Origin of the sequence: Rudaea sp. 3F27F6, assembly GCF_005503555.1 — a bacterium.
Classification (GTDB): Bacteria; Pseudomonadota; Gammaproteobacteria; order Xanthomonadales; family Rhodanobacteraceae; genus Rudaea.
Genome location: NZ_SCNG01000002.1, coordinates 519044 through 634386, shown reverse-complemented (window position 1 = coordinate 634386; position 115343 = coordinate 519044). Strand labels below are relative to the sequence as shown.

Here is a 115343-nt window from a genome sequence, read left to right as displayed (position 1 = left end):
TGACCGATACGGTGCGCCGCGTCCAGGACGGGGTGAAGCGCGACGGCTTTGCGGGCGGTTTCGAGGCGGTCCAGGCGGCCTATGCGGATGCGTCGGCAGGCCGGCAGAACGCCGCGTCTGGTGCCGGCGGCATGGACTTGAACAAATGGCTGATCGTGATCGCGGCCGTGTTCGGCGGATTCCTCGTCTGGCGCGCCACGCGCAAGCTCGCGCATCTCGCGATCGCCGTGTTCTGGGTCTGGTTTGCCACGCGCGGTTTCCGCTTTTGAGGCCACGCCGCGCCATTCGGCCGGCTTGCGATGGTAGATTACGCCGCCGCCCGGCCGGGCGGCTTGAGGCGGTGCGGATCGAACGATGCGGGAAAGTGACGAAGGAACGGCGGCCAAGTCCGCGCCCGAGCAGGGAAGTGGCCGGCGCAGGGTCGCGATCATCGGCGGCGGACCGGCCGGCCTGATGGCCGCGGAGACGGCGCGCGCTGCCGGCGCGGCCGTCGATGTTTACGAGCGCATGGGTTCGGTCGGGCGCAAGTTCCTGATCGCGGGCAAGGGCGGCCTCAATCTGACCCATTCCGATCCGTTCGATGAATTCGTTGCGCGCTATCGCGAGCGCACCGGCGAGCTGCGCGCGTGGCTGGAAAAATTCGATGCCGAGGCTCTGCGCGCATGGGCGCGCGGACTCGGCGTCGAGACGTTTGTCGGCACGTCGGGCCGCGTGTTTCCGAACGATCTCAAGGCCGCGCCGCTGCTGCGCGGCTGGGTGCGGCGCCTGCGCGCGAGCGGTGTCGGTTTTCACGTACACCAACGCTGGCTCGGCTGGCACGACGACGGCGCGCTGCGCTTCGCCAATGAAGACGAAGAACTCGCCGTCGAGGCCGACGCGGTCGTGCTCGCCCTCGGCGGCGGCAGTTGGCCGGTGCTCGGCTCGGACGGTTCGTGGGTGCCGCTGCTCGAAGCGCGCGCGATCGATCTCGCGCCGCTGCAGCCGGCCAACTGCGGCTTCGACGTCGTGCGCGACGGCCGCGAGGGCTGGAGCGAAATCTTTGCCGGCAAATACGCCGGCCAGCCGATCAAGCCGGTCGTGATCGAACGGCGCCTCGCCAACGGGGAAACTGTGCGCCGCCAGGGCGAATTCGTCGTGACCGCGACCGGCGTCGAAGGCAGTTTGATCTATGCCCTGAGCGCCGAGTTGCGCGACGAGATTGCCGCGCGCGGTGGCGCGACAATCCATCTCGATCTCGCGCCGAACCGCGAGATCGGCCGGCTTGCGCGCGATCTTGCGCAGCCGCGCGGCAAGCGCACGCTCAGCGAGCATCTGCGCCGCCACGCGGGCATCGACGGAGTCAAGGCCGGATTGCTCTACGAACTACTCACCAAGGACGAGATGCAGAATCCCGAGCGCCTCGCCCGCGTGATCAAAGCACTGCCGCTGCATCTGCTCCGCGCGCGGCCGCTCGACGAAGCGATCAGCACGGCTGGCGGTGTGCGCTTCGCCGCGTTGAACGCGAGCCTGATGCTCGAGGCGCTGCCCGGCACGTTCTGCGCGGGCGAGATGATCGATTGGGAAGCGCCGACCGGTGGCTATCTGCTTACGGCCTGCTTCGCCAGCGGAAAGATCGCCGGGCACGGCGCGGCGGAATGGGCGGCGCGATCGAATTGACGATGCGTCATCCGCGTCGTTCGCGCTAAGCACGGGCCGTAGCAGCTCGATTTATCGAGCCCGAATGTCGATTCGTGTGTGAAAAACCGGGCGCAATGAATTGCGCCACGGCGACCCAGCTCTACGACGCTGCGCTCAGTGAGCGACCGGCATCGTGAACTGCGCGCCTTTGGCGATCGAATCGGGCCAACGCTGCATCACGCTCTTGTAGCGCGTGTAGAAGCGCACGCCTTCTTCGCCATAGATGTGCTGGTCGCCGAACAGCGAGCGTTTCCAGCCGCCGAACGAATGCCATGCCATCGGCACCGGGATCGGCACATTGATGCCGACCATGCCGCACTTGATCTGCCGTGCGAACGCACGCGCGACACCGCCGTCCGAGGTGTAGCACGACACGCCGTTGCCGAACTCGTGCGCATTGATCAGTTCGACCGCGCTGGCGAAATCGGCCACGCGCACGATGCCGAGCACGGGGCCGAAGATTTCCTCGCGATGGATCTTCATGCCGGGCTCGACATGGTCGAACAGCGTGCCGCCGAGAAAGAATCCGTCTTCGTGTCCGTTGACCACGTGATTGCGCCCGTCGACGACGAGCCTGGCGCCTTCGGCCACGCCGGCGTCGATGTAACCGGTGACCTTGTCGCGATGCGTCGCGGTGACCAACGGGCCCATTTCGACCTGCGCGTCCATGCCGCTGCCGATCTTCAGCGCCTTCACGCGCGCGGCGAGCCGGTCGACCAGTTCGTCGGCGACGTCGCCGACCGCGACCGCGACTGAAATCGCCATGCAGCGCTCGCCGGCGGAGCCGTAGCCGGCGCCGATCAGTGCGTCGACGGCCTGGTCGAGATCGGCATCGGGCATCACGATCAAGTGGTTCTTCGCGCCGCCGAGAGCCTGCACGCGTTTGCCGCGTGCGGTTCCCTGCGCGTAGATGTATTCGGCGATCGGCGTCGAGCCGACGAAGGACAGCGCGGCCACGTCGGCATGCGCGATCAGCGCATCGACCGCAGTCTTGTCACCCTGGACGACGTTGAATACGCCATCGGGCAGGCCGGCTTGCTTGAGCAGTTTCGCGATCAGCAGCGACGGCGAGGGATCGCGCTCGGACGGCTTCAGCACGAAGGTGTTGCCGCAGGCCAATGCGATCGGAATCATCCACAGCGGCACCATGAACGGGAAATTGAACGGCGTGATGCCGGCGACGACGCCGAGCGGCTGGCGCAGGCTGTAGTTGTCGATGCCGCCGCCGATCTGGTCGGTGTACTGGCCTTTGAGCAGATGCGGTGCGGCGCAGGCGAACTCGACCACTTCGATGCCGCGCGTGATCTCGCCCTTCGCGTCGGAGAAAACCTTGCCGTGCTCGCGCGTGATCAGTTCGGCGAATTCGTCCTGGTGCGCGTCGAGCAGCGCCTTGAACGCGAACAGGATGCGCGCGCGCTTGAGCGGTGGCGTTTCGCTCCACGCGGGAAACGCTGTGCGCGCCGCGGCGACGGCTGCATCGACTTCGTCCGTGCCGGCGAGCGCGACCTGGCCGGTGACGCTGCCGAGCGCCGGGTCGAATACGTCGCTGTGGCGCTCGCTGTTGCCGACGACTTCGCGGCCGTCGATGTAGTGGGCGATCTGGCGAATGGATAGCTCGGGCGATGTGCGGTTCATGCGGAGGTGTCGGCTTAAGTTGCGGCGGATGTCGAGTGCCATCCTACAACGTATCCCGCAGCGTTGCCGCCGATGCGGCCCGGGGCGAGAGCGGCAGCTCGACGAAGAACGCATTGCTGCCGTCTGCGTTCGCGCGATAGCCCGCGCTGCCGTCGTGGCGCTCGGCGATTTGCCTGACGAGGGCGAGGCCGAGTCCGGCGCCGGCATGGCCGCTCGCGGCCTCCGCGCGCCGGTAGAACGGTTCGAACAAGTGCGCGGCTTGATCGGAAGGAATGGCCGCGCCGCGGTCGCGGACTGTGATTTCCGCGGTCGCGTCGTCCGCAGTGATGTCGACTTGAATCGGCGGCACACCGTGGCGCTGCGCGTTCTCCAAGAGGTTGCGCAACATGCGGCGCAGCAGCCGCGAGTCGCCGCGCAATACCACATGCGAGCCGTCGAGCTGCATGTCGTCGTAGTGCGAGCATTCTTCGGCGGCAAGGCCGAGCAGATCGATCTCTTCGTCGATGCCGAGGGTCGGAACTGCGTCGAGCCGGCTGGCGAGCAGAATCTCACCGATCAGTTGATCGAGTTCGGCAATGTCCTGCTCCAGGCCGGCCTTGCGCCGCGGATCGGCGAATTCCTTCATCAATTCGGCGGAGAGGCGAATGCGCGCGAGCGGCGTGCGCAGCTCGTGCGAGGCGTTGGCGAGCAGGGTCTTGTGCGCGCCGACCAGTGCTTCGATGCGGTCGGCGGCGCGGTTGAAGCTCGCGGCAAGCCGCGCCACTTCGTCCTTGCCCTTGACCTGCACGCGCGCGGAAAGATTGCCCGAGCCGAGCGATTCGACCGCGCGTTCCAGCCTCTCCAGGCGTTTGGTCAGACGCCGCGTGAGCGGATAGGTTGCGAGCGTGATGCACAACGCGAGCGCGGGGAAGATGACGAAAGAGTGGATGCCGTGCACGAGCGGACTGCCGTCGTCGACGTGCATGAACACGACGCCGCCGAGCGCAAACGCGGCGAGGCTGCCGAGCAGGGTGAGGAAGAAACGCGTGTGCAGATGCGACATGCGGTTCAACTCTGCGCCTTGGCGAACACGTAGCCGGTGCCGCGCACGGTGATGATGCGCCGCGGCTGCTTCGGTTCGTCCTCGATCGCCGCGCGGATGCGCGAGATGTGCACGTCGATCGAACGGTCGAACGCTTCCAATTGTTCTCCTTTGACCAGATCGAGCAACGCTTCGCGCGACAGCACGCGGCCCGCGTTTTCGGCGAGCGCAACGAGCAGGGCGAACTGATACGACGTGATCTCGCGCGGACTGCCGTCGAGACGCACGCTGCGGCCGGCGCGATCGATCTCCAGGCGGCCAAACGACATGACCTCTTCGGCAGGATAAGGGCGACCGCGCCGGCGCAGGATAGAGCGCAGACGTGCGAGCAGTTCACGCGGTTCGAACGGCTTCGGCAGATAGTCGTCTGCGCCGATTTCGAGTCCGACGATGCGGTCCATCGCGTCGCCGCGCGCGGTAAGCATCAGGATCGGCACATCGGACTTGACGCGTGACTGGCGGCAGACGTCGAGACCGTCCATGTCGGGCAGCATCAGATCGAGCACGACGGCATCGTGCGGAACCGCGGCGAGTTTTTGCAGCGCAATGGCGCCGGTCGACGCCACGTCCACGCGAAAGCCCGCCTTGGCGAGATACTCGACAAGCATCTCGGCGAGGCGGGGGTCATCTTCAACGAGGAGAATGCGTTCTGCCATGCACGCAGCCGGCTTCGATCAATGCACGGATCGCAACACGCTTCCGTTGCGGGGTCAACCGCCGTGCTGCTGCGCGTGATCGGCGAGCGCTTTGCGTTGCACGGGCGTGAGCGTCTCGGCGACGTCGGTGATGAACTGCGTGGAGCGCTTGGATTCCTGCTCCGTTGCACTCATCTGCGCCGCACGCGCTGCTTCGATCGCGGCGCGATCGATGCTGTCGGCGGTGAGCAGGGAGAACATCTGCATATGGCTCTTGCGCATGCTCGTCTGGATCGGCGCGAGATCGGCGTTGGCCTGCTGCACGAGCGCGGCCAGCCGGGCCTTCTGCGCATCGGTCGCGCCGGTGTTGTCGTAGACGAATTGCAGCATGGTCTGCACATGCCCCACGACATCGCTGACCGGGTCGTGGGCGAGGGCGCGAGTGGACCCGGCGATGGCAAGGCCGCCGAGAAAGACGGACAGAATCGCGGGCCGGACTGTGGCACGGCGCAGCGTCAACAGACTGTCGCGGACGAACTGGGAAGTGATCATGGTCGATACCTTCGTATTGGCGGGGAAGATGCCCCGCGAAACAGTCTGCGCGGCGAGTGTTGGCGGCATTTGTGGCTTGAGTAAAGTTGTGTGAAGCCGGCGCGGATATGCGCGCTTTGCACCGGCGGGAGCTTCGGCTATCGTCGCGCGCATGATCGACGTGAAGACCTTCCGCGGCGCGCAAGTCGAACCGTATCTCGATGCCGTCGCCGCATTGCGCATCGCCGTGTTCCGCGACTGGCCGTATCTGTATGCGGGAGATCGCGGCTACGAGAAGCAATACCTGGCGACCTATGCGAAATCGCCCGAAAGCCTGTTCGTGCTCGCCTTCGACGGCGAACGCGTGATCGGCGCGTCGACCGGCATTCCGCTAAGCGACGAGACGCCCGCTTTCCAGAAACCGTTTCGCGATCGCGGCATCGCCTTGGGCGACGTGTTCTATTTCGGCGAGTCGGTCCTGCTCGGCGAGTATCGCGGCCACGGCCTCGGTCATCGTTTCTTCGACGAGCGCGAGGGCTACGCACGCAGCCTCGGCCGCTTCGCGCTGACCGCGTTCTGCGCCGTCGAGCGCGATGCCGGCGATCCGCGCCGCTCTGTCGGCCATCGCGACAACGACGCGTTCTGGCTCAAGCGCGGTTACGCGCGCCAGGACGATATGTTCTGCGAACTCGACTGGCAGGAAATCGGGGCGGCGCAGGCGAGCATTCATCGCTTGCGCTTCTGGCTAAGGACGCTTGTGAAATTGGCGTGACCGCCGCGATGCCGAACCGCCGTGTGCGCTAAGGCGCAAACGAAAATCGTGGCGGGTATACAGACCGGCATCAGCCAATTGAAGTAACCGCCGTGTGCGATGCAATGCGCCTTGAAGAATCGGCACCCGTGACACCGCATGTCAAAGCAGTGACGTTGTGCGGCATGCGCCGATGCCGGTGGGCAGAAAATATGTGATCGGTTGCGCGGAATGCGCGCCATTTAGCGCGGCACCGAATTTGCAGCACTGGCAAGTTGGTTTGAAGCCGGCGTCTTGCGCGCCGCCTTTGCATCAGCCCGCATCGGGATATGCGGTGAAGTCGAATACTCTCGAAGTAATCCGTTTTCTTGGCCGAAAAAGGAGAATTTGTAATGATGATTCGTCGAATTTCCGCCTCTGCCGTCTATCTTCCCGCCGCCGCATTCTTGTGGCTTCTCGGTGCCGGACAAGCGGCGTACGCCGACGGCACCCTCGCCGGAGGGCCGATTTACGCGGGCGGTTCTCAAACCACGGCCGTTTGCTACGTCTTCAACGTCGGCAACGGCAGCGCTTATTTCCAGAAGCTGCAGATCATCAGCGAGAACGGCACCATTTTCCAAGGCGGCACGCTCAAGGGCACGAGCTGCCCTGCATCGACGTCGCCGTTCTCCGAAGGCAAGAGCTGCTATTTGTCGGCGACCATCGGCGGCGGCCAGAGTTATTCGTGCCGGGTCAGCTACACCGGCAACGGCGTCAATCTGACCGGTTCGATGGATCTTCGCGACGGCGATGGCAATGCGAGCGTCACGATAGCTTTGCAGCAGAAGCCGTAGAGATTGGCGACGCAATTCGGGGAGTTGCCGCCGGCCTTGTTCAAAAAGATACGGAACAGTTTTGCGGCAACGATCCGGGTGCGCTTCGGCGTCCGCGGATAAAAAAGCGTGCGCATCGGCGCAGTCGCGCTTTCACGCGGCCGCGGTCTTGTGTTTGTACTCGCACAGATCGCGGATCACGCATTGCGGGCAGTCGGGCTTGCGCGCCTTGCACACGTAGCGGCCGTGCAGGATCAGCCAATGGTGCGCGTCGAGCTTGAATTCGTCGGACACGACTTTTTCGAGTTTGTCCTCGACCGCGCGCACGGTCTTACCGGGCGCGAGGCCGGTGCGGTTGGAGACGCGGAAGATATGCGTATCGACCGCGATCGTCGGCATGCCAAATGCGGTATTGAGCACCACGTTCGCGGTCTTGCGGCCGACGCCGGGCAGCGCTTCGAGCGCGTCGCGCGTGCGCGGTACTTCGCCGCCGTATTGTTCGACGAGGATGCGGCAGGTCGCGATCACATTCTTCGCCTTGGCGTTGAACAGGCCGATCGTCGAGATATAGCTGCGCAGCTTTTCCTCGCCGAGTTCGAGGATCGCCTTTGCCGTGCCGGCGACCGGGTATAGCCGGCGCGTCGCCTTGTTCACGCCGACGTCGGTCGCCTGCGCCGACAGGATCACCGAGATCAGCAACTGAAATGGCGTCGCGTATTCGAGTTCGCTGCGCGGTTTCGGATTGACCTCGCGCAGGCGGCGGAAGATTTCCGCGCGTTTTTCCGCATTCATCTATCGAATGGCCTAAAAGTTGAGTTTGCAGCGGGTAAAGGGATCGGGCTTTGAAAAGCTAAAGATCGAGTCGCGGAGAACACGGAGAAGAACGCCAACATAAATTGTTCTCTGTGTTCTCCGTGGTGGAGGTTTTATATCGGTGCTTATCGAAGCCGCATGGGCTTTTCCAAGCTATGCGTCCTTCGGTTCGCCCGTGCCGGAGCGCTTCGCCTTCGCGCGTGCAATCGCCTCGAGCACGGCGCTGCGCGCACCGTCGCGGACCTCGGCCTTGCGCGCGGCGATCGCCGCCTCGCGTTCGTCGCGTTCGCGCGCGAGGCGCGCATTGCGCGCGTCGTAGCGCTGCCGGTAGTGCGCGGCGTGCGCATTGTGCGCCAAGCTGTTCTGCGTCTCGTCGACGATCATCGCGATGCAGTCGACCGGGCAGGCCGGAATGCACAGCTCGCAGCCGCTGCACTCTGCGCTCAGCACGGTGTGCATGAGTTTGTTCGCGCCGACGATCGCATCGACCGGACAGACCTGGATGCACTTGGTGCAGCCGATGCAGGCGTCCTCGTCGATCACCGCGATCTCGGCCGGCTGTTCGACGCCGTTCGCCGGGTTGAGCGGTTTTGTTTCGCGGCCGAGCAGGGTGGCAAGTTCGCGGATGCCTTCGGCGCCACCCGGCGGGCATTGATTGAGATCGGCTTCGCCCGCGGCGATCGCCTCGGCATAGGCAAGGCAGGCCGGATAGCCGCAGCGCGTGCACTGGGTCTGCGGCAGCAGCGCGTCGATGCGCTGAACGAGCGATGGCGGATCGGGTAGGGCGGTGGACATGCGTGACTACACTGCGCTCAGGCGCCGGAAGCGCGGTCGCGCAGGATCGACCAGCGTTCCTGCGGCGGCGACTGCCAGCGATGCGCGCAATTATCGCAGCGGTACTGCCATTTGAGGCGGAACGCGGAGTAGAGCGGCGGCAGCACGGCGGTCAACAGAAAGAAAACGGCGGTGGACAAGGCCACCGTACCGACGATGTCGATATGGCTCAGCGAGCTGGCATAGTGGGCGACGGCGATGGCGACGAAAACAGGCACGCTGAGGAAACTGAGGAAGAACCAGATAAACAGAAGGCGCCGCGGCACCGCATTGTCGCGCACGGCGTGGCCGCCGCAGTTCGGACAGAGATCGAGGTCGTCGTCGGCTGCTGCGAGACGGCGTTTACCGTGTAGATAGTCGTCGATGTGTTTCTGCGCGTCGGCCAGCTCGCCGTCATCGATCATCACGCGATAGCCCCCGTAGGCGATCGCCTGCATCCAGTCTGTGCGCACGATATTGTCGTTGAACACCCAGGCGTCGATGCCTTCGTGGTGCAACATCTGCGCGACGATATGCGCGTCGTACCAGTCGAGCGTCCAGTAGGCGCGGCGCATGCGCTCAGCGGCCTTTGGCTCCCGAAGCGGCCTGCTTGTCGAGCCAGACTTCGAGTCCCTGGGTATTCAGTTCGATGTCCACTCCGAGCAGCTCGCGCACCTGCTGCGCATCGAACCTACAGCCGTGCGCCTGCGCGCGCGCGACGTACAAATCGGCGAGATCGTCGGCGATGCGCGTGTGGCGGTCGGCGTCGGCCGCATGCGCCTGGGTGATCGCGACCATCGCGTCGATCTGCGTGTAAAGATCTCGGCCGAGTCGCGGCACGTCGGTGACGCGGCTGTAGTGGGTCAGAAACATCTGCTGCGGATCGCGTTCGAGCATGCGCGCGACGGAGTGTTTGAGCGCATCGGGCTCGAACTGCACCGGCGTCGACGTCGGCAGAATGAAGGCGCCTTTGTCGGTATCGAATTCGCGGTAGGAAAGGCCGAAGGTGTCGCCGGTGAAGAACGCGCGGCTCGCGGCGTCCCAAAGGCAGATGTGGTGGCGCGCATGGCCCGGCGTGTCGAAGCAGAGCAGCTCGCGTCCGGCGAGATCGACGACATGGCCGTCGCCCGCTTCGACGACGCGTTCGGCCGGCACCGGCACGAGGGTGCCGTAGCTGCGCGCGATTTCCTCGGGGCCGTAGACCGCGGTCGCGCCGGCGATCAGCGCGGACGGATCGATCATGTGGCGTGCGCCGCGCGGATGCACGACGAGCTTTGCATTCGGAAAGTTCTGCATCGCCAGGCCGGCGCCGCCGGCATGATCGAGATGCACGTGGGTCAGGATCACGTAGTCGATCTGCTCGACGCCGATCTGTTTGCGTTTCAGCGCATCGAGCAGCAACGGAATGGAATGATTGGTGCCGACGTCGACAAACGCCGCGCGGCCGTTGTGCACGATGAGATGGCTGGCATCGAACTGCGGGCGGAAAAAGCCCGTATCGATCGCGGTGATGTGGTGGTCGAAATCCATAGTGGACGGAGTGTAGCGCGACTCCGCGGCGGAGATCGCGCTGCGGCCGGCAGCATGCGGCCGATCGGCGTGGATTTCTCCGGCACATGTCGAATCGTAGCCGTCGCAATGGCATGCACGCGACGGCGTATATCGCACCGCTCAAACCCGGTTGCGCAAAGCGGCACGCGCACAACGCACGCATGCCGCAGGATTTGCGCAAAACGGGTTTACTGTATCGCTACGGCGCCGCTCCAATAGCCCTGCACCGTGTTGATCAGGGTGAGTCCGGTAGCAGAGGCCGAGACCACGTACAGCAGTCGCGTCTGCGGCGTCACCGGGATGCTGAGTCCGGTCGTGACGCCGTTCGATATCGTGCCGATGGCGATGAGGCCGGTGAACGCCGGGGCCAGGATCACCTGAGTTCCCGCAACCGGCGTGAACGTGTTGTTCGGCGTGGCCGACGCGTACAACTGCCCGGTCAGAGTGACGGTGCTGCCGACCAGACTCAGCGCCGCGGTGTTGCTGAAATACGCGGAGATCGAGGTGATGGTGCCGGCGCGAGGCACGCTGAAAGCGAAATTCTGCAGCACGCCGGGGCCGCCGGTCAGATCGATCGTCCCGCCGATGATGCTCGACGTGGAGGCGCTGTTGCCGAAACCGACCAGGCCTCCCGTACCCGGCAGACCGCCGGCAATCGTCGTGACGGCCAGCGGCAGACCCGATGCGATCGGGATGATCGCGCTGCTTCCGCTAGGCCCAGTCGGACCGGTTGCGCCGGTCACGCCGACGAGACCCGTGGCTCCGGTTGCGCCAGTCGGGCCGGTCGCACCGGTATCGCCGGTTGCGCCGATCGGTCCGGTGACACCTGTGACACCTTGCGCGCCCAGCGGACCGGTGGCGCCCGCAGTGCCCTGCGGCCCGGTCGGGCCGGGGTTGCCTATCGGCCCGGTGACGCCCTGAATGCCTTGAATGCCTTGCGGGCCCGTCGGGCCTGTCGCGCCGCCGCCCGCTCCGGTCGGGCCGATCGGGCCTACGGGGCCGGTGACACCTTGAATGCCCTGGGCGCCGGTCGGTCCGGTGACGCCCGCGCCGGTCGCACCCGTGGGGCCTGTCGCGCCGGCGGGTCCGGTTGCGCCCGTCGCCCCGGTTGCGCCGCCCGGCAGCGTGCCGCACGGGCCGAGCTGGCCGCTGACCGCGTTGAAGCAGAGTGCGCTCGACTGGGTCGCTGCGCCGGGCAACGACGCAAAGAACAGCTTGCCGCTTGGATCGATCGTGAACTGCGGCGTGCCCGCCGAATTGTTGACGACGAAGCCACCGCCGCTCGGCGGGGTGACCGCAACGTTTTGTGCGGCGGCACCGGTCGACAGCAGAACGCCGGCGATAAGGGCACTGAGTGAACGGGGACGCAGGGCGAAGTTCGTTTTCATAGAGGCAGATCCAAAGTTTCAGTCCGTCGGCAAATGGCGCCGCAGAGCCGCGGAACGGAATGGCGAAAAGGCGGGCAGGGGCATTCCGAGTGCGGCCGGGCGCGACCGCGGCGACGGGACGTCGCGCACCGACGCAGCCGCCGACGATGGCAGCCACGCGCGCATGCACGTTCCGATCGAGATCCGCATGAACAGCCCCCTGTTACGGGTCGATGGCCGGACATATCGACGGCATCGACTCGTCCCGACTCTAGCGAACGAGCGGTGGTGGCGAAAAGCGCGGCACTCTTAAATCGCGAGCGAGTCGACACTATTCGTGCTTCGCCGCGAGCTTGGCGCTGGATGCGGCGGCGGATTTGGCGCACGGCCGCGCGTTGCGCGCGGCCGGGTTCGCGAAGGCGCGGGTGCCGTCTTACTTGACCGGAGCGCCGGGCTGCGCCCCGGCATCCGCATCGAGCAGGAACAGATCCGCGTCGCCCGTGCCGGCCGAGAGGATCATGCCCTCGGAGACGCCGAAGCGCATCTTGCGCGGCGCGAGATTGGCGATGAACACGACACGGCGGCCGACGAGCTTTTCCGGCTCCGGATAGGCCGCGCGGATGCCGGAAAAAATCTGCCGCTTGCCGAGAGCGCCGGCATCGAGTTCGAAGCGCAGCAGCTTGTCCGATCCGTCGACGAAAGCGCATTGCAGAACCAGACCGACGCGCAGGTCGAGCCTGGCGAAGTCGTCGATGGAAATGAAGCCGTCGGCCGCGGCGGCCGGCACGCTTACGGCGGCGGCTTTGCCGCCCTTGGCGGGTTTCTTCTCGGCGGCCGGCGCGGGCGCGTTCGCCTGCAGCGAAGTTTTCGAGGCTTCGATCATCGCTTCGATCTTTTTCGCGTCGATGCGTGTGGCGAGCGCGGAGAACTCGTTGATCGGCGTGCCGAGCAGCGGCTGTGCCGCGGCATCGAAGTGCGGCGAGGTTTCGTTGAACAAGGCCGAGGCGCGCGCCGCGGTGGCCGGCACGATCGGCGCGAGGTAGATGCTGATCAGGCGGAAGTAATTCAGCGCGAGCGTGCAGACCGTATGCAGCTGGGCGAGACGCGCTTCGTCCTTGGCCAGATTCCACGGCGCGTTCTCGGCAACGTAGGCGTTCGCTTCGTCGGCGACGGCCATGATTTCGCGCGTCGCCGCGGCGAACTCGCCGGCGTCGAACTGTGCGGCACAGTGGGCAAGCCTTTGCGCGGCGTCGGCATAACGCGCGGCTTCGTCGGCCGGCAACTGCGCCGCGAGCCTGCCGCCGAAATGCTTGTGCACGAAACCCGCGGTGCGGCTCGCGATGTTGACCCACTTGCCGACCAGATGCGAATTGACGCGTTCCTCGAAGGCCTTGAGATCGAGATCGACGTCGACCGGCGCGGGACTGAGGATCGTCGCGTAGTAGTAGCGCAGATAGTCCGCATCGAGGCCCGCATCGAGATAAGTGCGCGCTTCGATGAAGGTGCCGCGCGACTTCGACATTTTCGCGCCGTTGACGGTGAGGTAGCCGTTGACGTGCAGCGCGGTCGGCGTGCGCAGCTTCGCGCCGTGCAGCATTGCCGGCCAGAACAGGCCGTGGAAGTTGACGATGTCCTTGCCGATGAAATGGTGCATCTCGGCCGTGCTGTTCTCGGCCAGATAGGCATCGAAGTCGCCACCGGTCTTCGCGCACCAGTTCTTGAAGCTGGCGAGATAGCCGACCGGCGCGTCGAGCCAGACGTAGAAGAACTTGCCCGGCGCATCGGGAATCGGAAAGCCGAAGTAGGGCGCGTCGCGCGAGATGTCCCAGTCGCGCACGCCGCCTTCGGCGTCGAGCCATTCCTTGAGCTTGGCGGCGACGGACGAATGCACGACCGGCTTGCTACCGGTGAGTTTTCCGGCCAGCCAACCGCGCAGCAGGGTGGTGAAGTCGCCGACCTTGAAGAAGTAATGCTCCGAGTCGCGCAATTCCGGCGTCGCGCCCGAGACCACCGAGCGCGGGTCGATCAGATCGGTCGGCGCGTAGGTCGCGCCGCAGTTCTCGCAGTTGTCGCCGTACTGATCGGGCGTGCCGCAGTTCGGACAGGTGCCCTTGATGTAGCGATCCGGCAGGAACATGTTCTTCACCGGGTCGTAGAGCTGGCGGATCGTGCGCTTGTCGATGTGACCCGCGTCGCGCAGGCGCCCGTAAATCAGGCTCGCGAGTTCGCGGTTCTCGTCCGAATGGGTGGTGTAGTAGTTGTCGTAGACCACGCTGAAATCGGCGAAGTCGCGCTCGTGCGAAGCCTGAATGCCCTTGATGAATTCCTCGGGCGCGAGCCCGGCCTTCTCGGCGGCGAGCATGATCGGCGTACCGTGCGCGTCGTCGGCGCTGACGAACACCACCGTATCGCCGGCCATGCGTCGCGCGCGCACCCAGATGTCGCATTGCAGGTAGCCCAGCAGATGGCCGATGTGCAGCGGGCCGTTCGCGTAGGGCAGGGCGTGGGTGACGAGAAGTTTGCGTGACATGTACGGCAGTTCCGGAGGGGATGCGCGAATTATCGCACGGCGCCGAAATTTTCCGCCGCGGCCGGCGCTTGCCGTTGTTCTACAATGACGCCGCAACGCGCGGTCCGCGGCAGTTCTTCGACGGCATACCTTTGAATCTCGCTACGATTCCCCTCGCACTGACTCCGGCTCTCGTGGTCGACGACGACACGAACGCGCGGCGGCGGCTCGCGCACGTTCTGCGCACACTCGGCGCAGACGACGCCGAACTCGCGTTCGCCGCGGACGCGGCCGAGGCGGACAGGCGCATGCAGGAGCGCCGCTTTGCTCTCGCCCTGATCGACATTGAACTGCCCGACGTCAGCGGCATCGAGCTGATCCGCACATGGCACGGGCGCGAAGACGCCCCGGCGGCGGTGATCGTGTCGACCTTCGGTACGCAGGACTTGATCCTCTCCGCACTGCAGGCCGGCGCAATCGGTTATCTGCTGAAGGAACGCGACGACGACGAGCTTGCCGCGGCCTTGCACAGCATCCGCGGCGGCGGCGCGCCGATCGATCCGTTCGTGGCCCGGCACATTTTGCGTCTCGTTGCGCAGACACACGGATCTACGTCAGCTTCCGCTGCAAGCGCAACCGACGCGCTGGCCGAACCGCTGACCCGGCGCGAAGAGGAGATCCTGCAGTTCGTCGCGCAGGGGCTGACCAGCCGCGAGATCGCCGGGCAACTGTCGCGGTCGACCTCGACCGTCGAGAGCCACGTCAAGAACATCTTCGCGAAACTGCAGGTATCCACGCGCACACAGGCGGTGCATCAGGCGCGGACGCTGGGGCTCTTGCACTAATCTATGTCGCTCGATCTGCGCCGAGCCGGGGGCGGCATGCGTTTCGTTCTTTTTCTTTTTTTTCTGTGCGCCTGCATGGCGGCGCACGCCGATGGATCACAGCCTGCGCTGCAGGCGATCGTTTCCGCCGAGACGGTGCGCGGCGATGTGCAATCGATGCAGCCGCCGGCCGGCGGCTGGCAGACGGTCGCAGTACCCGATTTCGTCAACGAGCGCTGGCCCGCATTCAACGGCGTGGTTTGGTATCGCATGACCTGGGACCAGACCGACGCGGCGCAACCGGTTGCGCTGGTTTTCGAATATCTCAACATGGCCGGGGCGATCTACGTTAACGGCATCCTGATCGACCGCGATGCGGATCTGCTCGCGCCGATTTCGCGTTCGTGGAAAACCCCGCGTTTCTTCGTTGTCGAAGCGCCGCTGCTGAAGGCGGGACGCAACGAAGTGCTCGTGCGCGTTTCTGCCGTCGCCGAATTCGGTCCCGGCATCGGTGCGGTCTCGGTCGGGTCGGTCACGGCGGCGCATGCACGCTACGAGGGCTACCGGTTCTGGCGCCAGGATCAGTTCCGCTTCACCCTACTGATCGAGGCGACGCTCGGCGCCTTCTTTCTGCTGCTCTGGTTCCTGCGCCGCAGCGAGACGGCGTTCGGCTGGTACGGCGTGAGCCAGCTGCTCTGGTTCGGCTACGTCGCCAACTATATCGCCATCGACGTCTGGCCGTTCAAGCACCACTACGACTGGGCGTTGGCCAGTGCGGCCAGCCTCGCCCTGTTCCTCGGCACGTTCACGATGTTCGTGCTGCGATTCTGCGCGCGGCGCTGGCCGCGCTTCGAGAAGGCGATGTGGAGCGCGATCGGTCTCGGCGTGCTGCTGCTGTTCGTGCTGCCGATGCCGTTCAACGATGCTTACCGGGTCCAGCTCGTCACGGTCTCGGGGCTGGTCGGCAGCGCGGTCAACATCCTGCTCATCGTGCTCGCCTGGCGCGGCAAGGCGATCGAGCCGCGCATCCTCTCGGCGGTCGCGCTGCTGCACATCGTCGCGGTCGTGCATGACCTGCTCGCGTTCACGCGGGTGATTCAGACCAACGTTTACATCGCCGACAACACCCAGTTCGTCAACGTGATCGGCATCGCCGCGCTGCTGATCTGGCGCTACGCGCGCAGCCTCGGCCGCATCGAGAACTTCAACGTGCAGCTGCAGAGCGATGTCGCCGCGGCGCGTGCCGAACTCGCCGACAATCTGCAGCGCCAGCACGAAGTCGAGATGACGCACGCGCGCATCGGCGAGCGCCTGAGCCTCGCACGCGACCTGCACGACGGCTTCGGCAGTTCGCTGATGGGCGGCCTCGCCGCGCTCGAACATGCGCCGGAGTCGCTGCCGCCGGCGCAACTGCTCAAACTGCTGCGCGACCTGCGCGACGAACTGCGCCTGATCGTCGACACCTCGGTGCACGACGCGCAGGCCGGCGGCAGTTTCGCCGATCAGCTCGTGCCGCTGCGCCATCGCCTGAGCCGCCTGCTCGAAGCGAAAGGCATCGCTTGCCGCTGGTCGTTCGACGGCCTCGACGGGGTGAAGCTGCCCTCGGCGCGCACGCTCGACGTGCTGCGTTTTCTGCAGGAAGCGCTGACCAACGTGATCAAGCACAGCGGCGCGGCGAATGTCACTGTCAGCGTGCGCCGCATCGGCGATGCGTTCGACGTCGCGGTCGCCGACGACGGCGTCGGTGCCGTCGCCGCGTCCGGCCACGGTGCGGGCATGGCGAGCATGCGCGCGCGCGCTCGCCGCCTCGGCGGCGAATTCGAGTTCGACTCGGCGCCGGGCCGCACCTGCGTCGCGCTGCGCGGCGTGCCGTTCGCTACGCCATAACGCAAAGCGCATCGCGGTTCGCAAAGAATCTCCGATTCGGGGGGAAAGCGTTCCCCGTTGCACCGGATCATCTTTCGTCGCAGTGTGCCGCGGTCTCGTTTGAGACGCGGCACTTTGCGGGAAGGCAAAAGCGCTCCGGCGCTTGAACAGATTGCGCAGCGCGAGAGCGCCTTTGCCTTATCCGTCCCTTCGGGGCACCTGCTCCCGGAGGGAGAGGGCAGTCAGCGTTTCTTTTTCTTCAGGGTCGTCTTGCCCGCGGCGTCGCGTTCGACGCTGATGTCGTAGCGCTGGCCGCGGAACGCGACGTTCTGCAGCTTCAGCGACTTCCACTGCGCCGGCAGGGTCGGCGCATAGGCTTCGTGCAGGCCCTCGTTGTCGATGCGCAGTCCGGTGAAGCCGTAGAGGAAGCTCTGGATGAAGCCAGCCGACGTGGCAAGGATGTAGCCCGCATTGTTCGCTACGGTTTCCGTGCGCACGTTGAACGGCGCCTTGAGGAAGCCGACGAGGTTGCGCTCGACCCATTCGCCCGCGGCCTGGTAGTTGCCGATCGACGAGGCGTGCACGGCGAGCATCACCATCATCATCTCGTTCGGGTCGTCGCCGTGGACCTTGAGTTCGTGCAATTGGAAATCGTAGTTGTTCTTGCGCACCTCGGGCGACATCGTCAGATCGAGATTCGGATACGACAACCACGACAGCGACGAGCCCATCCAGGTGATCTTGTCGTGCGGCACTGTTTCGTCGAAGTCGAGATGGCGCTGGTTCTTCGCATCGAACGGGATGTACATCTTCTGCGCAATGTCCGCCCAGGCCGGATCGGCTTTCTCGCCGACGAGACCGGCCGTGGCGACTGCGATGCGCAGCGCCTTTTGCGCGGCGGCGTTGGTGAAGGAGTCGTTCGGCACGTCGTTGTAGGCCTCGTCGGGTGAGGTGACGTGGTGGATTTCGTAGCGGTCGCGGCCCTGGTCGTAGGTCACGCGGCTCTTCCAGAACTCGGCGATTTCACGGATCACCGGCCAGCCGCTGTCGTGCAGCCACTTCTTGTCGCCGCTGGCGAGCCAGTACTGCCACTGTGCGATGGCGATGTCGGCGTTGACGTGAATTTCGCGATACACGTCGTAGGCGAAATGCGGCGTGTTGTCGACGCCGGTTTCCGGGTCGGACTCCCACGGATACATCGTGCCCTTGACGCCGTACTGCTTGGCACGCTCGCGTGCGGGCTGCATCGTACGATGGCGGAATTCGACGATCGGCTTGGCGCGCTCGGGATGTAGTAGCAGCAGCGCGGGGAAGACCCAGGCGTCCGAGTCCCAGAACGCATGGCCGGCGTAGTTCGGCGTCAGCGCGCAAGCGCCCATCGCCCAGGCCGTGCCGACCGTGGTGTTCGAGAGCAGGTAGTAGAGATCGGAATGAATCGCCTTCTGCACATTCGCATCGCCGTCGACGACGATGTCGGTCTTCCACAGTTCATGCCATGCGGCCTGGTGTGCGGCGAGCAGTTTGTCGAAGCCTTCGCTGCGCGCGGCCTTGGCGAGCGTTAGCGTCGCCTTGGCATCGTAGCTGCGCGATTCATTGCCCTGGATTTTGCTTGGCGATGCGCCCGGTACACGCCCGTCGCGCGTGATCGCGACGTATTTGGTGAAAGTATACGTCTTGCCTTTTTGTACTTTGGCGACGAGGTTGAGCGACAGTTTCACCTCGCTCTTTTCGAGTTTGGCGTCGACGACGGTCAGATCCTTGGGCAGCGAAATCGCTGCGGCCTCGGCCATCGTCAGTCCTTGCTCGGCGCGGCCGTCGAGCCACAGGGTCAGATCTTTCGCGTCGCCGTCGGCGCCCGATACGCGCGTGACGCCGTGATACCAGACCGCCTCGCGGTCGGAGTAGGGGATCGGCTTATTGTCGAGGGTCTGCCCGCTCGCGATCACCGAAGCGATCATCTGGTCGCCGGTCAGTTTGCCGATCGGCAGACGCGGAGCATGCTCGCTCCACAGGCGGATCGGGAAGGTGATTTGCACGTCGCCGTCGAACTGCGGCGTGATCGAGAGCCGGGTCGCGGCGAGATGCTGCGCGGACTGGCTGACGAAGGTCGTGACCTTCACGTCGGTCGCCTTGTTCGCATAGACGAAGCGGTAGCTCGTCGTCAGCGTGGCGTCGTGCATGTCCAGCGTCTGCGCGTAGTCGGTGAAGATGTGCGGCGCGACGCGGGTCGAGTTGAGCCAGCCGCCGCCTTGGTTGTAGTCGATCTCGCTCCAGCCGGGGATTGCCGCGGGGCGCGAAATGTCGTCCTGCTTGTAGTCCATGAACGCGACCATGTAGGCCATGTTCGGCTCGGTGCCGCGCACCGAAGTCATGGTCGAGAACCAGCCGTTGGCGAGGTAGCTCGGGAAATAGGCGTCGAAGTCCTTGGCCGTGCCGGTGAGCAGGAAGCTCGGGTCGGTGGCGGCAAGGGCTGCGTTGGAGAGAAGAAGAGAGATGAAGGCGAGGTTGCGCCGTTTCATGGAGTTTCCTTTGCTTTCCTTCTCCCGGCGGGAGAAGGTGGCGCGACAGCGCCGGATGAGGGAAAGACATTGCAGAGCGCAATGCCGCCACCACCCGAAAGGCTTCTCCCTCATCCGCCCTTCGGGCACCTTCTCCCGCGGGGAGAAGGAACGTCTGTCATTTCGCCGCCAGTTTCACCTCGACCGGCGCGCCGACGCCCGCGCGATTGGTTTCGCGCTTGAAGAAGTACAGCGTGATCAGCACGAGCGTCATCGGCACGAGCGAAAAATAGAAGGCATGGATGCCGTCGAACGCGGAGAACACCATCGCGGTGATGCGCGAACCGAGCGTGCCGCCGAGTGCGGAGAAGATCACGATCAGGCCCATCATCGCCGCGTGTGCCGGCTTCGGCAGCGAGCTGAGCACGACCGAGTTGATCACCGGGTAGATCGGCGCCATGAGCAGGCCGATCAGTGGAATCAGGTAGGCCGCGGCCGGCGCGTCGAACCAGCCGACGTCGGCGCGGCCGACGACATCGCGTGCGAGCGGTAGCACCAGCACGACGAGCACGCCCATGCCGATCACGCAGATATTGAGCAGCACGTACCACGGCACGCGGCGCAGCACCTGGCCCGCGGCGAGGCGGCCGAGTGCGGTGGTGCCGGCGAGGATGGTCGCGAGTTGGATACTCATTGCGTGCGGCAGCTTGAGGATCTCGTTGTTGAAGGTCGGCAGCCAGGTGCTGAAGCTCTGCTCGATCAGCACGTAGAGGAAGGCCGAGGCGAGAAACACGTAGATCAGCGGGCGCAGGAACAAGCGCAGCATTTCCGCTAGCGAACCCTTGAGCGAGTTGGTCGCCGCGCTGTGCGCGGCGGATTCGTCGAGCTGCGAGGTTGCAAGCAGACCGACGACGAGGAAGCAGATCGCGGCAAGCAGCCAGTAGACGTTGAACCAGACCGGATTCGCCGGATTCTTGTCGTCGATAAAGGCGCTGAACAGCCAGCCGCAGACGAGCACGCCGACCATGAACATGCCTTCGATCGTGTTGGTCAGGCGCGAGTGTTCGGTCGGGTCGCGCGTGAGCAGGCCGATCGACGAGTACACCGAGACTTTCGCCAGAGCGAAGCCGATACCGGTGCACATGAACAGCAGCTCGGTCGTGTGGAAGCCCGGATAGAGCCGCATCACGATGCAGGCCACGCCGACGATGGCGAGCGCGATCATCATCGCGCGCCGGTAGCCGAGCAGCGGCAGGAACGAGGCGACGAGCAGGGAGGTGACGGCGATCGGCAGATCCTTGAACAGCTCCAGGTTGCTCGCCTGCGGCTTGGTCACGCCGAAGGTCGCGATCGACTGCAGGATCACCGTGCCGACGCTGTTGAGCAGGATCGCGAAGATCACGTAGATCAGCGCGAGGGCCAGGACCATGCGGAATCGATTCGTCATTCGCTCTCTCTCGTCGTTTCAGTGCGCGCGCCCGAACGGGTCGGTCACGCCTTTCTGCCAGGGATCGTGCGTCGCGGTGCGCCAGACGTCGAGGCGGCGGCGCAGATCGGCCAGCGTCTGCGCATGCTCGGCCTTGCCGGCGAGATTGACGACTTCGTCGGGGTCGGCGGCGAGATCGTACAGCTCCTCGGCCGGACGGTGGTGGAACGCGTCGAGCGTGCGCTTGCCGAGCCGTGCGCCGGGCGTCGTGGTGATTGCCTTCCATGCGGGCGACAGCGCCACGTCGCTTGCGATCGGCACTTCGAGCGCCGGCTGCAGATTGAGGAAATAGCTGTAGCGACGCGTGCGCAGGCTGCGCGTCGGATAGTACTGGTCGATCTCGTGGAAGCTGTGCGTGGCGAACACTTCGTCCCAGCCGGTCGCATCGGCCTCGCCGAGAAGCGGCAGGATCGAGCGGCCGGGCAGGGGCAGGTAACGATAGTCCTTGGGCGGCGTGGCGCCGGTCCAGTCGAGAACGGTCGGTGCGATGTCGATCCAGCTGACCATCGCGCGGTTGCGCAAGCCGCGCTTCGCCGCGCCCGGTGCGCGCACGATCAGCGGCAGATGGATGCCTTCGTAGTAGAGATTGTCCTTAGCGCCCGGAAACGGGCGGCCGTTGTCGGACAGGTAGATCACCAGCGTATCGTCTGCGTGGCCAGTGTCCTTGAGTTCGCGCAGCAGAATGCCGATGCCGGCGTCCATGCGGCTGACGGCCTCGTAATACTCGGCGAGGTCGGCGCGCACGCCGGGCAGGTCGGGCAGATGCGACGGGATCGCGACGTCGACCAGTGCGTAGCGCTCGCGCTTCACTTCGGGCCAGTCGCGCGTATTGCCGAAATTCGACGCGTCGCCCGCGCGGTGCGGATCGCTGTAGGCGACGGTGAGAAAGAACGGCCGCGGGCCTTGTTCGCGCAGCCATTTGCCGGCGGCGTGGCCCATCGCGGCGACGTCGCGCACGAGCGGCCGTTCCGGTTCGAGCCACGCGTCGTAGGCGAGCGCGGCTTCGGGCTTCACATGAAGCTTGCCGACGAGCGCCGTCGCATAGCCGGCCTGCTTGAGCATCCACGGCAGCGTCTTGACGTCGTCGAGCAGGGAAAAATTGTGTACGTCGTGGGCGAGCCCGTACATGCCGTTGGTGTGCGAATACAGGCCCGTATACAAGGTCGCACGGCTCGAACTGCACGACGATACCGACGCGTAGGCATCGGTAAACAGCACACCATCGCGCGCGAGCGCGTCGAGCGTCGGCGTGCGCACTTTGCCGCCCGCGCAGCCGAGATCGTAACCGTGATCATCGGCGACGATCAGCAGCACGTTGCGCCGGTGCGCGGCGTCAGGCCGGCGTGGCGCCTGCGCGCGCAGGCGCGTGGCTGCTGCTGCCAGGCCCGCGGCGAGGAATTCGCGGCGATTGATCGTCATGCGCAATGATCCTTGCGTTGGTCCGTCCGCAAAAAAAAGCGGCCCGGTATCTGCGGGGAGGCAGCCCGGACCGCTCGTCGGAGAGGACGAACAAACCGCCAGCGATCAGAACTTGTACTTCGCCTGCACGTTGATCTCGCGGCCTTCGAGCGGACGCGCGAGGATGGTGCCGTCGACGCCCGCGGTGTTGCCGAAGAAGCGCGAGTTCGACTCGGTCAGGCCGAGCTCGTTGGTCAGGTTCGTGCCCTGCATGCGGAACTCCCAATTCTTGCCGACGTTGGCGACGACGCCGAAGTCCCAGGTGTTGTAGCTGCCGAGCTGTTGCAGGCCGGACAGATCCTGGGTGTGGTCGCCGACGTGCGTGTAGGTGACGAAGGCCATCAACGAACCCCACTCGAACGGAATCCGGTAGTTCGGCGTCAGGAAGAAGCGCACTTTCGGCTGACGCTGCAGTTGCACGCCGTTGATCACCGCACAGAGCTGCTCGCCCGTGTTGACGTCGGTATAGGTCTGGCAGGCGTTGTAGTGCGAGTACTTGCCGTCCTGGTAGTTGCCGGTGAAATCGACGCGGAAATTCTCGAACGGCGAAACATAGCCGGTGACGTTGACGCCCTTGGAATCCGAACCGTAGACCGAAGTCGGGCCGGTCGGCACGCCGCTCTGCGTCGTCGGCTGATAGGTCAGGCCGCTGAACTGACGATGGTAGGCGCTGATGTCGGCAAAGATCCATTCGTTCTGGAACTTGTAGCCGATCTCGAAGCTTTGCAGCTTCTGCACGGGCGGCGTATTGCCGGTCGCGTTGCCGCGCAGGGTGTTGTCGAAGTCGCCGAAATGCGGTCCCTTGGTCGCGCGCGCATAGGCCGACATGTTGTCGGCGATCTCGTAGTTTGCGCCGACCGAGAACGCCGGATGAGTCTTGTCGTAGTCGGTACGCGTGAACGTGCCGTTGCATGACGGAACTAGATTGTCGTACAGCGTGTACGGATTGCCATCGAGGTCACTCTTGCTCTGGTTGCACACGAGCAGATGGGCTTGCTGGTTCTCCACGCGGATGCCGGCATCGAATAGCCAGCGGTCGACGCGCCAGGAATCGGAAATGTACAGTGCCTTGTTGTTGGCGCTGCCTTTCTCGGCAATGTTGTAGTTGCCGTTGAAGTCGCTGAAACCCTGGTTGTTCGAGACGTAGTAGGTATGCCCGTTCTGCTGATAGCTCAGCACGATCGGCTTGGCGTTCGGCGTATTGCTCATCAGCATCTGATTGCCGAGCGACCACTTGTCGTCGTCGGTGTAGTGCGCGAGATACAGGCCGACGGTCAGCGTATTGCCCTCGAAGATCTCGCGGCTGACGCGCAGGTCGTTGACCAGGTTCTTCAGATGCTTCTGGATGTACCACCAGCCCTGGTGCACCACGCTTTGCGTGAGCGGCACATTGCCGCCGGTCGTATAGACAGCCGAGTAGGGCGTGCCTGCGGCAAGGTTGAGATTGTCCGAATCCAGCGGCTTGCCGCCCGGGCCGCAGAACACTCCGTTCGGAATGTTGCAACCGTAGAGGTAGTAGCTCAGCGGCTTGGTGTTGTTGCCCGAGAACAGGGCATTGGTGTTCATGTCGCCTTCGTTGTAGAGGAACTTGTCCGAGATCGACCAGCCGGCGATTTCGTAGTCGAAGTTGCCGCCGAAGAAATTCATCTTCGCGCCGCGGCCGTTGCCGAGGTCGGCGTTGACCGGGCCGTACGCGCCCTGCAGCGTGACGTTCTGCATCGCCTTGCTGTAGTAGGTACTGGTCAGCGGATCGAAGCCCGGATAAGCGCTGAAATTGCCCGGACTGTTCTGGTGCAGCGGAATCGGCGTGATGAACTGGTTCTTGTCGTCGATGCGGCGCGCGTACAGCGTGAACGAACCGTTGTCGAGATCGTGGGTCAAGGTCGCCGTGAGCTGGCCGCCCTGGTCGGCCTTGAAGCCCGGCGAACGTACGCCGTCGGACGTGCGCCAGAAGCCGCCGATGCTGCCGTACCAGCCGTCGGCGATCTTGAAGCCGTAGAAGCCGTCGAGGCGCCACAGGCCTTCGTCGCCGTAGGTGATGCCGATCGAACCGGACGGCTCGCTCGTGCCCTGCTTGAGGATGAAGTTCGCGGTCGCGCCGATCTGGCCGGGGCCAAGCACGACGGTCGGGCCGCCCTGCACGATTTCCGCGCGCTCGATCGTGTCGTCGAGGCGGAACGCCGAGGTCGTCTCGAAGAACGACAGGGTCGGCGCGCCGTACAGCGGCGAGCCCATCATCATCGTGGTGAAGTAGGGCGCGTCGCCGCCGCCCGGGAAGCCGGCGATTTCAATGTTCGCGCCGGTCTGACCGCCGGTCGATTCAGGCCACAGGCCAGGCGAGACCTTGAGCAGGTCCGCGGTGCTCTTCGGGTTGGCCTGCTTGATCTGCTCGGCGTTGACCGCGGTGATGATGTAGCTCGCGTCGATCTTCTTCACGCCGTTGTTCGAGGCCGAGCCGGTGACGACCATGCCTTCGAGGGTCTGGGTTTCGGTCTTCGCCGCCTGCGCGGCGTTTTTCGGCGCGGCGGCGGGCGCGGCCGCCGCGGCGGCTTGCGGATCGGGCGATGGCGCCGGTGCGGCATCGGCGGCGAGCGCGATCATCGGAGTCAGTGCGGCGAGGATCGCGACGGTCAGCGCCAGCCGAATCGTTTTTGGGCACGGCGCGTTCGCGTGCGTGGTGTTCGTTCGCTTCATGGGTTCTCCCTCCAAAATATGAATATGTTTTGTTGTTACCGTCGGCCCGCGAATTCTGCGTTGCGGGTCCGCGGCGGTCAGGTTTTTGCAGACAGCGTTTCCACGGGTTTTTTCACAACGAATTTCTCCAGATCGAATTCGGTCAGATCGCGCAGCACCGCATCGGCATCGGTGAGTACGCGCGCATCGCCGATGCCGAGCGCGGTCATGCCGGCGGCCTTGATCGCGGCGACGCCGGCCTGCGCGTCCTCGATACCGAGGCAGTTGGCAGGATCGACGTCGAGCGCTGCCGCGGCGCGCAGGAAGATCTCCGGATCGGGCTTGGCGCGCGCGATCGTGGCCGAGTCGACGATGTGGTCGAACAAGCCGGCGACGCCCATGCGCTCGACGAGTTCTTTGGCACTGCGGCTTGCCGAGGCGAGGGCGATCTTCAGGCCGGCGGCGCGCGCGGCCTTGAGCGCATCGAGCGCGCCGGGCAGCAGGTCGTTCGCCGAGAAGCTCTCGATCGCTTTGCGGTAGTAGCCGTTTTTGCGCTCGGCGAGTTCGTGCTTCTGCGTGCTCGTATAATTTTTCGCCGCATCGCCAAGCACGATATCGAGCGAGGCCATGCGGTCGACGCCTTTGAGCCGCTCGCCGATCGCATCGTCCCATGCCAGCCCAAGTTCGCCGGCGAGGCGCTTCCAGGCGGCGTGGTGCAAATGCGCCGTATCGGCGAGTACGCCGTCGAGATCGAAGATCAGGGCGTTGTAGGAGCGGGGATTGGGGATTCGGGATTGGGGATTCGGTAGAGCATGCTCGCCGAGCGCGAGGGTTTGTGCTTCGCGCGGGACGAGAGCGACACGTGTGTCGCCATGGAAGATGTCGAGCGTGGCGCCGTCGCGCAGGGTGTAGGTCACGGCGTTTGCCGCGACCGCGATGTCGAGTTTGCGGCCCTGCCAGACGAGGCCGAAGCGGTAGCCGCGCCAGCCGGGCGGCAGAATCGGATCGAAATGCAGCGCGCTGTCGCGCACGCGCAGGCCGCCGAAGCCCCAGGCGAGGCCGAGCCAGCTTCCGGCCATCGCGGCCATGTGCGCGCCGTGGCTGGTGTTCGCATGCAGGTCGTCGAGGTCGATGCGCAGGTTTTCGTGGAAGTACTCCTGCGCCTTGTCGGCATAGCCCAGTTCGGCGGCGAGGATGCCGAAAGTCGACGGCGACAGAGTCGAGTCGTGCACGGTGATCGCTTCGTAGTAATCGAAGCTGCGCCGCTTCACCGCCGGATCGACCTGGGCCGAATCGGCGAGAACGAAGGCGAGCAGCGCGTCCGCCTGCTTGCACACCTGATGGCGGTACAAGGTCAGCGGATGGTTGTGCATCAGCAGCGGGAATTTCTCGGGCGGAGTGCCCTTGACGTCCCACAACGGTTTGTCGAGGAAGGTGTCGTCCTGGGCGACGATGCCGAGTTTTTCGTCGTAGGGCAGGTACATTGCTTCGGCCGCGTGCGACCACTCGGCGATTTCCGCGGCGCTCAGCGCCAGTTTGTTTGCGAGCGCGGCATAGACATCAGGCGACTGCGCTTCTAGCGTGCGCATCGTTGCCGCGGCGTAGCGCAGATGTTCCTGCGCCATACGATTGGTGTAGTAGTTGTTGTCGACAAGTGCGGTGTATTCGTCGGGCCCGGTCACCGCGCAGATGCAGAACGCGCCGTCGCGGCGCGCATTGAAGTAACCGATCTGCAGCCAGATGCGCGCGGTCTCGATCAGGATTTCCGCGCCCATCTCGGCGAGGAAGGCGCGGTCGCCGGTTGCATCGACGTAGAGGCGCACGGCGAACGCGATCGCCGCATTGATGTGGTACTGCGCCGAACCCGAAGGGTAATGCGCCGAACATTCGTCCCCCGCGATCGTGCGCCACGGATACAGCGCGCCGCGCGCATGGCCCATTTCGCGCGCATGCAGGCGTGCGCGTTCGAGCGCGCGATAGCGCCAGACCAGCGACGGCTTCATCAGCGCGGGGGCGGTGAAGGCGAAGACCGGCAGGACGAAAGTTTCCGAATCCCAGAACACGTGACCTTCGTAGCCTTCGCCGGTCAGTCCCTTGGCCGCAATGCCGCCGCGGCCGTCGCGGTTGGCCGACTGGAACAGATGGAACAAGTTGAAGGCGAGCGCCTGCTCATCGCGGCCGTCTGCGGTGTCGACACCGATGTCGGCACCGCGCCAGAACGCGGCGACTTCGTCGGCCTGGGCGCGCGCAAGCGCATCGAAGCCGAGAGGCATCGCCGCATCGAGTGTACTTTGTGCCGATTTATACAAATCCGCGGCGGATTCACTGCCGCCCGGAAGAGTCCAGGCGTAGGCGGCGTATTTCTCGATCGTGATTTCTTCGCCTGCGGCGATCTCGGCGACGAACCATTGCCGCGCTGCGTTCGCGTCGGCTTCGGCGGCGGCGAAGGCAGCGCCGACGACGCGATGGCGCTGCACGCAGGCGACGCCGATCGCGCTCTGCCGCGTGCATTGCGCGAGCCGCGCTTCGTGTGCGTCGGCCGCCGCGTCGGTGACTTGCAGCGCGAGCCCCGCGCCTGTGCCGAAGCGCGGATCGTCACCCTGTGCCACCGCGGCGACGTCGCCGACGATCGCGGATTCGAGCGCGATCGGGCCGGCGTAGTCGAGCGAGCGCAAGGTCCAGCGCAGACAGAGCAGGCCCGGATGGGCGAGTGCGACGATGCGCTGTGCGCGCACTTCGAACGTGGCGCCGGTCGGTGTCTGGAAAGTCAGCTTACGCAGCAAGGTGCCCGCGTGCAGGTCGAGCGTGCGCTCGAAGGCGAGCACGCGGCCCTGTGCCGGGTCGGCCAGGATATCGTCGAGGAAAATGCGGATCGCCGTCGCGTCGGCGACCGGCACACGCGTATCGGTGGTGCGCGCGAAGCCGTGATGGCGCTCGTGGTAGTCGATCGCGCTGCGTTCCCAGACGCCGGCGATAAAGCTGCCTTGGGTCGCACTCGCGGATTCTTCGAGGCCGCCGCGCACACCGAGTGCGCCGTTGGCGAGCGCGAACAGAGTTTCGTCGCGCGCGGCCTGGTCGGGCTGCCATTGAGTCTGGGTGATGCGGCGTGCGTCGCGTGCCGGCAACGTGGCGGACGCAGCGGCATCTGCACTGCGGATCGCTGCGGACGGCGCGGCAGGAACCGTATCGTTCACGCGCAGATCCCGATCGCAGCGGATGACGTGGAGCGGAATCCCGCGGACGCCGGCGAAGACGCGCGCATCAGCGCATCGAACCTTTGCAGGTGCATCGATATTCCCTCCCATGTTCGCGCGCGGCTGGTGCGTGAACCCCTTTCGCGGACCGCCGACGCTGTCGTTCGCGAAAACGTAACAGCAAATGGTATCGATATCAAGATACCGATATCATTTGCTGCGGACGCACACGAAAGCGGCGGTAAATTGGACGTGCCGGCAGCGAAACGCCACACTAAGGCGCGAGGTCGGCGGAGCCGATCGAAGATCGGGCGTAGTCGGCGCATGGCCAAATCCAACCGCAGCAGCAGGCCCGCGATCGCGGCGGAAAACGCGATGACGATGGCCGATCTGGCCAAGCTCGCGGGGGTCTCGAAGATCACCGTGTCGCGCGCGCTTTCCGAAAACGGCATCGTCTCGGCGCAGACCCGCGACAAGGTGCGCGCACTCGCCGCCGAACATGGCTACAAACTCAACGTCAGTGCGCGCAACCTGCGTCTGCGCCAAAGCCACACGATCGCGGTGATCGTCGAGATGACGCCGAGCGTCAACCGGCCGATGTCCGATCCGTATCCGCTCGAACTGCTTGGCGGCATCGCCCAGGAACTCGCCACGGCGAACTACAGCGTGCTGCTGACCACACGCCAGGGCGCGCTTGCGCCGGCGGTGCAGGCGGCCGACGCGGTGATCCTGCTCGGCCAGGGCGCGAAGCAACAAGCGGTGCATCTGTTCGATCGCCTGCGCCTGCCGATGGTCGTGTGGGGCGCGCCCGGCGCGGACGACGCGCACGTGGTCGTCGGCAGCGACAACCGCCTCGGCGGCGCGAACGCGGCCGAACGTTTCGTCTCGCTTGGCCGGCATCATCCGGTTTTTCTCGGCGACACCGATCATGCGGAAATGGCCGAGCGCCATACCGGTTTCGTCAGGCATCTGAAGAAGCACGGCATCGCGCCGCTGGTCGTCAACCACAAAGCGTTCACCGCCGAATCGGGATTCGAGGCGGTGCATGCGCTGCTGCGCAAGAAGGCGCGCTTCGACGCGGTGTTCGCCTGCAACGACTTGCTCGCGATGGGTGCGGTGCGTGCGTTGATCGAGAACGGCCAGCGCGTGCCCGAGGACGTTTCCGTGATCGGCTACGACGACACGCCGCTCGGCGCGGCTTTTATTCCCGCGCTGTCGTCGGTCCACCAAAACTGGCACGAAGGCGGAGTGCTGCTGGCGCGCAAGGCGCTCGCGCTGTTCCGCGGTGAATCGGTGTCTTCCGAGATCCTGCCGAGCCGGCTGGTCGTGCGCGCGACCTGAAGCCCGGTCGTCTACGCGACGACGAATTCTTCGGTGGACGCCGACGGCGAAGGCGAGGCCGGTGTAGTTTCGCGGGTCTGTTGCTGCATCGCCCACAGCGCCGCATAACGGCCGCCGAGGCCGAGCAGGTGCGTGTGATTGCCGCGTTCGATGATGTGGCCGTGGTCGAGAACGAGAATTTCATCGGCGTCGACGATGGTCGACAGGCGATGTGCGATCACGAGCGTCGTGCGCTCGCGCGCGATCTCGGCAAGCTCGGCCTGGATGACTTTTTCGGTGCGCGTGTCGAGCGCGCTGGTCGCCTCGTCGAACACGAGGATGGTCGGGTTCTTGAGCAGGGTGCGTGCGATCGCGACGCGCTGCTTCTCGCCGCCCGAGAGTTTCAGCCCGCGTTCGCCGACGCCGGTGTCGTAACCCTGCGGCAGGCTGGCGATGAAGTCGTGGACGTGCGCGGCGCGCGCAGCGGCGACGACTTCTTCGCGCGTCGCCTCGGGTTTGCCGTAAGCGATGTTGTAGTAGATCGAATCGTTGAACAGCACGGTGTCCTGCGGCACGATGCCGATCGCATTGCGCAGCGAATCCTGGGTGACCGAGCGGATGTCCTGGCCGTCGATGCGGATCGCGCCGCCGTCGACGTCGTAGAAACGGTAGAGCAGGCGCGAGAGTGTGGACTTGCCCGCGCCCGTGGTGCCGACGACGGCGACCGTCTTGCCTGCCGGAATGGAGAAATCCACGTCGTAGAGAATGCGCCGCTGCGCGTCGTAGCCGAAGCTGACATTGTCGAAACGTACGTCGCCGCCGTGCAGGGCCAGCGGTTTCGCGTCGGGCGCGTCGCGGATTTCCTGCGGCTCGGCGAGCAGGCCGAACATGCGCTCGATATTGGTGAGCGCCTGCTTGACCTCACGATAGACCATGCCGAGGTAGTTGAGCGGCATCGACAACTGGATCAGGAAGGCGTTGACCATGACCAGGTCGCCGATCTTCATCGTGCCGGCGACCACGCCCGCCGACGCGCGCCACAGCAACAGGGTCAGGCCGATCGCGACGATCGCGGTCTGGCCGATGTTGAGCGCGGCGAGCGACTTCTGGCTTTTCACCGTCGCTTCCTCGAGGTTGCGCAGGCTGACATCGAAGCGCTTGAGCTCGTGCTCTTCGTTGCCGAAGTATTTGACCGTCTCGTAATTGAGCAGGGCGTCGACGTTGCGCGCGTTCGCCTCGGTGTCGGCTTCGTTCGCGGCGCGATAGAAGCGCAGGCGCCATTCGGTCATCGAGAACGTGAAGGCGATGTAGACGGCGATCGTCGCCAGGGTGATCGCGGTAAAGCTCCAGTCGTAATTGACCATGAGGATCGTGCAGATCACGCCGATCTCGAACAGGGTCGGCAGGATCGTGTAGATCGTCCAGTCGAGCAGATCCGACACGGAGGTCATGCCGCGCTCGACGTCGCGCGCGACGCCGCCAGTGCGGCGGTCGAGATGGAAGCGCAGGCTCAGATTGTGCAGGTGGGCGAATACGCGCAGGGTGATCTCGCGCGAGGTGCGTGCGAGCACGCGTGCGAAAACGATCGTGCGCAATTCCTGGAAGAACGAGGTCGACAGGCGCAGCGCGCCGTAGGCCATCAACAGCAGCAGCGGAATGACGAGCGGCGAGGGCGCCACGTCGAGATCGTCGACCAGATGCTTGAGCACGACCGGCACGGCGATGTTGGCGAGCTTGCCGACGATGAGAAAAGCCAGCGCGGCCAACACGCGCCCGCGATAGCGCCATACGGTCGGCATCAAGCGCCGGAAGGCGCCGACCAGGGTCGCGCGCTGCACAGGTTCGGGGGAATTCATCGCCGTCAATGTGAGGCGTCGGCGGCCATTTCGCAAGCGGCTGCCGCGTCGATCCAGTGGTTCCGATGCCGGATCGTGACTTCCAGCAGTTCCAAGCGCTGGTTGCGGAATCTACTCTGCGCGCGCCGCCGACTTATCGGAGCAGCCATGATCGACTTGTCGCGGCGCCGCATCGTGTTCGGTGTGGGCGCCTTGCCCGTCCTCGCTTCGCTGCGTTCGCGCGCGGCGCCGGCCCGGTCCGTTGAAGAGAGCGGCTATGTCCGCATCGGCGGCATCGAGCAATGGATTTCGATCCGCGGCATGTGGCGCGAGAATCCGTTGTTGCTTTTCCTGCACGGCGGTCCGGCGGAAGCGCAGTCGCCGTTCCTCAAGGAGTTCGCGCCTTGGGAAAGCGATTTCACCGTCGTCAATTGGGACCAGCGCGGGTCGGGCAAGACTTATGCGAAGTATCGCGAGTCGACACCCGACGTGAGTTTGGAGCGCATGGCCCAGGACGCCATCGAAGTCGCCACGTATGCCTGCCGGCGATTGGGCAAGAAGCGCTTGATCGTGGTCGGACATTCGTGGGGCGCGATCCTCGGCCTCGCCGCCGTGCAGCGCGACGCGGCGCCGTTCGCGGCGTTGGTTGGCAGCGGGCAGCCGGTCAACTGGCAGCTTTCGATCGAAGATCGCGAACGCTACGCCCGTGCCCAGGCCGAGGCCGCCGGTGACAAGGCTGCCCTCAAGGCGCTCGATGCCGCTGCGGCTCTCTCCGCGGATGACGGCAAACGTCTTGCTGCGTCGAACAGGTGGCGCATGACGCTGGGCGATCTCGACTATCTCAAGAGAGTTCAGGGCGGTTTTATCGGCCCTTCGATCGCCGATGCAAAGGGCGACGCCGCGGATTGGATTGCCGGTGGGGAATTTTCCGGGCCTAAGCTGTGGCGCACGATCACGAGCTTCGACGCGCGCAAGCTCGAGCGGAAAATTCCGGTGCCGTTCTTCGTCGTCCAGGGCCGCGACGATCACGTCGTCTCCACCGCGGCGGCAGAAGCTTTTGTCGAGACGGTACATGCTCCGGCAAAAGGATTCGTCGCGATCGACGGCGGCCACTTCGCTTGTTTCACAAATCCGCAGCAGTTCGTGCAGGCGTTGCGCGACAACGTGAGGAACTACGCGCTCGGCTAGTTCGCTTTTTTCGTTGAACTGGAGTTTCGGCAGCGCTCGCCTGGCGAGGGTATGATGAACGCCCCCTCTCGCCTGTGGAGATATGTCATGCGTAATTCGATCTTGCTCGCGGCCGGCCTGCTCGTTGCCGGTTTCGCTTTCGCCCAGGATGCGGCCAAGCCGGCCGGCGTCGAGCAGAAGAAGGCGCCTGCCGGCGCGTCGGTGTTCATTGTCTCGCCGAAGGACGGCGAAACCGTGGGGCAGGAATTCACGGTCAAGTTCGGCGTCAAGGGCATCGAGATCAAGCCGGCCGGCGATCCCACGCCGAACACGGGACATCATCATTTGCTGATCGACGTGAAAGAACTGCCGCCGGGCAATCTGCCGATTCCGGCGGACGCGAATCACAAACACTACGGCAAGGGACAGACTGAGGACACGATCAAGCTGGCGCCGGGCGACCACACCCTGCAGCTCGATTTCGCCGATCTCGCCCACGTGCAGTTCGATCCACCTATCGTGTCGAAGAAGATCACCGTACATGTGAAGTGATCCAGCCATCGGGCCGGCCCCTGTCTGCGGGCCGGCCGAGGCCATGGAATTTCCCTGTGCGGCGCCGCATTGGGCGCCGCTTCCCGGGCGGCCGTGGACGGCTTGCAAATTGAGCGATCGTCCACACTTGACGGGATAGTGATCCCGCGTCAACCTCGTCTCGTCCGATTTCTGGCAGGGCGATACCGGCGGCGCGGACGACAAAGTTTCCAGGAAACCTAATGGCCAATCCCGCTTCAAACCAGCCTGTTCAGCAGCATCTGTCGCACATCAACGAATTGCCGGTGTTGCCGCTGCGCGACGTCGTCGTCTATCCGCACATGGTCATACCGCTCTTCGTCGGGCGGGAAAAGTCGGTGCGTGCGCTGGATATGGCGATGGAAGGCGACAAGCGCATCCTGCTCGTTGCCCAGCGCAGCCCGGACACGGACGACCCGCAGGCGGGTGATCTGTATTCGATCGGCACCGTGGCGACGGTGCTGCAATTGCTCAAGCTGCCCGACGGCACGATCAAAGTGCTCGTGGAAGGGCTGATGCGCGCGGAAGTGTCGAGCTTCTCCGAGCGCGACGGCATCATGACCGGCTATGCGCGCTCGCTCGAGTCGATCTATACGCGCGAGCCGCGCGAGATCGAAATCGTCTCACGTTCGCTCGTATCGATGTTCGAGCAGTTCGTCAAACTCAACCGCAAGATTCCGCCTGAATTGCTCGCGACCTTGTCGGGCATCGACGACACCAGCCGTCTCGCCGACACGATCGCGGGGCATCTGTCGATCCGCCTGCAGGACAAGCAGCGCGTGCTCGAAACCGCCGACGTCGCCGACCGCCTCGAAATGCTCATGGGCTTCGTCGACGGCGAGATCGACGTGCAGCAGATCGAGAAGCGCATCCGCGGCCGGGTCAAGTCGCAGATGGAGAAGAGCCAGCGCGAGTACTACCTCAACGAGCAGATGAAGGCGATCCAGAAGGAACTGGGCGAGGGCGAGGATGCGCCGAACGAAATCGAAGAGCTGACCAAGAAGATCGACAAGGCCGGCATGCCGCCGCCGGTCGAAAAGAAGGCGCGCGCGGAGCTGAACAAGCTCAAGCAGATGCCTCCTATGTCGGCGGAAGCGACGGTCGTGCGCAACTACATCGACTGGCTCGTCGGCGCGCCGTGGAAGAAGCGCAGCAAGGTGCGCAAAAACCTCAAGGCCGCGGAAGAGGTGCTCGACGCCGACCACTTCGGCCTGGAGAAGGTCAAGGAGCGCATCGTCGAATACCTCGCCGTGCAGTCGCGCGTGAAGAAGATGAAGGGCCCGATCCTGTGCCTCGTCGGACCGCCCGGTGTCGGCAAGACCTCGCTCGGCCAGTCGATCGCCAAAGCGACCGGGCGCAAGTTCGTGCGCATGTCGCTCGGCGGCGTGCGCGACGAGGCCGAGATCCGCGGCCATCGCCGCACCTATATCGGCTCGATGCCGGGGCGCCTGATCCAGAATCTGAACAAGGTCGGCACGAAGAATCCGCTGTTCGTGCTCGACGAAATCGACAAGATGTCGATGGATTTCCGCGGCGATCCGTCTTCGGCCCTGCTCGAAGTGCTCGATCCCGAGCAGAACCATGCGTTCAACGACCATTACCTTGAGGTCGACTTCGACCTGTCCGAAGTGATGTTCATCGCAACAGCGAACTCGCTCAATATTCCGGGTCCGCTGCTCGACCGCATGGAAGTGATCCGCATCCCCGGATATACCGAAGAAGAGAAAATCAATATCGCCGAGCGCTATCTGCTGCCGAAGCAGGTCAAGGCGAACGGTCTGCGTGTCGAGGAAATCTCGGTCAAGACCGAGGCCGTGCGCGACATGATCCGCTACTACACGCGCGAATCGGGCGTGCGCAACCTCGAGCGCGAGATTGCTAAGATCTGTCGCAAAGTCGTGACCGAGCTGACTCTCGTCGCCGACAAGGTGAAGAAGGCGGGCAAGGCGGAGAAGAAGCGCGGCAAGGTGACGGTCGATAGCAAGAATCTCGACCGCTATCTCGGCGTGCAGAAATTCCAGTTCGGGCGCCGAGAACTGCAGAACGAAGTCGGCCTGGTCACGGGGCTGGCGTGGACGTCGGTGGGCGGAGAACTGCTCAGCATCGAAGCCTCGATCGTGCCCGGCAAGGGGCGCCTCGTGAACACGGGACAGCTCGGCGACGTAATGAAGGAATCGATCCAGGCGGCACTGTCGGTCGTGCGCGCGCGCACCGAGCGGCTCGGCATCGAGTCCGACTTCCATCAGAAATACGATATTCACATCCATATGCCCGAAGGCGCGACGCCGAAGGACGGTCCGAGCGCGGGCATCGGCATGTGCACGGCGCTCGTATCGGCGTTGACCAAGGTGCCGGTGCGTTCCGAGGTCGCGATGACCGGCGAGATCACGCTGCGCGGCCGCGTGTTGCCGATCGGCGGGCTCAAGGAAAAACTGCTTGCCGCACATCGGGCCGGCATCGAGACCGTGATCATTCCGGAAGAAAATGAGAAGGATTTGGCAGAAATTCCGAAGAACGTGACCGAGTCGCTCAAGATCAAGCCGGTGCGCTGGATCGACGAGGTGCTCGACATCGCGCTCGAGCGCCCGCTCTCGCCGCTGCCTGAAAAAGTGGAAAATGCGCAAAATGCAGCATCGGAACCGGCCGTCGAGGAGCCGGCCGGTTCGGCGGTGGTGCGGCCGCATTGACCCCCTTCGTACATGCCGGTGCGACGCCGTCGGCATGCAAATTCCCGACCACCCTGTCAAGCGGTTTTTGCGCAAAACGATCGTCTTCGCGCAGTGCTGAAAATCGCTGCAGGGCGCATCGCAATTGATGTTGCGCGCATTGGGGAGGGCTGGTATAAAGTTCGCGCCGCACTTCGCTTCAGCCCATTTGGCTCGGCGCGAATGACGCGGGGTAACGAGGCGAGCAAGCGAAAGATCATCGACGCCTGCACATGCCTCGTATGATTTCGATTACCTAACGGCGAGCGCTCGCCAATTCCTTTTCGGGAGAGACATAACATGAACAAGGGTGATTTCGTTTCCGCGGTGGCCGATTCGGCCGAACTGAGCAAGGCCGATGCGGGCCGTGCAGTTGAAGCCGTGATCGAAGTGATCACGAAGGCGCTGAAGAAGGGCGACACGGTTGCGCTCGTCGGTTTCGGCACCTTCCTCGCGCGCAAGCGCGCCGCGCGCACGGGCCGCAATCCGCGTACCGGTCAGCAGATCAAGATCAAGGCCTCGAAAAATCCGTCGTTCAAGGCTGGTAAAGCGCTCAAGGATGCTCTAAACTAAGCGGCTCGCCTGCCAAGGGGTGCTTAGCTCAGCGGTAGAGCGTCGCCCTTACAAGGCGAGGGTCGGGGGTTCGAAACCCTCAGCACCCACCAAACTCGATGCGGGTGCACCACTCGTAGCGGTATAGGCAAAATGAAGTCCGGCACTCAATTCCACGCCGGATTTCGAAAGTTAGCGCGGAGTGGTAGTTCAGCTGGTTAGAATACCGGCCTGTCACGCCGGGGGTCGCGGGTTCGAGTCCCGTCCACTCCGCCACTAAAAAACGAGGCGCCGCAAGGCGCCTTTGTTTTATCTGCACTCGCTTGCGCATGCGTCCGCGAGCGCAAAAATAAGAAGCGGTCCTGCGAGGCCGCCTTAATAAAGGGTGTTTGGCGCGTTCGCCTCGAACGCAAAGATCAAGCAGCGGTCGTCGCGGCCGTACTTTCAAAAGAAGCGATTTCCCCATGTTGCAGACATTGCACGACAAATTTTCCGGTATCGCGGCCAAGATTCTTCTCGGCATCGTCGTGATCGTTTTCGGCGGATTCTTCGGCATCGAGCAGTACATGAATCCGAAGAGCGAGACGTTTGTCGCCAAGGTGGACGGCAAGGAAATCAGCCAGGACCAGTTCCGCGAAGCCTACAACCGCTATCGCTCGCAGATGCAGCAGGCCTTCGGCGCGCAGTTCGACGCAGCCGCGTTCGACACGCCGGAGCGCAAGCATCAGGTGCTCGAACAGCTGATCAACGATCAGTTGCTCGCCAACGCCAACGCGAAGCTCGGCGTGATGGTGCCGGTGAGTCAGATTCGCGAGGCGATCGAAGCCATTCCCGCGTTCCAGACCGACGGCAAATTCGATGCGGATGTGTACCGCATGCGCCTGCAGGCGGCGGGGCGCACGGCAGAATCGTTCCAGGACGACGTCATCAAGGATCTGGCTACGCGCCAGTTGCCGAGCGATCTCGCGCAAAGCAACGTGGTGACGAATGCAGAGATCGACAGCTATCTCAAGCTGCGCGATCAAACCCGCGACTTCAGCTACATCAAGCTCGACAAGCCCGCCGCCGACGCGATCAAGATCGCCGACGCGGACATCGAGAAGTTCTACAAGGATCACGCCGCCGAATTCATGACGCCGGAAAAAGTGTCGCTCGACTATGTCGAGCTCGATGCGGCGAAGATGAAGGCGGACCTGGTTCCGGACGAGGCGGTGCTCAAGCAGCGCTACGAGGACCAGAAGGCCAGGTTCACGACGGCCGAGCAGCGCCAGGCCTCGCACATCCTGATCAAGGTGGCGAAGAACGCCAACGCCGACGCGCAGAAAGCCGCGCTCGAGAAGGCCAAGGCGATCGAAGCGGAGATCAAGGCGGGCAAGGACTTCGCCGCGGTGGCGAAGGAAAAATCCGACGACCTCGGTTCAAAATCGCAGGGCGGCGACCTCGGCTGGCTCGACAAGGGCCTGACCGATCCGGCGTTCGAGACCGCGCTATGGGCGATGAAGAAGGGCGACGTTTCCGATCCGGTGCTGTCGCCCGAGGGTTATCACATCATCGAGCTGCGCGACGTGCGCGAAGGCAAGGTCAAGTCGTTCGAAGAGGTGAAGGCCGAATTGACCAAGCAGTATCTCGAGACTGAGAACGCGCGCCGCTACAGTGAGCTGGCGGGCAAGCTCGTCGACACGCTCGGCAACGATCCGTCCTTGACCAACGTCGCCAAGACGTTCAACTTGCCGCTGCAGAAGACGACGCTGTTCACGCGCGCGGGCGGCGAAGGCATTGCCGCGAATCCGGCGGTGCTCAAGGCGGCGTTCTCGCCGACCGTGCTCGTCGAAGGCGGCACGTCGGACACGATCACGCTGGCGCCGAATCACGTCGTCTTCGTGCATCTCGATCAGCACGAGAAGCCCGCGCCGAAGTCGCTCGACCAGGTGCGCGAGGAAATTCGTGGCAAGCTCGTCACCGAGCAGCTCGCCAAACAGGCGAAGGAGCAGGCTGACACCTTGTATGCGCGCCTGCAGAAGGGCGAAACGCTCGACCAGATTGCGGCCGTGGCAAAAGCCAAGGTCGAACAGGAAAAGGACATCGGCCGCAATGCGGCGAATCTCGACGGTAAGCTCGTCGGCGAGGTGTTCAAGCTCGCGCGGCCGGCGGCGGACAAGCCGACGACGGCCGAAGTCGCTCTCGCCAACGACGCCTACGCGCTCGTCGCCCTGACTTCGGTCAAGGATGCCGATCCGTCCAAGCTCGATGCGAAATCGAAGGAAGCGGCGCGCAATCAGCTCGCAGCCGGCTACTCGAACGACGCGGTGCGCGGGTTCCTCGACGCGCTGCGCAAGTCAGCGGACGTGAAGGTCGCCGAAGAACGCATGCTGCAGTAAGCGGCTGTCGTGCTTTGCCGCGTCGAGTATTGCTCGACGCGAATCGACGGCTACAAGGATTCGACAATATGAACCCGTGCGAACACAACGTTCGCACGGGTTTTTTTGTTTCCGTTTGTCGCGTTCGGCCCTCTGTCTCGGCTCAAAGTCCGGTCATGCCGAGGGTGTTGTAGCCGGCATCGACATAAGTGATCTCGCCGGTGATGCCCGACGCGAGATCCGAGCACAGAAACGCCGCGGTATTGCCGACCTCGTCGATCGTCACGCTGCGGCGCAGCGGTGCGTTCTGCTCGACGTGATCGAGCATCTTGCGGAAGTTGGCGATGCCCGCGGCGGCCAGGGTCTTGATCGGGCCAGCCGAGATCGCATTGACGCGCGTTCCTTCGGGGCCGAGGTTGTAGGCGAGATAACGCACCGACGATTCGAGGCTGGCCTTGGCCAGGCCCATGACGTTGTAGTTCGCCAGCGCGCGGTCGGCGCCGAGATAGGTCAAGGTGAGGATGGCGCCGTTGCGCCCCTGCATGAGCGGGCGCGCCGCCTTGGTCAGCGCGGGCAGGCTGTATACGGAAATATCGTGCGCGATCGCGAAGTTTTCGCGCGTGAGGCCGTCGAGAAATTCGCCGGCCAGCGCTTCGCCGGGGGCGAAACCGATCGAATGGATCAGAATATCGAAGCCGTCCCAGTGCTGGCCGAGGTCGGCGAACAATTGCGCGATCTGCGCATCGCTGGTCACATCGCAAGGCAGGACGATATTCGAGCCGAAGTTCTTCGCCGCTTCGTCGACGCGCGGCCTGAGCTTGTCGTTGACATAGGTGAAGGCGAGTTCGGCGCCTTCGCGGTGCATCGCTTTCGCGATGCCCCAGGCGATCGAGCGGTTGCTCAGAATGCCGGTGATCAGCGCGCGTTTGCCTTGCAGAAATCCCATGTGTTCTCCGTCATAGCGTGTGTCGCGCCATTTTAGCGCAGGCACAGAGAGCGGACTGGGTTAGGCGCTGGCGACGCGGATCGTCAGCGCATGGCTTCGCGTTCGGGCGCGCTGAGCATGAGCTTCTGGCCGAGGCGCAGAGTGGCGTTGCGCGAAAGGCGATTCCAATGCAGGAGATCTTCCATGCGCACGCCGTAACGCTGGGCGATGTCCCACAGCGTGTCGCCCGGGCGCACCGTGCAGGTACCTTCGCCGGCCGCCTGCGTGCGCGTCGCATCGGATGTCTTTGCAGCGACGCTGACCGTGGCGGGTGCCACCGAGGCGACGGCCGGAGACGCCTCGCCGCCGCGACCGGGCAGCATCAGGCGCGTGCCGGCGGGGAGGGTTCTTGAAGCGGCATCGACGCGGTTGACCCGCGCAAGAGCGGTCGCATCGACGTCGTAGGCCATGCTCAGGGTATCGAGGTTCTGCGGCTGCTGCAGTCTGGCCTCGTGCCAGTTCTGCCAGGCGTACTGCGGCAGCATGCCGAGCGTACGCTCGACCGCCGCGCGCTGCGTCGCCGGCACGAGCAGATGGTACGGACCGCGCTCGGGCATGCGCACCTTGAGATAGGCGGGGTTGAGCCGCTGCAGTTCGGCGAAATCCATGCCGGCGAGCTTTGCCGCGAGACGCAGATCGACCGGCGCGGGCAGTTCGAGCTGGGTGAGCACGTCGTCGGCTTCCGGTTCCGGCAGTTCGACGTGATAGCGCTCGGGCGCGGACACGATGCAGGAGACGGCGAGCAGCTTGGTCAGATGCTCGTAATTGACTTGATTGAGGCGCAGTTTGGCGATTTCGCCCGTGGCGATGCTGCGTCGCCTGCCGAGCGCGGCGCGCAGGCTGTTCTCGCCGGCGTTGAACGCCATATTGGCGAGGCGCCAATCGCCGAAATTTTCCTTGTACTGCTTGAGCAGGCCGAGAGCGGTGCGGCTCGACGCGGTGACGTCGAGGCGGCCGTCGTACTCGGCATCGACACGCAGGCCGTTCTCGCGCGCGGTGAACGGCATCAACTGCCACATGCCGGCGACGCCGTCGCCGCGGCCCGGGATCATCGTGTAGCTCGATTCGACCCAGGGCAGAAAGGCGAACTCGCCCGGCATGTCGAATTTTTCGACCTGATCGGCGACGATCAACAGGAACGGCATCGCTTCTTTGAACGCCGCGGTAAGATGCGCGGGGCTCGACGCCATCTGGCTGGCAAACTGGCGCACCGTCGGGCTGTAGTCGCAGCCGGGCATCGCATAGCGCTCGCGCAGGCGCGGCCACGGCGACGCCGGCTTGGCCGGCGGCTGCAAGGACTTCGGTTCGATCGCGAGATCCGGTACGGACACCGGCGGCACAGGCGCCTGCACCACGGGTTCGGTGGCCGCATGACGGACGGCCGGCGCACTGCACGCGGCAAGCAGGATGAAGGCGCTGCCCAAGGTCGCGCAACAAGCGCTGACCGCAAGCATGCGCCGCTCGCGACGTGCGAGCCGCTGTGTGCTATCGACCGTGGATGCCATGGTCGGAATTCATGCGATTGGGGGTTCCCAGTCAAAACGACCGGCGGACTATAACAGCGACTGGATTCGATGCCATTAAAAAGTCATAAAGACATAACGATATTTTAACGATTCAATTCATCCAAGTTTCAGCAACGTAAATCTGCTCTAATTCGACACCGCGCGCCGCATCACAAAGCCCGTGTTTTCATGTCTTTCGATTCGAGTTCTTTCTACCAACACGCTGCGGTGAAGCGATTGCTCGAGCAGGAGTTGGCGGCGCTGGCGCCGATTCTCGCCGGCGTCTACGGCACCGCGGGGCTGTTTCTGCGCGCACACGCCGCAACACCGGCCGCTCTGCCTGCGCATCTGCTCGGCGTGATGCTCGATCTCGCCCTCGACGACGGACGCCAGCTGCGCGGCAGCCTTTCCTGCCTGCCCGACGAACTGCCGCTGGCGAGCGAGAGCTGCAAGCTCGTCGTCGTCCAGCATCTGCTCGAGCGGCTGCACGACCCGGCCGCCTGCGCGAGCGAATTGGCGCGTGTGCTCGCACCGGAAGGCGTGCTCCTCGTGCTCGGATTCAATTCGTTGAGCCTGTGGCAGCCGTGGCTGGCCGGCAAGGCCGCGCGTGCGGGCATGCCGTTCAAGTCGAGGTCGGCGCAGCGCTGCGCCGCCATGATGGGCGGCCAGGGCATCGACATCCTGCAGGCGCGATATCTCGGCGCACTGTCGCCATGGTCGAAGACGGCGCCGGCTCACTCCGGCGACGCCGCGAGCGGATTCGGCGCGAACGCGTTGGCCGGATTCCGCGGAAGTTGGCTGCTGCTCGCGCGCAAGCGGCGCAGCGCGCTGACGCCGTTGCGCCTGCGCCGCGACGCGCGCGAACTCGCACGCAGTCCGCAGCTCGCGCCGGGCGCGCACCGGGAATGCGCATGAGCGCGTCCGCGGTGGTCGAGGCGTTCACCGATGGCGCCTGCCTCGGCAATCCGGGCCCGGGCGGCTGGGCGGCGCTGCTGCGCTACAAAGACGTGGAAAAGTGGGTCAGCGGCCACGATGCCGATACGACGAACAACCGCATGGAGCTGATGGGTGCGATCGGCGCGCTCGAAGCGCTGAAGCGGCCGTCGAGCGTGCGCCTGACCACCGACTCGCAGTACGTCAAGCAAGGTATCGAATTGTGGGTGCCGCGCTGGCGCGAAAACGGCTGGCGCACCGCCGACAAGAAGCCGGTGAAGAATCAGGATCTGTGGGAGCGGCTCGTCGCCGCCTGCGCGCCGCACAAGGTGCAATGGCATTGGACGCGCGGCCACTCCGGCCATGAGGAAAACGAGCGCGTCGACCAGCGCGCCCGCAGTGAAGCGCTGACCGCGCAGGAACAAAGACTATGAGACAAGTGGTGCTCGATACCGAAACGACGGGCCTGGAAGTCAACAAGGGCCATCGCATCGTCGAGATCGGCTGCGTCGAACTGCTCGAGCGCCGGCCGACCGGACGCGAGTTCCACCGCTACGTCAACCCGCAGCGCAAGATGGACGAGGGCGCGACCGCAGTCAGTGGCATCACCGACGATTCCCTTGTCGACAAGCCGCTGTTCGCTGACGTCGCCGACGAATTTCTCGCCTTCATCGACGGCGCCGAACTGATCGCGCACAACGCGAGCTTCGACATGGGTTTTCTCAACGCCGAGTTCGGCCGTCTCGAACAGCCCGTGCGGATCGTCGAGCGCGTCAGCGTGCTCGATACGTTGCTGCTCGCGCGCGAAAAATTTCCGGGGCAGAAGAACAATCTCGATGCGCTGTGCAAACGCCTCGGTGTCGACAACAGTCATCGCGATCTTCACGGCGCATTGCTAGACGCGCAGTTGCTCGCCGACGTTTATCTGGCGATGACCGCGGGGCAGGGCGATCTCGGCCTGGGACTGCAGAGTGAGCCGGCCAAGGAACGCGTGCGCGCGGCGGTCTCGACGATCGTCAACGCGGCGATCCGCGTGCGCCGCGCCGATCCGGCCGAGCTGGCTGCGCACGAGGCGCGCCTCGCCGCAATCCAGAAGACCAGCAAGGAAAACTGCCGCTGGCTGCGCGAGTGAGCGCCGCCGGGGAATAGCGCTCGCGTCAGCGATTGCGCACGAGCACGGCGGTGACGTTGTCCGAACCGCCGCCGTCGAGCGCGGCGAGGATCAAATGGTCGACGCATTCCTGCGCGGACAGATCTTCGCGCGCAAGAATCGCCGAGATCTGCTTGTCGTCGACTTCTTCGGTCAGTCCGTCCGAGCAGAGCAACACCTGCATGCCGGGTGCGAAATTTCCGCGCAGAGTTTCCACGCGCAGACTTTGCGGATCGGTGACGCCGAGCGCCTGAGTGACCACGTTGCGGTGCGGATGCGTGCGCGCCTGTTCCTGCGTGATCGCACCCTGCTTGATCAGTTCCTGCACGTAGGAATGATCCTGCGAAACCTGCTTGAGCGCGCCGTCCCATAGATAGATGCGGCTGTCGCCGACCCAGCAGACCTCGTATTCGCCGCCGGTGACGTGCAGGGCGACGATCGTCGTGCCCATCGGCAGCGCTTCGGAGCGGCGGCCGGATATTTGCAGTATGTCCGCGTCGGCGCTCTGCACTGCTTGGGCGAGGCTGCCGCCCGAACCGACTTCGCGCACGACCGCATCGCGTGCGAGCGCGCTGGCCACTTCGCCGTGCGCGTGCCCGCCCATGCCGTCGGCGACGAGCCAGAGACCGATGTCGGCATCCGCGTAATAAGTGTCTTCGTTGTGTTCGCGGCGCAGGCCGATGTGGGTGCCGTGTCCGAATTCGATCATGTGGTTGTCTGGTTTTGACCAGGCCGGGCGAGGCGCGCGCATCCCTCGTTGCGCGGCGCATTCCGCTCCGGGCCGGGTGCGGTGGACATAGCATGCAGGCGTGGGGCTAGGGCTGCAAGCAAAAAAGACACGACGCTGTTCGCAGTGGATATGCCAGATTCATCACGTCGAATCGATGCAACGGCGGGCAGCGATGCGCGCTGTTTTCGGCGGCACGCAGTTGCCGCCGTCATCTGGTTGCAAATTGCCGACTCTAGGCTGACGAGTGCTACGGCGGGGTAACCGGCACGCTTGCGTTTTGTTTGCGCAGTGCGTCGGCGCCGGGCATACATCTTCTCGGGTATGGGGAAATCATGCTGCGCGCAGTATTTTCGGCGGCCTTGCTTGCCGCTGAGCTAGACAATCCGGTTCCTACTTCGGCGGAAAACAAAGAGAGTGTGATTCCCGCCGCCTCCGCGACAGCGGTCACGGAAAAATTGATCGGTCGAATTACCGACGCCAACGGCGAGCCCGTGGCGAATGCGCGAATTTCGGTAGCAGGAAGAGATCTTTCTGCGCTCACCGGCGCCGACGGCCGCTACGCATTGCTACTCGGTGACGGTTCGCACGATGTGACTGTGCGCGCAGACGGATTCGAGGAACAAATATTTCGTGGCGTGAGCGTAGTGAAGAGCGCCGGAGCGACGCTCGACGTGCGCCTGTTGCCGTCGTCGAAACGGGCGCACGCCGAAACCGCCGGTGCAGGCGATGCGCAGCACGAACTCGGCGCGATCAGCGTGGAAGGGCAGGCGATCAAGGACGGCTCGGACACCGCCGTCGTACTCGATCGGCGCTACTCGCCGCAGGTCGTGGACATCCTCGGTGCCGAGCAGATTTCGCGCGCGGGCGATTCCGACGTCGGCGCGGCGCTGAAGCGCGTCACCGGCCTGAGTCTGGTCGACGGCAAGCATGTCTACGTGCGCGGCCTCGGCGAGCGCTATTCGAGCGTGGTCCTCAACGGCGCGCAGATTCCGTCGCCCGATCCGACCCGCCGCGTCGTGCCGCTCGACCTGTTTCCGACCTCGGTGCTGAGCAGCATCGCTGTGCAGAAATCCTACTCGGCCGACATGCCCGGTGAATTCGCCGGCGGCACGGTCGGCCTGAACAGCCGCGGCGCGCCCAACGATTTCCAGTTGAACGTGGCGCTGACCGGCAAATATCTCGACGGCACCACGGGCGATCAGGGGCTGCGTTATCGCGGCGGCGGCAAGGATTGGCTCGGCGACGGCCTCGACGCGCGCAAGTTTCCCGACGGCATCACGCCGTTTCCGACCGACCCCGCGGCGCGCGAAAAAGTCAGCGAGCAGGTCGCCGCGCGCGGTTATCGCACGTACAAGAGCGAGATCGATCCGGGCGCGGTGTTCGGCTTCGGCGTCGGCGATTCCTTCGACGTCGGCGGCTGGTCGCTCGGCTATCTCGGCGCGCTGCGCTACTCGCACGAATGGGCTACGCGCAAAGAGCAGCGCCGTTCTTATTCGCTCGCGCTCGGGCAGCTCGAACAGCGTTCGGACTTCGAGCGCTCGCGCACCGAACGCATGATCGATCAGAGCGCCCTCGTCAGCCTCGGCGCCAAGCGTGGCCGCCAGCACGACGTCGGCATCACCTTCATGAAGATCCGTCAGGCCAGCGACGAGACGCGCATCGACGAAGGTTGGGACACGCAGGCCACCGACCGCGATCACAACTATCGCCTGCGCTGGATCGAGAACGCGCTGACGGTGAAGCAAGTTCACGGCGACCACAAGTTCGACGCGCTGTCGAATCTCGAAGTTGACTGGCTTTATTCGCACTCCGGAGTGACGCGCGACGAGCCGAACACGCGCAGCTACAAGTACGAACAAGCACACGACGGCAGCTTCGCTTTCGCGCGCGGATCGAACAACAACGATCAGTTGTTCGCCTACCTCGGCGACACGATGATCGAGAAGCGCATCGACGCCAAGCTGCCGCTGCGGCTCAGCGACGATTTCACGGCGACTCTGCAGACGGGTCTTGATCGCGTTTCGCGCGGGCGCGGCTCGTACATCCGCAAATTCCAATTCCGCGGCTCGCGCCCGGCCGATGCGCCGCCCGACATCTGGAACGTGCTGACGCCCGAGTACATCCGGCCGGGCGGGCTCCTGCTGCAGGAAGTCACTCAAGCCACCGACGCGTATCGGGCGTGGCAGAAACTTGATGCGGGCTACTTCGCCACCGAACTGAACTGGGCCGATCGCTACCGACTGCATATCGGCGTGCGCCGCGAGGACAATCTGCAGCGCGTCGAGACCTACCAATTGTTCGCGCCGAACCCGACGCCGATCATCGGCGAGATCAACCAGGTCAACTGGCTGCCGACCGCGGCGTTCACCTGGGCCTACGCCGAAGGCGCGCAGTTGCGCCTGAGTTTCAGCAAGACCGTATCGCGCCCGGATTTCCGTGAGATGAGCCGCGCGCAGTTCATCGATCCCGAACTCGACATCGCCACGCGCGGCAACCCGGATTTGAAGCAGACCGGAATCCGCAATCTCGATCTGCGCTGGGAATATTATTTCTCTGACACCGAATCGTTTTCCGTCGCCTTGTTCGACAAGCGCTTCGACAATCCGATCGAGCGCGTGAACCAGGCCGGCACCGGCGCGCTGCTCGAACTGAAGAACGCGGCGGACGCGAGGAATCGCGGCATCGAAATCGACTACACGGGCAGCCTGGCGCAACTGCGGCGTTGGTCGTGGATCGACAAGGGCGCGATTGGCCGCTTGCCGCTCGAACAGCTCTACGCCGGATTCAACTACGCGCGCATCGAATCGCAGGTCGATCTCGGCGCGAACGCGGGCATCCAGACCTCGACGCGGCGCGCGTTGCAGGGGCAGTCGCCGTACGTCGCCAACCTGCAGCTCGGCTACCGCTCCGAAGACGGCAAGCTCGAATCGACCCTGTTGTTCAACGTCTTCGGCCGGCGCATCTCGCAGGCCGGCGAGCACGGCGTGCCGGACATTTACGAAGAGCCGTTCCGCCAGGTCGACTTAGTGACATCCTGGGTGTTCTCCGAGCGCTGGAAAATGAAAATCCAGGCACGCAACCTGCTCGACCCGGACGTGAACTACACGCAGGGTGGCCTGACCACCCTGCGCTATCGCCGCGGCCGCGAGTTCAGCCTCGGCATGGAGTGGGCCTGGTAAGCCGGGCTCGCTTCTCTCCTTATCTTTCGTTGAAAACCCGCCGCCTGCGAACCGTGTGTTCGCAGGCGGCTTTGTTTTGCGCATCCTCTTGCCGGAGCGCCGCTGCGCTCGGCCATGTGTTCGTCGTGCGCCGCCTGCCGACCTGAAACCTGACAAATTCTGTCAGGAAACATCTTTGCCACGGCTTCGCCTCCGCCAGCAGGCTTCGCGCGAGAGGCTATGAAAATCGTCGCATAATTTTCTGTTTTTGTTGAAAAATTAACAAAATATCGAGGTTGAGTGACATCGGATCGACACGCCGATGCAATCCTTCTGTAGCCAATGATTTGGAAAATCTTAACTTCATCGTCAGTTTTGACGACCGCGATTTCCACGCCACGCGCCACGCTCATAAGGAGCCTTCGATGAAACGTCTACTTCGCAAATCTCTCGCCGCCGCCGTGTTGTTCGGCCTCACCAGCGCCTCCGCGTTCGCCCAGGCGCATCTGTCGTCGAGTTTCGACGGCACGTGGTGGAATCCGACCCAGGGCGGCCGCGGCGTCCTCTTCAGTTACATCCCGAACGCGAACGCGGTGAATCAGGGCACCCTGTTCGCCGCGCTCTACACCTACAACGCGGGCGGATCGCCGGTGTGGGTGACGTTGCAGAGCGAAGGCAACGCGAGCGCGGTCGCAAAAGAAATCCCGGCGAAGATGTTCGTCGGTTCGGGCGGCTCGTTCGGCGACGACTTCGATCGCAGCAAGGTCAACGTGCAGGAAATCGGCACGGCGAAGTTCATCATCAACAGCTGCAACAGCGTCGATATCCAGATGCAGCCGAGCGTGGCCAGCGGCCTGCCGGTGTCGACCTACAAGCTGCAACCGTTCCAGAAGAGCAATGCCTGCGGCACCGTGGTCCAGCAATGCCCGGCGACGACGATCGATCTGGGCAACGGCCAGTGCCAGCTGCCGAGTGCGATCAGCGGCAATCTGCGTCTGCCGAAGGGCAAGACCTATATCGTCCAGGGCCAGGTCAGCGTGCGTGCGGGCGGCGTGTTGACCGTCGATCCGGGCGTGACCGTGATGGGCTCGACCAACCGCAGCCAGCCGAACTTCATCGCCGTGCTCGCGGACGGCCAGATCGTCGCCGACGGCACGCGTGAAGAACCGATCACCTTCACCGGCCCCGAAGCGGTGCCGGGCTCGTGGGCCGGCGTCGTGCTGGCCGGCCGTTCGATCTGCAACGACGCGCCGACGACCGATCTCGGCTGCAAGTTCGAAGCGATTCCCGAAGTGCTCTACGGCGGCACCAAGCTCGACGACAACAGCGGTGTGCTGCGCTATGTGCGCATCCTCTGGGCCGGCCAAGTCATCAACGCCAACGAAGAGCTCAACGGCCTGACCCTCTGCGGCGTCGGCAGCGGCACCACTTTGGACTACGTGCAGGTGCACGGCGGACTCGACGACGCGTTTGAGTTCTTCGGCGGCACGGTCTCGGGCCGGCACCTCGTCGCCAGCCAGGTCGGCGACGATATGTTCGACTTCGACGACGGCTACAGCGGTCGCCTGCAATTCCTGCTCGGCTGGCAGGGTTCGCAGAACAGCGACCAGGGCCGCGACAGCAACGGCGTCGAGTCCGACAATTCGAACCAGAACAACGAACTGCTGCCGCGCACGCGGCCGGTGATCTCGAATCTCACCATGATCGGCTCGGCCAACGGCAACGAAGGCATGCGCATTCGCCGCGGCAGCGGCGGCATCTACTACAACACGGTGGTCACCGGATTCGCCGACACCTGCTTCAACGTCGACGGTGCGTCCTCGGCCGCGCTGACCGCGAGCGACCTCACCGCGCACTACTCCTTTGTCGGCCAGTGCAAGGCGGGCAATTTCGAAGGTGCGGGGCAGAAGGTGTGGGACGCCGGCACTGGCAACCGTACGGGCGATCCGATGCTCAATGGCTGGATGCCGCAGGCCGGTTCGCCGCTGCTGAGTGGCGGTCAGGCGCCGAACGAAGGCTATTTCATCCGCGCCAACTACGTCGGTGCATTCGACGGCAGCGACGACTGGACCCGCGGCTGGATCTACAACGTCGGCGCCAAGTAAGACGGGGCAAGGCTCTCCGGCCCCGCGATTTTGCGGGGCCGGAGATAAGGGGGACGCTCTGCGTCGTGCGCGGGTTTCAGTACAACACGCGCACGCGCAACGTGCCTGGGATCGCGGCGAGCGCGTCGCGCAGTTTGTCCGCGGTTTCCGCCGTCGCGCCGATATCGATCACGACATAGCCGAGCTTGGCGTCGGTCTGCAGATACTGCGCATCGATGTTGATGTCCTCGCGCGAGAAGATCTCGTTGATGCGCGAGAGAATGCCGGGCGTGTTGCGATGGATGTGCAGCAGGCGCTGGCTCTTCGGATGCTCGGGCAGCGAGACTTCCGGGAAATTCACTGCCGACAGAGTCGAGCCGTTGTCGCTGTAGCGCACGAGCTTGGCCGCGACTTCGATGCCGATATTGTCCTGCGCTTCGAGCGTCGAGCCGCCGATGTGCGGAGTCAGGATCACGTTGTCCATGCCGCGCAGCGGCGAGACGAATTCGTCGTCATTGCCCTTGGGTTCGACCGGAAATACGTCGATCGCCGCACCGCCGATATGCCCGGACTTGAGCGCCGCGGCGAGCGCGTCGATGTCGACCACGGTGCCGCGTGCGGCGTTGATCAGCAGCGCGCCGGGCTTCATCTTCGCGAGTTCCTTCGCGCCGATCATCCATTTCGTCGCTGCGGTTTCCGGTACGTGCAGGGTGACGACGTCGGCGCGCGCGAGAAGATCGTCGAGACCGTGTGCCGCACGCGCGTTGCCGAGCGTGAGCTTGGCTTCGATGTCGTGGTAGATCACCTGCATGCCGAGCGATTCGGCGAGCACGCCGATCTGCGTGCCGATATGTCCGTAGCCGACCACGCCGAGGGTCTTGCCGCGCACTTCGACGCTGCCGAGCGCCGACTTCGACCAGCCGCCGCGATGGCACTCGGCATTCTTCTGCGGGATGCCTCGCGCAAGAAGGATCGCTTCGGCCAGGACCAGTTCGGCCACGCTGCGCGTATTCGAGTACGGCGCGTTGAACACAGGCACGCCGAGCGTTTCCGCGGTGTCGGTATCGACCTGGTTGGTGCCGATGCAGAAACAGCCGACCGCGATCAGTTTCTTCGCCTGGGCGAATACGTCTGCGCTCAGATTCGTGCGCGAGCGGATGCCGACGATATGCGCGTTGGCGATCGATTTTTTCAGTTCCTCCGTCGAAATCGATTTCTTGTGGAATTCGATGTTCGTGTATCCCGCCGCCTTGAACGTATCGAGCGCCGTCTGGCTGACGCCTTCGAGCAACAGCACCTTGATGTCTTGCTTGGGAAACGAGGTCTTGGTCATGGATCGCGGCCGGGGGAGTGGGTGAAGCGGAACGGCAACTATGCCAGAAATTTTTCACTCGTGTTGCGCTGCGGCACGCCGATGTATCCCTTGCTAGAATGCGTCGAAACACGGGAAACGACATGACGCAGAGTAGTGAGGGCGCGCGGGGATCGAAGGAGGCACTTTGCAGCGGATTGCGGGCTGCGATTCCCGCTCTGCGCCTGCTGACCGACCCGGCCGACCTGGAACACTACGGCCGCGACTGGACCCGGCGCTGGGTTCCCGCGCCGCTCGCCATCGCGCTTCCGGCGTCGACGGAAGAAGTGCAGGCGATCGCGCGCTGGGCGACAACGCATGGGATCGCTCTCGTGCCGTCGGGCGGACGCACCGGGTTGTCGGGTGGCGCGGTCGCGGCGAACGGCGAACTGGTCGTCAGCTTCGAGCGCATGAACCGCGTGCTCGACTTCAACGCGGTCGACCGCACCCTGACCGTGCAGCCCGGCATCGCCCTCGAAGCCTTGCACAAGGCGGCGGCAGAGCACGGCCTGATCTACCCGGTCGACTTCGCCGCGCGTGGCTCCTGCTCGATCGGCGGCAATATAGCGACGAATGCGGGCGGCATCCGCGTGATCCGCTACGGCAATACGCGCGAATGGATTGCCGGATTGAAGTTGGTGACGGCGAACGGCGACCTGCTCGATCTCAACCGCGGCCTGATCAAGAACTCTTCCGGCTACGACCTGCGCCAGCTCGTGATCGGCGCCGAGGGCACGCTCGGCCTCGTCGTCGAGGCGACTCTGCGCCTGACCGATCCGCCACCGGCCTCGCAGGTGATGCTGTTCGCGGTGCCCAAAATGGCCGCGCTGATGCGCGTATTCGCCGCCTGCCGATCGCGCCTGAAGCTGTCGGCTTTTGAATTCTTCACCGACCGCGCGCTGCATCATGTGCTCGCGCACGGCGCGCAGAAACCATTCGAGGAGATCGCGAAATACTACGTCGTCGCCGAGTTCGATGCGGCCGACGAGTCGCAGCAGCAGGCGGCGCTCGAAGTATTCGAATCGTGCCTCAACGACGGCCTCGTCAACGACGGCGTGTTGAGCCAGAGCGAGGCGCAGGCCGCCGCGTTGTGGCGCCTGCGCGAAGGCATCACCGAAAGCCTCGCCGCGCACAAGCCGTACAAGAACGATATCTCGGTGCGCATTTCGGCCGTGCCCGATTTTCTCGACGAAATGTCGGCGCTGCTGACGCGCGAGTATCCGCATTTCGACGTGGTCTGGTTCGGCCACATCGGCGACGGCAATCTGCATATCAATGTATTGAAACCCGCAGACGTCGCCGATGCGGAATTCGTCGCGCAGTGCGAACGCGTGACCAAACTGTTGAGCGACGTGCTGGCGCGGCATGGCGGCAGCATTTCCGCCGAGCACGGCATCGGTCTGGTCAAGAAAGCCTACTTGTCCGGCACGCGCAGCGCGGCGGAAATCGCGCTGATGCGCGCAGTGCGCGGCGTGTTCGATCCGCACGGGCTGATGAACCCGGGTAAGTTGTTCGATTGAACTTGCTTTCCTTTTCCCGTCGGGAGAAGGTGGCGCGGCAGCGCCGGAAGAGGGAAGGACGCTGCCGGCCTCGTGGTTGCAGATTGACTGCCAGATTTTTCCCTCATACGCCTTTCGAGCAACTTCTCCCGGTGGGAGAAGAAAAAAGAGAAAACGCAATGACCGAACGCCGCACGCTTTATCCCGAAATCGAACCCTACGACACCGGCATGCTGCAGGTGTCGCCGTTGCACACGATCTATTACGAACAGTGCGGCAATCCCGACGGCAAGCCGGTTGTGTTCCTGCATGGCGGCCCGGGTGCGGGCTGCAACCGGAATTCGCGGCGCTTTTTCGATCCCGCGCACTACCGCATCGTACTGTTCGATCAGCGCGGCTGCGGCCGCTCGACGCCGCATGCGGAGCTGACCGACAACACGACCTGGCATCTGGTCCAGGACATCGAAACGTTGCGCGCGCATCTCGGCATCGGCACCTGGCAGGTATTCGGCGGCTCGTGGGGCTCGACCCTGGCCTTGGCCTATGCGGAAACGCACCCGGCGCGCGTGACCGAACTCGTGCTGCGCGGCATCTTCATGCTGCGGCGCTGGGAATTGGAATGGTTCTATCAGAACGGCTGCGACGCGATTTATCCCGATGCCTGGGAGGAATACCTCAAGCCGATTCCGCCGGTCGAGCGCCACGATTTGATGAGCGCCTACTATCGCCGCCTGACCAGCGCCGACCAGGAAACGCGCCTCGCCGCGGCAAAGGCCTGGTCGGTTTGGGAAGGCTCGACCAGCTACCTCGCGCCGAGCCCCGACTACGTCAGCTCGACCGGCGCGGATCAGTTCGCGCTCGCCTTTTCGCGCATCGAGTGCCACTACTTCGTGCATGGCGGTTTCTTCGAGCGCGACGACCAGCTTTTATACAATGCGCACAAATTGAAAAAGATACCGGCGGTGATCGTGCAGGGACGCTACGACGTGGTCTGCCCGGTGCGTAGCGCCTGGGATCTGCATCGCGCATGGCCGGAAGCGGATCTGCGCATCGTCGGCGACGCCGGGCATTCGGCGTTCGAGCCCGGCATTACGCACGAACTGGTCAGTGCGACCGATCGCTTCCGCGATTCCTGAATCCGCTGCGGTCGGGCCGGTCCGGCGCTGTTCGCGCATCGGGCTCAGCGCACGGCACCTATTCGTCGTCGTCTTCGGCGAATAGCTGCCGAAGCATGCGCGCGGGATTCTGCAGGAAGCTGCGCGTCACCAAGTAGTGCTCGGTACTTTCGTAGTCGATCTCGGCGACACCGTCGCCGTCCAGCGCGAAGATCTTCGCGCCGGGATAGGCCATCAGGATCGGTGAGTGCGTCGAGACGATGAACTGGCAGTTCTTCTTCACCAGCCGATGGATCTGGCGCAGAAGAACGAGCTGGCGCTGGGGCGACAATGCCGCTTCGGGTTCGTCGAGGATGAACAGTCCGTCGCTGCGGAAACGGTTCGTCACCACCCAGAGAAACGCTTCGCCGTGCGACTTCTCGTGCAGCTTGGCCCAGCCGTATTCGGCGTAGTCTTCCGCTTCGGTGGAAATGTTGAACATGGTTTCGGCGCGCAGGAAGAAACCGCCTTTTTCGCGACGCACGCCGCGCGCCATGCGCAAATGGCGGTGCAGTTCCGATTCGCTTGGGCGCAGCGACGAGGTGAAGCTCTTCGTGCCGCCTTCGGGATTGAAGCCGGCCTTGATCGCGATCGCCTCGGTCAGAGTCGATTTTCCCGAGCCGTTTTCGCCGATAAGAAAGGTGACCGCAGGATCGAACTCGATTTTGTTGAGCTTTTTGACCGCGGGGATGTTGAACGGATACTGGTTCCAGTCCGGAACGCCGTCGCGCAGCAATTCGATGTGGCGAAGGATGCGTTCCATATCGCAACGGAAGCGACGGAGTGTGGCCGGCGCGGTAGTCTCGGCGCGTTAGCGCGGCGCCGGCGTGCCCTGCGTGGCCTTCGCCTTGGCGATCGCGTCGGCGACTTCTTTTGGCATGTAGGTCTCGTCGTGCTTGGCCAGCACTTCGCGTGCGACGAAGCGGTCGCCCTGCATCTTGCCGGTCGCGATCACGCTCTGTCCCTCGCGGAACAGGTCGGGCAGGATGCCGGTGTATTCGACCGGTACCTGCTTGAAGCGGTCGGTGACGACGAAGTCCACCTTGAGCGAATTCGGATCGCGCTGGATTGAATGTTCGAGCACGACGCCGCCGAGCTTGAAGCTCGCACCGGGCGGGGCATGACCGGCCAGCGTTTCGCTCGGCGAGAACAGATAGGTCATGTTCTGGCTCAGCGCCGTGACGGTCAGCGCGGTGGCGATGCCGACGGCGCCGAGAATCAGGGCGACCGCGATAAGGCGGCGTTTGCGTGTAGGGGTCATGCGGTTGGATCCTGCGTCGTCGGCGCTCGGTTTTTGCGCGCGCCGTCGCGTGTGGATTCGCGGCGCAGGCGTGCGGCGATATCGTGCAGCGTGCGGCGGCGCTGCCAGAGCGGCGTCAGCGCATCGGCGACGAGGACGATCGCGAATACGGCATAAGCCGCCCAGACGTAGGCGCCGTAGCCGCCCATATGGAAGAACTCAGCCATGCGCACGCGCCTCCTGCGCCGACTCGCGCAGCGCGATTTCGCGTACCCAGTCCTTGCCCGATTCGAGCGCGAGCAGCGCGGCGCGCGAACGCGCAAGCAGGCTGGCGAAAAAGTAGACGTGGGTCGCGAACGCCATGGTCAGCAGCGGCCAGAGCATGCTCGAAGATATTTTCGACTGGCCCATGAGGCTGACCGTCTGCGCCTGATGCAGCGTGTTCCACCACACCACCGAGTAATGCACGATCGGCAGATTGACGACGCCGATCAGGGCGAGAAAAGCGGCGGCGCGTGCGGCCTGGCGCGTATCTTCGATCGCGTGATAGAGACCGATCACGCCGAGATAGAGAAACAACAGCACGAGTTCGGAAGTGAGACGTGCGTCCCAGGTCCACCACGTGCCCCACATCGGCTTGCCCCAGAGCGAACCGGTGACGAGGGTGATAAAGGTGAAGGCGGCGCCGATCGGCGCGCTCGCCATCGCCAACGTCTCCGACAATTTGATTCGCCAGACCAGGGCGACGAAGGCGTTCGCAGCCATGAAGACATAGACGAACAGGCTCATCCACGCGCACGGGACGTGCACGTAGATCATGCGGAATGAGTCGCCCTGCTGGTAGTCGGCCGGGGCGATAAACAGACCGCCGTAGAGGCCGACCGCGCCGGTGATCAGCGCGAGCGCATAGAGCCACGGCTGGAAGCGCCCCGCGAGCCGGTAGAAGTACGGCGGCGAACCGAGTTTGTGAAACCAGAGAACGAGTGGGTTCATGGGCTCAAGTCAACGAAATCTTCAGTGCGGCCGCGGTCGCGAGCGGAGCGAGCACGAGCGCGAGCGTCAACCACGCGCCGAGCCACAGCAGCGGAGCCCCGTAAGGCAGACCGGCCTGCGCCGCATTGCAGGCACCGGCACCGAAGATCAGCACGGGCACGATCAGCGGCAGCACGATAAGGGTCAAGAGCATACCAGAGCGGCGCATGCCGGCCGTCAGCGCGACGCAAATGGCGCCGATCAGGCTGAGCAGCGGTGTTGCCAGTGCCAGCGTGCCTAGCAGCACGGGCAGGACCGTGTCGGGCAAATGCAGGAACACCGAGAGCAATGGCGCGATCGCGATCAGCGGCAGCGCGGTGGTGAGCCAATGCACCGCGATCTTGCAGGCGAGCAGCAACGACAGCGGATGCGGCGACAGCACGAGCTGTTCGAGCGAGCCGTCGTCGAGATCGCTGCGGAACAAATTGTCGAGTGAGAGCAGGGAGGCGAGCAGCACGGCGACGAAGATCGTGCCCGCAGCAATGCGTTCGAGCACCTGCGCCTCGGGGCCGAGCGCGAACGGAAACAATGCGACCACGATGACCGCGAACAGCAGCGGATTGAGCGCGTCGCCGCGCCGGCGCCAGATGAGCGCGAGATCGCGCCGGAGCAGGGCGGCGCAGGCTGCCGAAGTGGTGCCGGGCTTCATGCCGATGCGTCCTTTGTCGGAGTGCTTTTCGGTCCGATCGCCGACTCTCGATTCCCCGTTCCCGGATTCAATGCGATCTTTCTCGGCGTTCCCGACGTATACGCGTAGGCGCCGTGCGAGGTGATCAAAGCTGCGCCGCCGCGCTGCGCGTGTGTCGTGAGCAGGCGATTGACGAGTTCGATGCCTTCGCGGTCGAGATTCGCGTAGGGCTCGTCGAGCAGCCACAGCGCTGCCGGTACGAGCAGCAGGCGCGCGAGCGCGACGCGCTTCTTCTGTCCGGCCGAAAGCAGGCGCACGGGTTGGTCTTCGTAGCCGGCGAGGCCGACGCTGGCGAGCGCGAGCGGCGGCGTGATGCCCGGACGGATACCGCCGAGGCCGACCGCGAAGCGCAGATTCTGCAAGGTGGACAGTTCCATTTTTATGCCGGCCAGATGGCCGAGCAGGGCGACCTGATGCGAGAGCTTGGCCAAGGTCAGGTGCACGCCGTTGAGCAGCACCTCGCCCGATGTGGGTTCGAGCAGTCCGGACAACACTTTGAGCAGCGTAGTTTTTCCGCTGCCGTTGTCGCCTTCAATCAGCACGACTTCCCCCGCCGCAAGAGAAAAGTCGAGCGGGCCGAAAATCGGCTCTTCGTTGCGCGCATAGGCGAGGCAGTGTGCGGCCAGCAGCGGCGGCGTGTCGACAAGATCGATGGCGGGCATGTTAGGAGACGGGTGGCAAGACCCGTGATGCTAGCGGCCGAGCGCGTCCGATGCCAACTTAAGTGCGATTTCCGCAGCGAAGCTCTGCAGTTAGACTACGCGTCGGGTAGTTTTGGGGTGAAGTTTGCATGAATAGTTGGAAGGGGACGTTGGCCGTGGTGGCTTTGACAATCGCTGTTTTTGCGAGAGCGGGAGGGGGGGCGGTAGAGCCTAGTAACAAGCGTTCCGTCTACCTGATTGCGCTGCATGATGCGCCGTTGATTGAAGAGGTTACCAATCGTCTGCCTACCAGTCCGGGGCTACTCTCCAGTAAGCAGCTATTAGTCAACCGGATGGCTGCGCCGCAAAGCGCGGCGCATTTGGCTAGACTCGAAAGTGCGCGCCGCGGCGTGATTGATTCGGGCAGCCACATGCTTGGACGCTCATTGGTGCCCACTCAGATTTACACCCATGCCGCCAATGGTATGGCAATGGAATTGACTGACGCCGAAGCAGATAGGATCGCGGCCTTACCGGGTGTCCTTTCCGTACGCCGCGAACAAATTTCGCATATACATACGGATGCGGGACCGCAATGGATCGGTGCGACCGCGTTGTGGTCTGGTGAAACAGGTCTCGCAACTAAAGGCGAAGGCATCGTCATCGGTGTTATTGATACCGGAATTAATCCCACCCATCCTTCGTTTGCCGCCACTGGAGCGGATTCATACACGCACGTCAATCCACGTGGGACATATCTAGGCCTTTGTGCTAGCGGCGACGCTATTTGCAATGCCAAACTTATTGGGATTTACAATTTTGGTGACGACAAGCAAAACGACCCCATCTCGTTTATGCACGGCAGTCACGTCGCGGCGATTGCGGCAGGTAATGCGGTTGCTGCGAATCTACATGGCATGACGGTCGACGTGTCACGTAATTTTTCGGGTGTGGCACCGCATGCGAACCTGATCTCATATAGGGCCTGCAATGCCTTCGGGGATTGTTTTGAATCTTCGTTGATCAAGGCAATCGATCAGGCGATCGTAGACAGAGTCGATGTGATCAACTACTCGCTCGGGGGCGTCGCTCGCGATCCCTACGATCTGCTCTCCGATCGTTTAAGTGATACCTACGCGCTCTTCCAAGCGCGCGCTGCCGGCATAGTTGTGGTCGCATCTGTCGGTAACGACGGCCCGAGCGCAAGTACTGTGCAGCTTCCCGCGCTTGCGCCTTGGGTAATCGGTGTGGCCAATTCTTCGCACAATCGGGCACTCAACTCGATCATGAACGTTTCCGGCTCGGAAGGCACGTCGTTTCCCGATTTCGCAGGTGCGGGCCTCACCGCCGCTTATGGGCCGGCGCCCATCGTATATGCAGGCGACTATGGCCATGCACAATGCGCCGATGGAAAAGCAGCATGGCCACCTAATGGGTCGAGCAATCCATGGGCGCCGGGTACCTTTCATGGCGAAATCGTAGTCTGCGACAGAGGGGATAAATACGGATGGGTGGAACCCGGCTATAACCTTAAAGCCGCGGGAGCTGGAGGCATGATTCTCGCGAATGCGGACATCGATGGCGAGACTACCCACAACGAGGATCACTATTTACCTGCAGTGCACCTCGGTTACATCGAAGGCACTGCGATAAAGAATTGGATTCGCAACACTGCGCCGCTACGTGGCTCGATATCTGGAATCAAAGGTCAAATCGATGCGAAGTTCGCTGACGTAGTTAATAGATCAAGTGCTCGCGGCCCCGCCAAGTTTAGTGGCGGCGTGCTCAAGCCCGATCTGGCCGCACCAGGCACGGACATCTTGTCGGCTGCTCATACTGGGGATGGTTTCGTGTCAAGAACCGGCACCTCAATGGCTAGCCCGCAGGTTGCCGGTAGCGCGGCGCTCGTGCTTGCAGCCCATCCAGACTGGACGCCTGCTCAGGTTGAGTCAGCCCTGATTGGTACGACTCTTTTCGGGACTATGCGCAAGGAAAACGGTGTAACACCGGCTTCTCCGAGCGAGGCAGGTGGAGGACGCGTGCAGCCTGCACTTGCCGCAAAAGCGGGACTGTATCTGCCGTTGAGTACTGCTGACTTGTATGCTCAAAATCCGAAGTCAGGTGGCGATTTGCGACAGCTAAATCGCGTTGGTGTAGAGAGCGAACATTGCTTGCAGCAATGTAGCTTCCTCCGCACTGTTACCGATATGTCGGGTGGAGGTACCTGGACGATCAGTAGTACATCGATACCGGAAGCGGGAATATCCGTAATTCCCGGCGAATTCACTCTGGCCGCAGGGGCTTCGCAGAAACTCAACATCGTCATAAACACCAACGATCCACATCTGATGGGCAAGTGGATAAATGGACGAATAGCTTTGCGCAAGACGGATGGAAAGGCGGCAAGTGACTTCGCCTTCATCGTGAATGTATATGCGGAAGCAGGAAAAAAGTTACCGTTTACCGAGATCAACGCATCCAAATCTTCGGGTTCTGTGATTTTGCCGCTGACAGAATTGGCGTCTTTGCCGCGCGCGACATACGAGACCACAGAATTGAGTGCGTTAGGAGCGCGGGAAAAGGTGGACATAGTTGGCGCGCGTGTCTCTGCGCTTTGGTACCTAGATCCCGCAGGGCCTGGAAGAAAATTCCTAACGTTCTCCAACCCAACCGATCCTAGAGACACCAACGGGGCGGACGCTCCCCTATTCATTGCTGAGCTTAGCACCCAGATGAGGGTGCCTATTGTTGTGCATGTGGGGATCGATAGCGATGGGAATGGTAAGCCGTCTCGAGAGGAGGAGGTTTGTTGGGATGCCATTTCATCAGACAGCTCATCTCCTATGCGTTGTATCGTGGATCTCCGTACAGCAAATCAGCGCAGTGCTCTAGAAGGAAGTCGGAAGGCCAATATTTGGATGGTCTTGGAGCACCAAGAGGCCAATGTCACCAGCACGGTGTATATGACTAGCAAATTCCTCAGCCATCGAGTTGGTAAACTCGCGGAGTCGTCGCAGGTTGATGTTCTCGCAACGGGACCAGGGCAAGCGCAGGCAAGTACCAATTTTCCTTTGCGCTTGAGTTGGGGGGCGGAGGCCCGGGTTGGACGTAAGGCTGCCTTGCAATGGCAACGTTACTACGGCGCAATATTCATAAATCCGATTCCCGGCGTACCGGGGCCAATGCTGCCCTTTGCCCTTAACTATAACAACGCAAACGACGACCAACAGGAAGCGTTGTCTCCGCGCGGAATGTCTTTCGCGTCAAGATCTTCTACATTCTTTCGCCATGCCTACGTGGACGTGCCGCCAGGGGCCCGGGCTTTGACAATCGACAGTAGCCTTTCTTCAGTCGATCAGGTCGATTCTTCGGCCACTCTGGAGTTGATACAAGAAGATTACCCTGATTATTCATCCTCGGCGACTGTTGCTCCAGTGTCAAATCGGGAGGCATCGGCGATGTGGACTCTGACGCCGTCGACTGCGGCCAAGAGCGTGACGATTCCCGTCACGCCGGGCCGTTGGTATATCGCGTCTCGAACCGGTCAATACTCCAGATTCGATCTCATCCCAACGTTTGCGTACGACGAAACAGCTTCAAGTGGTATCGCAGCGGGCATGTATTACAATCCCGAGCGTTCCGGTCACGGAATATTTCTAAATCAGTCCGGTAACCAGCAGCTTTTAAGTTGGTACACATATCTCGAGGACGGAACTCCGACTTGGTATACGGCTCAGGCGGTATTGCCGAATCCGGCCGGCGCCGTATGGAATGCTCCTCTTTATCGCGTCAACTGGAGTGGGGATAGGGTCAACTCCAGTACGGAGGTAGGCGACGTAATTCTTACCCGTGTCAATAACGATGACATCATCTTCTCTTGGCATTTAGACGGCCAATCTGGGAGTGAGCGATTTAAGCGTATCGGGGCGGGAAAATGCCCAGAGTTTGGCGGTACGGCAACCAATTTCAACGGCGCATGGTACTCGCCAATGCAATCGGGTTATGGCGTTGATACGCTCGCGTTGCCCGACCAGCTATTCACCACGTTCTATTTCTACGATGCGCTTGGTATCGCCCGCTGGGGAGTGGGTGCTACTCGGGCCCTCGCGCCTTCCAATAGGATCGAGCTGACACAGAGTAACGGTTTCTGCCCTGCATGCGACTATAGAAAAGTCGTCGCGCAGCCGCTTGGGACTATGAACGTAGATTACGACAGTGCGATCAGTGGTGAACTGTCGGTAAATCTCTCGTTGCGATCGCCTCTGAGCGGCGCTTGGCTTGTGGACAAGCAGCCGCTAGTCCGTCTGACTGGATCGCCGCTGCCCTGCCCGCACTAGCTCAGTCGCGCAACGCCGGGCTGTCCCAGCCCGGCTTCGGCGCGAAGCGCGTGCCGTATTTCGCCGCGAGCGCTTCGAGCTGCGCCTTGATCTTGTCCGCGCCTTCACTGCGGATGTGCTGGATCGGGCCGCCGCGGAACGGCGCGAAGCCGGTGCCGAAGATCACACCGGCATCGAGCAGGTCGGCGTCGTCAGTCACGCCGTCGTGCAGACAGGCGACCGATTCGTTGAGCAGCGGCAGGATCATGCGCTCGGTGATGTCGCTCGGCGCCACGTATTTCGGGTCGACCTCGGGTTTGACCGGCTTGCCGTTCTCCCACTTGTACAGGCCCTCTCCGGTCTTCTTGCCCTTCTTACCGGCGTCGAGATAACTCTGCACGCCATCGGGCAGTTCGAGATTGAGGAAGGCGCCGACTTCCTTGCCGACCGAGACGCAGACGTCGAGTCCGACCGTGTCGGCCAGCTCGATCGGCCCCATCGGCATGCCGAACTTCTTCGCCGCCTTGTCGAGCACGGGGCCCGGCACGCCTTCCTTGAACAGACGCAAGGCTTCGAGCAGATAGGGGAACAGGATGCGGTTGACGAGAAAGCCCGGTGTGCCTTTGACCGGCACGGGCAGTTTGTCGATCTTCTTGCAGAACGCGAATGCGCGTGCCTCGTTGGCGGCGTCGAGATGATCCTGACGCACGATTTCGACGAGCGGCATTTGTGCGACCGGATTGAAATAATGCAGGCCGAGGAAGCGGCCCTGGCCGGTGACCGCCTGGCGCAATTCGTCGAGCGGAATGCTCGAGGTGTTGGTCGCAAGCAGCGCATCGGGCTTCATCTGCGCTTCGGTCTTGCGATACAGGTCTTCCTTGGCTTCGAGGTTCTCGAAGATCGCCTCGATGACCAGATCGGCGGTGGCGATGCCGCTGCCTTCGACGTCGGCCTTGAGCCGTGCGCTTGCCGGGGCGATCGCATCGGGCGTCTTCAAGCGCTTGGCAAACAAGTCCTGAGCGCGGTCGAGCGCCGGCTGGATGTATTTCATCTCGCGGTCTTGCAGGGTCACCTCGAAACCGCGCAGGGCACACCAGGCGGCGATATCGCCGCCCATGACGCCCGCACCGACGACATGCACGCGGCCGATGCCCGAGTCGCCGCCGCCGAGCTTTTTCAGACGTTCCTGCAGGAAATAGACGCGGACCAGGTTGCGGCAGGTCGACGAAGTCGCGAGCTTGGCGACCGCGCGCGCTTCGAGCTTGAGCCGCTGGCCGATGCTCGAGCCGCCGCGGCGCCAGACCTCGATCAGGGCGAACGGCGCAGGATAGTGCGACGGACTCGCCTTGGCCGCGGTCTGCTTGGCGACGAGCGGAGCGAGAATCTGCCGCACTGGCCAAACGTTGGTCGCCCACGCGGTCGCGCGTTGAGCGAACGGGCGTTGGCGCGGGTGTGCGATCAGTTCCTTGGCCTCGGCGATGAGCAGCTCGGGCGAGGTCAGCTTGTCGACGACGCCGAGCGATTTGGCCGCGTCAGCCGACAGCGACTTGCCGGTCAGCATGATCGGCAGAGCTTCGGTCGCGCCGATCAGGCGCGGCAGGCGTGCCGTACCGCCCCAGCCCGGGATGATGCCGAGCATCACCTCGGGGAAGGCGAGGCGCGTCTTCGGGTCGCGCGTCGCAACGCGGTAGCGGCAGGCGAGCGAAAGCTCGAAGCCGCCGCCCATGCAGGCGCCGTGGATCGCGGCGACGGTCGGGCAGCGCAGGCGCGCGATCGACTGGAACACGCGCTGGCCGTTCTCGATACTGGCGAGCACGCGGCCTTCTTTCTCGTACTTCTCGAATTCGGTGATATCGGCGCCGGCGATGAAGCTGTCGGGCTTGCCCGAGCGGATCACGACGCCCTTGGGCGGCTCGAACGACAGGCGCTCGGCGATCTGGTCGAGCTCGTCCATGGCCGCACGGTTGAAGGTATTGACCTTGGCGTCCGCGTGGTCGAAGGTCAGCACGAGGATGCCGTCGGCGCCGAGATCGGTTTTCCAGTGGGCGAAGCGCAGTCCTTCGAACATGGCGGGTCCGGTTGAGTCGGTGTGAGGTGGCTATAATCGGCGTTGGGGATGGCCCGGGTCAACGGATCGGACGCGCTTTGTCGCGCGAGGTCCGGGAACGATCGCGGCGATGCTACCGGCCACGACCCGAAGCAACGGAACTTTCACAGCGCATCCCGGTCTAGCAACGTCATGCTCAACCGGGTCGAATACAAACGGAGTATGGCCCGGATGGGTGAGGCGGATACCGACCGCGAGTTGGTCGAACGTGTACAGAAAGGAGACAAGCGCGCTTTCGATCTGCTGATCCGTAAGTATCAGCACAAGATCGTCAGCGTGATATCGCGTTACGTCTCCGACTGGAGCGAATGCCAGGACGTGGCCCAGGAGGCTTTCATCCGCGCTTATCGCGCGATCGGAAACTTCCGCGGCGACGCCCAGTTCTACACGTGGATCTACAAGATTGCGATCAACACGGCGAAGAACCACCTGGTTTCGCAGGGTCGGCGCCCGCCGAAGGACGATATCGCGGTCGACGACGCCGTCCTGCTCGACGGCGGCGCCTGGCTCAAGGACCGCGCCACGCCCGAGCACGAACTTTTGCGTCAGGAAATTGAACAAACGGTTTTCGATACGGTCGAACAGTTGCCGGAAGAGCTGAAGACGGCAATCACGCTGCGCGAGGTGGACGGTTTGAGCTACGAGGAAATCGCGGAAAGGATGAACTGCCCGATCGGCACGGTCCGTTCGCGCATCTTCCGCGCCCGCGATGCGATCGACCAGAAGCTGCGTCCGTTGCTGGGGCAGGGCACAGGTACCGATTATGAGTGAACATCTTCTTTCCCATCCAATGAACCCCAATCAAGCCATGGCCGATTCGCTCGGCGAACAATTGTCCGCGTTGATGGACGGTGAGCTGGCGCGCGATCAGGTGCGCTTTCTGCTGCGAGGCGTCGAAGCGCAGTCCGATCTGGCCCGGCGCTGGTCGAACTATCAGGTCATCAGCGCGAGCCTCAAGCGCGAATACGTCGCGGTGGCGTTGCCGGCGAATTTTGCCGAGAGCGTGATCGGACGTCTCGATGCGGAGGTGCCGGCCATCGTCGCCGCGCCGTCGCGGCGCGTCGGTCTCGGCGCGCTGCGCTGGGTCGGCGGCGGTGCGATCGCCGCGGCGGTCGCCGTGGTCGCATTGACCGTCTCGCGGCCGATCGACCATGACGGAGGCCCGGCAATTGCGGTCGCCGAGCAGGTGCCGCAGCATCAGTCCTCGCAGCGCTATCTGCCCCTTGCGCAACCGGCGCCGAACACGAATTCGCCGATATTCAACTATGGCGCGGTGCAGCCGGCGAGTTACGAGTTGCCGAACTACTATCTGCCCAACGGCAGCGAAGTGGCGCCGGAGCGGCTGGAAATCCAGGGCAACCGTGCGCCTTATATCTTGCGCATACAGCGTTTGCCGATGCAGGATTCGCCGCAGTCGGCGACGCCGGCACAGCAGTGAGCGGACTCCGGGCTTCGCGTCTTAACATTTGCTGACCCAAAGCCCACATGACGCCCGTTCGGTCGGAACCCGGACGGGCGTTTCTCGTTCCAATCCTGCGGTCGTCGGCAGCGCCCGAATATCGCGCCGCCGCGGTTTTTCATGGAACTATGTATAAAGGTATAACTATGAGCAAAGTATATAAATTCGGCGCTTTCGCGGCGCTGTTCGCTCTTGCCTCCGCGGCGCACGCCGATCTGCCTGATTTCACTCAGCTGGTCGAAAAGACCGGTCCCTCGGTGGTCAACATCACCGCGACGCAGGGCGACGGCAATGCCCAGCAGCAGAGCGATGCGGACGATCAGGACGGCGGCGACTTGCAAAATGTTCCGCCCGGCATGCAGGACTTCTTCCGCCGCTTCTTCGGTCCGAACGGTCCACGCGGTGGCGGTCCTCGCGGCGGTGGCGAGTCGCACGGCTCCGGCTTCGTTATTTCGGCCGATGGCTACATCCTGACCAACAATCACGTGGTCGACGGTGCCGAGAAGGTGATCGTGCGCCTGTCCGACCGGCGCGAGCTCGATGCGAAGGTAGTCGGCACCGACAAGGATTCCGACGTGGCCCTGCTCAAGGTCAATGCGAGCGGCCTGCCGGCGGTCAATATCGGCGACTCGTCCAAGCTCAAGCCGGGCCAGTGGGTGGTCGCGATCGGTTCGCCGTTCGGCTTCGATCACACGGTGACCCACGGCGTGGTCAGCTACGTTGGCCGCGGCGGCCGCGCTCCGGGCGAGCAGTACGTGCCCTTTATCCAGACCGACGTGCCGATCAATCCCGGCAATTCGGGCGGCCCGCTGTTCAATCTCGACGGCCAGGTCGTCGGCATCAACTCGCAGATCTACTCGAACTCGGGCGGCTACATGGGCGTCTCGTTCGCCGTGCCGATCAATATGGCGATGAATACGGTCGAGCAGCTCAAGACCACGGGCAAGGTCTCGCGCGGCATGCTCGGCGTGAACATCCAGCGCGTCGGTCGCGACGAAGCGAAGGCGCTCGGTCTGCCCCAGGTCAGCGGTGCGCTGGTGACCAACGTAAATCCCGGCAGCGGCGCGGAGAAGGCCGGCATCCAGCCGCAGGACGTGATCCTCGCCTACAACGACAAGGCGATCGACCAGTGGTCGGACCTGCCTCTGCTGGTCGGCAGCACCAAGCCGGGCACCAAGGCGAGTCTGAAGGTGTATCGCGACGGCAAGACCTTGGATATGCCGGTCACGATCGGCGAGTTGTCGTCGGACAAGCCGACCAAGACCGCCAGCCTCGGCGGCAGCGCCAAACCGCAGAACAATCCGCTCGGCATTCTCGTCGAAGACATTTCCGCAGAGGACCGCAAGACGCTCGGTCTCAAGGACCAGAACGGCGTGGCGATCCAGCAGGCCGGTCCGGTCGCACAGCGTGGCGGACTCCAGCGCGGCGACATCGTGCTCAAGGTCGGCCGTTCCTACGTCAAGAATGTGGCCGAGTTCGACAACGCGGTCAAGGACGTGAAACCGGGCGATTCCGTCATGCTGCTGGTCCGGCGCGGCGACGCGGCGCAGTTCGTGACGCTGACGGCGCCCAAGAAGGGCTGATTCGATACAGTAGGCGGCATTCGAGCGAGTTCACGACTCGCTCGGCCGGCAAAGGGCCCACTCGTCGGGCCCTTTGCTTTCATACACCCGATTTTCCTTTTCGATTCATGCGATAATGTCGGATTAACCGGCGCTTGTGCGCCGGTTCGTTTGTCGGTATCGCATGGAAAACATCCGCAACTTCTCCATTATCGCCCACGTCGACCACGGCAAGTCGACGCTTGCCGATCGCATCATCCAAATCTGCGGCGGCCTCGAAGCGCGCGAAATGGAGGCGCAGGTGCTCGACTCGAATCCGATCGAGCGCGAGCGCGGCATCACGATCAAGGCCCAGTCCGTGTCGCTGCCTTACAAGGCGCGCGATGGCAAGATCTATCAGTTCAACTTCATCGACACGCCGGGCCACGTCGACTTCAGCTACGAAGTCAGCCGCTCGCTCTCGGCCTGCGAAGGCGCGCTGCTCGTGGTCGACGCGGCACAGGGCGTCGAGGCGCAATCGGTCGCGAACTGCTACACCGCGGTCGAGCTCGGCCTCGAAGTCGTGCCCGTGCTCAACAAGATCGATCTGCCGACTGCCGACATCGACAAGGTCAAGGAAGAAATCGAGGCCGTCATCGGCATCGATGCGACCGATGCGGTCGCGATCAGCGCGAAGACCGGCCTCAACGTGATCGAGGTGCTCGAAGCCATCGTGGCACGCATCCCGGCGCCGAAGCCGCGCGACACCGATCGCCTGCAGGCGCTGATCATCGATTCGTGGTTCGACAACTATCTCGGCGTCGTCTCGCTCGTGCGCGTGATGCAGGGCGAGATCAAGCCGCGCGACAAATTGCTGGTCATGTCGACCGGGCGCACGCACGAAGTCGACCAGGTCGGCGTGTTCACGCCCAAGCGCCTCGTCAAGGACGCGCTGCGCGCGGGCGAGGTCGGCTGGGTCACCGCGTCGATCAAGGATGTGCACGGCGCGCCGGTCGGCGACACGCTCACGCTCGCGGGCAAGCCCGCCGAGAAGCCGCTGCCGGGCTTCCAGCAGATGCAGCCGCGCGTGTTCGCGGGCCTGTTCCCGGTTTCGGCCGACGATTATCCGGCGCTGCGCGAAGCGCTGGAAAAATTGAAGCTCAACGACGCCGCGCTCGTGTTCGAGCCGGAGTCGTCCGAGGCGATGGGCTTCGGCTTCCGCTGCGGCTTCCTCGGCCTGCTGCACATGGAGATCATCCAGGAGCGGCTCGAGCGCGAATACGATCTCAATCTCATCACGACCGCGCCGACCGTGGTCTACGAGATTCTGCGCACCGACGGTACGGTCGAACCGCTCGACAATCCGGCCAAGATGCCGGCGGTGAACTACATCGATGAGATTCGCGAGCCGATCATCGTGGCGAATATCCTCACGCCGCCCGAGCACATCGGCAACATCATCAAGCTGTGCGAGGAAAAGCGCGGTACCCAGCGTTCGATCAATTACATGGCCAGTCAGGTACAGATCAGCTACGAGCTGCCGCTGGCCGAGGTCGTGCTCGACTTCTTCGACAAGCTCAAGTCGGTGTCGCGCGGCTATGCGTCGATGGAATACCATCTCGAACGCTTCCAGGCCGCGCCGCTCGTGCGCGTCGACGTGCTCGTCAACGGCGACCGCGTCGATGCGCTGAGCCTGATCCTGCACCGCTCGAACGCGGATCGCCGCGGCCGTGAACTGGTCGAGAAGATGAAGGAATTGATTCCGCGCCAGCAGTTCGACGTAGCGATCCAGGCGGCGATCGGCGCGCAGATCATCGCGCGCTCCAGCGTCAAGGCGCTGCGCAAGAACGTGCTCGCCAAATGCTACGGCGGCGACGCCACGCGCAAGCGCAAGCTGCTCGAAAAGCAGAAGGAAGGCAAGAAGCGCATGAAGCAGGTCGGCAGCGTGGAGATTCCGCAAGAGGCCTTCCTGGCCGTTTTGCAGATGGATAAGTAATGGATTCGTCTCACGCGCACGCGAGCAATCTGCGTGCGCGGGGTGCCCACTGGACAAGATTCGCAGCAACCCTGCAATCTTGCCGGCGATGACCTTCGGCACCTTCTTCCACAGGCGCGGGAAGGAGAGACTAGAGATAGACCCGGGTTCGTACCGAAAGGAACCGTGATGGATTTCGATTTTGCACTGCTGCTGGTCGCACTGACTTTCGTCACCGGCATTATTTGGCTGTTCGACCGCCTGTTTCTTTACAAGGGCCGCGTCGCGCGCGCCGAAGCGCTTTCCAAGCTCGGCGGCACCAAGGCCGAGCGCGAGCAACGCAATGCCGAGGCGATGCGCGAATCGGCGATCGTCGAGTATGCGCGCTCGTTCTTCCCGGTGATCCTGATCGTGCTGACGTTCCGCTCGTTCCTCGCCGAACCGTTCAAGATTCCGTCCGGCTCGATGATCCCGACCTTGCAGATCGGTGATTTCATCCTCGTGAACAAGTTTTCCTACGGTCTGCGCCTGCCGGTGCTGAATACCAAATTCTTCGACGTCGGTTCGCCGAAGCGCGGCGACGTTTTCGTGTTCATCTACCCGGGCTTCGAGTGCACGGTCAACGGCCGCAAAGTGCAGATGCAGCGCTCCTGCGGCTCGCTGCAGAACACGCCCGTGGCGAAGATGAACTACATCAAGCGCGTGATCGGCCTGCCGGGCGACACCATCACGTACCGCGATCGGACTCTGTACGTGAACGAAAAAGAGATTCCGCAGACCGACATAGGGCCGTTCGGCGGGCCTTTCAGCCACGATCCGAACACCTGCAATCTGATGGGTTCCGAGATCAAGCAGGAGATGCTGCCGGAAGTGTCCCATCGTATCCTGCACATGCCGAACCAGCGCGGTGCAGAAGGCACGTGGGTCGTTCCGGCCGGCCACTATTTTGCCATGGGCGACGACCGCGATTGCAGCGAGGACAGCCGCTACTGGGGCTTCGTGCCCGAACAGAATCTGGTCGGCCGCGCTTTCGTGATCTGGATGAACTGGGACGACGGCATCGACTTCAAACGCCTCGGTACGCTGATAAAGTAAGGCTTCGAAGAAATCGGTTTTCCTGACGGGGGACGAATCATGCGAATGCGCAATCGGCAACACGGTCTCAGTCTCATCGGCTTTCTCATCGTGCTCGCGGTCGTCGGCTTCTTCGCCTATGCGGGAATGCTGCTGGTGCCGACTTACATGGAGTATTTCGGCGTGGTCAGGGCGATGAAATCGGTTGCCGAGGACGCCGGCGCAGGGAACATGCCGATCGAGCAGATTCGCGGCAAGCTCGGTTTCAATTTGAATCTTCAATACGTCGGCGACAAGACCGTGCCGCCGAGCGCGATCAAGCTCAATACCCAGGGCGGCGCGCGCATCCTGCAAGTCACCTACGACAAGGAAATCCCTTTTCTGTACAACGTCTCCCTGGTCGTGCATTTCGAGCATTCGGAAAACATGGGCGGCGTCAACACGGGGTACTGATTGATTCGCCTTGCGTACCACTTTGCCGACGCCGAACTGCGCGAACGCGCGCTGACTCACCGCAGCGTCGGCGCCGGCAACAACGAACGTCTGGAATTCTTCGGCGACGCTCTCGTCAACCTGATCGTCGCCGAACTGTTGTTCGACGAATTTCCCAAGGCCGCCGAGGGCGAATTGACGCGATTGCGTGCACGCCTGGTCAGCGAGCCGGCGCTTGCCGCGATCGCGCGCGAACTCGAACTCGGCGATGCCTTGCATCTGGGGCCCGGTGAGCTGAAGAGCGGAGGATTCCGCCGCGATTCGATCCTTGCCGACGCGTTCGAGGCCCTGGTCGCCGCGGTTTATCTCGACGGCGGTTGGTCGGCTTGCCGCGAGGTCGTGCGCAAGCTCGTCGCGCCTCGCCTAGCCGAGGCGGCGGCGATGGACGACAAGGATGCGAAGACGCGATTGCAGGAATGGCTGCAGTCGCGCGGAGAGCCGCTGCCGAGCTATGAATTGGTCGCGACCACCGGTGCCGACCATGCGCGTATATTCGACGTGGAATGCCGCATAGAGTCACGCGATTTGCGCGCCGAGGGCCGCGGCAGCAGCCGTCGGGCGGCCGAGCAGGCCGCAGCGACGGCCGTGCTGGCGCTACTGCAATCGGCGTGATGAAGAGCCGCGAAGGCGGACCGGAACGGGCAGGAAACGATAAGCGCGGATCGCCGCAGCGGCAGAGGCCTGAACTTATCCTGTTTCGCTTTATTCGATTTTATCCGCGAGAATCCGCTCAGATTTACGTCGAGAATTATTCCGCACATGACTGAAATCCCTTCCACCGCCGGCGATCATCGCTGCGGCACCGCGGCCATCGTCGGCCGGCCGAATGTCGGCAAGTCGACCCTGGTCAATGCCCTGGTCGGCGTGCGCCTGTCGATCATCGGCCCGAAACCGCAAACCACGCGGCACCGCATACTCGGCATCGTGACCAAACCCGCCGGGCAGATTCTGCTGCTCGACACGCCGGGCCTCCATGCGGACGGCGCGCGCGCGATCAATCGTCAGCTCAACCGCGCCGCGCGCAGTGCGGTCGGCGAAGCCGATGTCTGCGTACATTTGATCGAAGCAGGGCGCTGGACCAACGAGGATCAGACGGTCCGCAACATATTGTCGGACTCGTCGCAGCAGCGTTTGCTCGTGCTCAATAAAGTCGATGCGCAGAAAGACAAGAAGCAGCTTCTGCCCTTCTTGCAGAAGGTCGGCAGCGACGGTTTTTACGCGGGCGTGTTCCTGATCTCGGCGCGGCGCCGCGACGGCATCGATGCGCTCGAACGCGCGATCATCGAACGCCTGCCGGTCGGGCCCGCGCAGTTCATCGAAGACGAGTTCACCGACCGCAGCGAGCGCTTTCTCGCCGCGGAGCTGATTCGCGAACAATTGATGCTGCGGCTCGGCCAGGAGCTGCCGTATGCGGCGACGGTCGAGATCGAGACCTTCACCGATCGCGAAGACGGCATGAGCGAGATCAACGCGGCGATCTGGGTCGAACGCGAAGGACAGAAGGCGATCGTCATCGGCAAGGGCGGCGAGCAGCTCAAGACAATCGGCAGTGCTGCGCGCCTGGCGATGAACCGCCTCTTCGGCCGGCGCGTGCATCTGCGGCTCTGGGTCAAAGTGCGTGAGAACTGGTCGGACGACGAAAACGCATTGCGCCAATTCGGCTACGGGGAATGAGGGGTTAGAGGCAAGTGGTGGGCGGAGGATGCAGTAGGGGTAAGTAGTAAGCGGAATATGCAGTTGCTCGTCATTCCAGCGAAAGCTGGAACCCAGCACCTGATTCTCAACGCCACGAATAAAAGCTGGATTCCAGCTTTCGCTGGAATGACAGAGCTATATGCTTTTCCCGCTCACCGCTCACCGCTCACCGCTCACCGCTCACCGCTCACCGCTCACCGCTCACCGCTCACCGCTCACCGCTCACCGCTCACCGCTCACCGCACATTCCTTGCGCACCGAACAGCAACCCGCCTTCGTCCTTCACGCGCGCGCCTACCGCGAGACCTCGCTGCTGCTTGAATGCCTCACGCGCGACCACGGCAGGATCGGCCTGATCGCGCGAGGCGTACGGCGTGAACGTGCACGGACTCCGCGCGCGCTGCTGCAGCCCCTGATCCCGATCCAGCTCGGCTGGAACGGGCGCGGCGAGCTCGCTACGTTGACCCAGGTCGAGGCGATCGCGCCGGGCTTCGATCTCGCGGGCGATGCCTTGTTCTGCTCTCTCTATCTCAATGAACTCGTGCTGCGCATCACGCCGCGCCAAGACCCGCAGCCTGAGCTATTTGCCGACTATGCCGAGACGTTGGCGCGGCTCGCACGCGGTGAGCCGCAGGCCTGGACCCTGCGCCGCTTCGAGCGCGACCTGCTCGGGCACCTCGGTTATGGGCTCGTGCTCGATGTCGAAGGCGATAGCGGCGCAGCGCTCAATCCCGAGGCCGATTACGGCTACCGCCACGAGCACGGCCCGGAGCTTTGGCACGGCACGCGCGACGGCGTGCGCCTGCGCGGCGCGGCGCTGCTGGCGCTCGCGCGCGACGAAATGCCGGCGAGCGAGCATCTGCCGTCGCTGCGGCGCCTGATGCGCGCGGTGATCGCCGGCCATCTCGACGGCGGCGAGCTGCGTTCGTGGAGCATGTTGGTTTAGCGGTCTGCGCGGTGTGCGCAGTCAGGCTTCGCGCAAAGCGCCGATGGTCAGCGATACAGCGTCGAGCAGGGCATCGATTTCGGCATCGCCGCGCATTGCGGATTGCTTCAGTGAGAGTTCGAGGCGTTCGACGCATTCAAGCAAACGTATCGCCCCGCAGTAGCGGCACGAGGCACGCAGGCGATGCAACCACGCGCCCAGTTCGTCGGCTGGCATGTCGGCGATACGCGGCAATGCCGCCTCGAGTTCGGTGACGAAAAGACCGCGCAGAGCGCGCAAGGTCTGCGCGTCTCCACCGACGCTGGCCAGCGCCGGGCCGTCCTCGAGCACGGCAGACGCAGTGGTCATATCCCGCGGTTTCGTCTGTGTCGCTGCGGTGCGCCCGTCGCCCGTGCGGCGCCATTGCGGCAGTTGTGCCGCAAGTAGGGCCGCAAGCCGCTCGACGCCGATCGGTTTCGCTACCGCGTCGATATATCCAGCCTCGTCGAGTTCGGCACGCGCCGCCGCATCCAGTTCGGCACTCGTCGCGATCGCCGTATCCGTGCATCCGCGCCGGCGCAATTCGCCGAGCAGGGCTGCGCCGCCGAGATCGGGCATGCGGCGGTCGAGCAGAAGCAAATCGAAACGGGACTGCGCGCACGCGGCGAGAGTTTCGCCGCCGTCGGCAGCGCCGACGACTTCGCAGCCGAGTTCGCGCAGGGCGGTGACGAGGAATTGCAGGCTGACCGGATCGTCGTCGGCGACGAGGATGCGCACAGGATTGGCGAGTTCCATCGAACGACTATAACAGCCCGATCCCGCCGCAAGATCGGCGGAGCAGGCCGGGCTGGTATCATATTCGGCCCACTTTGCGGTTGTTCCATGACTTCGATCGAAGCCGATATCACCGACCTGATCCACGATGGCCGTGGCGTTGCGCACATCGCCGGCAAGGCGGTCTTCGTTGCGGGTGCACTGGCCGGCGAACGCGTGCGCCTGCGCTATGCGGGCAAGCATCGGCATTACGACGAAGCCGTGGTCGAAGAAGTGCTGCGTGCGTCGCCCGACCGCGTCGAGCCGCGTTGCAAGCATTTCGGCACCTGCGGCGGCTGTGCCTTGCAGCATCTCGAACCGGCCGCGCAGATTGCCGCGAAGCAGCGCGCCCTGTTCGAGAATTTCGAGCGCATCGGCAAAGTACAGCCGGAGACCGTGCTCGCGCCGCTGACCGACTCGCCGTGGGGCTATCGGCGCCGCGCGCGCCTCAGCGCGAAATTCGTCGAGAAGAAAGGGCGCATGCTGGTCGGGTTCCGCGAAACCAACGGCCGCTACGTCGCCGACATCGAGCGCTGCGAAGTGCTGCATCCCGCGGTCGGCGAGCGCATCGCCGAGATCACCGCGATGCTCGAATCGCTCGAAGGCAAGCGCGAGATCGCGCAGATCGAAGTCTCGGCCGGCGACAATCTGATCGCGCTCGTATTCCGCCATCTCAAGCCTTTGTCGGACGCCGACACTCAGGCGCTGATCGCGTTCGGTCAGGCGAATTCGTTCGCGATCTTTCTGCAGCCAGGCGGCATCGACAGCGTGGCGCCGCTGTGGCCGGCTGCGGCACAGCTCAATTTCGAACTGCCGGCGTACGCGGCGACGCTCGATTTCCGGCCGCTCGATTTCATCCAGGTCAACGGCGGCATGAACCGGCGCATGATCGACCACGCGCTCGCGCTGCTCGATCCGCAGCCGGGCGACCGCGTGCTCGACCTGTTTTGCGGCCTCGGCAATTTCACCTTGCCGCTCGCGCGTCGCGCCGCCGAGGTGACCGGCGTCGAGGGCGAAGCCGGCCTAGTGCAGCGTGCACGCGACAACGCGGCCAAGAACGGCATCGCAAACGCGACGTTCTACAGCGCCGATCTCGCCGCCGATCAGCGCGTGACGGCGTGGGCCAAGGCCGACTACGAGTTGGTATTGCTCGATCCGCCGCGTTCGGGTGCCGATGCGCTGCTGGAATATCTGCCGCGCAAGTCGGCGCACAGGGTCGTCTACGTGTCCTGCCATCCGGCCTCGCTCGCGCGCGACGCGGGCATTCTCGTCGACAAGCATGGATTCAAGCTGAAGAGTGCGGGCGTGATGGACATGTTCCCGCATACCGCGCACGTCGAATCGATTGCTCTGTTTGAAAGATGAGGACAGAAAGCGGCAAGCGTTTTTGCCACGGATTTACACGGATAAAACCGGATAACGCAAAAGTCTTGAGCCGTGGTTGTTTTGATCAGTGGTCATCTGTGTAAATGCGTGACAAAGAGTTTTTATGGCTATTGAAATCGAACGTAAATTTCTGGTGACCAGCGACGCATGGCGTGCGCAGGCGACCCGCGCGCAGCGCATGGTGCAGGGCTATCTGATAGATGCGAGCCTCGTCGCGACGCAGACCGGCACGCGCTGCTCGTTGCGCGTGCGCATCGGCGGCGACAAGGCGTGGCTCAATATCAAGTCGGCGACGCTCGGCGTTGCCCGACAGGAGTACGACTATCCGATCCCGGTCGCCGACGCCGAGCGCATGCTGCGCGACTTCTGTAACGGCGTCGTCGAAAAAGTGCGCCACTATGTGCCGCATGCGGGCCTGATGTTCGAGGTCGACGAATTCTTCGGCGACAACGCCGACTTGGTCGTCGCTGAAGTCGAGCTGCAGTCGGCAGACCAGGCGATCGCGAAGCCCGAATGGCTCGGGCGCGAGGTCAGCGAACATCTGCGCTACTACAATCTGAACTTGTTGCAATACCCGTATTCGCGCTGGAGCGAGCGCGAACGGGCCGGAGAATGATGTGCTGATCATCGGCTTGTCCGGGCTCGAACTCAGCGACGACGAACGCGAGCAGCTTGCTGCGCCGCAGGCCGTCGGTGTGACGCTGTTCAAGCGCAACTTCGTCTCGCGCGAACAAGTCACGGCGCTGATCGAGGACATACGCCGCGTGCGTGGCGACGAATTTCTCGTCTGTGTCGACCAGGAAGGTGGCCGCGTACAACGCTTCCGCGAGGGTTTTACCGAACTGCCCGCCTTGGCGCGGATCGGCGCGCTGTACCAAACCGATCCGCAGCATGCGCTGGCGCGCGCCGAGGAACATGCCTGGGTGATGGCGAGCGAAATGCGCGCGATCGGCGTCGATCTGAGCTTCGCGCCGGTGCTGGATCTCGGCCGCGGCAATCGCGCGATCGGCACGCGCGCATTCGACGCGCGGCCGGAAGTCGTCTCCGAACTCGGATTGGCCTATCAGCGCGGGATGCGCCTGGCCGGCATGGCCGCGACCTTGAAGCACTTTCCCGGGCATGGATCGGTGCTCGAAGACACGCACGTCGATCGCGCGGTCGATGCGCGCACGCCGGCCGAGATCCGCGCTGAAGATCTGCAGCCGTTTGCAGACGCGATCGTCGCCGGCGCGGAAGGCGTGATGATGGCGCACGTCGTCTATCCGCAGGTCGACGAGAAGCCGGCCGGCTTTTCCCGCGTGTGGATCGGCGACATTCTGCGCGGCGAACTCGGTTTCAAGGGCGCGGTGTTTAGCGATGACATCAGCATGGCCGCAGGCGGCAGCGAAGGCGGTATCGCCGCGCGCATCGAGGCGCACCACGCCGCGGGCTGCGATCTGATCCTGGCCTGCCAGCCCGAGATCGTCGCCGAATCGCTCGCGACGACGAGCGGAGCCACGCCGTTCGACCCGCAACGCCTCAGGAGCCTGCTCGGCGGCGTTGCGCAAAATTGGGACGAGATGATCGACAATCCGCAACGCGCGAGATTTGTCGAAAATATGCAAAGTTTGAACGATCTTCCCTGATCGCGAAGATCGATGACGTCCATCCGTGGATGGATTTTTCAGTGAAAGCATTTCAATGGTAAGGAGCGGAGCGTGACTGACAGACCTGTGCTCGCCGAAGCGATGAAGACCGCCGAGCTGTTGTTTTCCGGCGAAGAACTCGCCGGGCGGATCAAGACCCTGGGCAAGGAGATCGAGGACGCGCTCGAAGGCGACGTGCCGGTTTTCATGACCGTGATGAACGGCGGCCTGATCTTCGGCGGCGTGCTCGCGCTGGCGATTCCCTCGGATCTCGAATTCGACTATGTGCATGCGACGCGCTACCGCGGCGGCACGCGCGGCCACGACCTGCTCTGGGTCAAGCAGCCGCGGGTGCCGTTGACCGGGCGCACCGTGCTGCTCGTCGACGACATTCTCGACGAGGGCCATACGCTCAAGGCGATCCGCGATTTCTGCATCGACGAAGGCGCCAAGCGCGTGCTGATCGCGGTGCTCTGCGAGAAGCGTCACGACCGCGCCACGCCCGACCTGCGCGCGGATTTCGTCGGCGTACGCGTGCCGGACCGCTACGTGTTCGGCTACGGCATGGATTTCCACGAGCAGGGACGCAATCTCGCGGGTATCTACGCGCTGTAGAAGCAAAACAAGATTCGCCACGGATTGCACGGATAAGCACGGATCAAGAAAAAGTCATCAAAAAATCTAGCTCTATCCGTGTTTATCCGTGCAATCCGTGGCCAAAAAGCTCTTAATAGGAAAAACCGTGCAGATTGAACTCGCAATCATCGGCGGCACCGGCCTGTACAACTTCCCGGGCCTGGAAAAAGTAGAAAAGCGCGCCGTCGAGACCCCCTACGGCGCGGCATCCGATGCGATCACGCTCGGCGAGATCGGCGGCAAGCGCGTGGCCTTTCTCGCGCGTCACGCGAGCGGGCATTCGATCCCGCCGCATCGGATCAATTACCGCGCGAACATCTGGGCGCTGCACAACCTCGGTGCGCGGCGCGTGCTCGGCGTCAACGCAGTCGGCGGCATCCGCGCCGACATGGGCCCGCGCGTGCTCGCCGTGCCGGACCAGGTCATCGATTACACCCACGGCCGCATCACCAGTTTCTGCGATAGCGATGGCGCCAAGGTCGAGCATATCGATTTCACCGAACCCTATAGCGCGACCCTACGCGGCCGGGTGCTCACGGCGGCGAAGCGCGCCGGTATCGATGTCGTCGACGGCGGCTGCTATGGCGCAACCCAGGGCCCGCGCCTGGAAACCCGGGCGGAGATCGCACGCATGCGCCGCGACGGCTGCGACCTGGTCGGCATGACCGGCATGCCCGAAGCCGCGCTCGCGCGCGAGCTGCAGCTCGATTATGCCTGCGTTGCCGTCGTGGCCAATTGGGCCGCCGGCTGCCCAGAGGGCGACGCCGCACCCGAAATCAGCCTGCCCGAGATCTTTGCCCACCTCGAAGCGGCCACGGCCAAGGTTCCGCCGATCATCTCCGCTCTGCTGGCCTGACCGGGTACACGCACAGGCGCGAACGGGGGCGGATTTCCGCGACACAGTCATCAATACGCCACTCTTGCAATTTTTTGTAAATTCGGCGTTATACTTTCGTTGTGTCGGATCTGCACAAAGGGGAAGGGGCCGCGGCTCCGGCACATATCCCAACTGTGTCGAGGTCGTAAATGCGCACCGGTACTGTGAAATGGTTCAACGATGCAAAAGGGTTCGGCTTTATTGCCCCTGAAGACGGCGGCGAGGATGTGTTCGTGCACTATTCGGCGATCAATTCTCAAGGCTTCCGTAGTTTGCAGCAGGGTCAAAAGGTCAGTTTCGAAGTAGTGGAGGGTCCGAAAGGCTCGCAGGCGTCGGCGGTACAGCCGGTCAAGTGAGTCCTTCGTGCAACGTTGCGATGAAGCCCGCCTTTCGGCGGGCTTTTTCGTTCTGCGGCTGGCGAAGTGTCGAAAGCGGTCCATTGGCGTATTTGGACGTCCAGCCGTAAAAACGTATAGAAATCCGTACTTCGCTCCGCCGTGCGCCGGCGTATCTTTGCGCCCGGCGGGAAAAACTTTGCTACAGGGTGTTGACAGGCCTCCGCGCATCGTTTACGTTTGCTGCATGACGCAACGCAACAGCCACCGCAGCCTCGTTTCCAGCCTCAAGGGCTCGGCTGCCGGCGTTCGCGGCCTGCTTATTCTCGTACTCGTACTTATTAGCACCGGAGGTGCGGGTTAGGGTGCGTCTGAGAAAGTAGAAACAGGCGAAGAATCCAAAACCCCGCACCCGGCGACGAGTGCGGGGTTTTTCGTTTAAGCGACACGTAAGGCATTACCAGAGTCGAAGGACCAGGGATGGTCGGTCGCATCGCAGTGCGGTGCGGGTGGAACTCCAGTATTTCGAGGTTTGCAGTGCCATGAATTCCAGCAACGATCCTGCCGTAGCCGGCTCGCGCGAGCGAGTACGCATCTTCGACACCACACTGCGCGACGGCGAGCAGTCGCCGGGCTTTTCGATGAGCCGGCCGCAGAAGCTGCATATGGCGCACGCGCTGGCCGAACTCGGCGTCGATGTGCTCGAAGCGGGGTTTCCGCAGGCCTCCGAGGGCGATTTCGACGCCGTGCAGGCGATCGCCAGGGAAATCCGCGGCCCGATCATCGCCGGCTTGGCCCGCGCCCAGTTCGGCGACATCGAGGCTTGTGCGCGTGCGCTGGAACCGGCGCAGAAAAAGCGCATCCATATCTTCCTCGCAACCAGCCCGCTGCATCGCCGGCACAAGCTCAACATGAGCCGCGAACAGGTGCTGGAGACCGGCGCAAAAGCGGTGCGCCACGCGCGCCAGTTCTGCGAAGACATCGAATTCTCGGCCGAGGACGCGATCCGCACCGAACCGGAATTTCTGATCGAAGTGCTGTCGACGATGATCGAAGCCGGCGCGACGACGGTGAACGTGCCCGACACGGTCGGCTACACGACGCCCGAGGAAATCTACACGCTGTTCGCGCGCCTGAAGCGCGAAGTGCGCGGCATCGACAAGGTGGTTCTGAGTTCGCACTGCCACAACGACCTCGGCCTCGGCGTGGCCAACAGCGTCGCCGCGGTCGCCGCCGGCGCGCGCCAGGTCGAGTGCACGATCAACGGCATCGGCGAGCGCGCAGGCAACGCGGCTCTCGAAGAAATCGTCATGGCGCTGCGCACGCGCGCCGACAAGTTCAATGTCGAGACCGGTATCCGTACTCCGTTGCTGTATCCGACTGCTCGCCTGCTCGCCAATGTCACCGGCTCGACGATCCCGCGCAATAAGGCGATCGTCGGCGAGAACGCCTTCGCGCACGAATCGGGCATCCATCAGCACGGCATGCTGAAGAACCGCGAGACCTACGAGATCATGCGGCCCGAGGACGTCGGTGTCGAAAAGACCCAGCTCGTGCTCGGCAAGCATTCGGGCAAGCACGCGCTACGCGACCGGCTGAAATCGCTCGGCTACGAAGTGGACGATGCCCAGGTCGAAGAGATTTTCCCGCGCTTCAAGGCGCTGGCGGACAAGAAGAAAGAAGTGTTCGACAGCGATCTCGACGCGCTCGTGCTCGGCCAGGACCCGGCCGCGCTCGGCCCGTGGACGTTGGAGCAGCTGCACGCCACCTCGCATCTCGGCGGCGGCGCTTCGGCCTCGGTGCGCCTGCGCAACGAAGACGGGCGCAGCGTCGGCGAGACCGAAGGTTCGCTCGGCGACGGCCCCGTGCACGCGATGCTGCGCGCCATCGAGCGCGCGACCGGCACGACGCTCGACATCGTCGATTTCCAGATCCGTTCGCTGAGCTATGGCGCCGACGCGCAGGGGCGGGCGACGCTGACCGTCAGCCACGGCGGGCGCGAGCTGATCGGCCGCGGCGTTTCGACCGATATCGTCGAGGCCTCGGCCTTCGCCGCACTCGAGGTGGTCAACCGTATCGAACGCATCAAGGCCGGACAGGCGCTGCCGCTGGTGGCGAAGTCGGCATGACGAAGGGACCCGGAGAAGCACGGATAGATGGCGCTGGGGATCGGAGTAAAATTCCCTGCGGCGATTTGCTTTCGCTCCATCCGTGTTCGTCCGTGTCACTCCGTATCTAAACCGCTTTACGAATTGAAGAAGGACAGCTCATGAAAACCACCGACTACATCTGGCACAACGGCAAGATCAAACCCTGGAACGAAGCGACCGTGCACGTCACCGCGCACGCGCTGCACTACGGTTCGTCCGTGTTCGAGGGCGAGCGCGTCTACGCGACGCCGCACGGGCCGCAGTACTTCCGCCTTGCCGACCACACGCGCCGCTTGTTCGAGTCGGCCAAGGTCTACGAGATCGATATCGGCTATACCGAGGCGCAGATCAACGACGCCTGCAACGAGGTCATCGTTGCGAACAAGATGAAGTCGGCCTACGTGCGCCCGCTCGTGTTCCGCGGCGCCGGTCCGCTCGGCGTGATGCCGAAGGAAGGTTCGAGCGTCGATGTCGCGATCATGGCGCTGGAATGGGGCGCGTACCTCGGCGAAGCGATCGAGAAGGGCGCCGACGTCTGCGTGTCTTCGTGGAACCGCGCTGCGCCGAACACCTTTCCGTCGTGGGCGAAGGCCGGCGGCAACTATCTTTCCAGCCAGCTCATCGGCTTCGAGGCCAAGCGCCACGGTTATCACGAGGGCATCGCGCTCGGCTACAACGGCCTGCTCAGCGAAGGCGCCGGCGAAAACCTGTTCATCATTCGCAACGGCAAGATCATCACGCCATCGACGAGCGCGAGCATCCTCGCCGGCATCACGCGCGATACGGTGATCACCCTCGCGGGCAAGCTCGGTTACGAGGTGCACGAACGCGATCTGCCGCGCGAAGCGCTGTATACCGCCGACGAAGTGTTCATGGTCGGCACCGCCGCGGAAGTGACGCCGGTGCGTTCGGTCGACCGCAAGCCGGTCGGTGAGGGCAAGCCCGGTCCGATCACGAAGGCGATCCAGAAGTCGTTCTTCGGTTTGTTCGACGGTACGACCAAGGACGAGTGGGGCTGGCTGACGCCGGTCTCGGCCGACCAGAAGAAAGTGGCCGCATAAGACGAAGCGGTGGGCCACGGATTTCACGGATGAACACGGATCAGAGGCGGACCGATCAGTCAGTTTTTGCTCTATCCGTGTTATTCGCGCAATCCGTGGCAAAGAGACTTTTCCTGTGAGTAAGCACGCACAAATGGCCAAAACCCTGCTGGACAAAATCTGGGATGCGCACCAGGTCGCTGCGGAAACCGCGGCGACTCCCGCGATCCTCTACATCGATCTGCATCTGGTGCATGAAGTCACCTCGCCGCAGGCGTTTGCCGAGCTGCGTTCGCGCGGACTCAAGGTGCGCCGCACCGACCGCATCGTCGCGACGATGGATCACTCCACGCCGACCCTGCCTCCCGACGCGAGCGGCAAGCGCCCGTATCTCGACAAGGCGACCGAAGCCCAGGTCGCTGCGCTCGAAGCGAATACCAAAGAATTCGGCGTTCACCTGTACGGCTGGGACAGCTCGAACCGCGGCATCGTCCACGTGATGGGCCCGGAACTCGGCGCGACCCAACCCGGCATGACGATCGTCTGCGGCGACAGCCACACCTCGACGCACGGCGCGTTCGGTGCGCTCGCGTTCGGCATCGGCACGACCGAAGTCGGCCATGTGCTCGCAACGCAGTGTCTACTGCAGCGCAAGCCGAAGTCGCTGGCGATCACGGTCGACGGCAAACTCGCGCGCGGCGTGACCGCGAAAGACCTGATCCTGCACATCATCGGCAAGATCGGCATGAACGGCGGCACCGGCCACGTGATCGAGTACCGCGGCAGTGCGATCGAAGCGCTGACCATGGAAGAGCGCATGACCGTCTGCAATATGTCGATCGAGGCCGGCGCGAAAGCGGGCCTGATCGCGGCCGATGCGGCCACGTTTGAATTCCTGCAGGGGCGCGAGCGTGTGCCGAAGGGCGCGGAGTGGGATGCCGCAGTCGCACGCTGGAGCAAATTCAAATCCGATCCGGGCGCCACGTTCGATCGCGAAGTCGTGATCGATGCGGCCGACGTCAAGCCGAGCGTTACCTACGGCACCAATCCGGGCATGGTGATCGCGCTGAATGCGCCGGTGCCGGGCGCGAAGGATGCACTCGAACAACGCGCGCTTGACTACATGAAACTCGAAGCCGGCCACCAGCTCGCGGGCACCAAGGTCGATCTCGTCTTCGTCGGCAGTTGCACGAACGGACGCCTGTCCGATCTGCGCGCGACAGCGAGCGTGCTGCGCGGGCGCAAGGTCGCCGACGGCGTGCGCATGCTGGTCGTGCCGGGCTCCGAACAGGTCAAGCGCGACGCGGAAAAAGAAGGTCTGCACGAAGTCTTCCGTGCCGCAGGTGCTGAATGGCGCGAGCCGGGCTGCTCGATGTGCCTCGGCATGAACGGCGACATCGGCAAACCGGGCCAGCTCGTCGTCTCGACGAGCAATCGCAATTTCGAGGGCCGCCAGGGGCCGGGCGTGCGCACCGTGCTTGCGAGTCCGCTTGTCGCCGCCGCGTCAGCGCTCGCCGGCGTTGTGGCAGACCCGGCTCAATATATTTCGGAGGCGGCATGAGAGCAGTGAGCGGAATAGCGGTCAGCGGTGAGCGGCAAAGCGAACAGCCCAGCCGCCTCCGCTCCTTCCGCTAACCGCTCACTGCTGACCCGCTCACAAGAAAACTGACCATGAAACCACTGACCCATATCCACTCCCGCACCGCCGTGCTGCCGTTCGAGAACATCGACACCGACCGCATCATCCCGGCGCGCTTTCTCACCACGACCGAACGCACCGGCCTCGGCAAGTCGCTGTTCAACGACTGGCGCTATCGCGCCGACGGCAGCGAAGACCCTGAGTTCACCTTGAACAAACCCGAAGCGCGCGGCTGCGAAATCCTCATCGCTGGGCGCAACTTCGGCTGCGGTTCCTCGCGCGAGCATGCGCCGTGGGCGCTGACCGACTATGGCATTCGCGCGGTATTTTCGAGTGAGATCGCCGACATCTTCCGCGGCAACGCGCTGAAGAACGGTCTGCTTGCCGTCGTCCTCGCCGAGGCCGACCACAAGTATCTGCTCGACCATCCGGGCATCGAGCTCGAGGTCGACATCGCCGCGCAGACGATCGCGTTGCCAGACGGCCGCAAGATCGAATTCCCGCTCGAGCCGTTCGCCAAGCATTGTCTGCTCGCGGGCGTGGACCAGCTCGGTTTCCTGCTGCAGCACGAGGCGCAGATCGCGGCGTTCGAGCGGGCGATGGCTGCATAGCTTCCCTTCTCCCGCCGGAAGAAGGTGGCGCGAAGCGCCGGATGAGGGAAGCGAGTTTCACTAAATTTTGGCGTGGATGCGTGGAAGGCTCTTCCCTCATCCGCCTTCGGCACCTTCTCCCGATGGGAGAAGGGAAGATCAAGAGAGAAGCATGAAAGCAAAAATCACCTTACTCCCCGGCGACGGCATCGGCCCCGAAGTCGTCGCCTCCGCGGTCGAAGTGCTGCGCGCGGTCGCGGCCAAGCACGGCCACGACTTCGCTTTCGATGAGCAATTGATCGGCGGCGCGGCAATCGACGCGCACGGCGATCCGCTGCCGCCGGCGACGGTCGCCTCGTGCAAATCGGCCGATGCCGTCCTGCTCGGTGCGGTCGGCGGTCCCAAGTGGTCCGATCCGAATGCGAAGGTGCGCCCGGAGCAGGGTCTGCTCGGCCTGCGCGCGACGCTCGGCGTCTACGCCAACCTGCGCCCGGTGCGTGTGCACGCGAAGCTCGCTGCGCTGTCGCCGCTGAAGAACGAGAAGCTGCAGAACGTCGACCTGTTGTTCGTGCGCGAACTGACCGGCGGCGCGTATTTCGGCGCGAAGACGCGCACGGCCGACACGGCGACCGACGAATGCAAGTACACCGTCGCCGAGATCGAGCGCGCCACGCGCCGCGCGTTCGAGTTCGCGCGTGCACGCCGCAGCCACGTCACCCACGTCGACAAGGCCAACGTGCTCGAAACCTCGCGCCTGTGGCGCTCGACCGTCGATCGCGTCGCCAAGGACTACGCCGACGTCAAACTCGAACACCAACTCGTCGATTCGATGGCGATGCTGCTGCTGAGCCGTCCGTCTGCCTATGACGTGATCGTCACCGAGAATCTGTTCGGCGACATCCTGACCGACGAGGCCGCGGCGCTGGCCGGCTCGCTCGGCCTGCTGCCCTCGGCGTCGCTCGGCGACGGCAAAGCCGGTTTGTACGAACCGATCCACGGTTCCGCGCCCGACATCGCCGGCAAGGGACTCGCCAATCCGCTTGGCACGATTCTTTCCGCGGCGCTATTGCTGCGTCATTCGCTCGGCCTTGAATCTGAAGCGCAGGAAATCGAGATGGCGGTCGATTCAGTGATCGAGCAAGGCACGTTGACGCGCGATATTGGCGGCAATGCGACGACGACGGAAGTCGGTGCGGCGGTGCTTAATGCACTGTCGGCAACGAATAAGCGTGTCGCGGCATGAAACGTATGGGGTCCAAATTATCTTTGTTTGGTTTAGCTACGTCATGTGCTCTGACGCTTGTTGGATGTGCTCCCGAAGCGATGCGGCCAGAACAACGGGATAAATTTCTGGCTGATCAGTTTCAGAAAATCAGCACTCTCTCGGAATGCTGTGCGGATTGGAGTGCGGCTTCTTTCAAGAAAAGTATCGAATCACAATCCTCTGATTTTGAGTTTGGTACCGAAGCTTCTCTAGTTCACAAATTCGGTGGCCAGCTACTGCCGATCGAAGGATTCGCGCTGCCAACGTTTGCGAAGTCTTATCAATTGGATTTCGTGAGCTTTTCAAGCGGGAGATACAGCGCGCTGCGTTTCGACAATAAATTATTCATTCGTGCAAATGCACTGCTCTTGGATGCGAGTTTCACAACGATCAAGACGATTGAGAATCCGCCAGCTTTTGCGAAACAAGACCATGGCGACTTCGCGCTTTACACAAGATTCACGATCGATCGATCCGACGCGGCTTACATAGTTTTCTATCCATCCCTTTCCCCAGCCACTCAGCAAATCGATACCCGTCTCGGAAGCGATGGAACTCTAGGCATGGCACCCGGCGACGCGAACATAGCTAGCTCGATAGCCGATGCACGAAAAAGCTACCTTGCTGATTTGACGCTCGGAATTTCTGGGCTCGCTGCATTGCGCGTCTCTAGGTGAGTACACATGTCAATTGATTTCGAAAACAAGAAACTACGCAGCGACGTGATGAAGTCCGGCCCGGACCGTGCGCCGGCGCGCGCGATGATGTACGGCACGGGGCTCGACGAGGCGGCGATCAAGAAACCGCTCGTCGCCGTGGTGCACACCTGGTCGAACGTGTCGCCGTGCAACCTCAATCTGCGCGAACTGGCCGAGCATGTCGCCGAAGGCGTGCGTGCGGCTGGCGGTACGCCGATCGAGTTCAATACGATTTCGGTCACCGACGGCATGGCCATGGGCACGCCGGGCATGCGCGCGTCGCTGATCAGCCGCGAGGTGATCACCGATTCGATCGAGCTGGCCGTGGACGGGCATTCGCTCGACGCGATGGTCGTGCTCTGCGGCTGCGACAAGACCATTCCGGCGGCGGCGATGGCGCTGGCGCGCCTCAATATCCCTGGTGTCGCGCTGTACGGCGGCAGCATCGGTTTCGGCAAGCTCGACGGCAAGTCGATCACGATCCAGCAGGTGTTCGAGGCGGTCGGCGCGCACAGCGCCGGCAAGATCGACGACCAGCGGCTCAACGAAGTCGAGCACAAGGCCTGTCCGGGCGCCGGCGCCTGCGGCGGCCAGTTCACCGCGAACACGATGTCGATGATGCTGATGACCCTCGGCCTGTCGCCGCTCGGCTTCAACGACGTCGCCGCGACCGATCCGGAAAAATTCGCAGTGGCGCGACGCTGCGGCGAGATTGCGGTGGAGAACCTCAAGCGCGGCCTGCGTCCGCGCGACGTGCTCAGCATGACCGCGTTCCGCAATGCGGCGCGCGTCGCCAATGCGACCGCGGGTTCGACCAATGCGGTGCTGCATCTGCTCGCGATCGCGGGCGAAGCCGACGTTGCGTTGAGCATCGAAGATTTCGAGGCCGCGTCGAAGACCACGCCGGTAATCGCCGACCTGATGCCGGGCGGCAAGTACACCGCAATCGAAATGACCGAAGCGGGCGGACTGACTCAGGTGCTGCGAGAGTTGCGCGCGGCGAAGCTGATCGAAGACACGCCGACCCTGACCGGCCGCAGTCTGTTCGAGGAAATCGATGCCGCGCCAGAGGCGCCGGCGGATCAGCAGGTGGTCGTGCCCGTAACCAAGGCGTTCAAGCCGCGCGGCGGCTACTCGATCCTCTATGGCAACATCGCCGCCGAGGGTTGCGTGCTCAAGCTCGCCGGCAAGGGCAAGCTCAAGTTCACCGGTACGGCGCGCGTTTTCGAGAGCGAAGAAGACACGTTCAAGGCGGTGCAGGCCGGCAAGATCCAGGCCGGCGACGTAGTCGTGATCCGTAACGAAGGTCCGGCCGGTGGCCCGGGCATGCGCGAGATGCTTGCGGTGACCGCGGCGCTGGTCGGGCGCGGTCTCGGCGACGACGTCGCCTTGATCACCGACGGCCGTTTCAGCGGCGCGACGCACGGCTTCATGGTCGGACATATCGCTCCGGAAGCCGCGCGCGGCGGCGGCATCGGCCTGCTGCGCGACGGCGACACGATCGTGATCGACGCCGAGCGGCGTGTGATCGAGACCGACGCCGATCTCGAAACGCGGCGCAAGTCGTGGGTCGCGCCGGAGCCCAAGGTCAAACGCGGCGTTCTCGCCAAGTACGCCAAGAGCGTCGGCTCGGCGTCGCGCGGCGCAGTGATGGAGATTTAGTTTTTGCTCGTCATTCCCGCGCGCTTCTGGCGGGAATCCAGTGCCTTTCGCTTACGGTTGCAAGATCAAAGTCGCTGGACTCCTGCCAAAAGCATGCGGGAGTGACCATCTGGGAATTCGTTGTTTACTTTTACCATTGTGGAGAAAGAGAAAATGGCTACTGCACTTACCCCCGTCACCACCGCTGCGCTGGAAAAGTCGAAGATTGCGATTCTCGGCTACGGCAGCCAGGGCCGCTCGCACGCGCTGAACCTGCGCGATTCCGGCCTCGACGTGATCGTCGGGCTGCGTCCCAACGGCGCGACGGCCGCCACGGCGAAGGCCGACGGCTTCACCGTGCTCGATCCGGCGGAAGCCGTGAAGCAGGCCGATCTCGTCGCGGTGCTGACGCCGGACATGGTCCAGCCCGACCTGTACGTCAACGCGATCGAGAAGAACATCAAGCCGAACGCGGCCCTGCTGTTCGCGCACGGCCTCAACGTGCACTTCAAGTTGATCGATCCGCGCAAGGACATCGACATCATTCTCGTCGCGCCGAAGGGCCCGGGACATCTCGTGCGCACCGAATACGAGATCGGTCGCGGCGTGCCGTGCCTGTACGCGGTGTACCAGGACGTCACCGGCCAGGCCAAGGACAAGGCGATGGCCTACGCGGCCGGCCTCGGCGGCGCGCGCGCGCTGCTGATCGAAACCGACTTCAAGGAAGAGACCGAAACCGATCTGTTCGGCGAGCAGGCCGTGCTCTGCGGCGGCGCGAGCGAACTCGTGATCAAGGGTTTCGAGACGCTGGTCGAGGCGGGCTACAAGCCGGAGATCGCCTACTACGAAGTGCTGCACGAGCTGAAGCTCATCGTCGATCTGCTCTATCAGGGCGGCATCACCAAGATGCTGACCTTCATTTCCGAGACGGCGCAGTACGGCGACTACACGCGCGGCCCGCGCATCGTCGACGCGGCGGCGAAGGAGCGCATGAAGAAGGTGCTCGAAGAAATCCAGACCGGCCAGTTCGCGCGCGAATGGAAGGCCGAGTACGACGCCGGCCTGCCGAACTACAAGAAGTTCAAGGAAGCCGACCTCAACCATCCGATCGAAAAGATCGGCGCGCAGTTGCGTTCGAAGATGGTCTGGCTCAACGCGCAGAAGTGATCTTGCTCTCCTTCTCCCGCCGGGAGAAGGTGACGCGGCAGCACCGGATGAGGGAAGAGCCTTGCATGGCTCGCTGCCGCTCCAGATCGCAACGTGTTTCCCTCATCCGCCCTTTGGGCACCTTCTCCCGATGGGAGAAGGGAAGACAGGAGCAAAAGTCGTGAACGCACAACTCAAACCGACGCAGACATCGACCACGCAGACGCCGGCCAAGCACCCGCTGGCCGGCAAGAACCTGACCGGCGCGGATATCGTCGTACAGGTGCTTGCCGACGAGGGCGTCGACGTCGTATTTGGCTACTCGGGCGGCGCGATTTTGCCGGTCTACGATGCGGTGTTCCGCTATAACCACGAGCACAAGCACAACAACGGTGCTGCCGCCGCGGAAAGCGGCGACGTGCTGCCGCTGATCGTGCCGGCGAACGAGCAGGGCGCGGGTTTCATGGCGCAGGGTTATGCGCGCGCCTCGGGCAAGGTCGGCGTGGCGATCGTCACCTCCGGCCCCGGTGCGACGAACACGGTCACGCCGGTGCGCGACGCAATGGCCGACTCGATTCCGATCGTCGTCATCTGCGGCCAGGTGCCGACCGCGGCGATCGGCAGCGACGGATTCCAGGAGGCGCCAATCAGCAGCATCATGGGGGCGTGCGCGAAGCACGTCTTCCTCGTCACCGACGCATCGAAGCTCGAAGCGACGCTGCGTAGCGCGTTCGAGATCGCGCGTACCGGCCGCCCCGGCCCGGTCGTCGTCGATATTCCGAAGGACGTGCAGAACACCAATCTCGTTTTCGACGGCGCGGTGCGCCTGCCGTTGCCCGGGTATCGCGCGCGTCTCGACGATATCGCGCGGTCGTCGCTCGACGCCTCGGCATGCAAGACGTTTTTCGACGAGCTGGCCAAGGCCAAGCGGCCGCTGATCTATGCCGGCGGTGGTGTGATCCTCGCCGAAGCGGCGCAGGCGCTGCGCGCGTTCGCCGAGACGTTCGGCCTGCCGACGGTGACGACACTGATGGGCATCGGCGCAGCCGACACGACGCAGCCGCTGTCGCTGCACATGCTCGGCATGCACGGCACCGCGTTCGCCAACTACGCCGTGGAAGACTGCGATTTCCTTATCGCGGTCGGCAGCCGCTTCGACGATCGCGTCGCCGGTGTGCCGCACAAGTTCGCGGCCGGGGCGAAGTTCATCGCCCATCTCGACGTCGATCCGGCCGAGATCGACAAGGTCAAACGCGTCGACTGGCACCATCTCGGCGACCTCGTGCGCGCGCTCGACGGCCTGCGCGAATATGGGGTGAAGTCCGGCTTCGATCCGAAAGCGCAGGGCGCGTACGCGAGCTGGCATGCGCAAGTTGCAGAGCTGAAGAAGACCTACGCGATGAACTTCGACCGCAAGGCGGCGGTGATCCAGCCGTACGCGGTGATCGAAGAGATCAACAAGCACACGCAGGGGCGCGCAATCATCGCCACGGGTGTCGGCCAGCACCAGATGTGGGCCGCGCAGTATTTCGATTTCTGCGAGCCGCGGTTGTGGCTCACGTCCGGTTCGATGGGCACGATGGGTTTTGGCCTGCCCGCGGCGATCGGCGCCGCGTTCGCGCGCCGCGATGCAATCGTGATCGACATCGACGGCGACGCCTCGATCCGCATGAACCTCGGCGAGCTCGAGACGGTGACCACGTACAACCTGCCGATCAAGGTCGTCGTGCTCAACAACTACGGCGACGGCATGGTGCGGCAGTGGCAGAAGCTGTTCTTCAAGGGACGCTTCTCCGGCAGCGACAAGAGCCTGCACAAGAAGGATTTCGTCAAGGCCGCCCAGGCCGATGGTTTCCCCTATGCGGTAAGGCTCGACAAGCCCGAAGACCTGCCACGCGTGATCGCCGAATTCGTCGCCTTCGACGGCCCGGCCTTCCTCGAAGTCATCATCGATCCCGATGCCGGCGTCTATCCGATGGTCGGTCCCGGCATGGCCTACGCGGAAATGATCACCGGCGATTTCATTCCTTCGCGGCAGAAGCCGACGGGGCAGGAAGTCGGGCCGGCGGAAATGTTCTAGGACGCCGGCGATGCATCGCGGAAGCTGTCTATGCGGTACGGTTCGCTATGAAGTCGACGGCGACCTGCCGCCGCCGTACCTGTGCCACTGCCAGCGTTGCCGCAAGGCGCACGGCGGTGCGTTCGCAGCGGTGATCACGGTGCCGGCGGCCGCATTCCGCTTCGTCGGCGGGGAAGAGATGCTCGGCGACTTCTACCAGGCGGAATCGACCTTGCATCGCGTGTTCTGCAAGAACTGCGGTTCGCCGATCCTCAGCCGCCGCGACACGCTGCCGGATCTGGTCCGCATCCGCGCGGGGTCGCTCGACACGCCGTATGCCGTCAAGCCTGCCTCACATATTTTCGTCGGCTCGAAAGCCGACTGGTTCGATATTCGCGACACCGCTCCGCAATACGCCGAGCGCGCGTCCTGAAAAACTTTCCGGAGACTGACACCATGCGCAGAATCATTTCTATTCTTTTACAGAACGAAGCCGGTGCTCTCGCGCGCGTCGCCGGCATGTTTTCAGCGCGCGGTTACAACATCGAATCGCTCACGGTCGCGCCAACGCACGATGAGGCCGTGTCGCGCCTGACCCTGGTCACAGCGGGAAGCGATGCGGTGATCGACCAGATCATCAAGCAGTCGCGCAAACTGATCGACGTGCTCGAAATTGCCGATCTGACCAGCCGCGAGCATATCGAGACCGAACTGCTGATCCTCAAGCTCGACGTGCGCGCCGAAGCGCTGAGCGCCTTCGTCGCGGCCCTGCGCAAGTATCCGCGCGCGCAGGTGATCGACATCTCGGGCAACGTGCGCACGATCGAGTTCACCGGCAGCGGCGCCGAGGTCGGCGAGTTCCTCGCGGCATTCACGAAGATCGGCGAGATCGTCGAGCTGGCACGCAGCGGCACGGCTGCGGTCGAGCTTGGGGCGTCGGTGCTGTCGCACGCTTCGCCGCGACCGCGGCTGCAGTCGGCCTAGCGTTTCCCCTTGTCGAGCCGCCGTTCTCGTTGGCGCGAGAAAGGCGGCTCGCGCGTTTCCGCGGTTTGGAAATCCGCCATGCGCAGCTTTCATGTTGCGCTGCCGCGTGAAAACGTTTCCACGATTGGGCACCTTCTGCATGCCGTATGTCGTCGAAGAGCGCGTCTTCGGCATCACAAGCGGCTTTCCCGGCGACAAGACCTTCAGTGCATTTCGCGCACGCGGTCGAAGCGTTGTGATAACGGTACCATCGGCTTCGGAACACGTGCGAAGATAATGAGGACGAACCAAGATCCGCCATGTTCGTGGCGCAGTTTGCCGGCGACAGACCGTGGCTCGATGTGCGCGGTGATTTCTCCGCCGGTGGGCGACGGCATGGCTCTCGAACTCATTGCAAGCCTTAAGCGGGAGGGACGCTGAGTGGAGTCGGGGAGCGGGAAGACAAGCGCAGAGACGCTGCAATACACATCGGGCATCAGTCGCCGTGCCGCGCTCGGCGCGATCGCCGCAGTGGTCGGTGCAGGAGCGGCCTCGCTGCTGCCCGCGACGGCAGCGGAGTCCGCCGAGGCGGCGCCGCAGAAAGTCGCGCAGGGGAGGCTGAAACAATCCTTGTGCCGCTGGACGTCCAAAGCGCCGCTGCCCGAATTGTGCGCACGCCTGAAGACGATGGGCTTCGCCGGCATCGATCTGATCTTCCCGGACGAATGGGCCGTCGTGAACGACAGTGGCATCGCCGTATCGATGGGCTATCCGAGCAAGCGCGAAAAATTCATCGAAACCGGATTCAACGATCCGGCAAACCATGCGCTGCTGCTGAAGGAACTCGAAGCGGCGATTCCGCTCGCGAAGAAAGCCGGGGTGAAAAACCTGATCGCGATGTTCGGCAACCGCAATCCGTCGATCGACGAACGCAAGGCGGCCGACAATTGCATCGCGGGCTTGGCGAAGATCGCACCGCTCGCGGCCGAGAACGGCGTGACGATCTGCCTGGAGCTGCTCAACAGCAAGGTCGACCACAAAGGTTATCAAGGCGACCGCACCGCGTTCGGCGTGGACGTGATGAAGGGTGTCAATTCGCCGAACGTGAAGTTGCTCTACGACGTCTATCACATGCAGATCATGGAAGGCGACGTGATCCGCACGGTGCGCGACAACATCCAGTGGATCGGCCATTTCCACACCGGCGGCGTGCCGGGACGGCACGAAATCAACGGCACGCAGGAACTCAACTACCGCGCGATAGCAACGGCAATCGCCGACCTGAAGTACGACGGTTATTTCGCCCACGAATTTATGCCGACGCGGCCCGATCCGTTTGTGTCGTTCGCCGAAGCCGTCGAAATCTGCCGCGTCTAGGACCAGGAACCACAAGCTTATGAAAAATCGAAACGCCCGTCTTTTCACCGCGCCGGCCGCAATGGTTTTCGCCTTCGCACTGGCCGGTCATTCGTTCGCGCAGGCGCAGGCTGCGGCGCCCGCGCCGACCGATCCGAAGGCGACCGAGCAGTGGGAGCCGGTGCCTAAGATCGTCGCGCCCGGCGCGACGGACGGCGCGGCGCCAGCCGATGCGATCGTGCTGTTCGACGGCAAGAATCTCGATCTGTGGGAAACGGCCAAGGATGCCTCGCCCGCGCGCTGGAAAGTGCACGACGGCGTGGTCACCGTCGACAAAACGACGGGCAATATCCAGACCAAGCAGCGCTTCAAGAATTACCAGTTGCACCTGGAGTGGCAGGTGCCGCAAGGCATCACCGGCGAAGGCCAGGCGCGCGGCAACAGCGGTGTGTTTCTCGCCTCGACCGGGCCGGGCGACGAGGGCTACGAAATCCAGATTCTCGATTCGTACGACAACAAGACCTACGTCAACGGTCAGGCCGCGAGTGTGTACAAGCAGGCGCCGCCGCTGGCGAACGCGATGCGTGCGCCGGGCCAGTGGCAGAGCTACGACATCGTCTGGACGGCGCCGACGTTCGCCGCCGACGGCGCACTCAAGAGTCCGGCCTACGTGACCGTGCTGCACAACGGCGTGCTCGTGCAGGATCACTACGAACTGAAAGGCGAGACGGTGTACATCGGCAAGCCGAAGTACAAAGCCTACGGCGACGCCGCAATCAAGCTGCAGGCGCACGGCGATCCGTCGCCGCCGATCAGCTTCCGCAATATCTGGGTCCGCAAGTTGAATTAGAGAAAAGGGGAGTCTCTGTGTCGATACCGGCTGAAAACCGAACCGTGCAAACCTATGCGGGTGTGAAGCCCGTCGATGCGTCGCGGCTGTTCGTCGCGTCGTGCCTCGCGTTGCTCGTGACGTCGCTGACCTTCGCGCTGCGCGCGAAGATCGAAGGCGTGTTCCATGAGAGCTTCGGTTTGACCCGCGAAGAAATCGGTTGGGCGTTCGGCCCGGCGTTCTGGGGCTTCGCCGTCGCCACCTTTCTCGGCGGCGCTATCATCGATCAGGTGAAGACGCGCAATGTCCTGCGCATCGCCTTCGTCTGCCATCTGATCGGTCTCGTCGTGCTGTTGTTCGCCAAGGACAAGACTCTGCTGTTCGCGGCCAACGTATTTATCGGCTTCGCCAACGGCAGCGTCGAGGCAGCGTGCAATCCGCTCGTCACCACGCTGTATCCGCACGACAAGACCAAGATGCTCAACCGCTTCCATGTCTGGTTCCCGGGCGGCATCGTGATCGGCGGCGTGCTGTCGTGGTTGCTTATCTCGCAGCTCAATCTGCCATGGCAGGCGCTGACCGCGGTGCTGTTCCTGCCTCTCGCGCTGTACGGCTGGCTGTTCTTCGGCGAAACGATCCCGGAGACGGAGCGGGTGACGAGCGGCGTGTCCTACCGCGACATGTTTCGCCACGTCGGCGCGCCATGCACGATCATCGCCCTGGTCGGCTTCATGATCTTCGCGACCTCGCTGCCGATCGCGATCGACTTCAATGCGGTGTCCACCTGGATCGTGCTCGGTCTCGTTGTCGCCGCGATCGTGGTCGAGTCGCTCGTGGTCAACAAGACCAGTCTGCTGTTTCCGTTCATGGTGTTCTGTATGTTCCTGACCGCGTCGACCGAACTCGGCACGAACCAGTTCACCGGCGCCCTGCTCGAAAAGACCGGCATCGATCCGATCATCGTCCTCGTTGCGGTCACGGGCGTCATGGCGCTCGGCCGCTACTTCGCCGGCCCGCTCGTGCACGGGCTCAGCGCGGTCGGCGTGCTGCTCGCTTCGGCGCTCATTTCCGCGGTCGGCCTGTATCTGTACAGCATTGCGAATTCGCCGGGCAGCACGCTGTTCGCCGCGATCGTGTTCGCCGTCGGCGTCTGCTACTTCTGGCCGACCATGCTCGGTTTCGTCTCCGAACGCACGCCGCAGACCGGCGCGCTGGGGCTGTCGATCATGGGCGGCGCCGGCATGGTCGCGACCTCGTTCGTGCTGCCGATCATGGGCCATTCGATCGACACCGCGGGCCCGCAGCAGACATTGCGCTTTATGACGGTCCTGCCGGTGATTCTGATCGCCGCATTCGTGCTGCTGGCCTGGTATCTGCGCGGTCGCCGCGCCGGCAACGCGCACTGATTCGGACGGCCACAGCGCACTCTAGTTTTTTTCACTTCATTACCTATGCCGAGGAAATCTATGCACCCATCATCGCGCCGACAATTTCTTACCCGTGCGGCGAGCCTCGGTGCAGCGCTCGCCGTGTCGGGACTGCCGACTCGCCTATTCGCCAATCCGCTGAGCAAGCCGGTCGGCATCCAGTTGTGGACGGTCAACGACACGCTCAAGCACGATCCCGCGGGTACGCTGAACAAGCTCGGCAAGATCGGTTTCAAGGAAGTCGAGTCGGCGGGTTTTGCCGGCCTCGCGCCGAAGGAATTCCGCGGCCTGCTCGACGGCGCCGGCCTGCGCTGCCCGAGCGCGCATCTGCAGTTCGACATGGACAATCTCGGCAAGGCGTTCGACGAGGCGCATGCGCTCGGCGCGACCTACGCGGCCGCTTCGTCGTTGATCGAGCCGGTCGCCAAGGCGATGTCGACCAAGCTCGAATGGAAGTCGGCGATGAGCCGCGAAGAAGCCAAGCGCACGGTCGATGTGGCCAATCGCATCGGCGCGGCGGCGAAGCGCGCGGGCCTGCAGTTCGTTCTGCATAACCACGACCGCGAATTCGTCGATCTCGGTGGCGGTGAGGTCGGTTACGACATTGTCTGGCGCGAAACCGATCCGGCCCTGGTCCAGTTCGAGATCGATTGCGGCTGGATGGTGTTCGCCGGGCGCGATCCGGTCGATTACTTCAAGAAGTATCCGGGGCGCATTCCGCTGATCCACGTCAAGGATTTCCAGCCGAAGAAGAACAAGAACGGCGCGCCGATGAGCGAGGAGATGCTCGGCTCGGAACTCGGTCGCGGCACGGTCGACTACAAACCGATTTTCGCCGCGGCGAAAGCGGGCGGGCTCAAGCACTATTTCGCCGAGCAGGAAGGTCCGTTCTCGCGCATGAGCCAGCTCGAGGCGGCGCAGGTCGCCTACGACTACCTGCATTCGATCAGCTGATTTCGGAGACTGGGCTTCATCATGGAAAAGAATTCATTCGATGCAATCGTAGTCGGCACTGGCATCTCCGGCGGCTGGGCGGCGAAGGAACTGACCGAGAAGGGGCTCAAGACCCTGGTGCTCGACCGCGGGCGCATGGTTCGCCACGGCGAGTATCCGACCACGACCGACGATCCATGGAAACTGCCGTACGGCAACCGCGCGACGGCGCACGATCTCGACCGCCAGGCCAAGCAGGCGCGCACGGGTTACGCGATCGCGCAAGAATCAAAGCACTGGTTCGTCGACGACATCGACAATCCGTACGAAGAGAAGTATCGCTTCGACTGGATCCGCGGTTACCACGTCGGCGGCCGCTCGATCATGTGGGGCCGGCAGAGCTACCGCTGGAGCGAGATGGATTTCGAGGCGAACGCGAAGGACGGCGTCGCGGTCGACTGGCCGATCCGCTACGCCGATGTCGCGCCGTGGTACGACTACGTCGAGACGTTCATCGGCGTCAGCGGGCAGAACGAAGGTCTGGCACAGTTGCCCGACGGCAAATTTCTGCCGCCGATGGAACTCAACTGCGTCGAGCAGGAGTTCCAGCGCAAGCTCAAGGACAAGTTCGGACGCGCGCTGACGATCGGCCGCGCCGCGCATCTGACCGGCCCGCTGACTCATAACGAGAGCCCGCAGCGCAGCACCTGCCGCTACCGCAATCTGTGCATTCGCGGCTGTCCGTTCGGCGCCTATTTCAGCAGCAATTCGAGCACCCTGCCGGCCGCGCAGAAGACCGGCAATATGACCCTGGTGCCGAACGCGATCGTCTACGAACTGATCTACGACGACAAGAAGGGCAAGGCGACCGGCGTGCGCGTGCTCGACGCGGAGACGGGCGCGCAGACCGAGTATTTCGCCAAGGTGATTTTTCTCTGCGCCTCGGCGTTCGGTTCGACCCACATCATGCTGAACTCGCTGTCGAGCCGATTCCCGAACGGCTTCGGCAACGACAGCGGCGAGCTTGGCTGCAACATCATGGATCATCATTTTCTTGCCGGCGCGAGCGCGTCGGTCGAAGGCTTCGATGACCGCTACTACTCAGGCCGCCGTCCCAACGGTTTCTACATTCCGCGCTACCGCAATCTCGGCAAGGAGAAGCGCGACTATCTGCGCGGCTTCGGCTACCAGGGCGGCGCTTCGCGCGCGGGCTGGAGCGGCCTGGAATACGCCGACGAAATCGGCGACGACCTGAAGAAGAAGGCGCAGGCGCCGGGGCCGTGGAATATCGGCATGACCGCGTTCGGCGAAATCCTGCCGCACCACGACAACCGCGTGAGCCTCGATCGCGGCAAGAAGGACAAGTTCGGCTTGCCGATCCTGTCGTTCGATGCGCGTCTGCGCGACAACGAGCTGCGCATGCGCAAGGACATGATCAACGACGCGGCCGAGATGCTCGAATCGGCCGGCTACCGCGACGTGCGCGTCATGGACGGCGAATACGGCATCGGCCTCGGCATCCACGAGATGGGCACGGCGCGCATGGGCCGCGATGCGAAAACATCGGTGCTCAATTCGTGGAACCAGGTGCACGCGTGCAAGAACGTTTTCGTCACCGACGGCGCGTGCATGACGTCCTCGGCCTGCCAGAATCCGTCGCTGACTTACATGGCCCTGACCGCGCGCGCGGTCGGCCACGCGGTGGAAGAACTCAAGCGCCAGAACATTTGAGGACGGAAAGATGAATCGTCGCGAAGTACTGCAACGCGTCGCCGCCCTGATGGGCGGTGCGCTCACCATCCCGGCGTTCGCCGCGCCCGAAGCCTATGCGAAGGCGACCGCCGCGGACTGGAAGCCATCCGTGCTCGACAAGGAGCAATTCGCCCTGGTTTCGCGCATCGTCGACCTTATGCTGCCGCGCACCGGCACGCCGGGTGCGCTCGACGTCGGCGTGCCGGCTTTCATCGACACGATGCTCAAAGCGGTCTGCTCGCGCGCGGCGCGGGAGCACTATCTGCAAGGCCTGCGTGATTTCGATACCGCAGCGCAGGCGCAGCACGGCAAACCGTTCCTCAAGCTCGAAGCAGCGCAGCAGAAGGCGCTGATCCAGCGCCAGCAGGAGGCCGCGATCGCGGACGAGCACAGCGCCGCGGCGCAGAAGCAGAAAGATCTCTGGCAGGAAGTGCGCAGCACCAAAATGCTCGAGCAGCGCACGAAGGCGGAAGGCCCAGGGCGCAAGCGGTCGTTCATCCTGACCACGAAAGAACTCGCGTTGCTCGGCTTCTTCACCTCCGAGCCGGGCGCGACGCAGGTGCTGCAATACGTGGCGATACCGGGTGCGTATCACGGCTGCGTGCCGGTCAATCAGGCCGGCAACGGCAAGCGCTGGGCGACGTAGCGGGCTGCATCCACACGGCGTGAAGAATCCGCTATCGTTGCGATCTGGTCGCAACGCGCGGATCTACGCCCATGAGTCGTAGTTATCGCTTTCGCATCGTCAATGTGTTCGCCGAGTCCAAGCTCAGCGGCAATCCGCTCGCCGTGGTCGAGGACGCGCAGGGTTTGAGCGAAGCCGAGATGCAGCAGCTCGCCCTGCAGTTCAACCTCTCGGAATCGACCTTTATTTTTGCGCTCGGCACCGGTCGCGAAGAGAGCGGGGCGGCGGTGCCGGGGCGCGCGACGCCGGTCTCTCCGAGCGAGGCCGATGCGCGAGTGCGCATCTTCACTCCGACTTTCGAGATGCCGTTCGCCGGCCACCCCACGCTCGGCACCGCGCACGTATTGCGCGCGCTCAAGTACGGCGGCGATGCGGTGCGGTTGTATCTGAACGTCGGTGCGATTCCCGTCACCGCGCAAGGCGATGTGTGGACGCTGACCGCGAACGTGCCGACGCATCGCGCCTATGAGTACTCGCGTGCGCAGATCGCACAGGCGCTCGGCCTGCAAGAAGACGACATCGCCGGCGATCCGCTGTGGATGAACGTCGGCGTGGAACAATTGATCGTGCCGCTGGTGAGTGCGGATGCCGTGCGGCGCACGGACCCGCAGCCGGGCGCTTTCGTCGATTACTGCAGCAACGAGCGCGAAGCGCACGCCTACGTCTATGCGCAGGACGGCGCATCGCGCGTGTTCAGCCGATATTTCTGGCGGCAGCACGGCGCGATTCTCGAAGACCCGGGCACCGGCTCGGCCTGCGCGAATCTCGGCGGCTATCTGCTCGCGAGCGGCGCATCGACGCCGTTCGCCTTCGATGTGCATCAAGGTGTGGCGACGGGACGGCCGTGTCTCTTGCATCTGAACGTGGATGCCGAGCGGCGCATCCATGTCGGTGGCCGGGTGATCGAACTGATGCACGGCGAGCTGCAATTAGATTGAAGGCTGCGCAGATCGCAGGCCCGCACTTTTGCTGCGATTGGTTTCGCTAGGAGTTCGCTGTGAACAACACGCGCATCGTTTCCATCGGCTGCTTCGTCGTGGCGGCATTGGCAACACTGTTGACTTGCACATCGTCGAGAGCGGCAGAGGCGATCGAGCCGCTGGTCGGAACCTGGCGCATCGAGCGCTTCACCGACACCGATGCCGCGGGAAAGATTTCTTATCCGTACGGAGAGCACCCCAAGGGCTACATCGTGTACGACGCAAGCGGACACGTGCATGTGCAGATCATGCGCATGCCGGCGGCGGCGCCGTTCGCATCGGGCGACGATGCGAACGGCACGAACGACGAAGTGCGCGCGGCTTACCGCGGTTACGTCGCTTACTTCGGCACCTATCGCATCGATGCGCAGAAGGGCCTTGTCGTGCACGGGATAGAAGGCAGCTTGATGCCGAGTTATCTCGGCACGGATCAGCCGCGCCCGTTCCGCATCGAGGGCGACGTGCTGACCATCGAGGGCGACAGCGGCGGCGTCCATTTCCTGCGCCAATTGCGCCGCGTGCGCTGACAGGACGCGACGTCGTCCTGCCGTCATGCGCAATCCGCAGCGGCCGTATTGATCGGCAGGCGGTGCGACGCCGCATGCTCAATTCGATCGGAAGCGCGATCCAGCCGCGCCTCCGATCTTTCATCGACGAACCCTCTGTGGCCGTCGAGGTTTACCAGCGATAGCTCGCCGTGGCGATCGTGGTGCGCCGGTCCGCGTAGTAGCAGGTGCCGTAGCCGCAGTTGGTGAGATAGGTCTTATTGGCGAGATTGCGCAGGTTGAGCGCGAAGTCCCAGCGCTCTAAACGATAGCCGAGCATGGCGTCGAATACCGTTGCGGCGGGTATCGGAATCGGCGTCGTGGCACCGTCGCCGCGCGTCGAACTGCCGTAGCGCGCGCCGAGGCCGGCCCTGAAACCGTTGTCGAACGCGTAGTCGGCCCATAGCGAGAGCGCGTTCCGCGGCACCGCCATAAGCTGCTTGCCGATTTCGGCGGGATTGCTGCTCGCGGTGATGACCGCCCGCTGTGTGTAAGTGTAGGCGGCGGTGAAATTGAGGCGCGGAATCAGTTCGACGTTGGCTTCCAACTCCAGGCCGCGCACGCCGACTTCGCCGGTCTGCCGCGGAATGAACTGCTGGTCGCTGGTGATGTAGTTCTGCCGGCGTACGTCGAACACGGCGGCGCTGTAGGTCTCGTTACGCCCCGGCGGCTGATAGCGGATGCCGGCTTCGTACTGGCGCCCGGTTTCGGGCTTGAACGGGATACCGGTGCGCGGATCGATCGTTGCGGTCGGCGAAAACGATTCGGTGTAGCTGACGTACGGCGCCCAGCCGTCCGGTGTGACGTAGAGCAGGCCCGCGCGGCCGCTGAACTTGTGGTCCGGGAAGCGCGTGGTCGTGCCGTCGAGGCGGCTGTCGAGAACGCTCGAAGCGCGATCGAAACGCCCGCCCAGAGTAAGCAGCCAGCGCTCGTTCCAACGTATCTGGTCCTGCACGTAGAGGCCGGTCTGGCTCAGTCGCGTGATGCCGTCGACGTAAGGCGCGGACGGCACGATCGGGCCGCCGTAGACCGGCGCATAGATGTCGAGCAGCGGCGCGGTACCGCCGTAGACCGTGGTCTGATCGAGGCGTAGCCGCTGATAGTCGAGGCCGAACAACAGTTTGTGCTGCCATTCGCCGAACACGAGGTCGCCTTCGACCTGATTGTCGAGGGCGAGCGCGGCGGTGTTCTCTCGGCTGCCGAACACAGTTCTCGACAAGTAGCGGAAATTGATCGGGTCGAGCGGATCATCCGCATTCAAGGTCGCGAACTGCGGGCCCCACAATTGCGCGTAACGCAATTTGAGATGGCCGTAGCGCAGGTTCTGGCGCACGCCCCACGTCTCGTTGAAACGATGCTCGAACTGATAGCCGATCAGTTGTTGGTCCTGATCGAAGCGATTGAAATGCGGGTCGCCGGCGAACAGCGACGTCGGAATCTTCGTACCGATCGGAGTTGGCACGAGCGTGCCGGATTGGGGAAAGAAACGGTTGTAGACGCCGGCGTGAACGCGCGTGAACGAGCTCAGCAGGTTCAGCGTCGTGTCTTCCGTGGGCCGCCACGTCAGCGCCGGTGCGAGGAAGTAGCGATTGTCCGGCATGCCGCCGGCCGGCAGTTCCGCGTTGCGCGCGAGACCGGTGACGCGATAGAGCAGGCTGTGATCCGCATTCAACGGGCCGCTGAAATCGCCGGCGATCTGGCGCCGGTCGTAGCTGCCGAGCTGGAATTGCACTTCGTGCAGCGGCGTCTCTTCGGGTTTCTTGCTGACCACGTTGATCACGCCGCCAGGACCGGTCTGCCCGTACAGCACCGAAGCCGGGCCGCGCAGCACTTCTATCTGCTCGGTGCCGTAGTTCTCCGTCTGCCACACGCCCCAGGTGCCGTTGTTTCGCAGCGGCAGTCCGTCCAGATAAAACCCCGGCGAGTAGGCATCGAAGCCGCGCAGGACGATCCAGTTGAAGCGCGAATCGCTGCCGTAGTGAGTGATGCCGACGCCCGGCGTATAGCCGAGCGCTTGCTCGGCAGTCAGCGCGCCGATCGCTGCGATGCGCTTGGCGTCGATGATCGAAATGGATTGCGGCGTTTCGATCACCGCCGTGTCGGTCTTGGTGCCCGCGCTGGCGCGTTTGTTTGCGCGCGTGGCGGTGACGTTCACGGCCGGCAGCACGGCATCCGCGGTTGCGCCGTTCGCGGCATGCTCGTCGGCGTCGGGCACGGCGGTCGGCGAAGACGGTTGCGCAAAAGCGGAATCGTCATGCAACAAGATACTCAGGAACGCGATCGCCGCGGCGATTCGCCGCAGGGCAGCGCAAGCCGAGCGCGCGGAATCGGCACTAGTTCGCGAAGACGGTGCGGGTAAATCGGCAACGCAGCGATGCGCGCGAACGGAATTGCAGCAGATAGGCTGCGACAAGAGTAGAGACATGTGAGCTTCCAGAGAGAAGGGCGGACGGTAGAAACCGGCGCGGGCTGGAAGCATCTGGCTTGCGCGAATCGGCGACGATTGTAGCGGTAGCGGCAACTCGTTGGAACTCCCGGTCGTGGCGGGGGGATTGAATCCGGCGAGCGCGACGATCGAGGCTGCAGTCGCATGTGGGCGTGATGGTCACTGCGACACGCGTCATCTCCACGCGGACATGATCCTCATCGTCCAGTTCTCGAACTCAATCGAGTCTTCAATGAGCCGCGCGACGGTGGCGTGCCTCGATCGAGTATCGGTCAAGAAACGGGAACAGTCCATCCAGCCGGAGCGGTCCAGCTTGAGCATTCGACGCGTCCTGCATATAGTTGCATAGTACAACTATATGGATTTTGCCATGGCCGACCTTTCTTCGACTATCCAGCACATCCGTTCTGCCTCGCGCCAGCTTGTTCGCGAGTTTGGTTTCATGGGTGGCGACTTCGCCGGCACGGAACTGTCGCCGTCGGCCGTGCATGCCTTGATCGAAATCAACGCGGCTCCGGGCATCTCGGCGCGTCACCTCGGCGAGCTTCTTCGCTTGGAAAAATCGAGCATCAGCCGCTTGCTGCGCAAGCTCGTCTTGTCGGGCGATGTTTTGGAGCGTGCGGACAAGGACGACAGCCGGATGAAAAGCTTGTTCTTGAGCAGGGCGGGGAAGCGGCGCGTCGCGGCGATCGATTCTTTCGCCGATACGCAGGTATCGACCGCGCTGAAGCGGTTGGGGTCCGGAAAAGACCGAACGGTCGTCGAAGGGCTGCGCCTCTATGCCGCGGCGCTTGCCGCAGAAGCCGTGCCTTCCGTTCTGCCTAAGCGCAAGATGGTCCGCGGATACCGTCCCGGTATCATCGCCAGGATCACCCAGATGCATGCGCTCTATTACGCTCGAAGCTCGGGCTTCGGCCAGCGTTTCGAGTCGGTCGTGGCCGCCGGATTGGCCGACTTTTGCGGGCGCCTCGACGATCCGCGCAATGCGCTATGGACCGTCGTGCAGGAAAACGACATCGTCGGCTCCGTCGCCATAGACGGCGAAGACCTCGGCGCGAACATCGCCCATCTGCGTTGGTTCATCGTCGACGACTCGGCGCGGGGAAGTGGAGCGGGGCGCAAGCTGCTGTCAGCGGCGCTCGCTTTCGCCGATGAGCAGGGGTTTGCGGAAACCCATCTGTGGACGTTCGACGGCTTGTCGGTCGCGCGCCATCTTTACGAAGCGCATGGCTTCGTCTGCGTCGAGGAGCATCCCGGCAATCAGTGGGGCCGTGAAGTTCTCGAGCAGCGCTTCGTCAGGCCGCGGGTTCGGTAATTCGTTGGCACGTCGCTGCAGCGGGCTTTGAGCAATTCAGTTCTTAGTGCGGAATCGTACCGAGCAACGCTCACCCCTGTTTCAGCCCGCTATCGAGTATCGAATGCGATTTCAATGCGCGCTTTTCAGCAGCTCGGTCTTGGCCCGTGCAAGTACGGGATCTCGTCCTGCACGTACGTCTGCAATGGTTTCGTGGACGACCAAATTGGGGGCGATTCCTTTTCCGACGAATTCACGGCCGTCGGGATATTCATCGCGTTTGACGCAAATTCGTGCAAAACCGCCTCCGGGCAACTTGAACCTCAAAGGTTGTCCGGTGCTGCCGCCCGTAGGTTCTCCGACCAACACACCTCGGTGCATCATGTCGAATGAGGCGACGAAATCTTCGCCCGCGGAAAAAGTGCGCGGTCCGATGAGAACAGCGACGGGACCGGTGAAGACTTCTTTGCGGCTCGCTTTATAAGGGGCGTGGTCCAGCGCGGTCCAATCCATCCTTCCTCCTCCTTGAGCGCGATGAGTTGGCGTGTAATCGCGCTCACGCGGCAACGTTGCTGGAATTGGTTCAAGACTGAGATAGCTCAGAATTCGTAATCCGTATTTCGTCGATCCGCCGCCGTTGTCACGCAGATCCAGCACGAGCCCTTTTGATTTGCTGATGTTGGACCAAGCCGCCTCGAATGCCTTGACCGTTGCATCGTTTTCGAACTGATCCACATTGAGATAGGCGACGCCATTGCCCAGATCGCGGAAGACGGGCTTGGGCGAACGCTTCGTATCTTCGCTGAGCGCGCGGCTGATGTTGAGCGAGCTCTCGCGTCCGCGCGCATCGCGCAGCTTCAGTGCGACGGGCTTGTCGATGTCTCCGGACAACAGGCCGTAGGTATAGGCACGAACATCCGTGTCCTGTGGGGTGGAACTGCTCTGATAGGGTTTTACATGCTGTTCTGCGTATTCGCGCACCGGCTGACCATCGACCGAGAGGATTTCATCGCCGACGTGCACTCCTTGCTTCTCCAACGCCACATTCCTGACGTCTCGGACAAGTACATGACCTTCGACAAGTTCCGTACGCAAGGGCGGGCGCGAGTAAAATCGGTTCTTGAGCTCTTCCGGCGGATAAATATTCGTGTGACCGTCACGGAGCAGAGGCGCCAAGCGCATGAGCACTTCGTAGTACTCCCGCGTCGTCTTTGCTTCCAGTACCTGCGGGAGAAATTCGAGATAAGTCCTATCCCAATTGAGGTCCGGGATATGGTCGAAGTAGACGAAGTTGTAGTTGGCCTCCGACCAGAATAAGGACAGGCCGGCGACGCGCTGTTCCGGAGTCAAGGACTCGCTGTAGCCTGTCGCAATATCGGGATGCTGCCAAAGGCGATCGATCGCCGCCGCCTGTTCGCTCATGTGCTGGTACCGCGGTTCCGACGCAAGAGACTTAAATTCGGAACGGGACGTCGGCATTCCGTTCAAAACGCCGACGTGCGCGGCAGCTTCCAGATGATCCAAGGCTGCGGACTTCTCGCCGAGCCGGGCATAGGCCGCAGCCAGATCGAGTTCGATGTCATAGCGGCGATAGCGCAAATAGATGTTGCCGTACGAGATTTCTTCGTTCTGAGGTTGATCGAGTACCCTCAACGCCTGATCGAGCAGTTCAATTCCCTTGCGGATATCGTCTGGAGTTGCCTGATCGGAAATAATGGTTCTTGCCTGCTTGCGAGCATTCTGTGCTTGCTCATAGGCGAACTCGCCGGGAAGCTGCGGAGACGAGCCGGCGCAGACTGCATTCGCGCAAGGCAGGACCAGCAACACGGATATCGCCAGCATCCTCGAGACCGGTGTCGCTCGGCGCGGGGAAAGGCTTGAGTAAGTCGCTACTTTCTCCATGGTTACCCCCGATTGGCAGTGATTCGTGGCGGCCGGAATGATGTAAGCCGGGCCGATCGTAGCCCAAATAGATTTGCTGTTCTCATGGAAGAGCAAAGTAGAATCGTCGGCTGCTGGCCGATATTCAACGCTCAATCAACGGAAATCCGTGCCATGACAACGAATACTCTCGTCGGTGCACCTGCCTGGGCCGTCGCCATGCGGCGGTTTACCGTCTTTGTTTCACAGGACTTCGGCGGCGGTCCGCGGCCGTGGAAGCTGGCCTGGATCATCAATTTCCAGAAAGGCGGCACAGCTCTGTTTATCGCCGCGCTGATGGTTTACTACAACAACTATTCGACCGCGGCTTGGATCTACCTCGCGTTGCATGGCAGCTACGGTATCGTCTGGCTGATCAAGGATCTGTGCTTTCCCGACCAGAGCTGGCAGACGCGCGTTACGATCGGTGGCGGCATCAACGCGTTTGCGTGCGTGCTCGCTCCGTACTGGTTGATCGGCTGGCTGCTGGTTTCACGCACGGTGCAACCGCATTATCCGTTGCCGGACAACGCCTGGTTCTGTCTATGCGCCAGCTTGGTCATCGTCGGCGTTGCGATCATGGTGGCCGCGGATGCGCAGAAATACTTCACCCTGCGCATTCAACGCGGCCTGATCACCGACGGCATGTTCCGCTATGTGCGTCATCCGAACTATCTCGGCGAGATCATGATCTACGGCGCGTTCGGCCTGATGGTGTGGCATTGGATCCCCGCGCTGATCCTCGGCTACATCTGGCTCGGACTTTTCGCCGTGAACATGATTTTGAAGGAAACGAGCATGTCGCGTTATCCGGAATGGGAAGCCTACAAAAAGCGCTCGTGGTGGCTGCTGCCCGGTGTGCTTTGAAAAGCTATCGTAGTCCGTCCGGCAGGCAACGCTCTCTAGGTGGAAGGATTGGGTGCCAGTGTGCCCGAGTATCCAAATAGCTTGCCGAGCACAGGGGCTCTGATCTCTACCGAGAACCGATACAAGCCTTGATCGATGCTCTTCGACGCCACCGTGGTAGGAAGAATGGCTCGCGGGAGGGGAATGCCGAAGAGCCTCGTGCTCCGATGCACCCAGTGCCATCCACCAGACACGACGCGGACGTCGAGGAGCAAGGTGAGCGGGCCCGAACGCTCCACCCAGTAGCCGGACGGATAGCGGCCGACGAGCTTGAACTCCGAATGGAACCGGCTTTGCCCATTGAATGAACGCACCCAATGCAGGACGCCGCCATCGCTATAGATGGACACTTCTAGGGCATGCTCACCGGATGTAATGGGGACGCCGAGTCTGGAAGCGATGCGCCTGCCGAGTGCGCCAGCGATGCCCCGGCCGAAGGAGACGTCGACTTGACCGGTGAGAATGCTGGGGTTGCGATGCAGGTCTTGGAGCAGGGAATGCAGCTCGTGAAATTGGTTGCCGAGCCACTCTTCTGCAATGTGTTGCATATGTTTGCCAGTAACAGACGCTCGATGTAATCGCCGACCGCCGTGATCGGCCTAGTTGGAAACCCACGCGAGACTGGCAATGACGATTGCGTATTTGGAGGTACGCATGCCAGATTCTCAAGACACGCTGCTATCGCGGCGGCCTCCAGCTTAGCGCAACGTGACGTGGCTGACTGCTTGAGCCAGCATCCAGGCAACTCACAAATTTGCTGGAGGCAACTGGACAAATGTGGATGCCGGAAAACAAAAAACCCGCATGAGAGCGGGTTTTTCGAGAGATATCCGGATCGCGTTGGACTGCTTCGGACTAGTTGTTGGTCAAGGGGAGAGTCGATTATACTATGTATTATATTGATTTAGAACAAATTATTCGACTAGATGTTTCTCTTATACTCACAATCGTACTCACAAATTAGTACGGTACTCAACTCTGTCGACTCAATCGCCGTCTTCGAGGTTTCCGCGGAACTCGGATGCGATCGGCAATGGCGCCAAGGCTAGAGCGCTAGCCACGATATTCATCCAAGCTGGGCAGCAGATCGAAGTTCGCTCACGGGCGGAAAGAATTCTCCGACTTCACAATTGAGAGCTACCGCAATCTTTATGAGCGTCGGAATGGTGGCGGCACGTTTGCCGTTCTCGATCATGCCAATGTGCGCTCGATCTAGTGGGATTGCGTAGGCGAGCTTATCTTGGCTGACCCCGAGATTCTTCCTGACTGCCCGGATACGAGCACCAACCAAAGCCAGTTCCTTGGGAGGCACAGACTTCCGGCGCTTGGTAGGCGCGTCTTTCTGGCTGGAGCCGGCAAGTTTCTTCATGCCGTGAGGATAAAGATGTGTTGCGCATACCACCTCTGGCGGAGCTACTCTTTTGATGCCATTTCAGGAGATAGCAAATGAATACGATAGGTCGCTCATTGGCCTTGACTACTGTTTTATATGCCTGCGGAGTGGGGCTGTCTGGGTGTACGGAGGAACAGGTACGTCAATTTTCGGAGGGGATGCAACAAGGTGCGCAGCAGTCAAATGAGTCCGCGTGCGCCCCTGGTTCTACCTGTTTTTCGCATCTTGCTCCGGAAGTTCAAAAGCAGCGTTATTGCGACATGCATCCGTCATATGGCTGCCTTCAGTCGCTTGGCGGGAATAGCGGCAACTCTTCCACGGAACAGGGAACTGTTACGCATATTTATGTGAACGGTGTATTGCACACGTGTGTCGGCACTGGCGCGAGCATGAACTGCACTTGACCCTAGTGATTTGGCAGCTCTTAAGCTGCGCGTTACCGACTAGCTTAATCAGCGCCGAACTCCGCGCAGGATTTTGACGCGATTCGCTGATGCGTCAGAGGCGAGAAATTCAGGAATCGTGTGCCCTGTACGTCTAGGGCGCGACAGAAACTCTACGGCCATTCGGTGATCCTAGCCTTCTTAACGTGAGCATATTGACCCGGCTCATTCTCCGATACGTATTCACGCTGCAGGACGAGTGCGAGCGGTGGGTCCGCGCCCATAGTGCTATTTGAAAAAGCAAGAGCCTCGTCATAGCTCGCGAATGGATGGAAGTAGTCCACGTCGTCGCATTCGTTGGGTACACCGAGTTCGGGCTGGCACAAAACGCGATACTACAATACGGCATCCCACACGTATCCACGGCCAGCGTTGGTGGCTGCATCGAAGCTCCCGACGAGATTGGGATCTAGCACTTCGGGGTGTTGCATGAGGGGATTGGATGCCCAGGAGTTGATTTGAATAACTTCCGCTACGGCTGTCGCCAGGATACCCTACGCCCTGTTCTTGCGATCTCGCCAAATGCTACATCTCACTGGATCGAGTGGCGCTCAGCGCATCTCCTCTCGACATCTTCCCAATCGACAGAGCACCAAGCATGAAACTCCGCATCCAACATACGATTTTGCTGTCGATTTTGCTCTTCGTTCCCCATGTGGTTTTTGCTCAAGGTGATTGCAGCGGGCCATGGACTTGGTGGTGGAGTACGCAGCCTTGTTTCTCAACCTTGAGTGCGGCAGAGGCGGCGATGCGCGCCGACCCCTCTCCGTCAGAGGGGCGATACTTATTAATGCCAACTGGTATTTCGGGAGGGACCGCGGCTTCGCCCGGAAGTATTGTTATAAATTATACCGTGTCCAATAAAAATATTGGGCCAGAATTGGCTCAATATTATCATGCAAATCCTCAAAGCGGAGACGGGGTGATCAATTGCCCCAATGAAACTAACTCCCTATATCCAGGGAGTTGTACCTCCGAAGATGAACTCAAGCAGGCCGCCTTGTCCAGTCGCTCTGGGCAATGCAATGTTTCTGTTACGTATTCGGGACAATATGCGCTGCCGTACGGCTGGGAAATAGGTGCTGGGAGCACCAATCCGGACGGCACCCAGCAGCCCGCTGTATTCGAAGACTACGGTCCAAGGTCATTACTGAATGGCGTTTACACTTATTCTCCAACAAAAACGCTGATCATTTCTTCCGATACTTGCGTCGCGCCCATACAGCACTCCTCCGTGACTTACAACGTCCTGCGATCACACTCGGCAAATTGTCCTTTGTATTTTTATGCTGCTGGTGGATATAACTCGGCTTACTTCCCGAATCAATCGCCTTACGCACCTACGGCTGTCTTGCCAACTGCAATTTGTCGGAATGATGTAAAAGACTCTATTGGTCAAATGGTACTTCAATACAATACGTGTAATACCAATACCAATAATCCTTGTTCTCCCACGACGGGGCAGAAAATTAGAAACGAAGTGGATTTTGATATCGATGGTATTCGATTTGAGCGGCACTATCATTCGATGTCGCAGGTGGCGTCTTCGTTTGGGTTAGGAAGAAACTGGATGCACAATTTCTCTGCCCAGGTCGAACTATCTCCGTCGCCCTATTTCCAATTCACTGGGTATGTTGTCGACGATGATGGGAATATTGAGTTGTTTGAATTGGTCGCAAATAACCAGTACAGCTCGACCAACCTGCCGGGAAAAATACTCCGTCAGACCAGCAATGGATGGATATTGACCAACAATGAAGATCGGGTGGAGACCTTTGATCAGAAAGGGCGGCTTGTTCAAATAACCAACCGTAGCGCCGCGGCACAGACCCTCTCTCTCGCCTACGACACGTACGGGCGGTTGGCCACGGTCACCAACGAAAAGGGCCGGAGCATCTCATTCAATTATGGGGATTCGGTCCATCAGGATCCTACTCAGTTCGCGAGTCTCGCTTCGGTGACACTCCCGGATGGGGCATCACTGGCCTTCAGCTATGGTTCGGGGGATTTGCAAACGGTCACTTATCCCGGTGGCGCGGTGCGTACGTTCCAATACAACGACACCCGCTTTCCCGGCTATCTGACGGGCATCGTCGACGAGAACTCGAATCCTTATGGCACGTTCACCTATGACAGCGTTGGTCGGGCGGTATCCAGCGTGCTCAATACGGGCAATCCAACTTCGCCGACTGCCGATGCCGTTTCCTTGGTCTATAGCTCAGATGGCAGTTCGACCAAAGTAACCCGGGCCTCTGGACAAACGGATGTGTTCACGTTCAACACGGACCCATTTCGCAAGCCCGCCTCCATTGTGACCAACGGCTCTCTTTCCAGTCAGACTACGTATCAGACGGATGGGCGCCCAAGTTCTGTGGTCGACAAAAATGGAACGACGACTACCTATTCTTACGATAGCTATCATGAAACTTCTCGCACAGAAGGCTCTGGGACTCCATCTCAACGAACGGCAGCAACCATCTGGGATCCCAGTTTGGATCGCCCAACCCAACGAACAATCACAGATGCATACCACACAACTGCGTCGCTAACTACCTGGTCTTACAACGCTCGTGGTCAGATCTTGGCGCGTTGTGAGATAGCCCCTTCTGTCTCTGGTGCGGCTTCGTATGCATGCGGATCGTCAGCCAACGCGCCTCTCGGCATACGCCAGTCGAGCTACGCGTACTGCGAACAAACCGCTGTCACAGCTGGCACGTGCCCCCTGATCGGTTTGGTTCTTACTGCCACAAGCCCGCGAATCGATGTCTCGTCTACCATGATCTATACGTACTTTCAAACCACTGATCTCACCGGATGTTCTACGGCGGGTGGCAGTTGTCATTACCTGGGGGATCTCTATCAGATCACCAACGCTCTGGGCCAAACCACCACCTACGTCAGCTACGATAAAAACGGCCACGTCACGCGGATGAAGGACGCCGGCGGCACGGTGGCGGATATGACCTATTCGCCACGCGGCTGGCTGCTCACGCGCACCGTGCGCTCCAATGCCGATGGCTCTTCGTCGTCCAACGATGCCACTACTACCTTCGCCTACGACAATGTCGGCCAAGTGATCCGGATCATCCAGCCCGACGGCGTCTACCTTTCTTACACCTACGACGCTGCCCACCGCTTGACCGATATTGCCGACAACGCCGGCAATGCGATTCACTATACCCTTGATGCCACCGGCAACCGCACCAATGAAACGACCAAGGATCCCGCCGGCACGCTCACGCGTAAGCTGTCGCGCCAGTACGATCAGTTGAGCCACCTGACCAAGACGCTCAACGCGGCCAATACCGCTGTGCACACGTATCGGAATCCGACCGAGGCGGCGCCGACCAGCATCACCTACACCAACGGTTACGACGGCAACGGCAATGCGATTTATTCGGTGGATGCCAATGGCTTCGGCACCGAGAACCAGTACGATCCGCTCAACCGCCTGACCAAGACTCTGCAGGATCACGCCGGCACCGGCGCGACTAAGGACACGGCCACGCAGTACGCCTACGACGCGCGCGACAACCTGCGCAGCGTCACCGACCCGGACGGTCTGGTCACGAACTACACCTATGACGGACTCAACAACCTCTCCGCGCTGCAAAGCCCCGATACCGGCACGAGCAGCTACACCTACGATGCGGCCGGCAACCGCACGGGCCAGACCGATGCGCGCGGCGTTACTTCGACCTATACCTACGATGCGTTGAACCGTTTGACCGGCATCAGCTATTCGACTACGAGTCCCAATGTCAGCTATAGCTATGCCTACGATCAAGCCAACGCCACGACCGGCTGCGCGAGTTCCTATCCGCAAGGAAGATTAACCACGATCACCGACAACTCTGGCAGCACGGTCTACTGCTACGACCGCCGCGGCAACGTGACGAGCAAGAAGCAGGCGGCCAATGGCATTATCTCGACCACGGGCTACGCCTACACGGTGGCCGACCGTATCCAGTCCATCACGTATCCGAGCGGCGCGATCGTCAGCTACACGCGCAATGCGCTGGGCCAGATCACGGCCGTTACTTACAAAGCCAATGCCACGGCCAGTGCGCAAACTCTCGTTGCCAATGCGAGCTACCTGCCGTTCGGGCCGCTGAGCCAGATCACCTTCGGCAATGGACGAACGCTGAGCAAGACGTATGACAAGGACTACGCGATCAGCCAAATCGCCAGCTCCGATCCGAACGGCCTGACGTTGCAGGCCGGCGTAGACGCGCTCGGCAATCTGACCCGCGTTGATGCGGGCTCACTCGGACGCCGCTACAGCTACGATCCGCTCTATCGCCTGAACCAAGTCAAGGACGGCGCATCCGCCGTACTGGAATCCTATGCCTACAACCGCACCGGCGACCGGTTGAGCAAGACGCTCGGCGGAAGTACCGATGCGTATTCGTACTCGTCGCCACTGACCAGCCATCGGCTGGCGAACGTCGGCGGCACTGCACGCACCTACGATGCGAACGGCAATACGACCCAGATCGGAACGAATGCCTTCGTTTTTGATAACAGCAATCGCTTGGTGCATGCGGCCGACTACGACTACTACTACAACGGGAAAGGCGAGCGTGTAGTCAAGTTCACCCAAACAACGGGCGGCGGCGGTGCGAGCGTGAGCAAGGCCACGCCAGCGGGAGTGGGACAGACAACCGTTGTCGACCAGACGACGTTCGTCTATTCGGAGAGCGGTGCTCTGCTCAGTGACACCGAAAGCACAACGCGCTACAACATGTTAAGTCGAGCGGCGGGGGCAATAACCATTGCCGCTACGGAATATATATGGCTGGATGCGACGTTGGTTGGCATCGTGCGCGACGGCAACCTTTACTATGCCGAGACCGATCAATTGGGCACGCCGCGTCGTGTAATCTTACCGGGGAATACGACTGCGACCGATGCGATAGCCTGGGCATGGGATTACTTCGGTAGTGCGTTCGGCGAGCATGCGCCGGATGAAGACCCGAGTAGCAATGGGCCGTTTACGCTGAATCTACGCTTCCCCGGCCAGTACTTTGATGCCGAAACAGGGCTCGGCTACAACTACTTCCGGGATTATGAGTCGGGGACGGGGCGATATGTCGAGAGTGATCCTGCCGGGTTGCGTGGCGGCATCAGCACCTATAGCTATGCAATGCTCAACCCACTTAGTAACCATGACCGACTAGGCTTGAGAGCCTGGAATATTAGATGGGGCGTTGGCGGAGGAGTAGGACATATCGTAGTCGGCGGTTCCGTCTACAACCTGGAATTTTCTGACCCAATCTCGAGCAAAAGCTGCTCGTATACCGTTTATTGTGGTGGAGTCGGCGTCGGTCTGCCGGAAGCGGGGTTGATTTCGCAAATTGCTAAATGGGAAGATGGAAAGGGCGATTGCAGCGATTGTAATGACCATGCCGGTTACGGATGGCAAGTCTTTGCTTCCGCAATTTGGGGCCGAGGATATAGCTTGGGGGGATATCTTGAAATTCCAAACGGGCCAACCGTTACGGGAGATTTTTTAAACAAAGACGGTGGGGCTGTTCGAATAGGTACGGGCATTAACCTGTGTAGATTTAGTCTGAACTAGCTAAGGTGAGCACGTATGCCAGAGATAATTGTCTCCCTGCTCTGCGGCCTTTTGTTCGTATATGCCCATAAGGTGAGTGGCGCTATTAGCACATTCTATTCAAACTACCCCATAGTGCGGCTGCTTCCACAAAAACAGTACCAGCTAAATAGCATATACATTCGAATAGGGGCGGCCGTTTTGTTTATTGCGGCAATCTTGCATCTACTGATGTAGGAGTTTGATTAGATATGGTCGGACACACCTAACGCATCTATCCGCGTCGCTCACCCGTCCACGGCGATAGCCCCAAGCGCAGGACTTCGGCTTGCGCCATGCGTGCCTTGTCCGGCGATGCGATGCTTCGTAGTAGAAGCAAGAGTTCGATCTGAATCGCGCGGTCTTGTTCGGTATCCTTATTGTGTCGCTGTGGTGTGCCGACCAGCTCAGTCAGGTTCTCGATCGATTGGCGCAAGCCTCGGCGCGTGGCAAGCACGTCGTCCTGGGCGGCCAGTCGATCGCGAATGTAGGTCGACAATGGCTTGCCCTCGACGGCGGCCGACTCGTACAGAGCGTGCTTCTCAAGGCTCAGGCGCAACTGGATGGGAAGCCGAGAGGCATGTTCACTCCGTAGTGTGTCTGTAGTGCAAAATATAGAGAAATTACAGGTTATGCAGAGATAGTTGTAGTGATCTTTAACTAGAATCGAAAGGCCTCTTGCTTAACAAAATGAGTAAGATCAACGAGTCGAGTGTCATCGATAGGTGCGTATGGTATATAGGCCTTTTTAGGTTTAAGGGACCATGCCAGAAACCGGCAAATCACTGCGTTTTTTTGGGCGGCCTCGACCCAAGAAAGTCCACATTGCGGCGCTGTCGCGGTAGCGACGGCGCAGATGGCGCAGCGGTGGGACAACGATGGGCGGTGTTGGAACAACAGCGGGCAACATCGTGCGGAAAGTAGTGGGCTGCATCGCTCAAACCGGCCCAACCTGAGAGTGAGTTTTCCGGCAAGCTAAGCCCCCAAGGGGCAGGAGATTGTCGTGAAGAAGAAGCGTTTTGCCGTGGAACAGATCGTGGCGGTGCTCAAGCAGGCCGAGCTGGGCATGGCGGTGGCCGACCTCACACGTCAGGTGGGAGATTTCGGAACAGACCTTTTATCGTTGGAAGCGGCTGTATGGTGGTCTATAGTCCGATCAAGTCCAAGAGCTGAAGCAGTTGCAGGAAGAGAACGCGCGGCTGAAGAAACTGGTGGCGGAGTTGAGTTTGGACAAGGCCATTCTCCAGGATGTCGCTTCAAAAAAATGGCACGGCCCGCGTTGAAGCGAGTGGCCGTGGCCTACACGGTATCGCGCCACTGCATCAGCCAACGGCGGGCCTGTCGACTTTTGCGTCAGCATCGCAGCGCGCAAGCTTACGTGTCCTGTAGAGATCCACGAACGGCGTTACGACGACGAATGCACGAGATCGCCAAGACGCGTGTTCGCTGCGGCTAGCGTCGCCTGCAAGTACTGTTGCGCCGCGAGGGTTGGCAGGCAGGCTGTCGTTGTGTCTCTTGCGCAATCGCTCGCAGCCTGGGTTATATCCTCAAGAGCTTTA

General features: G+C 62.8%; 92 protein-coding genes, 2 tRNA genes and 1 pseudogene (1 of these 95 cut by a window edge). 60 read left to right on the top strand and 35 right to left on the bottom strand.

The window, feature by feature from the left end:
- Together FFS30_RS10555 and FFS30_RS10550 are read left to right on the top strand one after the other, a co-directional pair.
- Nucleotides 1-269 carry the 3' portion of a hypothetical protein gene (locus tag FFS30_RS10555; RefSeq protein ID WP_137913090.1) on the top strand. The gene continues 22 nt to the left of window position 1, outside the view, so the window shows 269 of its 291 coding nt (coding positions 23-291); the start codon falls outside the window, past its left edge; the stop codon is at nt 267-269.
- An 85-nt stretch (nt 270-354) separates the two neighbouring features.
- Nucleotides 355-1656, top strand: a complete 1302-nt coding sequence (locus FFS30_RS10550; protein WP_137913089.1) for a TIGR03862 family flavoprotein — start codon at nt 355-357, stop codon at nt 1654-1656.
- A 135-nt stretch (nt 1657-1791) separates the two neighbouring features.
- Here the strand turns inward: FFS30_RS10550 and FFS30_RS10545 are convergent, their stop codons facing one another.
- From FFS30_RS10545 to FFS30_RS10530, 4 genes are read right to left on the bottom strand one after another with little or no spacing between them, the layout of a single operon-like run.
- The gene (locus FFS30_RS10545; RefSeq protein WP_137913088.1) at nt 1792-3312 is read right to left on the bottom strand and encodes a CoA-acylating methylmalonate-semialdehyde dehydrogenase; all 1521 of its coding nucleotides are present in this window, start codon (nt 3310-3312) and stop codon (nt 1792-1794) included.
- Nucleotides 3313-3355: 43 nt separating this feature from the next.
- Nucleotides 3356-4354 (bottom strand): ATP-binding protein, encoded by a 999-nt coding sequence (locus tag FFS30_RS10540; RefSeq protein WP_137913087.1) that lies wholly within the window; start codon nt 4352-4354, stop codon nt 3356-3358.
- Between the two features lie 5 nt (nt 4355-4359).
- The gene (locus FFS30_RS10535; protein WP_137913086.1) at nt 4360-5049 is read right to left on the bottom strand and encodes a response regulator transcription factor; all 690 of its coding nucleotides are present in this window, start codon (nt 5047-5049) and stop codon (nt 4360-4362) included.
- Between the two features lie 54 nt (nt 5050-5103).
- Nucleotides 5104-5580: a periplasmic heavy metal sensor gene (locus tag FFS30_RS10530; RefSeq protein WP_171014556.1), complete on the bottom strand. Its 477-nt coding sequence runs from the start codon at nt 5578-5580 to the stop codon at nt 5104-5106.
- A 151-nt stretch (nt 5581-5731) separates the two neighbouring features.
- On the opposite strand from FFS30_RS10530, the gene FFS30_RS10525 reads away from it, so the two are divergent.
- Both FFS30_RS10525 and FFS30_RS10520 read left to right on the top strand, forming a co-directional pair.
- Nucleotides 5732-6331 (top strand): GNAT family N-acetyltransferase, encoded by a 600-nt coding sequence (locus FFS30_RS10525; RefSeq protein WP_137913084.1) that lies wholly within the window; start codon nt 5732-5734, stop codon nt 6329-6331.
- Nucleotides 6332-6702: 371 nt separating this feature from the next.
- The gene (locus FFS30_RS10520; RefSeq protein ID WP_137913083.1) at nt 6703-7143 is read left to right on the top strand and encodes a hypothetical protein; all 441 of its coding nucleotides are present in this window, start codon (nt 6703-6705) and stop codon (nt 7141-7143) included.
- A 132-nt stretch (nt 7144-7275) separates the two neighbouring features.
- On the opposite strand, the gene nth is transcribed toward FFS30_RS10520, so the two are convergent.
- The 6 genes from nth to metG all read right to left on the bottom strand — a co-directional run bounded on the left by nth (nt 7276) and on the right by metG (nt 14196).
- On the bottom strand, nt 7276-7914 hold the full coding sequence (gene nth, locus FFS30_RS10515; protein WP_137913082.1) for an endonuclease III: 639 nt from the start codon (nt 7912-7914) through the stop codon (nt 7276-7278).
- 174 nt (nt 7915-8088) lie between these two features.
- Entirely contained in the window at nt 8089-8730 is a 642-nt protein-coding gene (locus tag FFS30_RS10510; RefSeq protein ID WP_137913081.1) for an RnfABCDGE type electron transport complex subunit B, read from the bottom strand.
- Between the two features lie 17 nt (nt 8731-8747).
- On the bottom strand, nt 8748-9323 hold the full coding sequence (locus FFS30_RS10505) for a hypothetical protein (protein ID WP_137913080.1): 576 nt from the start codon (nt 9321-9323) through the stop codon (nt 8748-8750).
- Between the two features lie 4 nt (nt 9324-9327).
- Nucleotides 9328-10278 carry an MBL fold metallo-hydrolase gene (locus FFS30_RS10500; RefSeq protein WP_137913079.1) on the bottom strand — a complete coding sequence of 317 codons (951 nt, stop codon included), beginning with the start codon at nt 10276-10278 and terminating at the stop codon, nt 9328-9330.
- A gap of 209 nt (nt 10279-10487) precedes the next feature.
- Nucleotides 10488-11687 (bottom strand): exosporium glycoprotein BclB-related protein, encoded by a 1200-nt coding sequence (locus FFS30_RS10495; RefSeq protein WP_137913078.1) that lies wholly within the window; start codon nt 11685-11687, stop codon nt 10488-10490.
- A gap of 412 nt (nt 11688-12099) precedes the next feature.
- The gene (metG, locus tag FFS30_RS10490; protein ID WP_137913077.1) at nt 12100-14196 is read right to left on the bottom strand and encodes a methionine--tRNA ligase; all 2097 of its coding nucleotides are present in this window, start codon (nt 14194-14196) and stop codon (nt 12100-12102) included.
- Between the two features lie 20 nt (nt 14197-14216).
- Between metG and FFS30_RS10485 the strand changes: the two genes are divergently transcribed.
- Both FFS30_RS10485 and FFS30_RS10480 read left to right on the top strand, forming a co-directional pair.
- Nucleotides 14217-15020, top strand: coding sequence for a response regulator transcription factor (locus tag FFS30_RS10485; protein WP_137913076.1), 804 nt, complete (start codon nt 14217-14219; stop codon nt 15018-15020).
- Between the two features lie 75 nt (nt 15021-15095).
- Nucleotides 15096-16886 carry an ATP-binding protein gene (locus tag FFS30_RS10480; protein ID WP_171014555.1) on the top strand — a complete coding sequence of 597 codons (1791 nt, stop codon included), beginning with the start codon at nt 15096-15098 and terminating at the stop codon, nt 16884-16886.
- Between the two features lie 221 nt (nt 16887-17107).
- Here FFS30_RS10480 and FFS30_RS10475 read toward each other — a convergent pair whose 3' ends face one another.
- From FFS30_RS10475 to pgmB, 5 genes are all read right to left on the bottom strand, one after another.
- Nucleotides 17108-19384 carry a glycosyl hydrolase family 65 protein gene (locus FFS30_RS10475; protein ID WP_137913074.1) on the bottom strand — a complete coding sequence of 759 codons (2277 nt, stop codon included), beginning with the start codon at nt 19382-19384 and terminating at the stop codon, nt 17108-17110.
- Between the two features lie 157 nt (nt 19385-19541).
- Nucleotides 19542-20792: an MFS transporter gene (locus FFS30_RS10470; protein ID WP_137913555.1), complete on the bottom strand. Its 1251-nt coding sequence runs from the start codon at nt 20790-20792 to the stop codon at nt 19542-19544.
- A gap of 36 nt (nt 20793-20828) precedes the next feature.
- Nucleotides 20829-22268, bottom strand: coding sequence for a sulfatase (locus FFS30_RS10465; RefSeq protein ID WP_137913073.1), 1440 nt, complete (start codon nt 22266-22268; stop codon nt 20829-20831).
- A 105-nt stretch (nt 22269-22373) separates the two neighbouring features.
- Nucleotides 22374-25001 (bottom strand): TonB-dependent receptor, encoded by a 2628-nt coding sequence (locus FFS30_RS10460; RefSeq protein WP_137913072.1) that lies wholly within the window; start codon nt 24999-25001, stop codon nt 22374-22376.
- Between the two features lie 77 nt (nt 25002-25078).
- Nucleotides 25079-28174: a beta-phosphoglucomutase gene (pgmB, locus tag FFS30_RS10455; protein ID WP_249352374.1), complete on the bottom strand. Its 3096-nt coding sequence runs from the start codon at nt 28172-28174 to the stop codon at nt 25079-25081.
- Between the two features lie 324 nt (nt 28175-28498).
- Here pgmB and FFS30_RS10450 point away from each other — a divergent pair, with 324 nt between their 5' ends.
- A complete protein-coding gene (locus FFS30_RS10450) occupies nt 28499-29515 on the top strand; it encodes a LacI family DNA-binding transcriptional regulator (protein ID WP_137913070.1) in 1017 nt (338 codons plus the stop codon).
- Nucleotides 29516-29526: 11 nt separating this feature from the next.
- On the opposite strand, the gene FFS30_RS10445 is transcribed toward FFS30_RS10450, so the two are convergent.
- The gene (locus tag FFS30_RS10445; RefSeq protein WP_249352372.1) at nt 29527-31350 is read right to left on the bottom strand and encodes an ABC transporter ATP-binding protein/permease; all 1824 of its coding nucleotides are present in this window, start codon (nt 31348-31350) and stop codon (nt 29527-29529) included.
- A gap of 147 nt (nt 31351-31497) precedes the next feature.
- Between FFS30_RS10445 and FFS30_RS10440 the strand changes: the two genes are divergently transcribed.
- From FFS30_RS10440 to FFS30_RS10410, 7 genes are all read left to right on the top strand, one after another.
- A complete protein-coding gene (locus FFS30_RS10440; RefSeq protein WP_137913069.1) occupies nt 31498-32517 on the top strand; it encodes an alpha/beta hydrolase in 1020 nt (339 codons plus the stop codon).
- Between the two features lie 87 nt (nt 32518-32604).
- Nucleotides 32605-33048 carry a DUF4399 domain-containing protein gene (locus tag FFS30_RS10435; RefSeq protein ID WP_137913068.1) on the top strand — a complete coding sequence of 148 codons (444 nt, stop codon included), beginning with the start codon at nt 32605-32607 and terminating at the stop codon, nt 33046-33048.
- 221 nt (nt 33049-33269) lie between these two features.
- Nucleotides 33270-35753, top strand: coding sequence for an endopeptidase La (lon, locus tag FFS30_RS10430; RefSeq protein ID WP_137913067.1), 2484 nt, complete (start codon nt 33270-33272; stop codon nt 35751-35753).
- A 318-nt stretch (nt 35754-36071) separates the two neighbouring features.
- On the top strand, nt 36072-36344 hold the full coding sequence (locus FFS30_RS10425; RefSeq protein ID WP_137913066.1) for an HU family DNA-binding protein: 273 nt from the start codon (nt 36072-36074) through the stop codon (nt 36342-36344).
- Nucleotides 36345-36361: 17 nt separating this feature from the next.
- Nucleotides 36362-36436 (top strand) — tRNA-Val (locus FFS30_RS10420).
- Nucleotides 36437-36522: 86 nt separating this feature from the next.
- Nucleotides 36523-36599: transfer RNA gene (locus tag FFS30_RS10415), tRNA-Asp, on the top strand.
- Between the two features lie 188 nt (nt 36600-36787).
- Nucleotides 36788-38701 carry a SurA N-terminal domain-containing protein gene (locus FFS30_RS10410; protein ID WP_137913065.1) on the top strand — a complete coding sequence of 638 codons (1914 nt, stop codon included), beginning with the start codon at nt 36788-36790 and terminating at the stop codon, nt 38699-38701.
- Nucleotides 38702-38843: 142 nt separating this feature from the next.
- Here the strand turns inward: FFS30_RS10410 and FFS30_RS10405 are convergent, their stop codons facing one another.
- Together FFS30_RS10405 and FFS30_RS10400 are read right to left on the bottom strand one after the other, a co-directional pair.
- Nucleotides 38844-39626, bottom strand: a complete 783-nt coding sequence (locus FFS30_RS10405) for an enoyl-ACP reductase (RefSeq protein WP_137913064.1) — start codon at nt 39624-39626, stop codon at nt 38844-38846.
- Between the two features lie 83 nt (nt 39627-39709).
- Complete coding sequence (locus FFS30_RS10400) at nt 39710-41170, bottom strand: LysM peptidoglycan-binding domain-containing protein (RefSeq protein ID WP_137913063.1); 1461 nt, start codon at nt 41168-41170, stop codon at nt 39710-39712.
- A 228-nt stretch (nt 41171-41398) separates the two neighbouring features.
- Between FFS30_RS10400 and FFS30_RS10395 the strand changes: the two genes are divergently transcribed.
- Genes FFS30_RS10395 through dnaQ form a run of 3 tightly spaced genes read left to right on the top strand, consistent with a single transcriptional unit; the run spans nt 41399 to nt 43235 of the window.
- Complete coding sequence (locus tag FFS30_RS10395; RefSeq protein WP_171014554.1) at nt 41399-42085, top strand: methyltransferase domain-containing protein; 687 nt, start codon at nt 41399-41401, stop codon at nt 42083-42085.
- Nucleotides 42076-42537 carry a ribonuclease HI gene (gene rnhA, locus FFS30_RS10390; RefSeq protein WP_137913061.1) on the top strand — a complete coding sequence of 154 codons (462 nt, stop codon included), beginning with the start codon at nt 42076-42078 and terminating at the stop codon, nt 42535-42537. Before FFS30_RS10395 ends, rnhA begins: the two co-directional genes overlap by 10 nt.
- Nucleotides 42534-43235 (top strand): DNA polymerase III subunit epsilon, encoded by a 702-nt coding sequence (gene dnaQ / locus FFS30_RS10385; RefSeq protein WP_137913060.1) that lies wholly within the window; start codon nt 42534-42536, stop codon nt 43233-43235. Before rnhA ends, dnaQ begins: the two co-directional genes overlap by 4 nt.
- A 25-nt stretch (nt 43236-43260) precedes the next feature.
- Here dnaQ and FFS30_RS10380 read toward each other — a convergent pair whose 3' ends face one another.
- Entirely contained in the window at nt 43261-43962 is a 702-nt protein-coding gene (locus FFS30_RS10380) for a protein phosphatase 2C domain-containing protein (protein ID WP_137913059.1), read from the bottom strand.
- A gap of 437 nt (nt 43963-44399) precedes the next feature.
- Between FFS30_RS10380 and FFS30_RS10375 the strand changes: the two genes are divergently transcribed.
- On the top strand, nt 44400-47162 hold the full coding sequence (locus FFS30_RS10375) for a TonB-dependent receptor (RefSeq protein ID WP_171014553.1): 2763 nt from the start codon (nt 44400-44402) through the stop codon (nt 47160-47162).
- Here the strand turns inward: FFS30_RS10375 and FFS30_RS10370 are convergent.
- Nucleotides 47114-47554, bottom strand: coding sequence for a hypothetical protein (locus FFS30_RS10370; protein ID WP_137913057.1), 441 nt, complete (start codon nt 47552-47554; stop codon nt 47114-47116). The two genes, FFS30_RS10375 and FFS30_RS10370, sit on opposite strands and share 49 nt — an antisense overlap.
- A gap of 12 nt (nt 47555-47566) precedes the next feature.
- Here FFS30_RS10370 and FFS30_RS10365 point away from each other — a divergent pair, with 12 nt between their 5' ends.
- Nucleotides 47567-49246 carry a hypothetical protein gene (locus tag FFS30_RS10365; RefSeq protein ID WP_137913056.1) on the top strand — a complete coding sequence of 560 codons (1680 nt, stop codon included), beginning with the start codon at nt 47567-47569 and terminating at the stop codon, nt 49244-49246.
- Nucleotides 49247-49322: 76 nt separating this feature from the next.
- Here the strand turns inward: FFS30_RS10365 and serA are convergent, their stop codons facing one another.
- Entirely contained in the window at nt 49323-50558 is a 1236-nt protein-coding gene (gene serA, locus FFS30_RS10360; protein WP_137913055.1) for a phosphoglycerate dehydrogenase, read from the bottom strand.
- Between the two features lie 122 nt (nt 50559-50680).
- Between serA and FFS30_RS10355 the strand changes: the two genes are divergently transcribed.
- Entirely contained in the window at nt 50681-52096 is a 1416-nt protein-coding gene (locus FFS30_RS10355; RefSeq protein ID WP_171014552.1) for an FAD-binding oxidoreductase, read from the top strand.
- Nucleotides 52097-52254: 158 nt separating this feature from the next.
- Entirely contained in the window at nt 52255-53211 is a 957-nt protein-coding gene (gene pip, locus FFS30_RS10350; RefSeq protein ID WP_137913054.1) for a prolyl aminopeptidase, read from the top strand.
- Nucleotides 53212-53269: 58 nt separating this feature from the next.
- Here the strand turns inward: pip and FFS30_RS10345 are convergent, their stop codons facing one another.
- From FFS30_RS10345 to ccmA, 6 genes are read right to left on the bottom strand one after another with little or no spacing between them, the layout of a single operon-like run.
- A complete protein-coding gene (locus tag FFS30_RS10345; RefSeq protein ID WP_137913053.1) occupies nt 53270-53992 on the bottom strand; it encodes an AAA family ATPase in 723 nt (240 codons plus the stop codon).
- 48 nt (nt 53993-54040) lie between these two features.
- A complete protein-coding gene (gene ccmE / locus FFS30_RS10340; protein WP_137913052.1) occupies nt 54041-54490 on the bottom strand; it encodes a cytochrome c maturation protein CcmE in 450 nt (149 codons plus the stop codon).
- Nucleotides 54487-54696: a heme exporter protein CcmD gene (ccmD, locus tag FFS30_RS10335; RefSeq protein ID WP_137913051.1), complete on the bottom strand. Its 210-nt coding sequence runs from the start codon at nt 54694-54696 to the stop codon at nt 54487-54489. Before ccmD ends, ccmE begins: the two co-directional genes overlap by 4 nt.
- Nucleotides 54689-55462, bottom strand: a complete 774-nt coding sequence (locus tag FFS30_RS10330) for a heme ABC transporter permease (protein ID WP_137913050.1) — start codon at nt 55460-55462, stop codon at nt 54689-54691. The genes ccmD and FFS30_RS10330 overlap by 8 nt, the downstream gene beginning before the upstream one ends.
- 4 nt (nt 55463-55466) lie before the next feature.
- Entirely contained in the window at nt 55467-56150 is a 684-nt protein-coding gene (gene ccmB, locus FFS30_RS10325; RefSeq protein WP_137913049.1) for a heme exporter protein CcmB, read from the bottom strand.
- Nucleotides 56147-56851, bottom strand: a complete 705-nt coding sequence (gene ccmA / locus FFS30_RS10320) for a heme ABC exporter ATP-binding protein CcmA (protein WP_249352370.1) — start codon at nt 56849-56851, stop codon at nt 56147-56149. The genes ccmB and ccmA overlap by 4 nt, the downstream gene beginning before the upstream one ends.
- 128 nt (nt 56852-56979) lie before the next feature.
- Here ccmA and FFS30_RS24425 point away from each other — a divergent pair, with 128 nt between their 5' ends.
- Nucleotides 56980-61167 (top strand): S8 family serine peptidase, encoded by a 4188-nt coding sequence (locus FFS30_RS24425; RefSeq protein WP_137913048.1) that lies wholly within the window; start codon nt 56980-56982, stop codon nt 61165-61167.
- Nucleotide 61168: 1 nt separating this feature from the next.
- Here FFS30_RS24425 and FFS30_RS10310 read toward each other — a convergent pair whose 3' ends face one another.
- The gene (locus FFS30_RS10310; protein WP_137913047.1) at nt 61169-63214 is read right to left on the bottom strand and encodes a 3-hydroxyacyl-CoA dehydrogenase NAD-binding domain-containing protein; all 2046 of its coding nucleotides are present in this window, start codon (nt 63212-63214) and stop codon (nt 61169-61171) included.
- Between the two features lie 210 nt (nt 63215-63424).
- On the opposite strand from FFS30_RS10310, the gene rpoE reads away from it, so the two are divergent.
- The 9 genes from rpoE (at nt 63425) to recO (ending at nt 72435) form a co-directional block, all read left to right on the top strand.
- Nucleotides 63425-64024: an RNA polymerase sigma factor RpoE gene (rpoE, locus tag FFS30_RS10305; RefSeq protein WP_137913553.1), complete on the top strand. Its 600-nt coding sequence runs from the start codon at nt 63425-63427 to the stop codon at nt 64022-64024.
- Nucleotides 64025-64043: 19 nt separating this feature from the next.
- Nucleotides 64044-64691, top strand: coding sequence for a sigma-E factor negative regulatory protein (locus tag FFS30_RS10300; RefSeq protein WP_171014551.1), 648 nt, complete (start codon nt 64044-64046; stop codon nt 64689-64691).
- A 167-nt stretch (nt 64692-64858) separates the two neighbouring features.
- Nucleotides 64859-66295 (top strand): Do family serine endopeptidase, encoded by a 1437-nt coding sequence (locus tag FFS30_RS10295; protein WP_137913045.1) that lies wholly within the window; start codon nt 64859-64861, stop codon nt 66293-66295.
- 163 nt (nt 66296-66458) lie between these two features.
- Nucleotides 66459-68249: a translation elongation factor 4 gene (lepA, locus tag FFS30_RS10290; RefSeq protein ID WP_137913044.1), complete on the top strand. Its 1791-nt coding sequence runs from the start codon at nt 66459-66461 to the stop codon at nt 68247-68249.
- Between the two features lie 168 nt (nt 68250-68417).
- Nucleotides 68418-69323, top strand: coding sequence for a signal peptidase I (gene lepB, locus FFS30_RS10285; protein WP_137913043.1), 906 nt, complete (start codon nt 68418-68420; stop codon nt 69321-69323).
- 39 nt (nt 69324-69362) lie between these two features.
- Nucleotides 69363-69755 carry a DUF4845 domain-containing protein gene (locus FFS30_RS10280; protein WP_249352368.1) on the top strand — a complete coding sequence of 131 codons (393 nt, stop codon included), beginning with the start codon at nt 69363-69365 and terminating at the stop codon, nt 69753-69755.
- Nucleotides 69756-70406 carry a ribonuclease III gene (rnc, locus tag FFS30_RS10275; RefSeq protein ID WP_137913042.1) on the top strand — a complete coding sequence of 217 codons (651 nt, stop codon included), beginning with the start codon at nt 69756-69758 and terminating at the stop codon, nt 70404-70406. It abuts the gene before it with no gap.
- A 147-nt stretch (nt 70407-70553) separates the two neighbouring features.
- Nucleotides 70554-71468, top strand: a complete 915-nt coding sequence (era, locus tag FFS30_RS10270; RefSeq protein WP_137913041.1) for a GTPase Era — start codon at nt 70554-70556, stop codon at nt 71466-71468.
- 271 nt (nt 71469-71739) lie between these two features.
- On the top strand, nt 71740-72435 hold the full coding sequence (gene recO / locus FFS30_RS10260; protein ID WP_137913039.1) for a DNA repair protein RecO: 696 nt from the start codon (nt 71740-71742) through the stop codon (nt 72433-72435).
- 21 nt (nt 72436-72456) lie between these two features.
- Here recO and FFS30_RS10255 read toward each other — a convergent pair whose 3' ends face one another.
- A complete protein-coding gene (locus FFS30_RS10255) occupies nt 72457-73209 on the bottom strand; it encodes a response regulator (RefSeq protein WP_137913038.1) in 753 nt (250 codons plus the stop codon).
- An 87-nt stretch (nt 73210-73296) separates the two neighbouring features.
- Here FFS30_RS10255 and rlmD point away from each other — a divergent pair, with 87 nt between their 5' ends.
- The 17 genes from rlmD to ilvN all read left to right on the top strand — a co-directional run bounded on the left by rlmD (nt 73297) and on the right by ilvN (nt 91297).
- On the top strand, nt 73297-74592 hold the full coding sequence (gene rlmD / locus FFS30_RS10250; protein WP_137913037.1) for a 23S rRNA (uracil(1939)-C(5))-methyltransferase RlmD: 1296 nt from the start codon (nt 73297-73299) through the stop codon (nt 74590-74592).
- Nucleotides 74593-74716: 124 nt separating this feature from the next.
- Nucleotides 74717-75229: a CYTH domain-containing protein gene (locus FFS30_RS10245; RefSeq protein WP_137913036.1), complete on the top strand. Its 513-nt coding sequence runs from the start codon at nt 74717-74719 to the stop codon at nt 75227-75229.
- A gap of 1 nt (nt 75230) precedes the next feature.
- On the top strand, nt 75231-76238 hold the full coding sequence (gene nagZ, locus FFS30_RS10240) for a beta-N-acetylhexosaminidase (RefSeq protein ID WP_137913035.1): 1008 nt from the start codon (nt 75231-75233) through the stop codon (nt 76236-76238).
- A gap of 102 nt (nt 76239-76340) precedes the next feature.
- The gene (locus FFS30_RS10235; protein WP_137913551.1) at nt 76341-76853 is read left to right on the top strand and encodes a hypoxanthine-guanine phosphoribosyltransferase; all 513 of its coding nucleotides are present in this window, start codon (nt 76341-76343) and stop codon (nt 76851-76853) included.
- Nucleotides 76854-76980: 127 nt separating this feature from the next.
- Complete coding sequence (locus tag FFS30_RS10230; protein WP_137913034.1) at nt 76981-77730, top strand: S-methyl-5'-thioinosine phosphorylase; 750 nt, start codon at nt 76981-76983, stop codon at nt 77728-77730.
- 170 nt (nt 77731-77900) lie between these two features.
- Nucleotides 77901-78107 (top strand): cold-shock protein, encoded by a 207-nt coding sequence (locus tag FFS30_RS10225; RefSeq protein ID WP_137913033.1) that lies wholly within the window; start codon nt 77901-77903, stop codon nt 78105-78107.
- Nucleotides 78108-78628: 521 nt separating this feature from the next.
- On the top strand, nt 78629-80215 hold the full coding sequence (locus FFS30_RS10220; protein ID WP_137913032.1) for a 2-isopropylmalate synthase: 1587 nt from the start codon (nt 78629-78631) through the stop codon (nt 80213-80215).
- Nucleotides 80216-80355: 140 nt separating this feature from the next.
- Nucleotides 80356-81297 (top strand): branched-chain amino acid transaminase, encoded by a 942-nt coding sequence (locus FFS30_RS10215; protein WP_137913031.1) that lies wholly within the window; start codon nt 80356-80358, stop codon nt 81295-81297.
- A 133-nt stretch (nt 81298-81430) separates the two neighbouring features.
- Nucleotides 81431-82837 carry a 3-isopropylmalate dehydratase large subunit gene (gene leuC / locus FFS30_RS10210; protein ID WP_137913030.1) on the top strand — a complete coding sequence of 469 codons (1407 nt, stop codon included), beginning with the start codon at nt 81431-81433 and terminating at the stop codon, nt 82835-82837.
- Nucleotides 82838-82947: 110 nt separating this feature from the next.
- Nucleotides 82948-83526, top strand: a complete 579-nt coding sequence (gene leuD, locus FFS30_RS10205; RefSeq protein WP_137913029.1) for a 3-isopropylmalate dehydratase small subunit — start codon at nt 82948-82950, stop codon at nt 83524-83526.
- Between the two features lie 151 nt (nt 83527-83677).
- Nucleotides 83678-84748, top strand: coding sequence for a 3-isopropylmalate dehydrogenase (gene leuB, locus FFS30_RS10200; RefSeq protein WP_137913028.1), 1071 nt, complete (start codon nt 83678-83680; stop codon nt 84746-84748).
- Entirely contained in the window at nt 84745-85446 is a 702-nt protein-coding gene (locus tag FFS30_RS10195; RefSeq protein ID WP_137913027.1) for a hypothetical protein, read from the top strand. The genes leuB and FFS30_RS10195 overlap by 4 nt, the downstream gene beginning before the upstream one ends.
- A gap of 6 nt (nt 85447-85452) precedes the next feature.
- Entirely contained in the window at nt 85453-87129 is a 1677-nt protein-coding gene (gene ilvD / locus FFS30_RS10190; RefSeq protein ID WP_137913026.1) for a dihydroxy-acid dehydratase, read from the top strand.
- 153 nt (nt 87130-87282) lie between these two features.
- Nucleotides 87283-88275, top strand: coding sequence for a ketol-acid reductoisomerase (ilvC, locus tag FFS30_RS10185; RefSeq protein WP_137913025.1), 993 nt, complete (start codon nt 87283-87285; stop codon nt 88273-88275).
- A gap of 160 nt (nt 88276-88435) precedes the next feature.
- Complete coding sequence (ilvB, locus tag FFS30_RS10180; protein ID WP_137913024.1) at nt 88436-90334, top strand: biosynthetic-type acetolactate synthase large subunit; 1899 nt, start codon at nt 88436-88438, stop codon at nt 90332-90334.
- A gap of 10 nt (nt 90335-90344) precedes the next feature.
- Nucleotides 90345-90746, top strand: coding sequence for a GFA family protein (locus tag FFS30_RS10175; protein ID WP_137913023.1), 402 nt, complete (start codon nt 90345-90347; stop codon nt 90744-90746).
- Between the two features lie 23 nt (nt 90747-90769).
- Nucleotides 90770-91297 (top strand): acetolactate synthase small subunit, encoded by a 528-nt coding sequence (ilvN, locus tag FFS30_RS10170; RefSeq protein ID WP_137913022.1) that lies wholly within the window; start codon nt 90770-90772, stop codon nt 91295-91297.
- Nucleotides 91298-91500: 203 nt separating this feature from the next.
- On the opposite strand, the gene FFS30_RS23815 is transcribed toward ilvN, so the two are convergent.
- On the bottom strand, nt 91501-91674 hold the full coding sequence (locus tag FFS30_RS23815) for a hypothetical protein (protein WP_171014550.1): 174 nt from the start codon (nt 91672-91674) through the stop codon (nt 91501-91503).
- Between the two features lie 43 nt (nt 91675-91717).
- Between FFS30_RS23815 and FFS30_RS10165 the strand changes: the two genes are divergently transcribed.
- The 8 genes from FFS30_RS10165 (at nt 91718) to FFS30_RS10130 (ending at nt 99765) form a co-directional block, all read left to right on the top strand.
- A complete protein-coding gene (locus FFS30_RS10165; protein ID WP_249352366.1) occupies nt 91718-92653 on the top strand; it encodes a TIM barrel protein in 936 nt (311 codons plus the stop codon).
- 19 nt (nt 92654-92672) lie between these two features.
- Entirely contained in the window at nt 92673-93482 is an 810-nt protein-coding gene (locus tag FFS30_RS10160) for a DUF1080 domain-containing protein (protein WP_137913021.1), read from the top strand.
- Between the two features lie 44 nt (nt 93483-93526).
- Nucleotides 93527-94867 carry an MFS transporter gene (locus tag FFS30_RS10155; protein WP_249352363.1) on the top strand — a complete coding sequence of 447 codons (1341 nt, stop codon included), beginning with the start codon at nt 93527-93529 and terminating at the stop codon, nt 94865-94867.
- Between the two features lie 60 nt (nt 94868-94927).
- Nucleotides 94928-95842, top strand: a complete 915-nt coding sequence (locus FFS30_RS10150) for a sugar phosphate isomerase/epimerase (RefSeq protein ID WP_137913020.1) — start codon at nt 94928-94930, stop codon at nt 95840-95842.
- A 21-nt stretch (nt 95843-95863) separates the two neighbouring features.
- Nucleotides 95864-97552, top strand: a complete 1689-nt coding sequence (locus FFS30_RS10145; RefSeq protein ID WP_137913019.1) for a GMC family oxidoreductase — start codon at nt 95864-95866, stop codon at nt 97550-97552.
- A gap of 10 nt (nt 97553-97562) precedes the next feature.
- Nucleotides 97563-98219, top strand: a complete 657-nt coding sequence (locus tag FFS30_RS10140; protein WP_137913018.1) for a gluconate 2-dehydrogenase subunit 3 family protein — start codon at nt 97563-97565, stop codon at nt 98217-98219.
- Nucleotides 98220-98290: 71 nt separating this feature from the next.
- On the top strand, nt 98291-99196 hold the full coding sequence (locus tag FFS30_RS10135) for a PhzF family phenazine biosynthesis protein (protein WP_137913017.1): 906 nt from the start codon (nt 98291-98293) through the stop codon (nt 99194-99196).
- Nucleotides 99197-99255: 59 nt separating this feature from the next.
- A complete protein-coding gene (locus FFS30_RS10130; protein WP_137913016.1) occupies nt 99256-99765 on the top strand; it encodes a lipocalin-like domain-containing protein in 510 nt (169 codons plus the stop codon).
- 151 nt (nt 99766-99916) lie between these two features.
- Here the strand turns inward: FFS30_RS10130 and FFS30_RS10125 are convergent, their stop codons facing one another.
- Nucleotides 99917-102043: a TonB-dependent siderophore receptor gene (locus FFS30_RS10125; protein WP_249352361.1), complete on the bottom strand. Its 2127-nt coding sequence runs from the start codon at nt 102041-102043 to the stop codon at nt 99917-99919.
- Between the two features lie 544 nt (nt 102044-102587).
- Between FFS30_RS10125 and FFS30_RS10120 the strand changes: the two genes are divergently transcribed.
- On the top strand, nt 102588-103544 hold the full coding sequence (locus tag FFS30_RS10120; protein ID WP_137913014.1) for a helix-turn-helix domain-containing GNAT family N-acetyltransferase: 957 nt from the start codon (nt 102588-102590) through the stop codon (nt 103542-103544).
- Between the two features lie 111 nt (nt 103545-103655).
- Here the strand turns inward: FFS30_RS10120 and FFS30_RS10115 are convergent, their stop codons facing one another.
- Nucleotides 103656-105560 carry a S41 family peptidase gene (locus tag FFS30_RS10115; protein WP_137913013.1) on the bottom strand — a complete coding sequence of 635 codons (1905 nt, stop codon included), beginning with the start codon at nt 105558-105560 and terminating at the stop codon, nt 103656-103658.
- Between the two features lie 18 nt (nt 105561-105578).
- On the opposite strand from FFS30_RS10115, the gene FFS30_RS10110 reads away from it, so the two are divergent.
- Nucleotides 105579-106310, top strand: coding sequence for a DUF1295 domain-containing protein (locus tag FFS30_RS10110; RefSeq protein ID WP_212742451.1), 732 nt, complete (start codon nt 105579-105581; stop codon nt 106308-106310).
- A gap of 35 nt (nt 106311-106345) precedes the next feature.
- Here the strand turns inward: FFS30_RS10110 and FFS30_RS10105 are convergent, their stop codons facing one another.
- Together FFS30_RS10105 and FFS30_RS10100 are read right to left on the bottom strand one after the other, a co-directional pair.
- Nucleotides 106346-106897 (bottom strand): DUF4166 domain-containing protein, encoded by a 552-nt coding sequence (locus tag FFS30_RS10105; RefSeq protein ID WP_137913012.1) that lies wholly within the window; start codon nt 106895-106897, stop codon nt 106346-106348.
- Nucleotides 106898-107415: 518 nt separating this feature from the next.
- Nucleotides 107416-107718: a helix-turn-helix transcriptional regulator gene (locus FFS30_RS10100; RefSeq protein ID WP_137913011.1), complete on the bottom strand. Its 303-nt coding sequence runs from the start codon at nt 107716-107718 to the stop codon at nt 107416-107418.
- A 1065-nt stretch (nt 107719-108783) separates the two neighbouring features.
- Here FFS30_RS10100 and FFS30_RS10090 point away from each other — a divergent pair.
- Complete coding sequence (locus FFS30_RS10090) at nt 108784-113766, top strand: RHS repeat-associated core domain-containing protein (protein ID WP_137913010.1); 4983 nt, start codon at nt 108784-108786, stop codon at nt 113764-113766.
- A gap of 253 nt (nt 113767-114019) precedes the next feature.
- Here the strand turns inward: FFS30_RS10090 and FFS30_RS10085 are convergent, their stop codons facing one another.
- Entirely contained in the window at nt 114020-114343 is a 324-nt protein-coding gene (locus tag FFS30_RS10085) for a mobilization protein (protein WP_212742450.1), read from the bottom strand.
- A 444-nt stretch (nt 114344-114787) separates the two neighbouring features.
- Here FFS30_RS10085 and FFS30_RS10080 point away from each other — a divergent pair.
- Nucleotides 114788-115237 (top strand): annotated as a pseudogene (locus tag FFS30_RS10080) (transposase); the annotation flags it as partial.
- Nucleotides 115238-115343: the final 106 nt, after the last annotated feature.

Excerpts from the sequence above, each read along its gene's own strand:
- FFS30_RS10550 (WP_137913089.1), top strand. The coding sequence starts at position 355 with ATGCGGGAAAGTGACGAAGGAACGGCGGCCAAGTCCGCGCCCGAGCAG.
- FFS30_RS10545 (WP_137913088.1), bottom strand. The coding sequence starts at position 3,312 with ATGAACCGCACATCGCCCGAGCTATCCATTCGCCAGATCGCCCACTAC.
- FFS30_RS10540 (WP_137913087.1), bottom strand. The coding sequence starts at position 4,354 with ATGTCGCATCTGCACACGCGTTTCTTCCTCACCCTGCTCGGCAGCCTC.
- FFS30_RS10535 (WP_137913086.1), bottom strand. The coding sequence starts at position 5,049 with ATGGCAGAACGCATTCTCCTCGTTGAAGATGACCCCCGCCTCGCCGAG.
- FFS30_RS10530 (WP_171014556.1), bottom strand. The coding sequence starts at position 5,580 with ATGATCACTTCCCAGTTCGTCCGCGACAGTCTGTTGACGCTGCGCCGT.
- FFS30_RS10525 (WP_137913084.1), top strand. The coding sequence starts at position 5,732 with ATGATCGACGTGAAGACCTTCCGCGGCGCGCAAGTCGAACCGTATCTC.
- FFS30_RS10520 (WP_137913083.1), top strand. The coding sequence starts at position 6,703 with ATGATGATTCGTCGAATTTCCGCCTCTGCCGTCTATCTTCCCGCCGCC.
- nth (WP_137913082.1), bottom strand. The coding sequence starts at position 7,914 with ATGAATGCGGAAAAACGCGCGGAAATCTTCCGCCGCCTGCGCGAGGTC.
- FFS30_RS10510 (WP_137913081.1), bottom strand. The coding sequence starts at position 8,730 with ATGTCCACCGCCCTACCCGATCCGCCATCGCTCGTTCAGCGCATCGAC.
- FFS30_RS10505 (WP_137913080.1), bottom strand. The coding sequence starts at position 9,323 with ATGCGCCGCGCCTACTGGACGCTCGACTGGTACGACGCGCATATCGTC.
- FFS30_RS10500 (WP_137913079.1), bottom strand. The coding sequence starts at position 10,278 with ATGGATTTCGACCACCACATCACCGCGATCGATACGGGCTTTTTCCGC.
- FFS30_RS10495 (WP_137913078.1), bottom strand. The coding sequence starts at position 11,687 with ATGAAAACGAACTTCGCCCTGCGTCCCCGTTCACTCAGTGCCCTTATC.
- metG (WP_137913077.1), bottom strand. The coding sequence starts at position 14,196 with ATGTCACGCAAACTTCTCGTCACCCACGCCCTGCCCTACGCGAACGGC.
- FFS30_RS10485 (WP_137913076.1), top strand. The coding sequence starts at position 14,217 with ATGCGCGAATTATCGCACGGCGCCGAAATTTTCCGCCGCGGCCGGCGC.
- FFS30_RS10480 (WP_171014555.1), top strand. The coding sequence starts at position 15,096 with ATGGCGGCGCACGCCGATGGATCACAGCCTGCGCTGCAGGCGATCGTT.
- FFS30_RS10475 (WP_137913074.1), bottom strand. The coding sequence starts at position 19,384 with ATGAAACGGCGCAACCTCGCCTTCATCTCTCTTCTTCTCTCCAACGCA.
- FFS30_RS10470 (WP_137913555.1), bottom strand. The coding sequence starts at position 20,792 with ATGGTCCTGGCCCTCGCGCTGATCTACGTGATCTTCGCGATCCTGCTC.
- FFS30_RS10465 (WP_137913073.1), bottom strand. The coding sequence starts at position 22,268 with ATGACGATCAATCGCCGCGAATTCCTCGCCGCGGGCCTGGCAGCAGCA.
- FFS30_RS10460 (WP_137913072.1), bottom strand. The coding sequence starts at position 25,001 with ATGAAGCGAACGAACACCACGCACGCGAACGCGCCGTGCCCAAAAACG.
- FFS30_RS10450 (WP_137913070.1), top strand. The coding sequence starts at position 28,499 with ATGGCCAAATCCAACCGCAGCAGCAGGCCCGCGATCGCGGCGGAAAAC.
- FFS30_RS10445 (WP_249352372.1), bottom strand. The coding sequence starts at position 31,350 with ATGAATTCCCCCGAACCTGTGCAGCGCGCGACCCTGGTCGGCGCCTTC.
- FFS30_RS10440 (WP_137913069.1), top strand. The coding sequence starts at position 31,498 with ATGATCGACTTGTCGCGGCGCCGCATCGTGTTCGGTGTGGGCGCCTTG.
- FFS30_RS10435 (WP_137913068.1), top strand. The coding sequence starts at position 32,605 with ATGCGTAATTCGATCTTGCTCGCGGCCGGCCTGCTCGTTGCCGGTTTC.
- lon (WP_137913067.1), top strand. The coding sequence starts at position 33,270 with ATGGCCAATCCCGCTTCAAACCAGCCTGTTCAGCAGCATCTGTCGCAC.
- FFS30_RS10425 (WP_137913066.1), top strand. The coding sequence starts at position 36,072 with ATGAACAAGGGTGATTTCGTTTCCGCGGTGGCCGATTCGGCCGAACTG.
- FFS30_RS10410 (WP_137913065.1), top strand. The coding sequence starts at position 36,788 with ATGTTGCAGACATTGCACGACAAATTTTCCGGTATCGCGGCCAAGATT.
- FFS30_RS10405 (WP_137913064.1), bottom strand. The coding sequence starts at position 39,626 with ATGGGATTTCTGCAAGGCAAACGCGCGCTGATCACCGGCATTCTGAGC.
- FFS30_RS10400 (WP_137913063.1), bottom strand. The coding sequence starts at position 41,170 with ATGGCATCCACGGTCGATAGCACACAGCGGCTCGCACGTCGCGAGCGG.
- rnhA (WP_137913061.1), top strand. The coding sequence starts at position 42,076 with ATGCGCATGAGCGCGTCCGCGGTGGTCGAGGCGTTCACCGATGGCGCC.
- dnaQ (WP_137913060.1), top strand. The coding sequence starts at position 42,534 with ATGAGACAAGTGGTGCTCGATACCGAAACGACGGGCCTGGAAGTCAAC.
- FFS30_RS10380 (WP_137913059.1), bottom strand. The coding sequence starts at position 43,962 with ATGATCGAATTCGGACACGGCACCCACATCGGCCTGCGCCGCGAACAC.
- FFS30_RS10370 (WP_137913057.1), bottom strand. The coding sequence starts at position 47,554 with ATGAGCGTGGCGCGTGGCGTGGAAATCGCGGTCGTCAAAACTGACGAT.
- FFS30_RS10365 (WP_137913056.1), top strand. The coding sequence starts at position 47,567 with ATGAAACGTCTACTTCGCAAATCTCTCGCCGCCGCCGTGTTGTTCGGC.
- serA (WP_137913055.1), bottom strand. The coding sequence starts at position 50,558 with ATGACCAAGACCTCGTTTCCCAAGCAAGACATCAAGGTGCTGTTGCTC.
- FFS30_RS10355 (WP_171014552.1), top strand. The coding sequence starts at position 50,681 with ATGACGCAGAGTAGTGAGGGCGCGCGGGGATCGAAGGAGGCACTTTGC.
- pip (WP_137913054.1), top strand. The coding sequence starts at position 52,255 with ATGACCGAACGCCGCACGCTTTATCCCGAAATCGAACCCTACGACACC.
- FFS30_RS10345 (WP_137913053.1), bottom strand. The coding sequence starts at position 53,992 with ATGGAACGCATCCTTCGCCACATCGAATTGCTGCGCGACGGCGTTCCG.
- ccmE (WP_137913052.1), bottom strand. The coding sequence starts at position 54,490 with ATGACCCCTACACGCAAACGCCGCCTTATCGCGGTCGCCCTGATTCTC.
- ccmD (WP_137913051.1), bottom strand. The coding sequence starts at position 54,696 with ATGGCTGAGTTCTTCCATATGGGCGGCTACGGCGCCTACGTCTGGGCG.
- FFS30_RS10330 (WP_137913050.1), bottom strand. The coding sequence starts at position 55,462 with ATGAACCCACTCGTTCTCTGGTTTCACAAACTCGGTTCGCCGCCGTAC.
- ccmB (WP_137913049.1), bottom strand. The coding sequence starts at position 56,150 with ATGAAGCCCGGCACCACTTCGGCAGCCTGCGCCGCCCTGCTCCGGCGC.
- ccmA (WP_249352370.1), bottom strand. The coding sequence starts at position 56,851 with ATGCCCGCCATCGATCTTGTCGACACGCCGCCGCTGCTGGCCGCACAC.
- FFS30_RS24425 (WP_137913048.1), top strand. The coding sequence starts at position 56,980 with ATGAATAGTTGGAAGGGGACGTTGGCCGTGGTGGCTTTGACAATCGCT.
- FFS30_RS10310 (WP_137913047.1), bottom strand. The coding sequence starts at position 63,214 with ATGTTCGAAGGACTGCGCTTCGCCCACTGGAAAACCGATCTCGGCGCC.
- rpoE (WP_137913553.1), top strand. The coding sequence starts at position 63,425 with ATGGGTGAGGCGGATACCGACCGCGAGTTGGTCGAACGTGTACAGAAA.
- FFS30_RS10300 (WP_171014551.1), top strand. The coding sequence starts at position 64,044 with ATGAACCCCAATCAAGCCATGGCCGATTCGCTCGGCGAACAATTGTCC.
- FFS30_RS10295 (WP_137913045.1), top strand. The coding sequence starts at position 64,859 with ATGAGCAAAGTATATAAATTCGGCGCTTTCGCGGCGCTGTTCGCTCTT.
- lepA (WP_137913044.1), top strand. The coding sequence starts at position 66,459 with ATGGAAAACATCCGCAACTTCTCCATTATCGCCCACGTCGACCACGGC.
- lepB (WP_137913043.1), top strand. The coding sequence starts at position 68,418 with ATGGATTTCGATTTTGCACTGCTGCTGGTCGCACTGACTTTCGTCACC.
- FFS30_RS10280 (WP_249352368.1), top strand. The coding sequence starts at position 69,363 with ATGCGAATGCGCAATCGGCAACACGGTCTCAGTCTCATCGGCTTTCTC.
- era (WP_137913041.1), top strand. The coding sequence starts at position 70,554 with ATGACTGAAATCCCTTCCACCGCCGGCGATCATCGCTGCGGCACCGCG.
- FFS30_RS10255 (WP_137913038.1), bottom strand. The coding sequence starts at position 73,209 with ATGGAACTCGCCAATCCTGTGCGCATCCTCGTCGCCGACGACGATCCG.
- rlmD (WP_137913037.1), top strand. The coding sequence starts at position 73,297 with ATGACTTCGATCGAAGCCGATATCACCGACCTGATCCACGATGGCCGT.
- FFS30_RS10245 (WP_137913036.1), top strand. The coding sequence starts at position 74,717 with ATGGCTATTGAAATCGAACGTAAATTTCTGGTGACCAGCGACGCATGG.
- FFS30_RS10235 (WP_137913551.1), top strand. The coding sequence starts at position 76,341 with ATGAAGACCGCCGAGCTGTTGTTTTCCGGCGAAGAACTCGCCGGGCGG.
- FFS30_RS10225 (WP_137913033.1), top strand. The coding sequence starts at position 77,901 with ATGCGCACCGGTACTGTGAAATGGTTCAACGATGCAAAAGGGTTCGGC.
- FFS30_RS10220 (WP_137913032.1), top strand. The coding sequence starts at position 78,629 with ATGAATTCCAGCAACGATCCTGCCGTAGCCGGCTCGCGCGAGCGAGTA.
- FFS30_RS10215 (WP_137913031.1), top strand. The coding sequence starts at position 80,356 with ATGAAAACCACCGACTACATCTGGCACAACGGCAAGATCAAACCCTGG.
- leuC (WP_137913030.1), top strand. The coding sequence starts at position 81,431 with ATGGCCAAAACCCTGCTGGACAAAATCTGGGATGCGCACCAGGTCGCT.
- leuD (WP_137913029.1), top strand. The coding sequence starts at position 82,948 with ATGAAACCACTGACCCATATCCACTCCCGCACCGCCGTGCTGCCGTTC.
- leuB (WP_137913028.1), top strand. The coding sequence starts at position 83,678 with ATGAAAGCAAAAATCACCTTACTCCCCGGCGACGGCATCGGCCCCGAA.
- FFS30_RS10195 (WP_137913027.1), top strand. The coding sequence starts at position 84,745 with ATGAAACGTATGGGGTCCAAATTATCTTTGTTTGGTTTAGCTACGTCA.
- ilvD (WP_137913026.1), top strand. The coding sequence starts at position 85,453 with ATGTCAATTGATTTCGAAAACAAGAAACTACGCAGCGACGTGATGAAG.
- ilvC (WP_137913025.1), top strand. The coding sequence starts at position 87,283 with ATGGCTACTGCACTTACCCCCGTCACCACCGCTGCGCTGGAAAAGTCG.
- FFS30_RS10175 (WP_137913023.1), top strand. The coding sequence starts at position 90,345 with ATGCATCGCGGAAGCTGTCTATGCGGTACGGTTCGCTATGAAGTCGAC.
- ilvN (WP_137913022.1), top strand. The coding sequence starts at position 90,770 with ATGCGCAGAATCATTTCTATTCTTTTACAGAACGAAGCCGGTGCTCTC.
- FFS30_RS23815 (WP_171014550.1), bottom strand. The coding sequence starts at position 91,674 with ATGCCGTCGCCCACCGGCGGAGAAATCACCGCGCACATCGAGCCACGG.
- FFS30_RS10160 (WP_137913021.1), top strand. The coding sequence starts at position 92,673 with ATGAAAAATCGAAACGCCCGTCTTTTCACCGCGCCGGCCGCAATGGTT.
- FFS30_RS10150 (WP_137913020.1), top strand. The coding sequence starts at position 94,928 with ATGCACCCATCATCGCGCCGACAATTTCTTACCCGTGCGGCGAGCCTC.
- FFS30_RS10145 (WP_137913019.1), top strand. The coding sequence starts at position 95,864 with ATGGAAAAGAATTCATTCGATGCAATCGTAGTCGGCACTGGCATCTCC.
- FFS30_RS10140 (WP_137913018.1), top strand. The coding sequence starts at position 97,563 with ATGAATCGTCGCGAAGTACTGCAACGCGTCGCCGCCCTGATGGGCGGT.
- FFS30_RS10135 (WP_137913017.1), top strand. The coding sequence starts at position 98,291 with ATGAGTCGTAGTTATCGCTTTCGCATCGTCAATGTGTTCGCCGAGTCC.
- FFS30_RS10120 (WP_137913014.1), top strand. The coding sequence starts at position 102,588 with ATGGATTTTGCCATGGCCGACCTTTCTTCGACTATCCAGCACATCCGT.
- FFS30_RS10110 (WP_212742451.1), top strand. The coding sequence starts at position 105,579 with ATGACAACGAATACTCTCGTCGGTGCACCTGCCTGGGCCGTCGCCATG.
- FFS30_RS10105 (WP_137913012.1), bottom strand. The coding sequence starts at position 106,897 with ATGCAACACATTGCAGAAGAGTGGCTCGGCAACCAATTTCACGAGCTG.
- FFS30_RS10100 (WP_137913011.1), bottom strand. The coding sequence starts at position 107,718 with ATGAAGAAACTTGCCGGCTCCAGCCAGAAAGACGCGCCTACCAAGCGC.
- FFS30_RS10090 (WP_137913010.1), top strand. The coding sequence starts at position 108,784 with ATGAAACTCCGCATCCAACATACGATTTTGCTGTCGATTTTGCTCTTC.